The 115343-nt window shown below is 65.7% G+C and carries 97 protein-coding genes (1 of these 97 only partly in view); 43 read left to right on the plus strand and 54 right to left on the minus strand.

Annotated elements, in window-relative coordinates; all coding sequences use genetic code 11:
* The first annotated feature begins 200 nt into the window (after positions 1 to 200).
* The gene (gene kch / locus CQ050_RS11675) at positions 201 to 1412 is read left to right on the plus strand and encodes a voltage-gated potassium channel protein (protein WP_105556989.1); all 1212 of its coding nucleotides are present in this window, start codon (positions 201 to 203) and stop codon (positions 1410 to 1412) included.
* A gap of 15 nt (positions 1413 to 1427) precedes the next feature.
* Here kch and CQ050_RS11680 read toward each other — a convergent pair whose 3' ends face one another.
* Positions 1428 to 2996 (minus strand): EAL domain-containing protein, encoded by a 1569-nt coding sequence (locus tag CQ050_RS11680; RefSeq protein ID WP_105556990.1) that lies wholly within the window; start codon positions 2994 to 2996, stop codon positions 1428 to 1430.
* Between the two features lie 316 nt (positions 2997 to 3312).
* On the opposite strand from CQ050_RS11680, the gene CQ050_RS11685 reads away from it, so the two are divergent.
* The 8 genes from CQ050_RS11685 (at position 3313) to CQ050_RS11720 (ending at position 10251) form a co-directional block, all read left to right on the plus strand.
* Positions 3313 to 3780, plus strand: coding sequence for a hypothetical protein (locus tag CQ050_RS11685; RefSeq protein WP_369868272.1), 468 nt, complete (start codon positions 3313 to 3315; stop codon positions 3778 to 3780).
* Positions 3770 to 4513, plus strand: a complete 744-nt coding sequence (gene phbB, locus CQ050_RS11690) for an acetoacetyl-CoA reductase (RefSeq protein WP_105556992.1) — start codon at positions 3770 to 3772, stop codon at positions 4511 to 4513. The genes CQ050_RS11685 and phbB overlap by 11 nt, the downstream gene beginning before the upstream one ends.
* Positions 4514 to 4810: 297 nt before the next feature.
* Positions 4811 to 6247, plus strand: a complete 1437-nt coding sequence (locus tag CQ050_RS11695; protein WP_105556993.1) for a cytochrome ubiquinol oxidase subunit I — start codon at positions 4811 to 4813, stop codon at positions 6245 to 6247.
* 4 nt (positions 6248 to 6251) lie between these two features.
* Positions 6252 to 7259: a cytochrome d ubiquinol oxidase subunit II gene (gene cydB / locus CQ050_RS11700; RefSeq protein WP_105556994.1), complete on the plus strand. Its 1008-nt coding sequence runs from the start codon at positions 6252 to 6254 to the stop codon at positions 7257 to 7259.
* Complete coding sequence (locus tag CQ050_RS11705; protein ID WP_105556995.1) at positions 7259 to 7408, plus strand: DUF2474 family protein; 150 nt, start codon at positions 7259 to 7261, stop codon at positions 7406 to 7408. The genes cydB and CQ050_RS11705 overlap by 1 nt, the downstream gene beginning before the upstream one ends.
* Positions 7409 to 7444: 36 nt before the next feature.
* Positions 7445 to 8857: a PLP-dependent aminotransferase family protein gene (locus CQ050_RS11710; RefSeq protein WP_105556996.1), complete on the plus strand. Its 1413-nt coding sequence runs from the start codon at positions 7445 to 7447 to the stop codon at positions 8855 to 8857.
* Between the two features lie 132 nt (positions 8858 to 8989).
* Positions 8990 to 9712 carry a hypothetical protein gene (locus tag CQ050_RS11715; RefSeq protein WP_105556997.1) on the plus strand — a complete coding sequence of 241 codons (723 nt, stop codon included), beginning with the start codon at positions 8990 to 8992 and terminating at the stop codon, positions 9710 to 9712.
* 62 nt (positions 9713 to 9774) lie between these two features.
* On the plus strand, positions 9775 to 10251 hold the full coding sequence (locus tag CQ050_RS11720) for a hypothetical protein (RefSeq protein WP_105556998.1): 477 nt from the start codon (positions 9775 to 9777) through the stop codon (positions 10249 to 10251).
* Positions 10252 to 10340: 89 nt separating this feature from the next.
* On the opposite strand, the gene CQ050_RS11725 is transcribed toward CQ050_RS11720, so the two are convergent.
* The 20 genes from CQ050_RS11725 to CQ050_RS11820 all read right to left on the minus strand — a co-directional run bounded on the left by CQ050_RS11725 (position 10341) and on the right by CQ050_RS11820 (position 34784).
* Entirely contained in the window at positions 10341 to 10931 is a 591-nt protein-coding gene (locus CQ050_RS11725; protein ID WP_105556999.1) for a hypothetical protein, read from the minus strand.
* A gap of 60 nt (positions 10932 to 10991) precedes the next feature.
* Complete coding sequence (locus CQ050_RS11730; protein WP_105557000.1) at positions 10992 to 11969, minus strand: tripartite tricarboxylate transporter substrate binding protein; 978 nt, start codon at positions 11967 to 11969, stop codon at positions 10992 to 10994.
* Between the two features lie 73 nt (positions 11970 to 12042).
* The gene (gene tcuB / locus CQ050_RS11735; RefSeq protein ID WP_105557001.1) at positions 12043 to 13272 is read right to left on the minus strand and encodes a tricarballylate utilization 4Fe-4S protein TcuB; all 1230 of its coding nucleotides are present in this window, start codon (positions 13270 to 13272) and stop codon (positions 12043 to 12045) included.
* On the minus strand, positions 13269 to 14675 hold the full coding sequence (tcuA, locus tag CQ050_RS11740) for an FAD-dependent tricarballylate dehydrogenase TcuA (RefSeq protein WP_105557002.1): 1407 nt from the start codon (positions 14673 to 14675) through the stop codon (positions 13269 to 13271). The genes tcuB and tcuA overlap by 4 nt, the downstream gene beginning before the upstream one ends.
* Positions 14676 to 14752: 77 nt before the next feature.
* Positions 14753 to 15679, minus strand: coding sequence for a LysR family transcriptional regulator (locus CQ050_RS11745; protein ID WP_105557003.1), 927 nt, complete (start codon positions 15677 to 15679; stop codon positions 14753 to 14755).
* A 21-nt stretch (positions 15680 to 15700) separates the two neighbouring features.
* Positions 15701 to 16402: a glutathione S-transferase N-terminal domain-containing protein gene (locus tag CQ050_RS11750; RefSeq protein ID WP_105557004.1), complete on the minus strand. Its 702-nt coding sequence runs from the start codon at positions 16400 to 16402 to the stop codon at positions 15701 to 15703.
* 120 nt (positions 16403 to 16522) lie between these two features.
* A complete protein-coding gene (locus CQ050_RS11755) occupies positions 16523 to 16966 on the minus strand; it encodes a hypothetical protein (RefSeq protein WP_105557005.1) in 444 nt (147 codons plus the stop codon).
* 110 nt (positions 16967 to 17076) lie between these two features.
* Positions 17077 to 18006 carry a DUF6708 domain-containing protein gene (locus CQ050_RS11760; RefSeq protein ID WP_105557006.1) on the minus strand — a complete coding sequence of 310 codons (930 nt, stop codon included), beginning with the start codon at positions 18004 to 18006 and terminating at the stop codon, positions 17077 to 17079.
* A 15-nt stretch (positions 18007 to 18021) separates the two neighbouring features.
* Entirely contained in the window at positions 18022 to 18756 is a 735-nt protein-coding gene (locus CQ050_RS11765) for a putative type VI secretion system effector (protein ID WP_105557007.1), read from the minus strand.
* 8 nt (positions 18757 to 18764) lie between these two features.
* Positions 18765 to 21620 carry a T6SS effector BTH_I2691 family protein gene (locus CQ050_RS11770; protein WP_146121020.1) on the minus strand — a complete coding sequence of 952 codons (2856 nt, stop codon included), beginning with the start codon at positions 21618 to 21620 and terminating at the stop codon, positions 18765 to 18767.
* Positions 21621 to 21629: 9 nt separating this feature from the next.
* Positions 21630 to 22574 carry a DUF4123 domain-containing protein gene (locus CQ050_RS11775; RefSeq protein ID WP_105557009.1) on the minus strand — a complete coding sequence of 315 codons (945 nt, stop codon included), beginning with the start codon at positions 22572 to 22574 and terminating at the stop codon, positions 21630 to 21632.
* A 15-nt stretch (positions 22575 to 22589) separates the two neighbouring features.
* Positions 22590 to 25277 carry a type VI secretion system Vgr family protein gene (locus CQ050_RS11780; RefSeq protein ID WP_105557010.1) on the minus strand — a complete coding sequence of 896 codons (2688 nt, stop codon included), beginning with the start codon at positions 25275 to 25277 and terminating at the stop codon, positions 22590 to 22592.
* A 16-nt stretch (positions 25278 to 25293) separates the two neighbouring features.
* Positions 25294 to 27981 (minus strand): type VI secretion system ATPase TssH, encoded by a 2688-nt coding sequence (gene tssH, locus CQ050_RS11785; RefSeq protein ID WP_105557011.1) that lies wholly within the window; start codon positions 27979 to 27981, stop codon positions 25294 to 25296.
* Between the two features lie 19 nt (positions 27982 to 28000).
* Entirely contained in the window at positions 28001 to 29095 is a 1095-nt protein-coding gene (gene tssG, locus CQ050_RS11790; protein ID WP_199196790.1) for a type VI secretion system baseplate subunit TssG, read from the minus strand.
* Entirely contained in the window at positions 29059 to 30897 is a 1839-nt protein-coding gene (tssF, locus tag CQ050_RS11795; protein WP_105557012.1) for a type VI secretion system baseplate subunit TssF, read from the minus strand. Before tssF ends, tssG begins: the two co-directional genes overlap by 37 nt.
* A gap of 51 nt (positions 30898 to 30948) precedes the next feature.
* Positions 30949 to 31437, minus strand: a complete 489-nt coding sequence (tssE, locus tag CQ050_RS11800) for a type VI secretion system baseplate subunit TssE (RefSeq protein ID WP_105557013.1) — start codon at positions 31435 to 31437, stop codon at positions 30949 to 30951.
* Positions 31438 to 31508: 71 nt separating this feature from the next.
* Positions 31509 to 32012 carry a type VI secretion system tube protein Hcp gene (locus tag CQ050_RS11805; protein ID WP_006395404.1) on the minus strand — a complete coding sequence of 168 codons (504 nt, stop codon included), beginning with the start codon at positions 32010 to 32012 and terminating at the stop codon, positions 31509 to 31511.
* Between the two features lie 42 nt (positions 32013 to 32054).
* The gene (gene tssC / locus CQ050_RS11810) at positions 32055 to 33548 is read right to left on the minus strand and encodes a type VI secretion system contractile sheath large subunit (RefSeq protein WP_105557014.1); all 1494 of its coding nucleotides are present in this window, start codon (positions 33546 to 33548) and stop codon (positions 32055 to 32057) included.
* The gene (tssB, locus tag CQ050_RS11815; protein ID WP_105557015.1) at positions 33541 to 34065 is read right to left on the minus strand and encodes a type VI secretion system contractile sheath small subunit; all 525 of its coding nucleotides are present in this window, start codon (positions 34063 to 34065) and stop codon (positions 33541 to 33543) included. The genes tssC and tssB overlap by 8 nt, the downstream gene beginning before the upstream one ends.
* A gap of 68 nt (positions 34066 to 34133) precedes the next feature.
* Positions 34134 to 34784, minus strand: a complete 651-nt coding sequence (locus CQ050_RS11820; protein ID WP_233213977.1) for a M48 family metallopeptidase — start codon at positions 34782 to 34784, stop codon at positions 34134 to 34136.
* Positions 34785 to 34983: 199 nt separating this feature from the next.
* Between CQ050_RS11820 and tssJ the strand changes: the two genes are divergently transcribed.
* The 5 genes from tssJ to CQ050_RS11845 all read left to right on the plus strand — a co-directional run bounded on the left by tssJ (position 34984) and on the right by CQ050_RS11845 (position 43590).
* A complete protein-coding gene (tssJ, locus tag CQ050_RS11825) occupies positions 34984 to 35601 on the plus strand; it encodes a type VI secretion system lipoprotein TssJ (RefSeq protein ID WP_105557017.1) in 618 nt (205 codons plus the stop codon).
* 65 nt (positions 35602 to 35666) lie between these two features.
* On the plus strand, positions 35667 to 37013 hold the full coding sequence (tssK, locus tag CQ050_RS11830) for a type VI secretion system baseplate subunit TssK (RefSeq protein ID WP_105557018.1): 1347 nt from the start codon (positions 35667 to 35669) through the stop codon (positions 37011 to 37013).
* 25 nt (positions 37014 to 37038) lie between these two features.
* A complete protein-coding gene (gene icmH, locus CQ050_RS11835) occupies positions 37039 to 37818 on the plus strand; it encodes a type IVB secretion system protein IcmH/DotU (protein ID WP_105557019.1) in 780 nt (259 codons plus the stop codon).
* Positions 37819 to 37844: 26 nt separating this feature from the next.
* Complete coding sequence (tssI, locus tag CQ050_RS11840) at positions 37845 to 42986, plus strand: type VI secretion system tip protein TssI/VgrG (RefSeq protein ID WP_105557020.1); 5142 nt, start codon at positions 37845 to 37847, stop codon at positions 42984 to 42986.
* On the plus strand, positions 42967 to 43590 hold the full coding sequence (locus CQ050_RS11845) for a hypothetical protein (RefSeq protein ID WP_199196791.1): 624 nt from the start codon (positions 42967 to 42969) through the stop codon (positions 43588 to 43590). The genes tssI and CQ050_RS11845 overlap by 20 nt, the downstream gene beginning before the upstream one ends.
* A gap of 11 nt (positions 43591 to 43601) precedes the next feature.
* Here CQ050_RS11845 and CQ050_RS11850 read toward each other — a convergent pair whose 3' ends face one another.
* The 8 genes from CQ050_RS11850 to CQ050_RS11885 all read right to left on the minus strand — a co-directional run bounded on the left by CQ050_RS11850 (position 43602) and on the right by CQ050_RS11885 (position 53750).
* Complete coding sequence (locus CQ050_RS11850) at positions 43602 to 44381, minus strand: DUF3304 domain-containing protein (RefSeq protein ID WP_105557021.1); 780 nt, start codon at positions 44379 to 44381, stop codon at positions 43602 to 43604.
* Positions 44382 to 44424: 43 nt separating this feature from the next.
* Positions 44425 to 44985 (minus strand): DUF3304 domain-containing protein, encoded by a 561-nt coding sequence (locus CQ050_RS11855; protein ID WP_158266045.1) that lies wholly within the window; start codon positions 44983 to 44985, stop codon positions 44425 to 44427.
* A gap of 42 nt (positions 44986 to 45027) precedes the next feature.
* The gene (locus tag CQ050_RS11860; protein WP_233213978.1) at positions 45028 to 45780 is read right to left on the minus strand and encodes a hypothetical protein; all 753 of its coding nucleotides are present in this window, start codon (positions 45778 to 45780) and stop codon (positions 45028 to 45030) included.
* Between the two features lie 70 nt (positions 45781 to 45850).
* Positions 45851 to 48163: a DUF2235 domain-containing protein gene (locus tag CQ050_RS11865; protein WP_105557024.1), complete on the minus strand. Its 2313-nt coding sequence runs from the start codon at positions 48161 to 48163 to the stop codon at positions 45851 to 45853.
* Entirely contained in the window at positions 48156 to 48935 is a 780-nt protein-coding gene (locus CQ050_RS11870; protein ID WP_105557025.1) for a DUF3304 domain-containing protein, read from the minus strand. The genes CQ050_RS11865 and CQ050_RS11870 overlap by 8 nt, the downstream gene beginning before the upstream one ends.
* A 53-nt stretch (positions 48936 to 48988) precedes the next feature.
* Positions 48989 to 49966 (minus strand): DUF4123 domain-containing protein, encoded by a 978-nt coding sequence (locus CQ050_RS11875; RefSeq protein ID WP_105557026.1) that lies wholly within the window; start codon positions 49964 to 49966, stop codon positions 48989 to 48991.
* A gap of 13 nt (positions 49967 to 49979) precedes the next feature.
* Entirely contained in the window at positions 49980 to 52853 is a 2874-nt protein-coding gene (locus tag CQ050_RS11880) for a type VI secretion system Vgr family protein (RefSeq protein ID WP_105557027.1), read from the minus strand.
* A gap of 27 nt (positions 52854 to 52880) precedes the next feature.
* Entirely contained in the window at positions 52881 to 53750 is an 870-nt protein-coding gene (locus tag CQ050_RS11885) for a hypothetical protein (RefSeq protein ID WP_146121021.1), read from the minus strand.
* A 191-nt stretch (positions 53751 to 53941) separates the two neighbouring features.
* Between CQ050_RS11885 and CQ050_RS11890 the strand changes: the two genes are divergently transcribed.
* From CQ050_RS11890 to CQ050_RS11910, 5 genes are all read left to right on the plus strand, one after another.
* A complete protein-coding gene (locus CQ050_RS11890) occupies positions 53942 to 54793 on the plus strand; it encodes a M15 family metallopeptidase (RefSeq protein WP_105557029.1) in 852 nt (283 codons plus the stop codon).
* Between the two features lie 78 nt (positions 54794 to 54871).
* The gene (locus CQ050_RS11895; protein WP_105557030.1) at positions 54872 to 56266 is read left to right on the plus strand and encodes a hypothetical protein; all 1395 of its coding nucleotides are present in this window, start codon (positions 54872 to 54874) and stop codon (positions 56264 to 56266) included.
* A 120-nt stretch (positions 56267 to 56386) separates the two neighbouring features.
* Positions 56387 to 60088: a type VI secretion system membrane subunit TssM gene (gene tssM, locus CQ050_RS11900; protein ID WP_105557121.1), complete on the plus strand. Its 3702-nt coding sequence runs from the start codon at positions 56387 to 56389 to the stop codon at positions 60086 to 60088.
* The gene (gene tagF / locus CQ050_RS11905; protein ID WP_105557031.1) at positions 60085 to 61068 is read left to right on the plus strand and encodes a type VI secretion system-associated protein TagF; all 984 of its coding nucleotides are present in this window, start codon (positions 60085 to 60087) and stop codon (positions 61066 to 61068) included. The genes tssM and tagF overlap by 4 nt, the downstream gene beginning before the upstream one ends.
* Positions 61069 to 61070: 2 nt before the next feature.
* The gene (locus tag CQ050_RS11910) at positions 61071 to 61865 is read left to right on the plus strand and encodes an OmpA family protein (RefSeq protein ID WP_105557032.1); all 795 of its coding nucleotides are present in this window, start codon (positions 61071 to 61073) and stop codon (positions 61863 to 61865) included.
* A 40-nt stretch (positions 61866 to 61905) separates the two neighbouring features.
* On the opposite strand, the gene tssA is transcribed toward CQ050_RS11910, so the two are convergent.
* Positions 61906 to 63027 (minus strand): type VI secretion system protein TssA, encoded by a 1122-nt coding sequence (tssA, locus tag CQ050_RS11915; protein WP_105557122.1) that lies wholly within the window; start codon positions 63025 to 63027, stop codon positions 61906 to 61908.
* A 175-nt stretch (positions 63028 to 63202) separates the two neighbouring features.
* Here tssA and CQ050_RS11920 point away from each other — a divergent pair, with 175 nt between their 5' ends.
* The 4 genes from CQ050_RS11920 to CQ050_RS30955 all read left to right on the plus strand — a co-directional run bounded on the left by CQ050_RS11920 (position 63203) and on the right by CQ050_RS30955 (position 65522).
* On the plus strand, positions 63203 to 63454 hold the full coding sequence (locus tag CQ050_RS11920; RefSeq protein ID WP_105557033.1) for a hypothetical protein: 252 nt from the start codon (positions 63203 to 63205) through the stop codon (positions 63452 to 63454).
* Positions 63455 to 63489: 35 nt separating this feature from the next.
* Positions 63490 to 63765 (plus strand): PAAR domain-containing protein, encoded by a 276-nt coding sequence (locus tag CQ050_RS11925; protein ID WP_105557034.1) that lies wholly within the window; start codon positions 63490 to 63492, stop codon positions 63763 to 63765.
* Positions 63766 to 63897: 132 nt separating this feature from the next.
* Positions 63898 to 65301 (plus strand): tetratricopeptide repeat protein, encoded by a 1404-nt coding sequence (locus CQ050_RS11930; RefSeq protein WP_105557035.1) that lies wholly within the window; start codon positions 63898 to 63900, stop codon positions 65299 to 65301.
* Positions 65302 to 65357: 56 nt separating this feature from the next.
* Positions 65358 to 65522: a hypothetical protein gene (locus CQ050_RS30955; RefSeq protein ID WP_199196793.1), complete on the plus strand. Its 165-nt coding sequence runs from the start codon at positions 65358 to 65360 to the stop codon at positions 65520 to 65522.
* Positions 65523 to 65591: 69 nt separating this feature from the next.
* On the opposite strand, the gene CQ050_RS11935 is transcribed toward CQ050_RS30955, so the two are convergent.
* Both CQ050_RS11935 and CQ050_RS11940 read right to left on the minus strand, forming a co-directional pair.
* Complete coding sequence (locus CQ050_RS11935) at positions 65592 to 66122, minus strand: thioredoxin family protein (protein ID WP_105557036.1); 531 nt, start codon at positions 66120 to 66122, stop codon at positions 65592 to 65594.
* Between the two features lie 31 nt (positions 66123 to 66153).
* Entirely contained in the window at positions 66154 to 66843 is a 690-nt protein-coding gene (locus CQ050_RS11940) for a cytochrome c biogenesis CcdA family protein (protein WP_105557037.1), read from the minus strand.
* Between the two features lie 173 nt (positions 66844 to 67016).
* Here CQ050_RS11940 and CQ050_RS31250 point away from each other — a divergent pair, with 173 nt between their 5' ends.
* The 3 genes from CQ050_RS31250 to CQ050_RS11950 are packed head-to-tail and all read left to right on the plus strand — an operon-like array spanning position 67017 to position 69235.
* On the plus strand, positions 67017 to 67145 hold the full coding sequence (locus tag CQ050_RS31250; protein ID WP_255410185.1) for a hypothetical protein: 129 nt from the start codon (positions 67017 to 67019) through the stop codon (positions 67143 to 67145).
* Positions 67146 to 67181: 36 nt separating this feature from the next.
* A complete protein-coding gene (locus CQ050_RS11945; RefSeq protein ID WP_105557038.1) occupies positions 67182 to 67922 on the plus strand; it encodes a response regulator in 741 nt (246 codons plus the stop codon).
* Positions 67919 to 69235: an ATP-binding protein gene (locus CQ050_RS11950; protein ID WP_105557039.1), complete on the plus strand. Its 1317-nt coding sequence runs from the start codon at positions 67919 to 67921 to the stop codon at positions 69233 to 69235. Before CQ050_RS11945 ends, CQ050_RS11950 begins: the two co-directional genes overlap by 4 nt.
* Positions 69236 to 69256: 21 nt before the next feature.
* Here the strand turns inward: CQ050_RS11950 and CQ050_RS11955 are convergent, their stop codons facing one another.
* Positions 69257 to 70018, minus strand: a complete 762-nt coding sequence (locus CQ050_RS11955) for a 5'-methylthioadenosine/adenosylhomocysteine nucleosidase (RefSeq protein WP_105557123.1) — start codon at positions 70016 to 70018, stop codon at positions 69257 to 69259.
* A 272-nt stretch (positions 70019 to 70290) separates the two neighbouring features.
* Here CQ050_RS11955 and CQ050_RS11960 point away from each other — a divergent pair, with 272 nt between their 5' ends.
* Entirely contained in the window at positions 70291 to 70716 is a 426-nt protein-coding gene (locus CQ050_RS11960) for an organic hydroperoxide resistance protein (RefSeq protein WP_105557040.1), read from the plus strand.
* Between the two features lie 96 nt (positions 70717 to 70812).
* Here CQ050_RS11960 and CQ050_RS11965 read toward each other — a convergent pair whose 3' ends face one another.
* From CQ050_RS11965 to CQ050_RS12050, 18 genes are all read right to left on the minus strand, one after another.
* Positions 70813 to 71208 carry a hypothetical protein gene (locus CQ050_RS11965; RefSeq protein WP_105557041.1) on the minus strand — a complete coding sequence of 132 codons (396 nt, stop codon included), beginning with the start codon at positions 71206 to 71208 and terminating at the stop codon, positions 70813 to 70815.
* Between the two features lie 381 nt (positions 71209 to 71589).
* Positions 71590 to 72894 carry an ABC transporter substrate-binding protein gene (locus tag CQ050_RS11970; protein WP_105557042.1) on the minus strand — a complete coding sequence of 435 codons (1305 nt, stop codon included), beginning with the start codon at positions 72892 to 72894 and terminating at the stop codon, positions 71590 to 71592.
* A gap of 36 nt (positions 72895 to 72930) precedes the next feature.
* The gene (locus CQ050_RS11975; RefSeq protein ID WP_105557043.1) at positions 72931 to 74055 is read right to left on the minus strand and encodes a zinc-dependent alcohol dehydrogenase family protein; all 1125 of its coding nucleotides are present in this window, start codon (positions 74053 to 74055) and stop codon (positions 72931 to 72933) included.
* Between the two features lie 61 nt (positions 74056 to 74116).
* The gene (locus CQ050_RS11980) at positions 74117 to 74869 is read right to left on the minus strand and encodes a glucose 1-dehydrogenase (RefSeq protein ID WP_105557044.1); all 753 of its coding nucleotides are present in this window, start codon (positions 74867 to 74869) and stop codon (positions 74117 to 74119) included.
* Between the two features lie 25 nt (positions 74870 to 74894).
* Positions 74895 to 76331 carry an aldehyde dehydrogenase family protein gene (locus CQ050_RS11985; RefSeq protein WP_105557045.1) on the minus strand — a complete coding sequence of 479 codons (1437 nt, stop codon included), beginning with the start codon at positions 76329 to 76331 and terminating at the stop codon, positions 74895 to 74897.
* A gap of 17 nt (positions 76332 to 76348) precedes the next feature.
* Positions 76349 to 77005, minus strand: coding sequence for an ABC transporter ATP-binding protein (locus CQ050_RS11990; RefSeq protein WP_105557046.1), 657 nt, complete (start codon positions 77003 to 77005; stop codon positions 76349 to 76351).
* A gap of 3 nt (positions 77006 to 77008) precedes the next feature.
* A complete protein-coding gene (locus tag CQ050_RS11995) occupies positions 77009 to 77749 on the minus strand; it encodes an ABC transporter ATP-binding protein (RefSeq protein WP_105557047.1) in 741 nt (246 codons plus the stop codon).
* 2 nt (positions 77750 to 77751) lie between these two features.
* Complete coding sequence (locus CQ050_RS12000; RefSeq protein WP_105557048.1) at positions 77752 to 78756, minus strand: branched-chain amino acid ABC transporter permease; 1005 nt, start codon at positions 78754 to 78756, stop codon at positions 77752 to 77754.
* Positions 78756 to 79661, minus strand: coding sequence for a branched-chain amino acid ABC transporter permease (locus CQ050_RS12005; RefSeq protein WP_105557049.1), 906 nt, complete (start codon positions 79659 to 79661; stop codon positions 78756 to 78758). Before CQ050_RS12005 ends, CQ050_RS12000 begins: the two co-directional genes overlap by 1 nt.
* Before the next feature lie 314 nt (positions 79662 to 79975).
* The gene (locus tag CQ050_RS12010; RefSeq protein ID WP_105557124.1) at positions 79976 to 80530 is read right to left on the minus strand and encodes an electron transporter SenC; all 555 of its coding nucleotides are present in this window, start codon (positions 80528 to 80530) and stop codon (positions 79976 to 79978) included.
* Positions 80527 to 81912 (minus strand): GldG family protein, encoded by a 1386-nt coding sequence (locus CQ050_RS12015; RefSeq protein ID WP_105557050.1) that lies wholly within the window; start codon positions 81910 to 81912, stop codon positions 80527 to 80529. The genes CQ050_RS12010 and CQ050_RS12015 overlap by 4 nt, the downstream gene beginning before the upstream one ends.
* The gene (locus CQ050_RS12020; protein WP_105557051.1) at positions 81909 to 82622 is read right to left on the minus strand and encodes an ABC transporter permease; all 714 of its coding nucleotides are present in this window, start codon (positions 82620 to 82622) and stop codon (positions 81909 to 81911) included. Before CQ050_RS12020 ends, CQ050_RS12015 begins: the two co-directional genes overlap by 4 nt.
* Positions 82619 to 83599 carry an ABC transporter ATP-binding protein gene (locus CQ050_RS12025; RefSeq protein WP_105557052.1) on the minus strand — a complete coding sequence of 327 codons (981 nt, stop codon included), beginning with the start codon at positions 83597 to 83599 and terminating at the stop codon, positions 82619 to 82621. Before CQ050_RS12025 ends, CQ050_RS12020 begins: the two co-directional genes overlap by 4 nt.
* Positions 83600 to 83610: 11 nt before the next feature.
* Positions 83611 to 84477, minus strand: a complete 867-nt coding sequence (locus tag CQ050_RS12030; protein ID WP_105557053.1) for an N-acyl homoserine lactonase family protein — start codon at positions 84475 to 84477, stop codon at positions 83611 to 83613.
* A 285-nt stretch (positions 84478 to 84762) separates the two neighbouring features.
* A complete protein-coding gene (locus CQ050_RS12035) occupies positions 84763 to 86781 on the minus strand; it encodes an aconitase family protein (RefSeq protein ID WP_369868273.1) in 2019 nt (672 codons plus the stop codon).
* Positions 86782 to 86789: 8 nt separating this feature from the next.
* On the minus strand, positions 86790 to 87764 hold the full coding sequence (locus CQ050_RS12040) for a tripartite tricarboxylate transporter substrate binding protein (RefSeq protein ID WP_105557054.1): 975 nt from the start codon (positions 87762 to 87764) through the stop codon (positions 86790 to 86792).
* 152 nt (positions 87765 to 87916) lie between these two features.
* A complete protein-coding gene (locus CQ050_RS12045; protein ID WP_105557055.1) occupies positions 87917 to 88819 on the minus strand; it encodes a LysR family transcriptional regulator in 903 nt (300 codons plus the stop codon).
* A gap of 85 nt (positions 88820 to 88904) precedes the next feature.
* Positions 88905 to 92462, minus strand: coding sequence for an indolepyruvate ferredoxin oxidoreductase family protein (locus CQ050_RS12050; protein ID WP_105557056.1), 3558 nt, complete (start codon positions 92460 to 92462; stop codon positions 88905 to 88907).
* Between the two features lie 102 nt (positions 92463 to 92564).
* Between CQ050_RS12050 and CQ050_RS12055 the strand changes: the two genes are divergently transcribed.
* Positions 92565 to 93470, plus strand: coding sequence for a LysR substrate-binding domain-containing protein (locus CQ050_RS12055; RefSeq protein ID WP_105557057.1), 906 nt, complete (start codon positions 92565 to 92567; stop codon positions 93468 to 93470).
* A 4-nt stretch (positions 93471 to 93474) separates the two neighbouring features.
* On the opposite strand, the gene CQ050_RS12060 is transcribed toward CQ050_RS12055, so the two are convergent.
* A complete protein-coding gene (locus tag CQ050_RS12060) occupies positions 93475 to 94383 on the minus strand; it encodes a LysR family transcriptional regulator (protein WP_105557058.1) in 909 nt (302 codons plus the stop codon).
* 123 nt (positions 94384 to 94506) lie between these two features.
* Here CQ050_RS12060 and CQ050_RS12065 point away from each other — a divergent pair, with 123 nt between their 5' ends.
* From CQ050_RS12065 to CQ050_RS31085, 11 genes are all read left to right on the plus strand, one after another.
* Positions 94507 to 95100: an amino acid synthesis family protein gene (locus CQ050_RS12065; RefSeq protein ID WP_105557059.1), complete on the plus strand. Its 594-nt coding sequence runs from the start codon at positions 94507 to 94509 to the stop codon at positions 95098 to 95100.
* Entirely contained in the window at positions 95097 to 95882 is a 786-nt protein-coding gene (locus CQ050_RS12070; protein ID WP_105557060.1) for an alpha/beta fold hydrolase, read from the plus strand. The genes CQ050_RS12065 and CQ050_RS12070 overlap by 4 nt, the downstream gene beginning before the upstream one ends.
* A gap of 49 nt (positions 95883 to 95931) precedes the next feature.
* Positions 95932 to 96903, plus strand: coding sequence for a tripartite tricarboxylate transporter substrate binding protein (locus CQ050_RS12075; RefSeq protein ID WP_105557061.1), 972 nt, complete (start codon positions 95932 to 95934; stop codon positions 96901 to 96903).
* A gap of 127 nt (positions 96904 to 97030) precedes the next feature.
* A complete protein-coding gene (locus tag CQ050_RS12080) occupies positions 97031 to 97846 on the plus strand; it encodes a hypothetical protein (RefSeq protein ID WP_233213980.1) in 816 nt (271 codons plus the stop codon).
* Positions 97847 to 97925: 79 nt separating this feature from the next.
* A complete protein-coding gene (locus tag CQ050_RS12085) occupies positions 97926 to 99818 on the plus strand; it encodes a sigma-54-dependent Fis family transcriptional regulator (protein ID WP_105557062.1) in 1893 nt (630 codons plus the stop codon).
* Between the two features lie 208 nt (positions 99819 to 100026).
* Positions 100027 to 101829, plus strand: coding sequence for an NAD(P)/FAD-dependent oxidoreductase (locus CQ050_RS12090; protein WP_105557063.1), 1803 nt, complete (start codon positions 100027 to 100029; stop codon positions 101827 to 101829).
* Between the two features lie 142 nt (positions 101830 to 101971).
* Positions 101972 to 102682: a GntR family transcriptional regulator gene (locus CQ050_RS12095; protein ID WP_105557064.1), complete on the plus strand. Its 711-nt coding sequence runs from the start codon at positions 101972 to 101974 to the stop codon at positions 102680 to 102682.
* Entirely contained in the window at positions 102682 to 105297 is a 2616-nt protein-coding gene (gene acnD, locus CQ050_RS12100; RefSeq protein WP_105557065.1) for a Fe/S-dependent 2-methylisocitrate dehydratase AcnD, read from the plus strand. Before CQ050_RS12095 ends, acnD begins: the two co-directional genes overlap by 1 nt.
* Positions 105298 to 105388: 91 nt before the next feature.
* Positions 105389 to 106573, plus strand: a complete 1185-nt coding sequence (gene prpF, locus CQ050_RS12105) for a 2-methylaconitate cis-trans isomerase PrpF (RefSeq protein ID WP_105557066.1) — start codon at positions 105389 to 105391, stop codon at positions 106571 to 106573.
* A 580-nt stretch (positions 106574 to 107153) separates the two neighbouring features.
* A complete protein-coding gene (locus CQ050_RS12110; RefSeq protein ID WP_105557067.1) occupies positions 107154 to 108848 on the plus strand; it encodes a sodium:solute symporter family protein in 1695 nt (564 codons plus the stop codon).
* A gap of 29 nt (positions 108849 to 108877) precedes the next feature.
* Positions 108878 to 109000, plus strand: coding sequence for a putative transporter small subunit (locus CQ050_RS31085; protein ID WP_233213982.1), 123 nt, complete (start codon positions 108878 to 108880; stop codon positions 108998 to 109000).
* 43 nt (positions 109001 to 109043) lie between these two features.
* On the opposite strand, the gene CQ050_RS12115 is transcribed toward CQ050_RS31085, so the two are convergent.
* Positions 109044 to 109844 carry an IclR family transcriptional regulator gene (locus tag CQ050_RS12115; protein WP_105557068.1) on the minus strand — a complete coding sequence of 267 codons (801 nt, stop codon included), beginning with the start codon at positions 109842 to 109844 and terminating at the stop codon, positions 109044 to 109046.
* A 180-nt stretch (positions 109845 to 110024) separates the two neighbouring features.
* On the opposite strand from CQ050_RS12115, the gene CQ050_RS12120 reads away from it, so the two are divergent.
* From CQ050_RS12120 to CQ050_RS12135, 4 genes are read left to right on the plus strand one after another with little or no spacing between them, the layout of a single operon-like run.
* Positions 110025 to 111611, plus strand: coding sequence for an acyl-CoA synthetase (locus tag CQ050_RS12120; protein ID WP_105557069.1), 1587 nt, complete (start codon positions 110025 to 110027; stop codon positions 111609 to 111611).
* A gap of 22 nt (positions 111612 to 111633) precedes the next feature.
* Positions 111634 to 112779: a MaoC family dehydratase N-terminal domain-containing protein gene (locus CQ050_RS12125; protein WP_105557070.1), complete on the plus strand. Its 1146-nt coding sequence runs from the start codon at positions 111634 to 111636 to the stop codon at positions 112777 to 112779.
* 28 nt (positions 112780 to 112807) lie between these two features.
* A complete protein-coding gene (locus CQ050_RS12130) occupies positions 112808 to 114064 on the plus strand; it encodes a CaiB/BaiF CoA-transferase family protein (RefSeq protein WP_233213984.1) in 1257 nt (418 codons plus the stop codon).
* 42 nt (positions 114065 to 114106) lie between these two features.
* Positions 114107 to 115072 (plus strand): tripartite tricarboxylate transporter substrate binding protein, encoded by a 966-nt coding sequence (locus tag CQ050_RS12135; RefSeq protein ID WP_105557071.1) that lies wholly within the window; start codon positions 114107 to 114109, stop codon positions 115070 to 115072.
* 30 nt (positions 115073 to 115102) lie between these two features.
* Here the strand turns inward: CQ050_RS12135 and CQ050_RS12140 are convergent, their stop codons facing one another.
* Positions 115103 to 115343 carry the 3' end of an MFS transporter gene (locus CQ050_RS12140; protein ID WP_233213986.1) on the minus strand. It continues 1178 nt past the right edge of the window, so only the last 241 of its 1419 coding nucleotides appear in the window; its start codon lies beyond the right edge, outside the window — the gene reads right to left on this strand; it ends in the stop codon at positions 115103 to 115105.

Raw genomic sequence — 115343 nt, forward strand, 5'->3', positions numbered from 1 at the left:
CGGGGTCCGGGCCCGCCCTGACTACTGGCGGGCTTATCGCCCGTATCAGCGGTTTTCCTCTTGGATAGCCGCGTGATGGAAGAAGTTTAGGACTTCGGGCCTGAATGCAGTAATTCTTTGTTGATAGCCTTCTATACCTATTAGATATAGCAGAGCGGTGTGCCTGCCGCCCTAAAATGGCGAAAAAGGACACGCCCCCAATGCCCCTTCCGTACCTCTCCTTGCGGCATCGTTTCAGAAAAGTGCTGGCGTTCTTTCCGCCCAACTGGTGCCTGGCCATCCTTGTGGCGCTGGACGGATATGCCTTCATGCACCCCGTGCTGCGCGAAGTGCGCGCCCGCGAATACTCGTTCTGGCTGGCGCTGGACAATTGGCACGAGGTCATGCGCGTGGTGGGGCTGCTGGAGATTCCCCGCCTGGTGCTGGGCGTGGGCCTGCAGGTCATTGCGCTGGGGCTGATATTGAAGGCCCGCATCGCATGGGCGTTCTCGCTGGTGCTGCTGATCGGCATCGGCACCTTCGGCATCCTGGGCCAGGGCGGACGCGCGGGACTGGGCGTCTATACGTTGGTGCTGGTGATCGCGCTGATCGTCTACTGGCGGCGCTTCGACCGCGCCAGCGTCACGGCGGGTTCGCTGTTCGCGCTGGTCAGCGTGCTATCGCTGTTGATCTACGCGGTGTTCGGCACGCTGTACCTGGGCAACGAATTCAATCCGCCCATCCTGGACGCGGGCACCGCGTTCTATTTCTCGATTGTGTCCATGTCCACGGTGGGCTATGGCGACATCACGCCGCACACCATCACCGCCAGGCTGTTCACGGCGTCGATTATCATTCTTGGCATCACCGTCTTCGCCACTTCCATCAGCGCGATCGCCGGCCCGGTGATCGGCGGAAATCTGAAGCGGCTGGTCAAAGGCAGGTTCTCCACCGCCATGCGCAAAAATCACATCATCATTGCAGGCGAGACCCCGCTGGCGCTTAGCGTCTACGACGGCTTGCGCCGCCGCGGCGAAGAGGTCACGGTCATCGTGCCCGCCGGCGCTCCGCAGGAATATCCGGCCGCGGCGGACCTGATCGAAGGCGATCCCTCAAGCGTGGAAGTCTTGCGCGCCGCGGGCGTCACGCGGGCACGCTACGTGCTGGCGCTACGCGCCGACGATGCCGAGAACGCATTCATCGTGCTTGCGGCCAAGGAAGCCACCGGCGACAGCGGCGCCAAGACGGTTGCGCTGGTCAACACCAGCAAGCATCTGGAAAAGATCCGGCGCGTGCAGCCGGACATGGTGTTCTCGGTGCAGTTGCTGGGCGCCGAACTGCTGACCCGCGCCATCAATGGCGAGCCCATGGACAGCCAGGCCATCACGGACCTGTTCTTCGCCAAAGCCGCGACGCCGACCAAGCCATCCTGACCGGATCAGGCCAGTTCAGGCGGGCTGGGAACCGGGCGGCGAGTGGCTCGCGTACCAGCGCAGGAATTCCGCCGAGGGCATCGGCCGGGCAAACAGATAGCCCTGGATGAAGGCCACGCCACGCGAGGTCAGGTAATCGAACTGCACTTGCGTTTCAACGCCTTCCGCCACGACCGCCATGTTCAGACGGTGCGACAGCGTGATGATGACGTCAAGCACCGGCGCCTCTTCGCCCGTGGGCTGGATGGCGTGTACGAAGCCCTTGTCGATCTTCAGGTAATCCACCGGAAACTTCTGCAGATACGACAGCGAACAGTGGCCCGTGCCGAAATCGTCGATAGCCACTCGCACGCCCTCGGCGCGCAATGCATCGATGTTGCGGCGCGCCTGACCGTTGTCCGAGATCAGGCTGCGCTCGGTGATTTCCAGCACGATCAGCGGCCGCCGCGCCGCGACGTTGGCGCGAAAGGCCTCGATTTCAGCGACCAGCCCGCTGCTGGATAGATGCTCGGGCGCCAGGTTCACGCCCACATGGAAGTCTGGCGGCGTGTTCCAGGTTTGCAGGTCGCGTTCGATCAGCCGCAGTAGATGCCGCGTCAACGGAATGATCATGTCTTCGGCCTCGGCGGCCGCGATGAAGATGTCTGGCCGCACGAATCCCACGCCGGGGCGGTTCCAGCGCATCAGCGCCTCGACGCCCTCGCATTGGCCTGTCTGTTGGCCATATACCGGCTGGTAGTACACCTGGAATTCGTCGGCCTGCATGGCGCGCCGCAACTGCTCTTTGAACGACAGGCGGTTCACTTGCAGGCGGTAGGCGGCGACTGCCAGCCCTGCCCCGATCAGCATGGCTGCGGGCAAGTAGCTCAACATCAGTTGCTGCCACGCGGTGACCACGCTTTCCGACGGCGCCTTGACATTGATGGACAGCGCCACGCGGCCGCTGTTGCGCGTGACTTCCTCGTACACGAGTCCGGCGGGGCCGGTTGCGCCATTGCCGGATTCGCTGCGAATCGGGGCGCCGTCCCCCACCGTGAGCTCCAGTCGGTAATCGCCCAGCGTCGCGACGGCGTTCAGCAAATCCAGTATGTAGCGGCCATCCACGGCGACCGCGCCGCTATATCCCGGCGCGCCCGGCTTGCCCAGCAGGATCGCCGGCCGGTCCGGCGCCAACGGGGTGCCCGCCACCGAGAAAAGCCAGCGGTCGGGTGTGCCCTTGATGGGCCATTTGCGGAAATCTCCAATGGAGAAATCGACGGTGCCGATCACGGACGAACAGTAGATGTGATCGCTGTTGGCCAGAACCAGCGCGCGGAAGTACGGGTTCAGCGCGCTCCAGCGTTGCAGCGACGGCAACACGGCGGCGCAAGGCTGGGGCGTCAGTTCCGCCACCCGGTCCAGCAGGGACCAGGCCTGGGAAAGGATGTTCTCGACCTGGACGCGGACGATCTTTGCCGCGGCTTCGGCCGCATGGCGCTGTTCGTTCTTGGCATGCAGCCATGTCCAGGCCACGCACAGCAAAACGGGAACGACCAGGGCGAACGCCACCGGCAGATAGCGCCATGATGGCACCCGAACCGTCATTCCTGATGTCGACAATAGTGCCTCGCTGGAAATTCCGTCATTGTGGAATGACTCCCTGGATGGATAGGACACCATGCGCGATCCAGCGTCAAGACGCCGGGCCGGCTTGACCCGCGTCAAGGAACGCATGGGCAGCGGCGTCCACAATGAAAGGGGCCGGGGCTGGCCGTACCGCCCTTGGCTGGGCTATTGTTGACGCTCGTAGTTCGCTACGCCCCCCGGGCGACTTCACGGCGGCGCATATTCGCAAGACCTTGGGCCAGACGGCTTGAGGGCTGATTCGTTTCCCCTTACCACTCTTTTAAAAGGACGGATGATGAAGAAGACTACTGCCCCCACGACCCCAGGAATCGCCGGCGCCAACGCCGCCTACTGCCAACGGCTGGCCCAGCTTGCGCAAGAAAGCCAGGAACGCTGGATGACGCTTGGCCGCCGCCTGGCCGATGACAACGCCGCCCGCTATCTGGCCACCCTCGGCCCGCTGAACTCCGGTGGAGACTGGCACGAAATCGCTCCGGCCCTGGGCGAAATCACCCGCAAGCAATGGCAATGCCAACTGGAAGCCAGCCAGGCCATCACCCACGCCGCGCTGGAAGAACAGGCGGCCATGGCCGCCGGCTTGGGCGAAGCCATGAGCGGCTGGTTCAGAAGCGCCACCGGCGCCGGCATGGCGGTCGACGCATCGCCCCTGACGCAGATGTGGTCCACGATGTCGAACCAGATGGCGGCGGCATGTTCCGCGATGCGCGATGCCAGCCAACCGGGCGACCGCCATGACGGCTAAGCGCACGGCGCTGGTCACCGGCGGTGGCGGCTTGGGCCGGGCCATCGCGCGGGCGCTGTGCGACGCGGGCCATGACGTCATCGTCACCTACCATGCCAGCGAAGACGCAACGCGGGCATGGGCCGACGAAGAAGCGGCCAACGGGCGCCACTTTGCCCTCTACCAGGTGGACGTGGGCGACTACGCCTCATGCCAGTCACTGATGAGCCGCCTGGAACACGACGGCCGCCAGATCGACATCCTGGTCAATAACGCCGGCATCACCCGAGACGCCCGCCTGCGAAAAATGAGTTTCGAGAACTGGTCGGAAGTCCTGCGCAGCAACCTGGATTCGATGTTCAACATGACGCAGCCGTTGTGCGGCGGCATGGCGGACCGCGGATGGGGCCGTATCGTGAACATTTCGTCCGTGAACGGCAGCAAGGGCGCGTTCGGGCAGACCAACTACGCGGCGTCGAAGGCCGGCATGCACGGGTTTACCAAATCGCTGGCGCTGGAACTTGCCAGCAAGGGGGTCACGGTCAATACCGTGTCGCCCGGCTATCTGGACACGCGGATGGTGCGGGTGGTGCCCGAAGCGGTCTTGAAGGAAAAAATCCTGCCGCAGATCCCGGTAGGCCGATTGGGCCAGCCGGAGGAAGTGGCAGCCCTGGTCGCCTTCATCTGCAGCGATGCGGCGGGCTTCATGACCGGCAGCAATGTGGCCATGAACGGCGGCCAGCACATGGACTGACGCCCGGACGGCGCGCGGCGGTCAAGCACCTGCGGATCAGGGGACGCACCCGCAGCGCCTGTACTGCTTTTTTTTGTAACTCGCAAGGCAGCATCGCATCTGAACTGATGGCTTTTCCCCTATGACGGGTCGTGAAACCGCCTGCATTTCATACAACTGATCCGCTTTTTTAAGCGTTTTCTGAATCTGTACTAAGCAGTCTCCATATCCTAACTTCGTGCGGTAGGTTCAACACCCGCCTGCGCATGCCGTCTTGTGACGGTTGCCCGCGCCGGCGACGAAGTCAGGAAGACCGCTATGGATAGCGACGCGCTATTGCTTGCCCGAATACAGTTCGGCTTCACCATTTCTTTCCACATCGTTTTCCCCGCGATCACCATCGGGCTGGCCAGTTATCTGGCCGTGCTGGAAGGTCTGTGGCTGAAAACGCAAAAAACCGTCTATCGCGACCTTTACCATTTCTGGACCAAGATCTTCGCCGTCAACTTCGGCATGGGCGTCGTGTCCGGTCTGGTGATGGCTTATCAGTTCGGCACCAACTGGAGCTTCTTTTCCGATTTTGCGGGCAGCGTCACGGGGCCGCTCCTGGCCTACGAAGTGCTGACCGCCTTCTTTCTGGAAGCCGGGTTCCTGGGCGTGATGCTGTTCGGCTGGTCGCGCGTGGGCCCCGGCCTGCACTTTTTCTCGACCATCATGGTGGCGCTGGGCACGCTGGTGTCGGCCACCTGGATCCTGGCGTCCAACAGCTGGATGCAGACGCCCGCGGGGTACGAAATCCTGGACGGCCGCGTGGTGCCCACCGATTGGCTGGCCGTGATCTTCAACCCGTCCTTCCCCTACCGCCTGGCGCACATGGGCATCGCCGCCTTCCTGGCCACCGCGCTGATGGTAGGCGCGTCCGGCGCGTGGCACCTGCTGCGCGGCGACCGCAGCCCGGCCGTGAAGAAGATGTTCGCAATGGCGATGGGCATGCTGCTGCTGGTCGCGCCGCTGCAAGCCGTGGTGGGCGACATCCACGGCTTGAACACGCTGAAGCACCAGCCCGCCAAGATCGCGGCCATCGAAGGCCATTGGGAAAACGAGCCCGGCGCGGGCGTGCCGCTGACGCTCTTCGGCATTCCCGACATGGAGCGCGAGGAAACGCGATACGCGGTGAACGTGCCGCGCCTGGGCAGCCTGATCCTCACGCACAGCTGGGACGGCCAGTTCCCCGGTTTGAAGTCGTATCCACCCGAAGACCGGCCCAACGCGACCGTGGTGTTCTGGTCGTTCCGCGTCATGGCCGGGCTTGGCACGCTGATGATCCTGCTGGCGGGCTGGGCGCTGTGGACGCGCTGGCGCGGCCGGCTGTACGAATCGCGCGCGCTGCAACGCTTTGCGCTGTGGATGGGACCGTCTGGCATCGTGGCGATGCTGGCCGGCTGGTATGTCACCGAGATCGGCCGCCAGCCCTGGATCGTCTATGGCGTGATGCGCACGGCGGACGCGGCCACCCCCCACGGGCTGGGCGAACTGACACTGACGCTGACGTTGTTCGTGGTCGTGTACCTGTTGGTGTTCGGCGCCGGCGTGTCCTACATGCTGCGGCTTATCCGAATGGGTCCCAGCCCCGCGCCCGGCCACGCGCCGCTGTCCGGTGGGCCGGGCGAACCGCGCCAACCGTCTCGGCCGTTGTCCGCCGCATCCACCCTGGCGGGCGCCCAGCCCGCGCAACGCACGCAATCAGGAGTCTGAGGCCATGGGCATCGATCTTGCACTGATATGGGCCGTCATCATCCTGTTCGGCGTGATGATGTACGTGGTGATGGACGGCTTCGACCTGGGCATCGGCATTCTTTTCCCACTGATCCGCGACCGCGATGAACGCGATGTCATGGTCAACACGGTGGCGCCGGTGTGGGACGGCAACGAGACCTGGCTGGTGCTGGGTGGCGCCAGCCTGATGGCGGCATTTCCATTGGCCTATTCCGTCATCCTCAGCGCACTGCACCTGCCGCTGGTCTTCATGTTGCTGGGCCTGATCTTCCGCGGCGTGGCCTTTGAATTCCGCTTCAAGGCAGACGAACATCACCGCGCCTGGTGGGACCGCGCGTTCGTGTTCGGTTCCGTCTGCGCCACGTTCTTCCAAGGCGTGACGCTGGGCGCCTACATCGAGGGCATCCCGGTGGTCGATCGCGCGTATCACGGCGGCGCGTGGGACTGGATCAGCCCGTTTTCGATATTCACGGGCGTGGGTTTGCTGGCGGGGTACGCGCTGCTGGGCTGCACCTGGCTGATCATGAAGACCGAAGGCCGGTTGCACCGCCACATGTGCGATATCGCCCGGCCGCTGACGCTGGCGCTGCTGGCCGTCATCGCCGTGCTTAGCGTCTGGACGCCGCTGGCGCAGCCACAGATCGCGCAGCGGTGGTTCAGCCTGCCGAACATGTTCTGGTTCTTCCCGGTTCCGCTTCTGGTGGCGGCGGCCGGCTTCGACCTGATCCGCCGCGTGCGCAAGCTGCCAGCCGCTGGCCCGTTCCTGCTGTCGCTGTGCCTGGTGTTCCTGGCCTACAGCGGGTTGGGCATCAGCATCTGGCCCGCGATCATCCCGCCCGATGTATCGATCTGGGCGGCGTCTGCGCCACCGCAAAGTCTGGGCTTCGCATTGGTGGGAGCCTTGCTGATCATTCCCATTATCCTGATGTACACCGCCTGGTCGTACTACGTTTTTCGCGGCAAGGTCCGTACCGGCGAGGAGTTCCACTGATGAACGCGATGAACCGCCCCGCCCCCGCGCCGTCGTGGCGCAGCCGCCTGCTGTGGCTGGCGGCGATCTGGGCAGCCAGCGTGGCCGCGCTTGGCGTGACCGCCTACGCGCTGCGCCTTGTCATGCGCGCTATCGGGATGTCGCTCTGATTCCCATGAACACGGCCACAAAGAAACGGAGCTTTCATGAAGCGCTATGAACGCCTGACAGAAGACATCACCGCCTCGATCCGATCGGGGCTGCTGCAAGTGGGTGACCGCTTGCCCTCCGTGCGGCAGACCAGCACCAGCCGTGGGGTCAGCCCGTCGACGGTGTTCAAGGCCTATTACCTGCTGGAGGCGCGCGGGCTGATCCGCGCGCGGGACCGCTCCGGCTATTACGTCCTGCGCGACCCGCATGGCGCCCTGCCCGAACCCGACGCCCTGTCAACCGCCAGCGCGGGCCGCCACCCGGTGGATGTCAGCGACAACGTGCTGCAGGTGCTGAACGCCACCTTGCGCCGCGACATGGTCCCCTTCGGCTCGGCCTTCCCCAGCCCGTCGCTGCTGCCCTACGGACGTTTGGCCAAATTCATGGCGTCCACCGTGCAGCGGCTGGATCCGTGGGGGTCCATCGACGACCTCAGTCCCGGCGACGCCGCGCTGCGACGCGCCATCGCGCTGCGCTATCTGGCGGACGGCGTGTCCGTGCCGGTCGACGACATCATCATCACCAATGGCGCGCTGGACGCGTTGAACCTGAGCCTGGCCGCGGTCACGAACCCGGGCGACGCGGTGATCGTCGAATCCCCCACGTTCTACGCCGCGCTGCAATCGCTGGAACGCAATCAGCTGCACGCCATTGAAGTGGCGACGCATCCGCGCGAAGGCATCGACCTGCAGGCGCTGGAACAGGCCATCCTGCGACACCGGCCGCGCGCCTGCTGGCTGATGACGACCTTCCAGAATCCGCTGGGCAGCCTGATGCCCGACGGCAAGAAAGAGGCGCTGGTCAAGCTGCTGACCCGGCACGGCGTGGCCCTGATCGAAGACGACGTCTACGGCGAACTCTACTTCGGCGAAACGCGGCCACGCCCGGCCAAGGCCTTCGACACAGAAGGCATCGTGATGCATTGCTCGTCGTTTTCGAAGACGCTGGCGCCGGGGTATCGCGTGGGCTGGGTGGCGGCCGGGCGCTATACGCGCAAGATCATGCGCAACAAACTGACCACCAGTCTGGCGACCGCCGCGCCCACGCAAGCCGCCATCGCGGCCTATCTGGAAAAGGGCGGCTTCGACCGCCATCTGCGCCAGTTCCGCCAAGCGCTTGCCTTGCAGCAAGGCGAACTGCTGCAAGCCGTGGCCCGCTACTTTCCGAAGGGCACGCGCGCCACGCGGCCGTCCGGCGGCTATTTCGTGTGGGTGGAACTGCCGGCGCACATCGACACGCTGAAGGTGCACCGTGCCGCGCTGGACCATGGCATCAGCATCGCGCCCGGCCCGTTGTTCTCGTCGTCGGGTGCGTTCGGCAATTTCCTGCGGCTGAACCACGGCCACCCGTGGAGCGTGGACCTGGAGCAAGGGATGGCGACGCTGGGCAAGCTGCTGGGCAGTGCGTGAGTCAGCTGATTAACAGGTTCAGGACATGAAATTCCGATTCTTGATACAGATAGAAACCGGGCCCGCCACAGCCATCCATTAGAGTTCGAGGCCTTTCATTTTCCAGCGGTGCCGCGTTGCGGCCCCTTGCCTATGACCGCCTCTTATCCTCGTGTTTTGCCGCGCTATGCGTTGGGCTGCTACGCCGGCGCGTTCGCCCTGCTTTACCTGTTCAGCGCCCAGTTGCTGGCCGCGCTGGACATCTGGCTGCTGCCTCGCAGCCTCTTGATCGAGATGCTGCGCTACCGCGCCATGTGGCTGGTCTTCTTCCTGACGCTGCCAGCCGTCGGCTATCTGCTGTGGCGCGGATCGGACCTGGTGGCCTGGTGGCGCGCGCCTGATGCACTGACGCTGGACAGCCACGCGCTGCACATCGGCCCCCGCCAGCTGGCCTATGCCGATGTGGCGTCCATCCGCCATCAGCACAACCGCGACCATCTGGTGTTGACCACGCGCGCCGGCGAACGCGTGCGCATCCGCCTGGCGATCTGGGAAGACGGCTATGGGCTGGCCGACCAGCTGGAAGAATCGATCGGCGGCAATCTGGAGGCCGTCACGCTGCGCCGGCTGCAGGCCCAGGACACCGTCGGCTTCGGCCCGCTGTCCATGAACGCGTCGGGACTGACCTACAAGGGCCAGCTGATTCCGTGGGCCGCCATCGATTCCATCCGCACGCAGTCTGACAGTGAAGGCATGGAAACCGACGAGACACTGATCATCGTCGCGCGCGGCAAGACGCACAAGATCGACCGTTCCAAGATCGTCAACGAACCGGTCATGCTGGCCTGTCTGCGCCAGTACCTGCCCGGCGCATAAGCCAACGCGCTGCCGGCGTTGCGCCGGCCACGCATCCCATCATCTTTTTTCGTAGCCTCGACATGGAAATCTACAGCTCTACCGCCCGGCAATCCGAAACGCTTGCGGATCGACCGGTGTACTTTTCGCGCAATCGCCTGATCGCTGGCGCCGTCGTGTGGTTGCTGGCCACACTGGCCTTCGGCGCATTGACGTTGAATGCGCGCGGCAACACCGGCGGGATGGCGTTCTTCGGCGCCATCACCGCCATCGCCATCTGGCTGGTCGTCAAATGCCTGAAGCGCGCGTTCGGCCCCGCCACGCCGGTCATCACGTTCACCCGCGACGGCCTGAAACTGACGGACGGCACCGTCATTCCGTGGGGCGCCATCACCGAGAACACCTACGTCAACCAGAACTACGTGGGCATTCCGACCGCCAAGCAGATCCAGTTGAAGACGTCCCTGCCGGACAGGAAGCGCGTGCTGATTTCGGCGATGGCGCTGGAGATCGACGGCGACGAGTATCTGGCGCTGTGCGACGCGTATCAGGCGCGGTAACACCGACCGGCGGATAGAACGCCGACCCGGTGTTCCACGGCGCGCCGCGCAACGAATGTGCGCCGTTGCGGTACACGTTCCTGGCGCGCCTATCGCGCGGTGGGCGCAGAGGCGGCGCGTGCCGCCTCGACCTCGCGCAGCAACGAGGCCGCATCCGGCCGCAGGGGCAGCACCAACCTGCCCTGGCGGTCGATCGCGCCCCACTCGCCGCCCGTCATGAAGCTGTGTTCGCCATCCGGCGTGAACGCCTTGCGGCAGCCTTCGCACACTACGGCCAGCCCGCCGCTGAACCGGTCGACCCATTCGTAGGGCGTGGCCAGCACGCGATTCAGCGCGGTGTCGTAATAGGCCATGCCGCCAGACCACGGGCCGCGCGTCAGGCCGGCTTCGAAATCATCCGCGGAATTATCGTAGGTCAGCACCGGCACCGACTTGCCATCGGGCCGCACCCAATGCCAGGACTGGTGCGCAAGCAGCGGCGACAGTCCGTCGAGGTTGAAGTCCATCGACCGCAGGATCTCGGGCCGAAGCACCAGCGCATCGCCGTCCAGGCGCGCGCAATGTTCGGCGGATTCGAGCATTCCACCGGTGTCCTTGCGGGCGTAGTAGCAAGTTAGATCAAAGGTGGCGGCATTGCCCGGGACAGCCGCCAGCAGCGAGAACAGCAGGGTCGTCAACATGCCGGGAATCCTAGCATGCGGTGGCAGGCAGCCCGCCGACGGGCCGCCTGCCGCGGAGCCTCAATTCGCCGTCGCGCCCGAATCCTTGACGGCTTGCGCCCACGTGGCGATTTCGGACTGGATGAACGTACCGAACGCCGCGGTGTTCACGCTGGACGCTTGCGCGCCCTCTTCCATCAAGCGCTGTTTGACCGCAGGTGCGGCCAGCGCCTTGCTTAGCGCCGTATTCAGCGAGGCCACCACCGCATCCGGCGTGCCGGCCGGCGCGACGATGCCATGCCACGATACCGCCTGGAAACCGGGCAGGCCGGATTCCGCCATCGTCGGCACGTCCGGCATCGCCGGCGAACGCTCGGGCGAGGTCACCGCAAGCGCGCGCAAGGTACCCGCCTTCACGTGCGGCAACACGCCGGGGATGGTGGTGAACATGAAATCGATCTGGCCGCCAATCAGGTCGGTAATGGCCGGGCTGCCGCCCTTGTAGGGAACGTGCGTGAATTGCAGCTTGGCGGCGCTCTTGAACATCTCGCCGGCCAGATGGCCCGGTGTGCCGGCACCCGCCGACCCCATGTTGATCTTGTCGCCCTGCGACTGGATGTAGGCGATCAGTTCCTTGACGCTGGACGCCTTCACGTTGGGGCCGATGACCAGCACGTTCGGCACGGTCGCCAGCAGCGTCACGGGCGTGAAGTCCTTCACCGCGTCGTAAGAGATGCGCGAATACAGGGATGGATTGATGCCGTGCGTGCTGGCGGTGGCCAGCAGCAGCGTGTAGCCGTCCGGTGCGGACGAGGCCACCTGCTTGGCGGCGATGGTGCCATTGGCACCGCCCTTGTTGTCGATGACGATGGTCTGGCCCAAGGTCTTGGCGGCTTCGGCCGCGATTGTGCGCGCCAGGATATCGGAGGTGCCTCCGGCCGAATGCGGCACCACCACGGTGATCGGCTTGACGGGGAAGGTTTGCGCCTGCGCGGCCGGCAAGGCCGGCGCCAGACAGGCAGCCAGCGCAACGCGCGCCAGCAGTCGGGTACGGAACATGAATGTCTCCTGGTTTGTATTCGAATGCGGCGCTTTCAAGAGGCGCCGTCATGCCCGCAATGGACGGCTCCGCTTAGTCGGATCCGAGTTGCAGTTTGTTGGGCTGGCGCTTTTCGATGGACCACTTCAGCAACGCCGCGCTCCGGTAGATACCGTGCGCGAACTTGCCGTAAGGCAGCGTCAGGAACAGCGCCATCACCACGCCCAGGTGGATCGCCAACAACAGCGCCATCGCACCGCCATCGCGTCCGGCAAGCAGCGCCAGGCCCGTGGCGCTGGTCAGGAACAGCAGCATGATGAAGCCGCGGTCCATCGGCTTTTGCGCCGCGTCGCCTTGCTGCGGGTGGCGCTTGAGGTTCAGCCACAGCAACCCCGCCGGACCGATCAAGAGGCCGATGCCGCCCGCCGTGCCCAGCAGCACCGGGGCGCTCAGCACCGGATAGGGCGCCTGCTGGCCCAGCAGATAGTGATAGAGCGTGGCCACGCAGGTAGCCGCAAAGCACAGCATGAAGCCGTAGAACGTGAAGTGGTGGAAGCGGCGGCGCCACAGCGTGAAAGCGTCGTCCGCGTTGTTGCAGCCCTTGCCGTGCCCGCCGTCCAGATAGCGCAGGCGCAGCGCGTCGTGCGCCGCTTCCGCCACCGCCGCGCCCGAGGCCGCCCCCGGGCTGACGTTGCGCCAGAAGCGCGTAACGCCCACCCCAAGCGCCAGCATCGAAAATCCAAACACCACGCCGAACATCAGCGCCAGCGTGTTGTGGGGGAACACCGCGTAGAAGTTGCCGGCCATTGGTTCGTGGAACAAGCCGCCCGCCATCAGCACCGCCAGCACCAGGAACAGCGCCAGCCCGCCGGCCGTGGCCAGGGACAAGGCCAGGCCGTTGCGCTTGTACAGCGTGCCCAGCGCGGCGGGCCAGGCGTAGTCGGTATAGGTCTGCATGCGAACGCGGGCCATCGACTGCGGCACATTCACCGCGAATTCATGCGGCGGCGCATACTGACAAGCATGCAGACAGGCGCCACAGTTGTGGCAAAGATTGGCCAGGTAGTTCAAGTCGGCCTTGCCGAATTCCAGCCGGCGCGTCATCGCCGGGAACACCGCGCAGAACCCCTCGCAATAGCGACAGGCATTGCAGATCTGCATGACGCGGGCAACTTCCGTCTCGTCGGCGGTCAGAAGATCGGCCTGGGGCGTTGCCTGCTTGCCGAGCCAGCGCACCGGCTGCTCGGCCATGGCGGGCGTGGCCTCGGCATGCGGGGTGGAAAACGACTGCGCTTCGCGAGCCAGGGCTTCAAGCTGCTTCATATCGTGCTCTTCGCAAGGTTCTGGGCGCGCGCGGCGGCGGCGGCCCGGGTGCCGGCAATACGGCCGAACGCGGTGCCGATGGACATGCCCACCCCCGCCGTGTAGCCCTTACCCAGCACATTGCCGGCCATCATTTCGCCGGCAACGAACAGGTTGTCGCTGGGCACATCGTTGAACCGGACCGCGGCGGTGTCGTCCACCTTCAGGCCCAGGTAGGTGAAGGTGATGCCCGGGCGCAACGCATAGCCATAGAACGGCGCGGTATCGATCGGCCTGGCCCAGTGGGTCTTGCCGGGCGTTACGCCTTCGGTATGGCAATCGTCCAGCGCGGTATGGTCGAACGTGCCGACGCGGCAGGACGCGTTGTAGTCGCGCAGGGTTTTCTCGAACGTTGCCGGGTCCAGGCCCAGCTTGGCGGCCAGCTCCGGCAGGGTATTGGCCTGCACGCCCGGAAACACGGGCGGCATGAAGCGCCCGATGGCCTTTGCGTCGATGATGGAATAGGCGATCTGCCCGGGCTGCATGGCCGTCAGGCGGCCCCAGATGGCGTAGCGCTTGGGCCAGAAATCTTCGCCTTCGTCATAGAAGCGCACGGCGTCGCGGTTGACCACCACGCCCAGCGACACGCAGTCGATGCGCGTACAGATTCCCCCGTCGTACAGCGGCGCGCGCGCGTCGATCGCCACGCAATGCGATTGCGACGGATCGCCAATGCTGTCGGCGCCCGCATCCAGCATGAACTTCAGCAGCACGCCCATGTTGAAGCGCGTGCCGCGGATCAGGAAATTGTCGGCCGGCCATTCGCCGCGCTCGTTCTGGCCCCACGCTTCGCGCAGCCATTCCCGGTTGGATTCGAAGCCGCCCGCCGCCAGCACGCAGGCGCGCGCCTCGATGCGTTCCGCGCCGATGCGGGCGGCCTTGAAACGCCCTGCTTCCAGCTCCAGCGCATCGACCGGCGCGTTATAGCGGATCTGCACGCCCAAGGCCTCGGCGCTGCGGTAATAGGCGTTCACCAGCGCCTTGCCGCCCCCCATGAAAAACGCATTGGTGCGCGCCACGTGCAGCGCGCCCGACAGCGGCGGCTGGAAGTTCACGCCGTGACGGCGCATCCAGTCGCGACACGTCGACGATTCGCGGATGACCAGCCGCGCCAGATGTTCGTTGGTCAACCCGCCGGTGACCTTCAGCAGGTCTTGCCAGTATTCCTCTTCGGGATAGGCGTCGGTCAGCACATCCTGCGGCGCATCGTGCATGCAACGCAGATTCCGCGTGTGCTGCGAATTTCCGCCGCGCCATTCCCGTGGCGCGGCTTCAAGCAGCATCACGCTTGCGCCGGCCTCGCGCGCCATCAGAGCCGCGCACAGCGCCGCATTGCCCCCTCCCACCACCAAGACGTCCACCATGCCATCGTCCCCAAATCAATGGGGCGACTGTACTCAGCGGCCGGCAGTTGCGATATCAGGCGGGCGTCAACGGGTGTTCACGATTCGTGAAGGGCCACGACCGCCCATTTTCCGTCGCGCGCCAGCGTGCGCGACACGTCCGCCAGCACCAGCCGGGCCGCCAGCCCGGCGGGCGAGAGTTCCTCGTCGGACAGGCTCGCCAGCAGATTGGGGCGAAACAGATGCGCGTCGTCAATGCGCGCCATGTGCAACTGGCCGGGCGCGATCCGCGCGGTGGCGGAGCTGGGCTGGATGGTGGCGGCGTTGCCCAGCTGCACCACGTCCATCAGTAACGACAGGCCGTCGACTTCCGCCACCACGCGCGGCGTCTGCCCCAACTGCTGGAACGCATTGTTGACCAGCGCGCGCAGGCCGTGGCGGCCGCTGGGCAACACCAGCGGCAGATGGGCAATGGCGTCCAGCCGCGTCGTGTCGCCATCGGGCACACCCGGCATGTCGCGCCGGGCACAGAGGTACAGCGGTTCGTCCAGGAGCGGCATGATGCTCCAGCGCCTCGCGGACTCGGCATGGAACACGATGGCCAGATCCAGCAGGCGGCCGTTAAGCATGTCGGCCAAATGACCCGACAGGGCCTCGACCAGATGCAGGCGAATATCCGGATAGCGCTCGTTCATGGCTTGCAGGAAGGGCGCGCCAAGAATGGCCGCCGTGGTCGACGGCAGCCCTACGCTGACATGGCCGGCCAGCCGCGCCTGCTGGGCCGCCGTCACGGCATCGTCGGCATGCCGCAAGGCAAGCTGGGCCTGCCGAAAGAACGCCAGCCCGGCGTCCGTCGGCACGACGCCACTGGCGCTGCGTTGCAGCAGGCGGGTCGAGAGCTCGCCTTCCAGCCGGCTGATCTGCTGGCTGAGCGCGGACGTGACCATGCCCAGGGACATGGCCGCGCGGCCGATGCTGCCCGCTTCAACGACGCGGACGAAGTAACGCAGCTGGCGGAGTTCCATGGCGGCTGTTTGTCCGCGCCGTTATGCGGCGGGGATCGTCAGGCCCTTCGCCACAGCCGGGCGGGCGACGAAGGCCTCGAGCACCCGAGCCACATTCTTGAACTGCGAGAACTCGACCAGATCGCCGGCGCCGTAGAAGCCGACCAGGTTGCGCACCCACGGCAGGATCGCGATGTCGGCAATGGTGTATTCATCGCCCATCACCCAATCGCGGCCTTGCAGGCGCTGGTCCAGCACGCCCAACAGGCGCTTGGACTCGGCCACGTAGCGGTCGCGCGGACGCTTGTCTTCGTATTCCTTGCCGGCGAACGTATGGAAGAAACCCAACTGGCCGAACATGGGCCCGATACCGCCCATCTGGAACATGATCCATTGCAGCGTCTCGTAGCGCCCCGCGGTGTCAGCCGGAATGAACCGTCCCGTCTTGCTGGCCAGGTAAATGAGGATGGCGCCGGATTCGAACAACGCCAGCGGTTTACCGTCCGGGCCATTGGGGTCCAGGATGGCCGGAATCTTGTTGTTCGGGCTGATCGACAGGAATTCGGGCGTGAACTGGTCCTTCGTGTCGAAACTGACGCGGTGCGGCTCGTAGGGCAAGCCCAGTTCTTCCAGCAGGATCGAGACCTTCACGCCGTTGGGCGTGGGCAGCGAATACAGCTGGATGCGGTCGGGGTGGGCGGCGGGCCACTTCTTGGTAATGGCAAACGAATCAAGCGAGGTCATGCGGGGTTCTCCAGGCGGGCGGATGCTCTGCGGCGGGATGTGCGCGGTAATCCTAGCGCAAATCCCGGCGATTTCGCGAGATTTCCGGGTTGCCGGCCGGCTCAGCGCCGGCCCCTGCCCCTAGCGCGTCCGACGCCCGGGCAGGCGCCACAGGGCGGCCCGAAGCGCCGCCACGCCCAGCGCGATCGGCAGCACCAGCCGCCACTGCGCCAGGAAGAGTTCCCGCGTCGCTTCGCCAGGCGCCCAGGTATTGCCGAAAACCTGCGGCGAGGGCGGCGCCAGGTACACGGCGACCAGCGCGGCGGCCAATCCCACCCCGGCCCGCCACGCGGCCGACTGGGGCGCCTTCACCCCCCGTTCGGCCGCGATCAAGGCCAGCAGGCCCGCCAGCCCCGCCAACACGGCATCGGCATAGAAGTCGCGCGGTTCATAGACGTACGGCGCGTCCGGAATCACCCAGCCATAGGCGTCGGTGGTCAGCACCGAGGTCAGGCAGGCGCCAAAGATCGCCGCGGCAGCGGCCAGCAGCAGGAAGTCGCAAACACGGAGCAGGAACGTGGACATGGCAGGACGGTGTCGCCGCGCGGGAAAATGGATCGGCCGCAGCATGCCACAGGTCGAGGTCCGGCGCAGGCCGAGGACGTGGGCCGCTAGCGCAGCAGGCGCGCCTGGGCCTAACGCAGGTCTTCTGGGTTAATGGATGCGTCGCGCACGTACGGGTCGCCGGGGTCCGGCGAAAGCGACGCTGCGATGTCGGCGGGAAACGCCGGAATCCGGCTGGTCCGCATCACCGCCCATCGCATGAGGGTGTGCAGGTAGTTGAAAGGGATCATCGTGACGTACATCAGGGCGGGGCTTTGCGCGTCGTTGGCGAAGACCCGCTCCTTGCTGAACGCGAAGCTCTCGCGCCGGCCGTCCACCGGCATGCAGAATGTGACCTCCTGGATCACGGCCTGCGGCCCTTCCTCCATGTAGCGGCGCAGGAACTCCCAATGGGAATAGGCGTTCTCCTGCCGGCTGGTGGCAATGGCGAAGGCGAAGGTCTCGCGCACGGTCTGGCCGTCATCGTCCAGCACCAGCCCGCGAATGTCCCAGTTGAACGCACCGAACGGTCCCTTGCCTTTTCCCAGCGTGAAGTGGATTTTGTCCCACGGCGCCGACAATACGGTGCCGTCCAGGCGAAACACGTGCACCTGGCGATGCTTGCGATCCAGCATGATGGGGTAATGCGTCCAGCGGAACATTTCCTTGCCGGCCAACCAGGCCCCGGCTGCCGCCAATGCGGCCAGCATCGCCATGCTGATGAAGACCGCCTCCCAGAGGCCGTTCTCGTTGGGCAGCTCATCTACGACCAGGATCCAGGCAAGCATCAGAATGCCCCCCAGCCCAAAGCCCACCCCTATCGCGCCGAGCAACGCCACGAAGCCGCGCCATCCATACCAGCGGTCCACCGACACCAGGCTATTGGCGTTCATCGTCACGACGCAATGCTGGGCCAGCAGCGGAACATCCAGGCGCACTTTCTGGGTCAGGCGATGCTGCCGATCGAAATCCCCCAGTGGCCGGTCGTTCTGGAACGTTGAAATGAAACCGGTGAAGTCCATTGCGCGCGGCCCGGCTCAGTACCGGAAATAGCGCATGCCGTAATCCTTCCCATCGCCTGCGCGGCGCTTTTTCCTGGATATTTCACGCAAATTGATGCCGCCGGGATCGGCCCAGCCGAAGCCTTTGAAGATGGTCTCGGCCACCTGCGCGAAACCTTCCGTCTTGCGGCCCCCGCGCCACGCCAGGAAGCCGAACACCAGCACCAGGCCCGGCAGCAGATACATGGCATAGATTCCATAGGCATCCAACTGGTTCTGGATGCTGAACGTGCCCTTGAACAACGCCAGCACGGCATCCAGGCACATCATGAAGATGAAAATCGCCGCGACGACAATGCCCCAGAACCGGAACGTAGACCGGTAGTGCGACCGGCGTCCCTCGAAACAATGGGGATACACCGCCACCAGGGCATCGGCATCGCGCCGGACGCCATACGCCGTCCAGGCTTGACCGTCGGATTCCGCCACCACATCGACCGCATCGCCGTCCTGAAATGGAAACCGCCAGAACCAGCCACGCACGGATTCGCCGTTGACCTCGAACTCTACGAAATCCGCTGTTTCCGAAGTGTCCAGCGTGGCGATGGCGATCCCCGCGCCCCCCATGTCTGCCAGGCCCGCCGACACGGCGGACGCGCCAACATCCTTGCCCATCTGGCTAAGGACGAAATCCCGATTGCGGCGAGACTTGCTCAGGCCGCTGATGGTTCCCGTGATCTTGCGGAGGGGATCGTTCGATTCCTTGGTCATCGTATTCCTTACACCACGTCAGCCAGGGCGGCGACGAAACCTTCTTCCTGCTTCTTGGGGTCGTCCACGGGCTTGCCGAAAGTCCGGCGGCCGAAAGCGCTGGTTTCGCACCACTCTTCCAGGGTGTCGGGCGTGAAGTACCACGCCAGCAACTGTATACCGACCAGCACCACCGCGATTTCCCAGCCCACCAGCAGACCGAGCACGCGGGCGACGGATGCGACGGCAACCCGCGCGGCGATGCCGTCCACCGCGATCACGACGACGTTCAGCCCCAAGCGCCGGCCCACGATCTTCAATAGGGGCGCGGAAGTGGCGATCGCCGTGATCACCGCGGCGCCCGCGGCGGTAAATCCAAGCGCTGATTTTATGCCGACCAGCACCATCAGCTTGTATTGCTTCTTTTCCCTGCGTTCGGTCGCTTCGTTGAAATCGATCGACGCAGTGATGAACGAGGCCCCGGCCCCGAGCATGCCGCCCATCAGCTTCCACTTCTGGAACCCGAAGGCTTTCTTTCCGGCCAATTGATACGGCACGATCGCAATGTCGATCACGGCGGCGCTCAACGTGGCGGCCGATGCGATCAGCTTCGCATACGTCGTGGTCGTCTTGTCGGTCGACGAGATGAGTTTCGTGAAATTCACGAGTTCAATCAAGCCGACCACGACCGTGATCCGCATGGTGGTCGCGCCATTGCGCCCGTTCGCGGGGCGAACCTTGCTCCACATGTCGCGCATGACCTGGTGGCCGGGCTCTTTCGCAATGGCCTCGTTGGCCTCAAGGAATGTGCGTGCCGTGCGCAAGCGTTGCAGCGCGACCTGGCGCGCCACGCCGTCGTAGCGGGCCTGTTGGCGCACCAGCGCCAGGGCGTCCGCGTCGCTGATGCCCGTGGACATCAGGAATATATTCTGGATGATCTTCTCGCCAACGTAATCGCCCAGGCCGTTCAGGCGCAGCCAACGGAATACCGTGTCCCCGGCCGTCATCATCAGCTTGTCGACACCCGCGTTCTTCATCGCGCGCGGCAAGGGCCCCAACTTCTGCGCATTGCTTTCGCCAACCAGCGAAACCGCTCGCTTGTAGTACCCGGCAAAGGTCTTCAGGTTACTGGTTGCTCGTTCGACAATCGCCAAGCCCACGGACAGCAGCGTCTGCTTGCCCTTGACGGCCTCATCCACGGCGGCCGTGACCTGCGGTTTAAGCGCTTTCTGGTTCGCGGCCACCGCCCGCCAGAAGAGCGACCTTCGATCGCTGGCGTCCCGCCGCACTTCCACCAGCGTCTTCAGGTAGCGCGCCCCCGCTTCGCTGGCGCCGATGCCTTCCGTCATGTCGGCGACCACTTCAATGAACTCGTGGCCATCGTCTTCGACGTCTTCGCTGTAGTCCTCCAGCGTATCGAACAGAAGATCCCACTCCAGCCACTTGATCAGTTCCACCGTCCTGGCGTTAGCCAGCGTCGTCGCCGCCTCCTGGAACCTGTCGTAGTTTCCCTTGAAACGCCGCAGCTTGTCCCAATCGATATTGTCGTTGTAGCGATCCCAGGCTTGCCGGACGCGGTCCTGGCGATAGTTCTCCAGATTCTGGTCGCGCGTGCGGTCCGCCAGCGCGATCTCGGCGTCGTAGGCGTTGAAGTCCGCCTCCGCCTGCGCCCTGCGCGCCGCCGGCACGTACTGGTCCAGCAACACGCCGCGGCGGCGCTGGTACTCGGCGTTGGATATCACACCGTTCGAGCGCTCGTTTTCCAAGCCCGCAAGCGCCTGCTTGCCTGGCATATCCTGCACATTCTGGTTGATGATCTGATTGCGGCGCATCACCTCGTAGTGCCGGCTTCCGCTGCGCTGGCCAAGCTGCACGGCCTCGGCCGTGCGCCTTGCCGCGTCATCGGCCTTGCTTTCCAGCGCCGCCTTCGCACCCTCGATATTGCTGATTGCCGTGATCTCCAACGCGCGCTCTTCGCCGTACCGGGCTATCGCGCCCAGCGCATCGTTGCAGTAACCGTTGAGTTCATCGGCGATGCCGATGGCGTCCCAGAGCGCCAGGGCCATCGGCCAGTAGCTGACGCCCATGGTGGGGTCGCCGCACTTGTCCAGCATCTGCGCCAGCAGCTGCTGAAGCACCAGGTCTTTTCGGTCGCCCACCGGCCGATTTCGGGGATACCAAGGCGTCTTCGTGAATTGCTCCGTCAACAACGCCTCATCGTAAGACCCGTCCGCCCGGCTCAGGACCCGCACGCGATCAAAGCCCGTGCATGGCAGTGCGGGCGGCTCTCCGGTCAAGCTGCTGAATTGATGGTCCCCGTACTCCAGGATTTTCTTGAAATTCGATTCGACGGCAAGGATGGACTGATGGTTCTTGGCCTCGCAGGTGCCCTGGGCCCAAACGGAAGGCTCGATCGCTTGCATCCGCGATGCGCGATGCGCGGGCGTGGCATAGCGCGCGCGCGTTTGAGGGCTCCATTTGTGTTCACTGTAGGCGAGCCATACCGTGCCGCACTGCTCCGGCTTTTCGATGACGATGTAATGCATGCGAAGCGGGTTGTGCCCCTGGCTTGCACATTTCATCGAGGGTTCGAGCCGGGCGCTGTCCGCATCGTCGCAGCGCCACAGCGTGCCGTCGGCGGTTACCGAATAGACTTCCCAGTAATTCGCCCCCTGCGGGCCTTTTTCATAGAAAAGGTACAGGAACCCCTGCCGCAGCGTGCGCGTCACGTATTTGTAGCGCGACGCGTCCAACTCCACGCCGGTCACGCGTTCACCACTGAAGTCGCTCAGGTCGGCTTGTGGAAAACTCGCCGGCACCACCGCATACCGCGTGGGAAGAATCGGCAAGCCGCCCGCCTGGCATACGCTACAAGCATTACTCATTCGTGTGTCCTAACCTGGAATGTGCGCGCGACTTGGCTGCCGGCAGTCATGCGCGATCGCCGCCCAGTCCGCATCCGTCAACGCCATGACAAGCCGCGAAAAGCCGATATCGCCGGGCCGGGCAGCCAGCATGTCCGCCACCGTCGGATGCTGGTCGAATTCGGGATGCACCGTCAGCGCGCGCAAGGCGATGGCCTCCCAATCGCGCAGGTCATGCAGCCCGGCTTCGGCGCCTCGGCGCACGCAAGCGACGACCTGCTCCAACGTCTCTGGCAATATCTCGCCGGCCCTGGGCGCCACCGCGCGCCAGGCGCGGTTGACCGCGGCGCAAGTCCGGACCGTCCGCCATTGATCACCGTCCAAACGCATGGCCGAGCCCGTACGCGGCTCGTCGATGTCGTACCGGGCCAGCCGCTTCCAACGGTCGACATTCACCCAAAGGCCTGCCGGACCCAGCAAATCGGCTTTCTGCCGCCGGGAAGCCTGGCGCCAGACCAGATCCAGCACCGCCGGATCGTGCAGCCGCAACAGGGTTCTTCCTCCGTCCGCACGGACCGCCAACAGGGTGCGCCCCAGGTGGCTGGCCAATGCCGCTGCGTCGCCCGCCCCGAATATCCATCCCCCTATCCGTCGGCCATCGCCCCTGCCCAAAGCGGCGGGCTCCCAATCGCTGATCGCCATGCCTGCGGCGGCGCGGCTGATGTCGGCATCGCGCGGACGCGTCAAATCCAATCCAATCAGGCGCGGCCATACGCGCGGGTCGATATCCGGGTGCGCCAGCCGCACCGGCGTCTCGCGCGCAGCCAGTTCGCCCGCCAGCCCTTCCCACTCCGGGTCGTCGGCGGGATCTCGCAGCAACGGGTCTATCAGCAGCAGGCAGCGGGAATCCCCACGGGAGGCTGCAAGCCGCTGCAAGGTCTCCGCCAATTCGATGCCCGACGTATAGGAATCCATGTTTGCGCATCCGTCCTAGAGATCGACCACGGCCGCGCCGGACGCCGCTGCGCTTTGCATCTTCAGTTGGCAGCCTTGGAAGTCCCCCGAAGGCAGCATGTCGGGGATCGGCGCGGATTGCGGCCCGACCCAGTTATGCACGCCCGCCTTCAGTTCCACCTTGCCCGGGGCATGCAACTGGATGCCGCCCCCCTCGATGCGCAGATAGGCGCCGCCCGCCGTGGCCAGCACGCGCTTGGCCGCCTGGACCGTTACGCTGGCGTCCGCCGACGCGACGGTCACGGCCTTTTCGGCCGTCAACGTCATCTTGGCGTCCTGGCTATGCACCCGCAGCTTGCCGCCCGCCGCGTGCAGTCGCAGCCCGCTTTCCTTGACGGGCCGGCCGCCGGACGCCGCAAGCCCCATGGTGTACAGAACCGCGCCCGCGGCCACGCCCATCGCCAGATTGGCGCTGCTGGCCCAGTTCACGTCCGGCGCCACCTGGGCGAAGGTCTTGCCCGCCACCAGGAAGGCGTCGGCGGGCGTGTACTGGCCGATGCCGCTGGGCGCGCTGACCTGGATGTGCGGTTCTCCATAGGCCGCCACCGCCACGCCGGCCGTGTTCGGGTCGTCCTGCGTGGTCTCCACCACGTCCAGGATGTGGGCCAGCGCCTCTTGCGCGGGCAGTGTCTGGGGGTCGTCCTTCAAGATCGCCTTTTGCCTGACCGCGGTCTCAGCAAGCTCTTTGGCGGCCGTCATCGCGGTCTTGACCTGTTTGGCCGCTTCGGCGCTGTCCAACAGCGCGCCATCGGCGTTTTCGCGCAGGTCGGCGCTGATCAGCAGGCCCGAGCCGCCGCGCACCGCCACCGCTTCCTTGGTGGACAGTTCGGCGCCGAAGCCCAGATCCTCGAGCCGCTCGTTGTCGCGTTGCTGTTTGATATGGCCCAGGTTCAAACGGCTGTCCGCTTGCGTGGTGGACGCGGTCAACCGCGACTGGCCCGGCGTATCGTCCTGCACCAGCTGGTTGTATCCCCCCGTGCCCGTCCCGCTGTCGGACAATGCCTGGGTCTTGAACCCCGACATCACCACGTTGTGCGCATGGCCGTCCTGGCCCCCGGCGAACCACGCGGGCGCGTTGCCCGTTGCGTTGGCGCCGCCCGCTTGCACCTGATTGTGCGGCGCGTCTTCGGCGCCCTCGCCGTTGTACAGCGCCCCCACCACGACGGGCCGGTCGATATCGCCGTGCAGGAATTCCACCAGCACCTCTTGCCCCACTCTGGGCACGAAATGGCCGCCCCAGTCGCCGCCGGCCACCGGCTCCGCCACGCGGACCCAGGTGCCCAGCTCGTCCTTGGCGGGCGCGTTTTCGTCACCTGATGGATGCGCCAGGCGGCTGCTGGAGGCCTTGCCCCGTTGCCAGTGGAATTGCACTTTGATCCGATGGTCGCGATCCGTCAGCACCGGGGCTTCAGCGCCCACGACCAGCGCCGTCTGCGCGCCGAACACGGTGGGACGCGGATGCACCCGCGCGCCATGACCATCCACCGTCACGGGACGGAACTCGGTGTCGATGCCGATGCAGGTGAAGCGGTTGCGGTAGAACTCTTCGTCCGCCTCCGCGGCGCCCGATTCGCGGACGGCGCGGCCCAGGTCGGCATCAAAGTTGTTGCGCGCCCGGTGCGTCATGGCGATCACCACGTAGGCAGGTTGCGCGTCTTGCTGATAATGGCCGGTAAGTTCGAACCGTTGCCCGGGCGCCAGCGTGCGCACCGTGCCGGCGCCCTCCACGCAGTCCTGGCGCGCCCGCAGCGCGGCCAGGGCATTGTGCGCCAGCCGTTCGCCCTGGGCGCTGTCCTCGTAGGCGTATTGCCCCGGGTAGTCGTGGTGCACCAGTTCCCTGTCGTTGGTCAGCTTGCCGGCGGCGGCCTGCGCGGACACGGGGCGCGCCTGGGCGCCGCGGTAGTCCCAACTGGCCAGCCGCACGCCGTTGGTCTGCCAGCGCTGGCGCCGGCTCCATTGCTGGATGCTGTCTTCGGTTTCGGTGACATCCGCGCGGGCAAAACGCACACTGGCTTGCGGCCCGGGCTTGAAGGCGCCGTTGTGGTCGGCGATGACCAGGGTGTGGCCGTCGGCCTCATGCTCTACCCAATAGAAGAGCCCCTCTTCGGCCAGCAACCGTTCCACGAACGCATAGTCGGTCTCGCGGTATTGGATCGTCAGGCTGCGCTTGGCGTAGCTGGCGCGGTCCCGCAGGTCCCAGCGCCATTGGGGCGCCAGCACACCGCTGCCCTTGTAGTCGGCGAAGATGCTCTCGACGATCTCGAACACCGTCCGGTCCTGGTACGCAAAGCTATCGTGCCGCTGGCGCAGGAAAGCCAGCCACGGCTCCACGGTCAGGCCGTACCGCGCCATGCCGCCATTGGCGCCTTGATACGCCGCGCCGGTCACGTGGCCGTGCCACAGACGGGGCTGGCTGCGGTCAAGCGCGGTTTGCAGCCGCAGCGTCACCGGCTGGCCCAGCAGGGCCTTCAGCGGAATATGCGCGTCTTCGGACAACGCCGTCAGGTCCAGGCGGAAACCGCCGTCCGACAGGCTTTCGACGCCCGCCAGCGTTTCGGCCACCAGCTTGTTGGGCCCCAGTGGCGTGCTCAGGTCGAGCAGCCGATTGGCCTGATCGGCGGCGGCGGCAGGCAGGCGGGAGAGAGACGCGGAATCGGGAGGCATGGCTTGGGTTCCGGAGTCAGGTCAGGCGATAGCGGAAATCGCCGTTCTTGCCCGCCGTCACGCGGATACGCGCGATTGCCTCGCCCTGCGCCATGCGGCCCAGGACCTGTTCGGCAATCTGCGGCAGCAGCGTGCCGTTAAGAATGTGATCGACGTTGCGCGCGCCGGTATCGACTTCGGTGCAGCGCGCCAGCACTGCCTCGACCATCGCATCGTCCCACTCGAATGCCGCGCGGTGGTTGGCCTGCACGCGCGCGGCGATGCGGCCAAGCTTCAGGCCGATGATGCGCACCAGCGCGTCGTCGTCGATTGGATAGTAGGCAACGGTTTTCATGCGGCCCAGGAAGGCGGGCTTGAAGGCCTTGTACAACTGCGGCGCAAGCAGGGCCTGCAGCGCCTCGGCATCAGGCCGTTCGGCCGCGCTTTTGTTCAGGCAGGCCTGCATGATGGCCGATGAGCCCACGTTGGACGTCAGGATGATGAGCGTATTGCGGAAGTCGATCTCGCGGCCTTCTGCGTCGTCCATCACCCCTTTGTCGAACACCTGGAAGAACAGCTCAAGCACATCCGGATGGGCCTTCTCGATCTCGTCCAGCAAGACCACGCTGTAGGGCTGGCGACGCACGGCTTCGGTCAGCACGCCGCCTTCGCCATACCCGACGTAGCCCGGTGGCGACCCCTTCAGCCCCGACACGCTGTGCGCCTCCTGGTATTCGCTCATGTTGATGGTGACCAGCTTGCGCTCGCCGCCATACAGCACGTCGGCCACGGCCAGCGCGGTTTCGGTCTTGCCGACGCCCGATGGCCCGACGAACAGGAACACACCCTTGGGTTTGTTGGGGTCCTCCAATCCGGCGCGCGCCGTTCGCACACGCTGCGCAATCGCATGCAACGCGTGGTCCTGCCCAATCACGCGTTCCGCCAGCAACGGCTGCAGTTCCAGCACCGTTCGGATTTCGTCGTTCACCATGCGGCCCAGCGGAATGCCGGTCCAGGCCGACACGATCTCGGCGATGACCTGGGCGTCGACGAACGCGGGCACGAGCGGGGCGTCGCCTTGCAGCGCGCGCAACTGTTGTTGCAGTTCGGCTAGCTGCGCCTGGCCCGGCGAAAGTTCCGCCTTGGCTGGCCGCCGCTTGCCTGCGGGCTCGGGCGTTGTCGGAACGCCCGCGGCTTCCAGTTCCTCGCGCAGCGCATGGATCTGACGGACCAGGTCGCTTTCTTGCGCCAATCGCGCTTCGGCCTCTGCCAGCGTCTGCCGCACGGCAGCCATTTCATCGTCCAGATCGCGCAGGCGGGCGGCGGGGCCGCCTGCCGCGGCCTCCCGATGCAGCGCCGCGCGCTCGGTGTCCAACCGCGCCAGGCGATGGCGCGCATCGTCGATCAAGGCCGGCGTGGCGCTGCGGCCTAACGCCACCCTGGCGCATGCCGTGTCCAGCACGCTAACCGCCTTGTCGGGCAATTGCCGGCCGCTGATGTAGCGGTGCGACAGGCGGGCCGCGGCCACGATGGCCTCGTCCAGCACACGCACGCCGAAGTGGCTTTCCATCAGCGGCGCCATGCCGCGCAGCATGCTGGCAGCCAGCGCCTCACTGGGCTCTTCCACCTTGACGACCTGGAAGCGGCGGGCCAGCGCCGCGTCCTTTTCAAAGTACTTTTTGTATTCGCTCCAGGTGGTGGCCGCGATGGTACGCAATTCGCCGCGCGCCAACGCCGGCTTGAGCAGGTTGGCGGCGTCGTTCTGGCCCGCCTGGCCGCCCGCGCCGATCATCGTGTGCGCTTCGTCAATGAACAGGATGACAGGCGTCGGGCTTTGCTTGACCTCGTCGATCACGTGCTTCAGGCGGTTTTCGAATTCGCCCTTGACGCTGGCGCCGGCCTGCAACAGGCCCAGGTCCAGCGTGCGCAGCGCCACGCCCGCCAGAGAAGGCGGAACGTCGCCCGCCACGATGCGCAGCGCCAGCCCCTCGACCACCGCCGTCTTGCCCACGCCGGCCTCGCCAGTCAGGATGGGGTTGTTCTGGCGACGCCGCGTCAGAATGTCGATCATCTGGCGGATTTCGGCGTCACGCCCGATCACGGGATCTATCCTGCCCTCGCGCGCACGCTCCGTCAGATTGGTGGTGTATTGATCCAGCGCCGGCGTCTTGGACAAGGCGGCGGCCGGCGCGGCGGCATCCTGGCCTGCGGCGCCATCGGCGCCGTCGCCCAGCGCAACGGCCTGGCCGGCCTCTTCCGAACCCGCCGTCAACGCCGCGAAGTCATGCTTCAGCGCATCCAGCCGAAACGACTCGAACAAGCGCGACCCGCGCCGCGCCAGCGCCGCCAGATCGGGCTCCGTCAACAGCGCCAGCAGCAGATGACCGGAGCGGATGCGCGTGGTCTGCGTATCCAGCGACGCAATCAGCCAGGCGTGTTCGAACAACTTGGGCAAGTGCGGAGAAAAAACCGGTGTGCGCGTATTGCCGTTCTTAAAGCCCCGGATCTCGGTGTTGAGGTCGGCTTCCAGCACCGACGCTTCGATGCCGCTGCGCCGCGCCACCATGCTGAAGTCGCTGGCGGGCCGCTCAAGCAGGGCCAGGAACAGATGCTCAAGATCCACTTCATAGTGCCCTTGCGCCATGCACAGGCTTGCGGCGCGTTCGGCGGCCTGGCGGCAGGTCTGGTTCAGCTTCGCGATCAGGGTTTTCAGCGGAATGGCCATGTTCTCGTTCGTCGTGTTCTCAATGGATGGTGTGCAGTTCGTAGCTGGCATCGTCGCGGTCGGCGTCGACAGGGGCGGTGCAAAGGAAGGAATTCCAGCCCAGGCGGGCCCCCTCGCCTTCACCGCCCAGCACGCTGCCGGCCACATCCGCCTGGGCCATGATCAGCCGCACCTCGTATTCGAAGCTCATGCCGCCAAACATCGTCAGCAACTTTTCCAGCGCCTGCGCGCGCGCGCCGCCGGGCAGGAAGTCCGCGAACGCGGTTCGCGACAAAGGGCCGATCCACAAGCGGATGCGCAGGTCGCGCTGCCAGATGCGGTCGCCTGCCATCGCGGATACGCCCAGCACCGCGCCCGGCATGCCCAACTGCGTGCGGTGCTCGGGCGGCACGTGGTACCAACGCCCGACGAACTGTTCCACCCGCATGTCCACCTGGAAGTAGTCGCACAGCACCCGCTGCAGGAATGCCGCAGATACCGGCCGCTGCCGCGCGGCGGCGGCGTAGTGCGCCAGCGATTCGTCGAACACCTGCCCGTCGCCCTGGTGCAGGCGGTCGCGCAGCGCGGGATGGCCGATACCGCCCAGCGCCAGCAGCAGCGGCAGATAGTGGTGGTCCTGCTCGGTTTCGTGGCGCATCGGCATGCGGTACTTCTTCCATGCCGCGTAGAAGAGCGCCGCCGCCCGGTTCGAGAAGATGTCGAAGAAGGCGCGCGCGCCGCGATCGCGCTTGGCGCTCTCGCGGTGGCTCAGAATCTCGGAGTAATGCAGCGGCAACGCACCTTGCCCGCCCAGCAGGCCGAAGAAGGCGGGCTCGATTTCCACCCGCCCCAGCTTGCCCTCGGCCAGCGCAGCCAGACGCGATGCGGTGTCCTCCAGTGGCACGCCGTCCTTGTCGTACGCCATCAACGCCGCGATCTCGCTTGCCGGAAAGCCCAGTGACGACGAGTTCAGGAAGCGCAGGTGGGCAGGCACCGCATTTTTCGCGCGCGTGCCTTCCTGGCGGGCGAACCACAGTTCCAGGACCCGGACGGCCTGGAAGAATTTGAAGCGCTGCGGCTCGGCCAGCAGCGATTCGATTACGCTAGGATCGCGTCGCCGTTGCACGGGGGGCACCGTAAGATTTCTTCCGCGCCACGGCGCGACAACACGACCAGCTGCACGAAGCTGTTGGCGTGCACGTACAGGCCAAAGAAGCGGTTGATCACCGCCACGAAGGCATGCAGGCTGGTTCCGACGAAGTTATCTTCATTGATCGTCAGGCGGATCTCGATGCCGCGCACGAAGGTGGCGAACGGCTCGCCCGGCATCCAGTGCGTTGCAGGTTTGTAGTCCAACCCCACCAGGCCTTCGATCTGCCGCGCGGCCACCGCCGCATGCGACAAGTCATACAGCCGCAGTGTCTCTTTCAGGGCGGGCAAGCCGCTTTGCACCAGCGACAGGTGATTCAGCGCCAGATGCGAGATCAAGCGCCAATGCGCGGCGCGGCCCTGCTGAAATCGATGGGTATGCGTTGGCCGGCGGAGCATGCGGATTTCGCGAGCGACGGACCCGCCTTCCAGGAACAGGTCGCCGCCCGACTGGCCCACCGCCAGATGCGCGGGCAGGTCGCGATTGGTGCAGGTCAGGTCCAGGCTAAGGGTCTCGGTCTGCGGCAGCGAAGGATCAAAATCGATATCGACGATGGACATCTCCATCTCGTAGCCGGGGCTGCGTTCCGCCACCATCGCATCACGCCGCGCCGTCCAGTAGTGGCTTGCGCGCTCTGGCGTTTCACCATGGTGCAGCGAGTAGAACGGACGGAACTCCACCACCGAATCGCCCTGCGCGTTCTGCCGGACCTGCCGGACACGATCGATCGAATACACCTCATAGCCATAGGCGCGCCGGGCGTCCGCCACCACGGGATAGGACGCCGCCGCATGGGTCACGCGGATGGGGTCGGCGCGCTGCGCGAACAGATTGACGACCGGCGTGCATCCCAGCCGGAAATGGTCGGGCGACGCCGATTCCAGCAAGCGCGCCGTGTTGGAATCGGCGCGCAGGCCCTTGACGGGCAGATGCAGCGTGAATTCGCGCGCCGTGCCTGCCGCGCGCCGCAACGCGGCCAGGTCGATATCGACGAAATTGAACTTCTCGGCGAAGACGAAATACTCGGCCAGCAACCGGTAGGCCGGGTGCGAACTGGCCGGAAAATCGATCAGCGCGTCATTTTCCGCCAGCCCCACTTGCGCCAGCGGCACCTCATCCAGGCGGTGCCAGCGGCCGGGTAGCGTTTCGATATAGGCGGCGGCCGTGCGCAGGAACAGGCAATCACGCAACGCGGCCACAAACGACGGCTCGCCATGCAGGTACACGCGCAGCGTGTCCAGGGCCAGATTGGAGAAATTCTGCGTTTCGGCCAGGCACGCCAGCGTCAGCGACAGCCGGCCCGTCACGCCGGCCGGCAGCGACGTCGACGAAGGCGCGTTGGCCGTGGACGCGAAACTGGCGCGGCGGATGGCCACCGGCGCCAACGTGACGTCGTATGCGGTGCGAAAGCGGCAGGCCACGCCTCGCACGGGATGGGATTTCAGTTCCGTGCCGCGCGGCATCCGCACCGGCGCCGTCAGTTGGGCCGCCACGCCGCCCATATCGAACTGCGCCACCGAACACGACGGGAATGGACGCAGGTAATGCGGATACATCACCTCGAACAGCGCTTCCGTGAATTCCGGATAGTCGTCGTCCAGCTTCTTGTTGATGCGCGCGCCGAGCAAGGCGAACGACTCGATCATCCGCTCCACGTGCGGGTCTTCGCACGTTTCGCCCGACAAGCCGAGCCGCGCCGCGATCTTGGGATAGCGCTGCGCGAAATCGCGTGACGACCCGCGCAAGAAACCCAGTTCGCGTTCGTAATAGGGCAGCAGTTCTTCCATCTTTCCCTTCCTCTCCGGCGGCGTGCTGCCCGCGCCCGTGTACGTTGTTGTCTATCCGGCGACGGCCGCAGCCTTGGCCCATCCCTTGCTGACGGAATACTGCAAGGTGGACGGCTGCAACGTCGCGTCGAACGTCACCGGCTCGTGTGCCGGACCCACATCCAGCATCGCGGTGATCGCGAAATACAGCACCGATGTCGCGCGGCTGTCCACCTGCAGCACGACCCTTACGTGCGTCAGCCGCGGCTCATGCCGCGCGATGGCCTGCTCCAGAGACCGGCAAATGAACTCACGGTCGTAATGGCTGGCCAGGCTGAGCCCCGAGAAATCCGACAGCCCATAGGTCAGGATCGACCGCTGGCAATTGGGATAGCGCTTCAGTGATTCTTCCGTGAAGACCATGCGCGTGTTCAACAGGGCTTCGATGTCGCGCGCGACCGTTTCCTTGATTTCTTCCACCGACAGGCGTCGCAAGGCATGCGGCGTCTGCCCGTCGCCGTCGAACAATTTGTCGAACAGGCTGGGCTCGAATCCTTTCATCACGGACCTCCGTTCAGCGCAAGCCGCGCGCCCGGCAAGGGGCGCGGCATGCGCTGCCTACGCGGTCGCGTTCAGACCGAATACGTCTTGTCGTTCTTGGTCAGGCTCCACGCGCCCTGGGCATTGCCGCCCTGGTTGCCGCCCACCTTCTGCTGCGTGTATTTCCACTGGACGGCGGCATACTTCAGCGAAAACGATTCATGCGGCAGACCTTCGCTGACGACTTCCGGCGCCACGCGCGAAATAATCACGTACTTGAGCTTGATCTCCAGGTACTTGACGCGGTTGCCTTCCCCGTCGGCACGCAGGAAATCAATCGTCACTTCGTCGAAAGTCGTACCGCCGGAGGCGTGCTGATACAGCAGCGGGCTGACGACATCCAGATCTTTGGTGAAGACCATTTCGCCATGCTCGGTGCGCTCGGCGGTGTGGCCGCCCGAGGTGGAGGCCGTGGCCGAACGCGGCTGGATGATCTCGTGGCGCCACGAGCCGACTTCGATCCAGTCCGGGTGGTCCTTGTCCTGGGACTCGCCTTTAAGCGCAGGATTGCCAAATTTGACGTAAATGTCCTTCATTCATAGCCTCTCAAGTTGAAAAACCGCTTATCGGACGGGCGATCAGGACTTCTGGGCCTGGGCGGGAAGCTCCGCGACCAGGCGCAACGAAATCGAAAGCTCGTCGAGCTGAAAGTGGGGCCGCAAAAACGCCACGGCCCGGAACACGCCGGGGCGACCCGGCACTTCGGCGACTTGCACCGAGGCTTCCCGCAACGGGAATTGCGCTTTCTGTTCCTGGCTGGCGTTGTCGTCCAGCAGGACATACTGCGAGACCCAGCGGTTCAGGAAACTTTCGACCGACTGCGCGGACGCGAAGCTGCCGATCTTGTCGCGCATCATGGCCTTCAGGTAGTGGGCCACGCGCGACACCGAAAAGATGTATTGCAACTGGGCCGACAGCACTGCATTGGCGTTGGCGCTATCGGTGTTGTATTTCTTCGCCTTCTGCACCGACTGCGCGCCGAAAAAGGCCGCGTAGTCGGAGTTCTTGCAGTGGACCAGCGGGATCAGGCCCAAGTCGCTCAGTTCCTTTTCGCGCCGATCGGTAATCGCGATTTCGGTCGGGCACTTGAGCGCGATTTCACCATCGTCCGTCTTGAAGGTATGGGTGGGCAGGTTCTCCACCAGGCCGCCCCCTTCCACGCCACGGATGGCCGCGCACCAGCCGAAGTCGGCGAATGCGGCGGTCAGGCGGGCGCCGAACGCCCAGGCAGCGTTGCACCACAGGTACTTGGCGTGGTCCGTGCCGTCCACGTCTTCGACGAAGTTAAAGCCTTCCACCGACGTGCCCTCCTTCGGGTCGTACGGCAGGCGGCCCAGGAAGCGCGGCATGGTCAGGCCGACATAGCGGGAGTCTTCCGAATCCCGGAAGCTGCGCCACTTGGTGTATTCGACGGTATCGAACACCTTGGCCAAGTCGCGCGGGCGCCCCAGGTCAGCAAAGCTGTCCAGGCCCAGCAGTTCGGGCGACGCCGACGCGATGAACGGCGCGTGTGACGCGGCGGCCACGTGCGACATCTGCTCGATGAAATACATGTCTTCGGGCTGGCGCGTAATCTCGAAATTGCCCAGCAGCGCGCCGAAGGGCGAGCCGCCAAATGTGCCGAACTCTTCTTCGTAGACCTTCTTGAACATCAAGCTCTGGTCGAAGTCGATGGCGGTCTGGAAGTCGCGCACCAGATCGCGCTTGGTCACGTTCAGCACCTTGATCTTCAGCATCGGGCCGGTGTTGCTCTCCTGGCACAGGTAGTGCAGGCCGCGCCAGGTGCTTTCCAGTTTCTGGAATTCAGCGCCGTGCATGACTTCGCTGAGCTGCGCGGAAATCAGGCGGTCCAATTCGGCGACACGCGCGTCCAGCATGGCCGACAGGTTGTCCGACACCACCACGGTGCCCTTCATGACTTCACGGGCGAGTTCGCCGATCAGATCTTTGGCGCGGTCGTGTTCGGCGGTGGATTTGGCCACCCGGCTCTGTTCCACAATCTGGTCGAGCAGGCCCGAATCGGCCTCGGCGGCTTGAGCGGCCGAGTTCTGCGCGGCGGCGGAATTACTCATGGCTGCCTCCCTTGCCGTTCTTGCCGGCTTCACTGGTCAGTTGCTGCAATTTTTCAGTGCTGCTGAGCACCTCGCCCAACAGATCTTCCAGCCGGTCGTTGCCGGCAAGCTTGTTGCGCAGGTCGGCCAGCTTGGTGCGAATGTCCAGCAGCTCTTTAAGCGGTTCAATCTGCTGCACCACGGCTTCCGGCCGGAAGTCTTCCACGGAACGGAATTTCAGGTCCACGCCGAAGGTGCCGCCCTCGTCCGTCAGGCGGTTCTTGACGCGGTAGGCCGCGCGCGGCTCCAACCCGCTCATCACGTCATCGAAGTTGTCCACGTCGATGTTGACGAACTTGCGGTCTTTCAGGCGCGGCAACTCTGCTTCGGATTGCGCGCTGAAGTCGCCCACCACCCCCACGACGAACGGAAGCTCTTTCTGTTCAATCGCATCGCCCTTCTCAACGTCATAAGTCAGTTGGACGCGCGGCGGGCGCACTTTCTGGAGTCGTTTCTGAACGCTTTCTTTCTTAGCCATGAGGGCTCCCAGCGAGGTGCGTGTTGGTTAGGCTGACAAGGCCGGTGGCGCCGGCGCCCGCGAGCCGGTCAGGGTTTGAGAAGGTTGCCGAACGGATCCGGCGCGCGTCCGCCGGTAGCGGCGGGCGTGGCCGGCGTCGTCGCGGATGGCGCGGCGGGTGCCTGGTTCGGAGGAGATGCAACGGGTGACGCGGTTCTGGCGGGCGTCGCCGTGGCGGGCGCAGCCGTAGACGGCGAGCCGGCATCCGCGGCGGGCGGCTCAACACGCTTGACGGGTTGGCGCGACCGCGCGGGCGGCTTGCGTCCTTCGGGGAACAGGACGTCCTGCCCCAGGGTTTCGCGCATCGCGGCGGCCAGCGCCACCGCGTCGGTGCGGGCATTGCCCGCCAGCAGCGCATCCGCGCGCAGATCCGCCAGCGACTGCATGGCCACGCGCAGCCCGCCCACGGCGCGCACCGTCTTGGCGGTGAAATCTTCAGGGTCCCGGTTCAGGGCTTCGTCTGCCGCCACGATCGCTTCGCCGTACTTCTGCTCATCGAAACGGATCTTCGCGATGTACGACCAGGGCTCGCCTCGCGAGGGATTGCGCTGCGCGATCTCCTCGAACTCCGCCACGGCCTGGTCGCCTCCCTTCGAGGCAAGGCTCTGCGTGGCCTGCGTGATGGATTGCTTGAATTCGGCGTCGGTCTGCGGTTTGACGGAGGCGGCACAGCCTGTCATCAAAGCCACCATTCCGCCGATCAGAAAGAGACGAGAAAGTTGCATTTTCTGGGCACGTGGGGTTGTAACCAAGGCCGCGTATTTCAACAACTTTTTGTTAGTACACCACTACAGTGATTAACTCGATGTAACTCTGCGCGAAACGTCGCCTAACGTGCCGCGATCTTCATACTGCCGCAATGTTCCGGTATAAAGAGCCATGTCAAAACATCTCAATTTATCGCGATGCTTGGCGGCCTTTTCGCTGATTGCGGCCAGCTCGGCAATCAGCGGTTGCGCGGCCGTTTCGGCGATCGGCGCCGTGGCCGGAATGACCGGCAGCGCGCTCGACATCACGGGCCTGAAAAAGGACCCGAATGCGCCGATCGACGTGAAATTGGCGATCCATGCCGGAGAAAATTTGAATGCGAGCAGCGGCCAGCCCATGGCCATCGTTACGAAAACATACTATTTGAAGAATGCCGAGGCATTCCTGCGCGCGCCGCTCACACAATTGGTTGATACTGCGCAGGAAAAGGCGGCACTGGGCGATAGCCTCGTCGCGTCACGCGAGGTCATCCTGACACCCGGACAGCGCTACGAGAATGTGGAAAAAGTGCCCAAGGGCGCCACGTATATCGCAGTGGCCGCCTTGTTCTACGCGCCTGCGCCGCAGCGCTGGAAATATGTGTTTGAAGTGAAGTCCGCCGAGGACTCCGGCATTGTCTTGGGCGCCCATGCCTGCGCGATGACCGTCGCGACCGGCAAGATCGTGTTGCCCCCCGGGGTGCCTGAATTCGATCCGTCCCGCCTCGCTTCGGTGCAGTGTCCGAACTGAAGGCAGTTGCAACCCACGTCACTACGAAACGCCCGCTACCTATATATCTATAAGAGCCAGCCAACGTGAGTTATTCAGCGAAAGTCCTATGGGGTGAGGGCCTGTTTCTGCGGCCCCAGCATTTTCAGCGGCAAGACGCCTATCACGAGGCCCGCCTGGCCGAAATGAGCCGCGCGCTGCATCCCTACTCATGGGGCCTGCGCACCGTGCGGTTCGACGCCGCGGCCTTGGCCAACGGCATGCTGCGCGCCACCGAACTGTCGGCCATTTTTCCTGACGGCGAAATCTACAACGCGCCCCACAACGACGACCTGCCGCCAGCCGTGGCGCTGGACGGCCTGGATGGCGCGAGCGACGCGGTGTTCTATCTGGCGCTGCATCCCATGAAGGATATTGGCGGCAACTACCGGGACGGCGCGCAAGGCCCGGGCTTCGACGCCCGCTACGCGCATCAAGACAGCCCGGCGCCCGACCTCTACACCAACGCCAGCACCGCCAGCCTGGCCTTCCTGCGCAAGAACGTGCGGCTGTTGTCCGAACACGAGCCCCGCGACGCGCTGCTGACCATCCCCGTCGCGCGCGTGCGCCGCACCGCCAGCGCGGGCTATGAACTGGACACCGGCTATATCGCGCCGAGCCTGACCGTGCAGGCCTGCGGCGCTTTGTTCGAACAGTTGCGCCGGCTGCTGGATGCGCTGCAAGCCAAGGTCAATGCGCTGTACGGTTTTCACCGCGAGCCCAGCAAGAACATCATCGAATTCCGCTCCGGCGATGTGGCGTCGTTCTGGCTGCTGCACACGGCCAATGAAGCCTATTCGGCGCTGTCTCACCTGTTCCATAACCCGCAACTTCACCCCGAGCGCCTGTTCCAGGAAATGCTGCGCCTGGCCGGCGCGCTGATGACGTTCTCGAAGGTGCATACGCTGGCCGACCTGCCCGCGTACCGCCACGACCAGCCCGGCGCCGCCTTCGCGAAACTGGACGACATCCTGCGAGACCTGCTGGACACGGTCATTTCGACCCGCTATTTCTCGGTGGTCCTCGACGAGGTGCGGCCGTCGTTCCACGTCGGCCGGCTGGATTCCGGCAAGCTCGATGAAACCACCGCGCTGTACCTGTCCGTGTCGGCCGCCACGCCGGCCAGCGAACTGGCCGAGACCGTGCCGCTGCGCTTCAAGGTCGGCGCGCCCGACGATGTGGAAAAGCTGGTGCTTTCCGCCATGCCCGGCGTGCAGTTGGTCTACACGCCGCAAGTGCCGCCCGCCGTGCCCGTCAAACCAGGCGCCTGCTATTTCACCTTGCAAACGCGCGGGTCGCTCTACGACCGCATGCTGCAGGCGCGAAGCATCGCGATCTATGCCCCGTCCGGCATCCCCGAACTGAAGCTGGACCTGATCGCCGTCACCCGTTAACCGCTGTCCACCGAAAGAGCCCGCCATGACCGCCGACGCGCCCTCTCTGATGCCCGGAACCACGCTTCCTCCCCGTGCCGCCGACTTCTACGGCTCACGGCCCGCGAAGTCTCTGCTGGACCTGCTGTACGACGGATTCCTGATGCTGTTCCTGCTCAAGAGCGGACAGCAGCCCGCCAGCGCGGCGTCTTTCTCGGCGCGCGTGCAGCAGTTCCTGGCGGACTTCGAGCGCACCGCCAAGAAGCTGGAAATTCCTGCCGAAGACGTCTACGCCACCAAGTACGCGTTCTGCGCCGCCGTGGACGAAACCGTGCTGAATTCCGGATTCTCGATCCGCGATGCATGGATGCTGCAACCCCTGCAATTGACGCTGTTCGGCGAACAACTGGCAGGCGAGAATTTCTTCGCCCGTCTTGAAGACCTGCGCGCGCAAGGCGCACCCCGGCTGCAGTCCCTGGAAGTGTTCTACATGTGCCTGCTGCTGGGCTTCCAGGGCAAGTACATGATCGAGGGTCAGGAGAAGCTTGGCTACCTGACGGCGCGCCTGGGCGACGAAATCGCGTTGTTGCGCGGCAAGCGCGCGGGCTTCGCGCCGCACTGGGCGCTGCCCGACAAGATCGCGCACACCTTGAAGCGCGATGTTCCTCTGTGGAGCATCGGCGCCATCTTCGCGCTGCTGGGTTTGCTGGCGTATCTGGGCATGAGCCATTTCCTGAACGGCGACATGCAGACGGCGATGGCCCCGTATCACGACATCGTCAAACTCGGCCCGCGCGCCGCTCACCTGACCATCTCGCTTCCCTGACGGTCCACCCCGGACGGCCACGCACCATGATCGATCGCTCTTTCTCGCCTGCGGGCTACAGCAGCCTGGACGCCGCCGCCTTGTCCCAGAACGCGCGCCTGCTTCAAGTGCGCACGCCGCTGGGCGACACGCTGACGGCCGAGCGCATGCGGCTGCAAGAAGGTGTCTCGGAACTCTTCGCGTTGACCCTGGACTGCCTGGCCCCCTCGGCCGAGCTGGACGTGGAACCGCTGCTGGGCAAGGAAATCAGCGTGGACCTGCTGCTGGCCGACGGCAGCCGCCGCCGCTGGCATGCCGTCGTGGAAGGGGTAGACGCATTGGGCGCCGACGGCGGCCTGGCGCGTTACCGGCTGCACGCCGCGCCCTGGCTGGCGACCCTGCGCCTGCGCCGCGACAGCTTTCTTTATCAGGACAAATCGGCCACCGACATCCTGAGCGAGATCTTCGCGGACTATCCCTTGGCGTCGTTTTCCTTCGACATCACCGAGCCGCTGGCGCCCCGCCCGATCCGCACGCAGTATCGCGAAACCGATCTGGCTTTCGTGCTGCGCCTGATGGCGGAGTCGGGGCTGAGTTTCCGCTTCGACCACCAGCAAGGCGATGGCCAGGATGGCGGCGGCACAGGCGGCGCGCAGCATCGCCTTGTCGTGTTCGACGCCGGCGCCGCGCGCCCGGAGAATCCTGCCTCGCCCCTGCGTTTCCATCGCGCCGACGCCACCGAATCCGAGGACAGCATTTTGCGTTTCGGCGCGGCGCGCAGCGTCCAGCCAAATCGCGTCACTCGTGTCGCCTGGAACGAGCGAGCCCTGCTTGCGCATGGGGCCGAAGCCCGGTCGGATCTGGACGTGGGCGCAGTGCCGCCGTTGGAAGACTACGATTTCGACGGCCACGGCCGCTACACGGACGATGCCGGCGCCGAAGCCCTTGCGGCACGCAGCCTGCAAGCGCATGAATCGCGCACGGTGCGGTTCGACGGCGGCGGCACCGCGCGGCAGATGATGCCGGGCCACACGTTTGCCCTGACGCAGCACGACCGCTATGCGGAAGGGTCGGGCCAGGCGTTGGACGAAATGGGAGGCAACCGCTACACGCTGCTGCGCGTAACGCACGAAGCCGTCAACAACCTGGGCGCCCAGGCCGCGCAGGTACTGGACGCGCCGGACCTGGAACGCGGCGCGTACCGCAACACGTTCAGCGCCGTGCCCGCGGCGGCCACGCTGTTGCCGGGCTGGCGCGCCAAGCCCACCGCGCCGGAAGGCGTGACGGCCGTGGTCGTGACGGCGCAGGACGCCCCCATCACCTCGGGCCGCGACCTGCGGGTCAAAGTCCAATTCCCCTGGCAGCGCGGCAAGCGCCCGTTGTCCGGCGGCCTGCCCCACCGCAGCCATGGGGACGATGCCGGCAATGCGCCTGGCGACGACAGCTCGGGCACATGGCTGCGCGTCACCGGCGCGCAGGCGGGTCCCAATTGGGGCGCGCATCACTTGCCACGCCAAGGCACCGAAGTGGTGGTCGAATTCCTGGACGGCGACATCGATCAGCCGGTCGTGGTCGCGCAGTTGTATAACGACGCCGATTTACCCCCGTGGTCGGCCGGCGTGAACGCCGAGGCCAACCACCCTGGCACGCTGAGCGGCTGGCACAGCCAGGGCCTGGATGGCCAAGGCCACAGCCAATGGCTGTTCGACGACACGGCGGGCCAGGTCCGCACGCGGCTGTCCAGTTCGATCGCGGCTTCACAACTGGGCTTGGGCTATCTGGTCAAGCAGGCGCCAGACGACTCCAATCGCGGCGAATGGCGCGGCACCGGTTTCGAACTGCGCTCGGACGCGTGGACCGTGGTTCGGTCAGGGCAAGGCATGCTGCTGTCGGCCAATGCGCAAACGAATGCCCGATCCACGCTGGCGGAAGCCCCGCAAGCGTTGGCGCTCATGCGGGGCGCGCAGCATGCCGCCCAGCGCATCAACGCGGCCGCCACACAGCGCCAGGCGCGGCCACTGGCCGCGACCGACACGTTCGATGCGCTGATCGACGCCGTGGACCCCAAGGCGAAAGGGCGCTATCCGGCCAATGTGGGTGGCCAGCAAGCAGTCAAAGCCGCCAACGGCGAACGCAGCGGCACGGACCCCGTCGAACGTATCGATGGCGCGCGCATGCTGATCGACGCCCCTGCATCGCTGAACCTTGCCACCCCGGCGTCGGCCATCGTGCACGCCAGCGAAAACCTGCACGTCACCGCGCAGGCCGACGGCCATGTCGCCGCACGCCAGACCTTCGCCAGCGCATCGGGACGCGCGACCAGCCTGTTCGTGCAGGACGGCGGCATCCGCGCCATCGCGGCCAATGCGCCGGTCTCGATACACGCGCATACCGACATGCTGGAACTGTTGGCCGGACAAGACGTCACCATCACGTCGACCACGGACAGCATCGAGATCCTGGCGAACCAGCGCATCACCCTGCAGGCGGGTGGCGGCAGCATCGTCATGGACGGCGCCGATATTGTGTTCAAGGGGCCGGGCATGTTCTCGGTCAAAGGCGCGTCGCACAATCTGATCGGTCCGGCCAGCGACGCAGCGGCCTTGCCGGCCCTGCCCTCCACGCAGGTGGGCGACGTGATGCTGGTGAAGGCTGAACTGGTGCATCGGCCCGAGCAAATGCTGCAAGCCCTGGCGGGATCGGGCCAGGCCGTCAACGCTGCCGGGGCATCCGACGCGCTGGCTGGCACCGCCGCGGCCACCACAGCCTCCACAGGCGCTTCGAGCACTGCGGCGGCAGGTGGGATAGGAGCGACGCTGGCCAAGGGCGCCAGCGCCGTATCCAGCGGTCTGGCATCCCTGCAGGACAGCGCGTCGGGCATGCTCGACCGCGCCAAGTCGATGGCCAGCGATGCGCTCAAGCCCATCCAGGACATTGCCGCCCGGGCGAATGACGCGGTGACCTCGGTGCAGCAGACCGGTGCGGGCATGATGTCCGCCGCGGCCGGCAAAGCGGGCGACATGGCTGGCGCCGCCATCGGCAGCACCGGAGCCGGCCAGATGGCCAGCAGCGCCATCGCCAACGCGACGCCTTCCCTGATGGCCGGTGCGGCGCCGTCGCTGATGGGCGGAGCTACCCCATCACTAATGGGCGGTGCGACGCCGTCGCTGATGGCTGGCGCCGCGCCGTCTTTGACGGAAGGCGCGGCGGGCGCGTTGGCGTCGGCGATGCCGGCGTCGGTCACGCAGGCCGCCGGTGCCGCCGCCCGGGCCAGCGGCATGGCGGCGCAAGCCGGCGATATGGCCGCGCAGGCGGGCAACATGGCCTCGACGTTGTCGGCCGCCTCCGGCTTGGCCGCGGCGGGCGGCTCGCAGGGCGGCGTCGGCGCGGCGATCCAGCCCCTGATGACGCAGGCGATGAACGCCATGGGCGACAAGGGCGCAACGCTGGGGTCCGCCGTCAACACGCTGTTGGCCATGCCGGACGTCAACGCAGACAACATCCCGGCGGTGGCCGGCGCGATCCTGAGCACGCCCGGCCTTAGCGATTCCGCCATTCCCACCGTGGTGGGCGCGATTCTCCAGTCGCCCAGCGTGACCAGCATCACGCTCCCCAAGGTGGCCGAAACCATCATGAATATCCCGGCCGTGGCGAATTCGCCCTATCCGGGCCTGGTCCGCCGCGCCATGGACGCGGCAGGCATCGGGCTGCCGGGCACCGCGACGCGGCCCGCCGGCCAGGACGGCACGGGCGGCGCGAGCGGTCCGGCGGACGGTGGCGGCGCCCCGGGCGGCACGCTCGCCGTGTCGACCTACCGCAGCCAGAGCGGCGCGCAATTGCAGTACGTGAACCTGAAGACCTCGGAAGCGCGCTGGAACGACGGCCAGGCGCTGAACAGCCTGGACCGCCAGACCAACCGGCCAAAGATCCGCGTGTCGTTCAATCGCCGCGGAGAACACCGGTTCACGGTCAAAGTCATGGCCCGCCGGACCAACGCCGTCTATACGGCCCGCGAACGCGATCGGCAGCCCCTGTACCGCGACCCCGACCAGTCCACCTACCAGTACGTGACCGACCCAGACGGCACGAAGGTCGTCGACAACATCACGTTGCCCGCCGCGGGCTTGAACAGCTATCTGTTCGAGGTCCTGAACGACCAGAACCAGACGGTCATGACCGAGATGATCGAAACCGTTCGCCGCATGTACATCCAGGAGATCCGCATGCCCGGCCCGGAAAACATGGAACGCCGCTACGGCTTCCAGCCGACCGCCGACGAATATGCGCGCCATGGCATCGACGTGCTGCAACTGCCCTACGTACAGACGCGCGGCGACGCCAATTCAGATGTCTGGACGGACGAAGGCGACGCGCGGATGCGCCAGCTGGTCCAGTCCGTCTATCCGCGCTCGGAGGGCGCCCGGCACGAGCCCTACACCATCGCGGTCTGCCATATCGACCGGTTGGCGGCGCAATGGCCCATCGCACCGCTGATCATCCGTGCCAACGCCGGCCCCGGCATGGGCGACGTTGAAATGGACCTGCTTGGCCCCGACGGCAACCCCGCCTACCTCTGGCTGAACATCGACCCGAACGACGATTGGTTCCTGGAGTGCCTGTTTGAATATACGGATGCCGCAGGGACGGTCAAACGGGCCGTGGTGCCGAAGGATCGCGTCACGCCGATCGCAGGCGACGCCAGCGAACCCAGTGCGTGCCCGAGCGTCAGGGTACGCATGGCGGGCCTGTTACCCGTGCCCACGTCGGGCCGGATCATTCTGCGCGTCAAGCTCTTGGAGAGCGCCGCCGGCGGCGTGGCCTTCCTGGGCACCAACATCCTGGGCGTCGCCGTGCGCACACCCTGGCAGCTGGCGACGATGGCGTACCAGCAGGAAACGCTGGTCCACGAGATGGGCCACCTGCTGGGCATGACGCCCAGCGGGCCGGAATGGGCCAACGCCAACGAAGGCGGCGAACTGTATGACGCGTCGAAGCTGGACGGAGGACGCTACTTTTATTCAGACGCCGGCAACCACTGCCACTTCGGCCTGCCTGCCAACCAGGCCAATTCCAGCAACGTCGGCGCATGCGTGATGTTCGGCGGCGACTGCCAGAGCATCCGCTTCTGCCCGTCGTGCTCGGAAGCCGTACGCAAGGTGGACATGTCCAATGGCTGGACCACGTCCTGACGCGTGGCGCCGCTTAGCGGCGCGCGCCTTTGTCCTGCTGTTCACCGCCGCCGCCTGGGCATTCACCCCGGCAGCGTCCGCCCAACCCCCATCCGTCACGCCGCAGAAGACCATGAATTCCGACTGGACCGAACCCGCTTCCTTCGCATCCGTGCCGATCAACAGCATGCGCGACCATGCCTGCATGCCCGCCAACGACGGCTACGACGAACAGCTCCACATCGCGGCGCCTGCCCGCGTCTGGCCGCGGGGGCCCGGCGTGCTGGTCATTCCCGTGTGTGTGCGCGGCATCGTGCCTGCCGTGCAGCACCCGACCTTGCCGCGCATCGTGGCGACCGATCTTGAAACACGCAAGGCCTACGATGAGGTGGCGTTCGAATACAAGCTGCCGACACGTCCCGGCGTCGAGGTCGACACCATCGCAAGCTCGCGCCCGCCACGGGGGAAACCCGTCGCACCAGGCATGAGCGTCGGCACGCAGTTCAGCACGGACCTGGCGGCCCGCGCCGGGCTACCGGCCAGCCCGGCCAAGTATGAGGTGTATGTCGAGTCCAACGGCTTGCGGTCGAACACCGTCACGATCGAAGTGCTGCCGCCGCGGTAGGCGCGGCCTGATCAGCCGTTCTTGTCACCCGGCGGCGTCCCGGCCGCCCTGATGCGCGCTATCTGGGCTTGCGACATGGCAGCGGCGGCGGCGCCAAAGTCGCCCGGCTTCCGATCAGGCTTGGCCAACATCGCCGCCACGTCGGGATCGGCATCAAAGTTCGACGCCACCGTGAAATACAGGAACATGTACTGCTGCAGGTCCCGCCTGTCTTCAAGTCGGTATTTGATCCAGGCCGTCTTGGCCACCTTGCCCAGCACGCGCAGCACCTCATTGCCATCCTTGTATTGGCTGAAAGCGCTGCGGTGCGTGGCGTAAATCCAGTCCGTGATCGCGACAAGCGGAAGCCGCGTCTGTCCGAGCAGTTTCCTGCTAAGCGCGATCTCCATGTGCTCGTCGGGATAGATATGCAACTCCAGGTACAGCGGGCCCTCGCCCTGCGGCAGATCGGTCGGCGGAAAATGAACGTGAGCCTCTTTGTTGAAGATCACCTCGTCCAGTTTGCCGTCGAACATGTGCTTTTGTGCCAGAGCCCCATCGGCACCACGCCATTTCACCGTGAACTCCGTGCCATTCAAGGTATAGCAACACGTTCCCGATCCTTCTCCGCCACCCACGCCCATCGCACCGGAAGTCGCCGTATGTCCGTCGCTATCGATAATCTGTATGGTGTCGATGTCCCAGGGCGTGTAGTTGAAGGCGACGAACGTCAAACCCCGGTAACCAGGCTCATCGGTACAACCCGACAGCAGTCCAAGCCCCGCCAGCAAGACGATCAGCCCTTTGTTCATCCTTCCCCCCTGAATAGCGCTTCCTTGTGATGACCCCGATGGCCTAGCGATTCGGCCTGGTGCTTTCGATGAACTGCCGCAGCTCCGCTTCGGTCGCCTCTCCGGGCTCGGGTAGTCCTTGCAAGAAATCCGGTGCCCCCGGGCTCGTCGGGCCGGGCTGCACACGTACTTCACCCCCAGGCAGGAAAATCGCCCAGGCATAACCACTGTGAAACGGTTGGTAGGGCAAGACTGGAGCATCCCGCGCGGCCAGATCGTTTTCCCCGCGCTCGAACATCGAGTCGGAGTTCCATTCGATCCGCATCGTCATGCCTGGCTTCCACTGGGAAGGGATCGAAACGCAGCACGTTCCCGAGGTAGAGGCAAGGGCTTGCGCATTTCCCGCCCAGCCTTGATTGATGTAGACGGGAGCCAGCGCTTCATTCAGGTAATTGATGATCCCCAACCGCACCCCGATAGTCTCGGGAATCGGCATCGGCTGCGCCTGCGCGATCGCTCCCGCAAGACCGGAAGCGCTCATGCACAGCCACAGCATCCGTTTGATCCCAAACCGGAGCAAGCGAAGTCCGAGCGGCCAGAACGTTGGCGATTGCGATGTCTGCATGATCGGCATCCTGTGGGAAATTGAGTCGCCTTTTTTCCCGGTCTATCCGGCGACCTTATCGCCTGGCGGCGTTCCCGTCGCCTTTAGTCGGGCGACCGTCTCCGAGGAGAGGGATTCGACAGCCGCAGCGAAATCTCCGGGTTTCCTACCGGGACTTGCCAGTAAAGCGGCAATATCCGGATCCGAATCAAAGTTCGATGCGACGGTGAAATACAGGAACATGTACTGCTGCAGGTCCCGCCTGTCTTCAAGTCGGTATTTGATCCAGGCCGTCTTGGCGACTTTTGCCAGCACGCGCTGCACTTCATAGATATCACGATACGCGTTCAGGGCGTCGCGATGCTGCCTGTACAGCCATCGAGTCGTTTCAATAATCGGAATCCGCGTTTGCCCAAGCAACTTTCGGCTAAGCGCGATTTCGACGTGCTCGTCGGGATAGATATGCAGCTCCAGGTACAGCGGCGCGTCCCCCGGCGGCAAATCGGATGCGGGAAAATGCACGCGGGCTTCCTTGTGAAAAAACAGCTCGTCCATTTTTCCGTCATAGAGGTGCCGGATCGCCTCTTCGCCGTCCAGACCCGACCACTTCACTGCAAAATCGGTACCTCGCAACGTGAAGCAGCAGGTGACGGTGCCCTCTCCACCACCAGGACCGATCGACCCTGTGCCCGCAGAACGGCTTTCGCTGTCGGTGATCTGAACGGCATCCAGGTCCCAGGGCGTGTAGTTATACGCCACGAACGAAAATCCTTGGTAGCTTGGTTCGCCATTGCAGCCGGTCAGCAAGCCACCCAAGACCAGTGCCGCTATCACGTGCCTACGCATACTCACCAGCGCGCCTCCGGGGTTGGCCACGTCACCTACGCTAAAGGCGCGCAGGCGTCAGCCCTTCCAGGTTCGCGCGCATCTTCTCCGTGCGCGCCACGTTTTCAAGATCCGCCTTCATCTTCGCGTCCTCGGACTTATAGTTGGTCTTGCCGAAGATATCCTTGTCGCGTACTCGGAAATACATCGACGTGCTGGCCAGCAAATGATCAGGCCAGCTGCTCAGCATCGCGTCGTGCACCAGGAAGTCGAACAGCGCCATGACCTTTTCGGGCAGGGGGTTAGTGCCCGCGCTGGCTTCCCGCCATACCGTCAGCAAGCGTTGCTGCATGGCGCGCTTCGCCTTCATGTCGGCCAGCGGATCCTTCGGCTTGGTATCCTCGTCGACGGTGCCGCCATTACGCCGCGTTATCTCGTCGCGCACTCTTGCCGGCTCGTTCATGATGGCGGTGACCTGTTCGATGCGTCGCACGCGCTCGGGGTCGGTGCGAGCCACCTCCGCCCGGTACCTTTCCAGCTCGGCCTCTTCATTTTCCGCCTTCTCCAGCGCCCGATATTCTTCTTCCAGTCGCTGCCACAACGGCTTGAAGCGCTTGGGCGGAAGCTCGCCGCGGCTGGCGTCGGCAGTTGCCCGACGCTCATCCTTCAGGGCTTCCAGTTCTTTCAGGCGAGCCGTATTCTCCGGCTTGGCCCGTTCCTCTCTTGACATCGCGCTGACGCGGCGGAATTCTTCGTCGTAGGCCTGTTGCGGCGTGAAGAAGTCCCGATCCTGGATCCACTTTTCCGCAGGGTCCGACAGTTCGCTTTTGAAGACGGGGTCTTGGTATCTGACCGCGAGCCAGCGCAGGAAAACCTCCATGTGCGGCAGAAAATCCACGCCTGGTTCGTACTTCACCACGCCACGATAGGCGTCCACCAGTTCTGTGATTTGGTAGCTTTTCCCGCCATCCGCGAGGGCGGCCGACATCGAGAATTTCGCGAAAGTCAGGGGCCGCTTATCAAACAGCTGTTCGATGCTGTAAAGGGCGGCACCGTTCGACATCGCCAAGTTCAGCATGTCCCGTAGCGGAACCCGCGACAATTCGCCGCGCGCGCCGAGCGATCCCTCTGGACTGACGCCCGTCACATCCCCGCTCGAGCCGGGATATAGAAACTGTTCGCCTCGGGTCTTCTCCAAGCTGTCCAGACGCTGGTTCGCGCGCAGTTCATGGCCGGCGGCAAAATGGACGCATTTTTGCACCGCCGCAGGGACGGTCAGCGTGCGGTCTTTGTGGGTTTGCTTCAGCAGATCGGTAAACGGCAGGAACCCAAGAAAGGTGCTTTCATCCATGATCGAAGACACGGAATCCAACAGTCCCAGGAACCGGATATGGATCTCGGCCTCGGGTGCGCCGTTTTCCCCGGGAATCACCAGGTCCTTGTCGTTCCGGCGCCGGTACTTCTTGACCACGTCGTTGACGAACTGGCGGGCCATGACTCCGCCCCGATCACCTCCGAAAACCGAAATTTCGATGCGGCGCACGTTGTTCATTTCCGCGCTGACCGCCTCATGCGCCGACTTGAGCTGCCGCAGCGCAGCGTCCACGCGGACGTCCACGCCCGTTCCCATCAGGTAGGCCACGGTCTCATTGTCGCGGATGATCGGCACCCCTTCCATCGCCGTAGACTTGACGACTTCCTTGCCAGCGGTCCAGGCCACCTTAAGCGGATTCTTCTTGAATCCAGACCAGAACCCCCGGATGGTTCCCTTAGCCCGGTTGACCAGACGTTCGGGGTCCCAGGCATTCCAGATCCGCACAACTTTGTCGGGAAGCGTCTTGACGTCTTTCACCACGTCGGTATACGCCTTCACCATCGGCTGGAAGGAGCCCTCCTTGATCATTTTTTGCGTCGCGCTGCGCAGCCGCTTCAAGGCGTCGTGCTCGGGGATCTCGTCCAGTCGCGTCATGTTCTTGGCGGCGCTCTTGGCGTTCTTGCCCGCTTCGCTCAGCAGTTTCCCGCCCGCCACGGTGGCGCCATAGATGAAGTCGTCGTTCTTCGCGTCCTCATTCAGTTCGGTCCCCAGACCCGAATAGTAGAAACGGAACCAATATTGCTTGACCGGGCGATCCTCGTCATCATGCGCATAGTGCGCTTCCCAGAGCCGGCTGATATTGGAATAAAACGTTGGGTGCTTGCCATCGGCGTCCCGGCTACGGCCAAACCCGTCAAAGAAAAAGCCGATGCGCACGATCGCACCACATTCCTGGCAGTCGTCCTTGGGATATGCGGCCTCGCTCTCGGCGATCTTCTTCAGCACCGAAGCCGGCGTGCGGTCGATAGGCGACAATTCACCAGCGTCGGGGTTAGCCATTCTTGTCTCCTGGCGGCGTTCCCGCCGCCTTTAGCTGCGCGATTTTCTCTTGCGGCATTCCTTGCACGGCAACAGCGAACTCCCCGGGCTTGCGGCCGGGCTTTGCCAGCATCGCGGCAATCTCGGGGTTCGTGTCGAAATTCGATGCAACCGTGAAATACAGGAACATGTACTGCCGCATATCCTGGGCGTCCTCGATGCGATACTTAACCCATGCCCTCTTGGCGACTTTGGCGACCACGCGCCGGAGTTCCGAGCTGCTTCGATAATCTCCCAATGCGTCGCGGTGCTGCGCATACAACCAGCGCGTGGCGTCGACAATGGGAATTCGCACCTGGCCCAGCAGCTTTCGGCTGAGCGCTATTTCCATGTGCTCGTCGGGATAGATGTGCAGTTCGAGATAAAGCGGTCCATCCCCCGCTGGCATCTCCGCAGGCGGGAAATGGACCGGCGTTTCTTTATTGAAAATGACTTCTTCCAACTTGCCGTCGAACATGTGCTTTCTGGCCAATTCGCCGTCCGCGCCGCGCCATTCCACCTTGAAGTCGCTGCCCGTCAAGGTATAGCAGCATGTCACCGAGCCCTCGCCCCCGCCGGCTCCGATCGAACCCGAGACCGCCGAATTGCCTTTACCGTCCTTCACTTCGACCCTGTCCAGGTCCCAGGGCGTGTAGTTGTACGTCACGAAGGAGAATCCCTGGTAGTTCGGTTCGCTGTTGCAGCCGGCCAATAATCCCAGCCACATCAACAAGACAAGCAACCCCTTACGCATTCCAACCCCCTAAAGCACCTGCATTGATCTTTGCCACCAGGTTGCGCCGGCGCCTATACCGCGCCACGGCCATGCGCCTGCTCGGCACGCAGCAGCGCATCCCATACCTCGTCCGGCACATCCGCCAGCGCCTGCGACAGCCCCGGTCCGCTTTCCTTGAACCTCCGCAACATTGGAGCGATGGCCTCGTGCTCGTCAAAACGCGGTGAAATGGTAATGCCCCACGCCACGTAGTCCAGCATGTCGCGTTCGGTGGCGATCCCGTAGGATCGCGCCCTTTCCATCTGCGCCACTACCTGCGTGTAGAGCGCGTCCTGGCGCAGGCCGCCGCCCAAAACACCCAAATAGAGCCGGCGGATCTGTACCGCCAACTTGTCCGGGTAGTCCATGTCCAGCAGCGCCTGGTGTTGTGCCAGCGTAAAGGCCTGCTGGCGGGAGTCTCGAGCGCTCTGCCGCATGTCGCCGCCTGCCCCTACCCATTGCGCGACGGATCCGTTGCGCCGCACGTAACGCAACTGATGCACGGGCCCCAGGAAATGCTCGCGCTCCTCATCCGTCCACACCTGAAATGCCCTGTCCAGAATGCGGCTGTCATAGAAATGCAAGTAGTACTCGCGCCCATCCGGCAGGCCGTATTCGCCGTAATAGGCGTAGTGGGCCATCAAATCGGCCAGTGGCCACGCGGATACGATGTGCGTCACCGCGAACTCGCCGCCATCGGCCTCATGCAGCTTCCCAAGCAGGCGCAGCAGCTCCGAGGTGCGGGGCGCCTGCTTGCCGCGCGATAGCTCGAAACGGCTCAGGTCATCAACCTGGATCAACAACGGCGCGATCTCGTCGTACACCGCCAGGTCCGTGCCCACCCAGACGGAACCATAGCTAAGATCCGCGCAAGCCTTGACCGGCCGGGCAAGCTCCGTGCGGCCGCGAAAATCCACCAGCAGATACGTATTCGGCGCCGTGCCGGCTGCGGACGCCAGCGTTTCCGCCTGCGCCAGCGTGTCATTCAGCCGTTCCTCCCAACCACCCATGCCGGTCTCCACCTTAGACCTTGTCGGTGATGGACTGCACGCCATCATGGGCATCCAGCACGCACTGCTTGCAGACGGTGAACTGCGGGAACGCATAGGGCATGCGGTCCGGTCCCGCGAACTGCTTGTTGCCCGTCTTCACATCGATGCGGCCCGGCGCGGTCACGATGATGTTGCCGCCTTCCAGCACGATGCTGGCGCCCGCCGCGTTCGCGATGCGGATGCGTTTGGGCGCGGCATAATCAACGGCCGTCTGCGCGCTGCCAATCGTGATGTCTTTCTGGGCCTGGACCCGCAGGATGTCGTGCTGCGCCTGCACGTCCACGTCGCCCGTCGCCGAAATCAGGTCCAGCCCCGAATCGGCGCCGCCTTGCTGCAAGCCCGCGACGATCCCCAGGCCCTGCCCCGTATGCAGGCGCAATGCGCCCATCACGGCCAGGTTCTGGTCTTTTCCCGATGACCAATGCACCGAGTCGCCCGCCACGTACTGCATGTGCTGCCCCGCTATCTGCGCCAGTCCCGCCCGGGCGGCCATCAGCACCACCGGGTCGGTGGAATGCGGAACCTTGCCCTGGGCGGCCTGCGTATGCTTGGCCGAGGCGTCGGCCTGCGCCGGCGCCAGGCCGTCCGCGGCGACGGTGCCGGACGTGATGCGGTGCATCGCCGCCAGCGGCGCCCGCTCGGCGTCCGGCACGCTGGCGGCGGGCCCTTTGGTGCCCAGCACCGTGGCCAGCCGCATGCCCTGATGAGCGCCCACGACCGAGTCCAGCGATCGGGCCATCTGATCCGTCTGGCTGGCCAGGGCCAGCAAGCCAGCCGCATCGCCTGCCGCGCTGGCGTTGCCGTCGGTGGCGTAGGTGCTGAGCAGCACGCCCGCCCCGCCGCGCACGGCGCCGTAGCCATCGGTGCGCAACTCTGCGCCCAGGCCACGCAGCCCCCCGCGGTAGTTGCCTGCCTGATGGATCAGATGGCCCAGATTCAGTTCGCTGGATCCCTGGGTGCTCTTGATCTGCGTGCGCAGTTGGTCGTCGGTATCGTCGAAGACGATCTGGTTGTAGCCCGCTCCGCCGAACTCCTTGCTCTTGAAACCGGTCAGCGCGGCGGCATTGCGGTGGTTCTCGTCGCCGCCGGCCGCGCCGTGCCACGCGGGCGCGTTGCCCGCCGCCAGGTTCGCCTGCGCGCTGGGCACGCCGTCCCGCGCCGCGGCGTAGACCTGCGTATCGGCCTGGCCGCCCGGACGTCCGCCCGGTGTAGCCGGCGTGCCGCCTTCGCCGCGCCCGTTGTATAGCGCGCCGATGACCACGGGCTGATCGACATCGTCGTCCAGGAAGCGCACCAGCACTTCTTGCCCGATGCGCGGCACAAAGCTCATGCCCATGCCAGCGCCTGACTGGCGCTGCGCCACGCGCACCCAACGGCTCTTGGCTTCTCCGTCCTTGCCCTCGGCTTGCCAATGGAACCGGATACGCACGTCACCGCGGTGGTTCCTGAGTATCTCGTCCTGTCCCTTGACCTGCGTGGCGCCTTCCGCATCCGTCACGATCGCCGTGTGCACGCCGTGAACCGACGGCGCGCCAGCCAGGCGAGCGCCGCGCGTTTGCGGCAGCTGGGGCCGCCACGGGCGATCGCAACGCACGGCGTCGAAACGGTTCGCGTAGCCGACCTCGTGCGCCTTGGCCAGCACGGCCGCATCGGGGGCCGGCTCAACGGTGTCGTCCCGCTCCGCGCCCGGCGCCGCGATGGCATCGTCGTCCAGCATCAAATGCGCGTCCAGTCCGCCCAGCCGCTGCGCCAGCGACGCGCGGGTCTCGGGTGGAAGGTTATTGATGCCGACGTGCTCGACACGGTCCAGCGCGAAGACGGGCTCGAAGCCCGCTTCGTTGACGGGGCCTAGCGACGACATGGCTTGCAACGTGAAACGCGTGCCGGAACGGAAGGTGCGCACGCCGCCCTGGCCGACGAAGATCTCGGCCTGCGCGCGCACCGCTTCCATGGCCAATGCCGCCTGGCGCTTGGCCTGGGCTTCGTCGGCAACACCGCCGTGGCCCAGCGGCTCGTACCATTCCAGTCCAGCGGCATCGTCATTGCCGTTGGCCGGATTGACCAGCGCCTCGGCCGCGATGGCGCGCTTGCTGCTGGGGTGCCAGCCCAGCACCGTGATGCGGTCCGGAATACGACGGCGGCGGCGCGCAATGGCCTGCACCGTGTCGCGCGCTTCGGTGGCGCCTGCGCGATGGAAACGAACGCCGCCGCTAGCCGATTCCGCGTCCTCGTCCAGGTTTCGGCTATCCGCGAAGATCAGCACGGCATGCTTCGCGGGCACGTCGGCGGCCTCGATCACCGTCCAACCCAGCCCGGCTTCAGCCAACAGCCGGCTGATGAATTCATAGTCGGTCTCGCGGTATTGCGTCACATACGGACGCGGCGCCAGATCGGCCAGCACCTGGTCCACGCCGGGCGCAATACGGGTAACGTAACCTTCGTAGCCGTCCAGCACATGACGCACGATGTCCAGCACCGGCTTGTCTTCGAACAGGCGGCTTGCGCGCTGCTGCGTGGCCAGCCACAACCATGGCACGACCGTCAGCCGATAGCGCGCCAGGCCCGCGTCGCCGGACAGCAGCTCGGCCTCGCGGATCAGGCCGCTGCGGCTGATCTCGCTGCCATCGGCGCGCGTCGTCCACAACGTCACCGGGCGCGAAATCATGTCGTGAAGCGCCAGGCCGGCGTTGTCGGACAGCGCCACAATGCGCAGTTGCGCCACGCCGGACAGGGCCTCACGCGCTACCCAGCCTTCCACTTGTAACGCGGCGAGCGCGCCTTCACCCTCAAGGCGGTACAGGCGGGCGGCGGAACTGAACAGACCGTTCGTCGCTGTGGAATCCATCGCGGAAGAACCTTCATCAAGGACGCATCAGGGCTCGGTGTGAGCTTGGGCATTGGGGCATTCCGCAGCGGTGCCCCAGTGACCTGCGCATACGCGCAGGCGGCATTGCTCGCTTTCCAGGAAGCCCAGCTTGCGGCATTCCGCCAGCCGCGCCGACAACGGCGAGCCCGGCAATTCACGTATGAAAATGCCATCGCTCTTATAGACCTTGGTGCCTGGCGGCGAGGCCGGCGGCAAGCCGTAAGACATCAATGTGGCCAGCAGCGCGGCATCGCTATCGCTGCGCGGAGCCGGCTTGCCACGCGCGGCGGAAGCCTTGGCGGTGGCCGCCGGATCACGCGCGTGCTCGGCGCGCTGCACCGTGGGGCCCGGCGCCTTGGCGCTAGCGGAATGGGGCGCCGCGGATACGGCGGCGGGCTTGGGCGCAGCCGCGGTCACAGCCAGCGCGGACAGCGGATTGGTGGGCTCGCCCGCATCGCGGTCGCGGTCCCGCGTCAGCTGCGCCAAGGGATGGTCTTCCACGATCGTGGCCGCGTTGGAGGCCGGTGGCTCGGGCGCGCTGGGCGCGGGCGCCATCGCGGCAGTTGGCAATACGGATTGAGCGCGCGCTGAAGCGTCCGGCGCGTCTGCCCTGGCCACGACATCGGGCAAGGCCGGCGTGTCGAACACTGCCCACATTCCCGCGCCCACGACGCAGAGCAACAGCAGCAGCAACACCCACATCGGCCCCTTGGATCGACGTTTGGGCGCCAGGTGTTTGACCTCGGCATCGGGCACGCGCCCTTCCAGCGCGGCGAGGATGCGCGACGATTCGCGCGCCTCGTCTGGAGAGGCGCGCCCGGCTAGCAAACTTGGAATAGAGGTCGGTGCGCGCGATCTTTTTTCGTCTTCTGCCATGCAAGGTCCCGTGTCGGCGAAGGGCCCACGGACCCCTCGTAACCAAGGTGATCGAGAATACCCGAGCCACGCATTTTGATCACCGATTCTTGTTACGATTCCTAAGGCACAGACGCTGTTTGCAACGCCCAAGCGCTTGCCTCAATCCCAAATAGAACAAAAGATTACGCCTTCGTGATTGAGGGATACCGTTGCTACTTCTGCTGCCCCTTTATTTTCTGCTTGCGATAGGCGTATCGGCGCTGCTCGTCTTCCCATCTTTTCGTATGGGAACGGCGCGAAGCGTCCGCGCGTTGGCGCTGGGCGTACGCCGAGCGCTGGCCCGTCGCGCGGGTGAAGCGGCGGGTGTCGTGGGGGGCTCCGCACAGGGCGTGCGAACGGGTTTGGGAAAGGCGGGGGCTACGTTCTCCGCCTATCGCTGGCATATCGCCGGGGGGCTGGCAGTCGTGTTGCTTCCGTCACTTTTCGCTTTCGTCATGCGACACAATCACACATTTTTTTACGAGGACCGAACGGCGGGTCCGGACCCCAGAATCCAGGCGTTATTGACCGGTGAACGGCTGGTTCCACCGCCCCCGCTGCCCCCCGAAATATTCACCACGCGCGAAGTCGAATTGGTACGCCCGAACCTGGGTGGCGCCAGCCGCGACTGGAACCTGCTTGATGCCGATTACCGCCAACGGCTCTTGGCCGCATACCGGGTGATGCGCGAAGAACACGGCTATGAAATGGTGCTGATCGAAGGCTATCGGAGCCCGGAGCGGCAGACCGAGCTGGCGGCCAAGGGGTCGCACGTGACCAACGCCGGCGCCTACCAGAGCTATCACCAATATGGCCTTGCCGCGGACAGCGCATTCCTGCGCGACGGCAAGGTCGTCGTGTCGGAGAAAGACCCGTGGGCCATGCGGGGCTACGAACTGTTCGGCCAGACCGCCGAACGCGTCGGATTGACGTGGGGCGGACGCTGGAAGCTGATGGACTTCGGTCACACCGAACTGCGTCGCGCGGGCGTCATGCGGCGCGGCGCCGGAGCCTCGCCATGATGCCGTCATGCCGCCACGTCAGCATGCAACGAACGCCGCCTTCGCGCAGCCCCGCAACCCCTATTTTCATGGAGCCTCATGACCCGCGTGCTTAAAACCGGCCTCGTGCTGGCCATGGTCTTCGGCGTGGTCTGGCTAGCCGTCATCATCTGGTGGCAGGAGTCGCACACGCTGCCCACCGGCGTGGATATCGGCTTGTACCTGTTCGCCTTGCCGCTGGCGCTGATCGCGGCGGGATGGGCGGGCAAGCGCATCGTGCGGGCGCGGCGCGAAGCCCGCGCCAACCCGGCGCCGGCCGCCACCGATGGCGACGGGCAAACCGCCCCCGCCACGCCGGCGACGGCTCGCCTGGTCGTGCTGGCCAGCACCGCGCGCGCCGCGCAGGGCAACGACCCCGCGTCCATCCATGCCGCGGTGGCCGAACAGCAGCGCCCTGCGCTGGATGTGTCCTTGATAAACGCCAAGGGCTTTCCCATCTTCGCCGCGCGCGCGGCACATCTGGACACGGAATTACTGCGCGACGCGGCAGCGGGGCAGCAGGCTCCCAAAGTGGCCCTGGCCGAGGACATCGTCCGGGCCACCGCGTTGCTGGCCGATGTCGTCCAGACCCTGTCGCAAGAAGCCCGCGCACGGGTGCTGGACAGCGGCACGCCGGAACGCGACGACGCGTGGCCGCTGCTGCAATTGGAACTGGCGCTGCCCGTGCAGTGGCCTGAAGCAGCACGCGACCATGCCTGCAAGCAGGCGCGCGCGGCGGCCGTCTGGCCAGACTCCCGTCTTGGCATGCGCCCCCACGCCGCGAAAAACGCGCTGGACAGCGATAGCCTGCTGCGCCAGCTGGCCCAGGAACCGTTGACGCCCGCCATCGCCACGCTGCGCCTTGTGGCCGCGGCCGATTCCTACATCGACGCGAATCGCGTGCAGGACTGGGAGCAACAAGGCGCGCTGGCCGGCAACGCCACGCCGCAGGGCCGCATCCCCGGCGAAGCCGCGGCCGGACTGCTCGTGGACCTGGCCTTGGGCAGGCAGGACGCCGGAACGCCGGTTGCGCCGCCAGAAGGCGCAATGACGTTGACGTTGTCAGCCACGGCGCAGCGCGCCACCGCGGCCGATGCGCGGGGCGCCATCAACGAACCCATGCTGGCGGCGTTGGCGACGCAGTTTCTGGAACGGCACGCGCAACCCGCCGACGCGATTGCCGCCCTGGTCAGCGACGCCGATCATCGCGGCAGCCGCCCGCTGGAAGCGGCCGGATTGGCCAGTACGCTGTTTCCCAAGCTGGACCCAAACCAGGACTGCCTGGCCGTCGGGGCTGCTTGCGGCTACACCGGCGCGGCCTCACACCTGTTGACCCTTGTCGTGGCCAACGAGGCCTGCGCCCAAATGGAAGGCCCCGTGCTTGTCGTGTTGACCCAGGACCCCGCGCTACGCGCATGCGCGCTTGTTGCTCCCGCGCTTTCCCCCTCCGCCTGACCCACAAAAAAACAGTCAAAAATCATGCGTAGCCCCTCAGGTTTCTTTTCCGGAATATCCAGCGCGCTCAGCGAAGGCCGGCATTGGTCGTCGCGCCTTCTGGCCAATCCGCGCACCTTCATGGCGATCGGCCTGCTGGCCTTGGTGGTGTTCCTGTTCCTGTTTGCCGACACCGTCGAGATCGGCCTGACCTGGGCCGCCATCGCCCTGGGCATTTGCCTGTTCCTGTGGCTGTGCGTGTTCGTGTGGCGCCGCCGGCGCACGCGGCATGCCAACAAGAAACTGGGCGACATGCTGGAGCAGCAGGCGCAGACCGGCGCCGCCGCCAACCGTGGCGAGGTGGATGCGCTGCGCGCCCGGCTGACGCAGGCCGTGCGCACCATCAAGACGTCGAAGATCGGCCAGGTGTCGGGCAATGAAGCCCTGTATGAACTGCCCTGGTACATCGTGATCGGCAACCCGGCCGCCGGCAAAAGCAGCGCGGTGATCAATTCGGGCCTGCAATTCCCCTTCGCTGACAAGAACGGCGCGGCCGTGCGCGGCGTGGGCGGCACACGCAACTGCGACTGGTTTTTCACCACCGAAGGTATCTTGCTGGACACGGCCGGCCGCTACTCGGTACATGAAGAAGACCGCAACGAGTGGATGGGGTTCCTGGACCTGCTTAAGCGCCATCGTCCCAAGGCGCCCATCAACGGCATCATCGTCGCCGCCAGCATCGAAGAACTGACGGGCTCGGGTCCCGAATTCGCGATCAATCTGGCCAAGAACCTGCGCCAGCGCGTGCAGGAGCTGACGGACCGGCTTGAGGTGTTCGCGCCGGTCTACATCATCTTCACCAAGGCCGACCTGATCTCCGGCTTCAGCGAGTTCTTCTCGGACTACGACCAGCACGAACGCGACCGCGTCTGGGGCGCCACCCTGCCCTATGGCGCGGAAGAGAACCGCGACGTGCTGGCGCTGTTCGACGAGCGCTTCGACGAGTTGTACGAAGGCTTGAAGGAAATGGGTACCGCCCAGATCTCGTTGCGCAGCAACCGCGAGCTGCCCCCCGGCCTGTTGACCTTCCCGCTGGAATTCGCCGGCATCAAGCCCGCATTGCGGACCTTCCTGTCCACCCTGTTCGAAACCAATCCGTTCCAGTACAAGCCCGTGTTCCGCGGCTTCTACTTCACCAGCGCCTTGCAGGAAGGCGTGTCGCAAAGCACTTCCACCGAGCGGCTGGCCGAACGTTTCGACCTGCATCCCGCCCAGCGGGCGCAAGTGCGCAACGTGTCGTCGCACAATGGATTCTTCCTGCGCGACCTGTTTTCCAGCGTCATCTTCGCCGACAAGAAACTCGTGCGCCAGCACGCCAGCCCGGCCAAGGCCCGCATGCGCTACCTGACCTTTTTTGGTCTGGTGTTGGCGCTAGGCCTGGTGTTGGGCGGTTGGAGCTGGTCGTACCTGGGCAACCGGCAACTGGCGCAGAACGTGCAGGCCGACATGGACAAGGTTGTGCGCCTGCAAAGCGAACGCACCGACCTGCAAAGCCGGCTGGAAGCCATGGAGATCCTGCAGGACCGCATCGAACAGCTGGACCGCTATTCGTCCAGCCGGCCGTGGTCGCTGGGGCTGGGCCTGTACCAGGGCGACGTGCTGAAGGAACGCCTGCTGGCCGAGTACTACAACGGCGCTCGCCAATTCATGCTGACGCCCGTGAAGGCCAGCCTGGAGGACTTCCTGGTCAAGGTGGACATCTCGGCCGCCGCGGCCGCCACCGGCGGCACGCCACAGCCCGCGCCGCAGGCCGCCCGCGCGTCGCACAACGCGGGCGGCGACACCCTGTTCCAGGATGCCTCGCCCACCAACGCGGATGACGCCTACAACGCGCTGAAGACGTACCTGATGATGGCCAACCATCAGCACGTGGATCCCACGCACCTGTCGGATCAGATCACGCGCTTCTGGCGCGGCTGGCTGGAGACCAACCGCGGCGCGATGCCGCGCGACCAGTTGATCCGCAGCGCCGAACGCCTGATCTCGTTCTACGTCAGCCGCGCGCCGGACGCCGGCTGGCCGCAGATCGACACCAATCTGGCCTTGGTCGAGAAGACGCGCGGCAGCCTGCGCTCGGTCATGCAGGGCATGCCGGCCCGCGAACGCGCCTACGCCACATTGAAAGCGCGCGCCGCAACGCGTTTCCAGACCATGACCGTGGCGCGCATCGTCGGCGAAAACGATGCCGGCGTGGTGGCGGGCAGCTACGCCATTCCGGGCACGTTCACCCGCGAAGCCTGGGAGCAATACATCCAGCCCGCCATCGGCGAAGCGGCCAAGAAGGAGGTGCAGACCAGCGACTGGGTCCTGGGTGTGAACGCCCGCGACGACCTGACCCTGGAAGGCAGCCCCGAACAGATCCAGAAGAGCCTGGCGACGATGTACAAGACGGAGTACGCGGAGGAATGGCAGAAGTTCCTGCGCGGCGTGACGATCAAGCCGTTCACCAGTTTCGACCAATCGGTCGCGGCGATGAACCGCCTGGGCGACCCGCAGACGTCTCCCATCGCCAAACTCATCAACACGACCTACGAGCAGACGTCCTGGGACAACCCCTCGCTGATCAACGCCGGGCTGCAACAGGCGCAAAGTGGCGTGGTGGGCTGGTTCAAGCGCGTGATCCTGCGCCAGACGCCCCCCGCGCCGGCAGCGGCCGCCGCCAACGGCGAGGCGATGCCCATGGGCCCGGTCGGCCGCGAGTTTTCGGACGTGGCACGCCTGGTCGTCACGCGTGAAAACCAATCGCTGCTGGGCAACTACATGGGCGCGTTGTCGAAGATCCGCACGCGCTTCAACCTGCTGAACAACCAGGGCGACCCCGGCCCCGGCGCGCTGACGCTGATGCGCCAGACGCTGGAAGGCAAGGACTCGGAACTGGCGGATGCCCTGAAGCTGGTGGATGAGCAGATGCTGGCCGGCATGAGCCCCACGCAGCGCGAAACGTTGCGCCCGCTCTTGGTGCGCCCGCTGATCCAGGCCTATTCGGTCACCATGCAACCCGCCGAATCCGAACTGAACAAGGTCTGGAACGCGCAGGTCTATCAACCCTTCAACCAGACGCTGGCGGAAAAATACCCCTTCGCCGGCCGCGCCAGCGTCGAAGCGAGCAGCGACGAGATCGGCCAGGTCTTCGGACCGCAGGGCAGCATCGCGAAGTACGTCAACGACACGCTGGGGCCGCTGACCGTGCGTCGCGGCGACATCCTGACCGCACGCACCTGGGGCGACATGGGCGTCAGCCTGCAGCCGACCTTCACGGCCAATTTCGCGCAATGGGTCGCGCCCCTGTCGGGTGGCGCGGCAGGCGCCGGCGCGGCCAGCCAGCCGCAGACGCTATTCCAGATCCAGCCCAAGCCGGCGGGCGGCGTCACGGAATACACCATCGAGATCGACGGCCAGCAACTGCGCTATCGCAACACCCCGCCGCAGTGGGTGAACTTCGTCTGGCCCAACGCGCAAGGCGCGCCCGGCGCCCGCATCACCGCCACGACGTTCGACGGCAGCGTCGTCGAGATCGTCAACGAGCCGGGGCGGTTTGGCCTGGAGCGCCTGATCTCTACCGCCCAGCGCACGTCCAACCCGGACGGCAGTTTCAACATGAGCTGGGGCAAGTCCAATGTGACCGTGCCCGTCAAGCTGCGCATCATCAGCAACGCCCAGGCGCCTGGCGCCGGCGGCAGCGAGCCCGGCAGCCAGGGCTTGCGCAACCTGCGACTGCCCTCCTCCGTGGTGGGCGCCTCCCCCGAACCCTCCGCCCAGCCGCGACCCGGAGCGCCGCAATGAGCAACGTGCAGTCCCCCCTGTTCCGAACGGCCTACTTCGGCAAGATCCCCACGCGCGGCGATTTCGTGAAGAACACGTCGCACCCGCAGTTGATGGCCACGCTGGACGCGTGGGTCGCCAACACCATGGAGATCCTGGCGCAAGAGCCGCATTGGAAGGCGCTATACGACGACACCGAGCCCACCCCCTTCGCCATCCTGGGATCGCGCGGGAAACTGGCCATTGCCGGCCATCTGCAACCCAGCCGGGACCAGTCGGGACGGCGGTTTCCGTTTCTGTCGGCAACCTCGGTTGAAGTGCAGCGGCCGCTGGAGTTCATCGCGCGCAGCCCCATCGCGTTCAGCAGGATGTGGAACCGCATGAGCGGCGCGGCCGGCATGCTGATGACCGATGCCGATCCCAGCGCAGCCCTGCAGCAGTTGAACGAACTGGAAGGCGAAATCCGCACGGCCGCCGATGACGGCTTTGACGCCTTCGTGGACTTGCAGACGATTGAGCGGCTGGAGGCCATGCTTCGCGGAAACGGCCACGCCGCCAGCCTGCACGACATCATCCTGGCGCTGGGCATCTTGCTGGAACCCGTGATGTCCAGCGGCTCTTCGCAACTGGACAAGGGGCTGGCCCTGCCCCTGCCGGACGATCCGCTCTACATGAACCTGGTGGCGGCGTACTGGATGACGCTGATCGCACCGTTCCTGTCGCGCGCGGATTTCGAGATCACCCTCTTTATCGGCCGCATCGCCGGCAAACACCGGCTGGTGACCGGTTTCCGTGGCGCGTCGCCGCAGACGCTGGCCAGCCTGCTGTCCACCCCGCAGGCGTTTGCCGAACAGCACATCGTGCTGGAAGACGCGCCCTGGGTGCGCAACCACGTTTCGGCCAGCCACGGCTTGGCCAAGCTTTCCAGCTATCTGGATCAACCGCGGCTGTCCTTGCGCATGGCGCTGGACACTTTCCGCGAAGTCTTCACCGGAGCCTGACCATGCGTGTCTCTCTCCTGATCATGGCGGCGCTGTTTTCATGCGCCGCGGCGGCGCAGGACGGCGCAACGGTCGTTCCCGCCAACGTCGTGCCGCAGCCCGGCCAGGTGGTCGCCAGCGGTTCCGTGCCCGACGAGGCCACCAAGGCCGACGTGCTGGCGCGGCTGCAACAGGTCTACGGCGTGGGCAATGTCATCGACCAGATCGACGTGGGCGGCGTCGTGGCGCCGCCCAACTGGTCCGAACACGTGGGCAAGCTGATCGGGCCGCCCCTGAAACAGATCAATCGCGGCCAACTGGAAATCGACGGCACACAGATCCGCCTGCGCGGCGAAGTCCAGAACGAGGCATCCCGCCAGCAGATCGCCAGCACCTTCGCCACCTCGCTGAACCCGACGTACAAGATCGTCAACGGCCTGCGCGTGTCCGCCAGCAAAGACGAGCAAGGCTTGCTGGACAAGGTGCTGACCAACCGCGTCGTGGAATTTGAAACCGGCAGCACCACGCTGACCGCGCGCGGGCGCGAATTGCTGGACCTGGTGGCCGACGTGGTGCCCAAGCTGCATAGCGAGAAGGTGCAGATCATCGGGCACACCGACAGTTCCGGCAGCCGCAGCACCAACCTGGCGCTAAGCCAGGCGCGCGCGGATGCGGTCAGGGCCTATCTGGTGGACAAGGGCTTGCCGCCCGCGCGTTTCGAAACGCTGGGCGCGGGCCCTGACCAGCCGGTGGCGACGAACGCCACGGCCGAAGGCCGCGCGAAGAACCGCCGCATCGAATTCCGGGCCAGCCGCTAGCGCCCGGCGGCCCCGCCGCCTGGGCGGGACGACGGCGCCTTCAGCCGTTGTTGTCGGAGGGTTTCGGCACGCCCAGAAGCTCTTCCAAGCCCGACAGCGCCTCGCCGTTCTTGACGACGGTGCGCAGCCACAGGTGCAGCGACATCTCGCCCCAGCTGGCGGCCTTGTCGGCCAGGTAGGCCACCGGGCTGTGGGGCTCGGTACGGCGGAAGAACTCGGCCACTTCCCGTAGTTGCGCCAGCGCCTGATCGCGCGTTTGCAGCGGACCGCGAGCTGGCGCGGCAAAGGCGGTGGATTCAGTCGGTGTGTCGGCGGCGGACAAGGAAGGCTCCAATCGCGGGGCGACGGGTGGAATTCCCGGCGCGGTCGCTGCGGGCGCGGACGGCGCCAGGTCGGCGCGCACCAGCAGCCCGGCTTCGCGGGCAAAGCGGTGCACCAGCGCGGTCACGTCCTTCAACGCGTCGCGCACCGGCGAGAAGGCCGGCCCCTCGTCGCCCAGGTATTCGGCCAACGTGCGTTCCAGCACGTCGACCGCGGCAAAGCAGCTTTGCAAATTGGCTTCCAGTTCGGAATAGAACGCGGGCGGCGTATCGCGGCGCGCGGCGTCGAACTGGTCCATGGTGACTTTGCCGCGCGTCAGGTCCGCGGCGTGCTGCGGCGTGCGCTTGACCGCGTTGGCCAGGTGCGCCGCGCTTTCCCATATCGCCGCGCCAAAACGGCCGCCCTCGGATTGGGTCAGCGGCAATTCGCGGATCAGCTGCTGCGAACGCGACAGCAGCCAGGCCAGATTCCCCACCCGCTGTTGCACGTCGCCATCCTCGGGCACGGGGTGCAGCCCATCCCAGTAGCGGCGGCACAGGCCATCCAGCAGCAGGTATCCATCACGCAAACCCGCAAAGCCGCGCGTCTTGGCCCAGGCTTCGGCCAGCCACGCCGCCACGCGCACGTCCTTGCTGCGGTCGCGCAGCACCTCGGTGCAGACGCGGATCACGTGCGGCCAGTCGGCCTCTTTGATGTCGATGATCCAATCGCCCTGGTCCAGATGCGGATCGTCCTGGCGGCGGGCTTCGCGGATGGCGTCGAACTCGGCCGAGAACACCATGTCGGCGCCACAAGGCGCATCGCCCGAGATGGGCTCCAGCAATGTGTCGATATCGGTCATATTGGTCTTGTTGAATGGCAAGATCGCGGCCACCCCGCTTGCGGGTGCGACCGCCCGAAAGAGGCCCGATCATCCCATATCTGCCCACCGCTTACGTTCGAAGATGACACGTCCTATTACAAAGCGCATCACGCACCCTGGCTATGATTCATGCTCCCGCACGCAAGGAAACGCGATGAACAAATCCTTCCATCAAATGCCTGACGGTCACTTCATCAACGGCACGCCCCGCCGCTGCCCGGACGGCACCTACGTCGGCGACGGCGGCCCCATCACGCGCGCCCCCGACGGCACCTATGTTGCGGGCAAACCGCAGCGCGCGCCCAACGGCCGATACCTGGGCGGCGACGGCCCGGTCCGCATGGCGCCCGACGGCACCTTCGTGATCGGCACCCCCAGGATGGCGCCGGACGGTACCTACCTGTAAGCACTTTTTACCAACCTCCGGAGCCCCGTACAGCCATGGCAGAGCGATCCGTGATACGCAAGGGCGACCGCACCTCGCACGGCGGGGTGGTCGTCACCGGCGACGAGAGCGTGATGATCTTCGGGCAGCCGATGGCGCGGCTGGGCGACCGCGTCGCCTGCCCGACCTGCGCGGGCCAGCACGTCATCGTCGAAGGCGCGCCGGGCGTCAGTTCCGACCGGCGCACCGCGCTGGAAGGCATGAAGACATCCTGCGGCGCCACACTGATTGCCAGCCAGCAGTTCTATCGCCTGGAGCATGGCGGCGGCTGAACATCCGTCCGCCCGCTTCCACTGACCTGAGGGTTTGGGGGCAACAGCCCCCACCTGCGCTGGATTCGCCGCGGCGCGCGTTGTCGTGCACAATCCCGCCACGCCCACTCCGCGGTATCCCAAGCAGTCCTTATGACGCCTTTGCAGCCCCTTTCGATCACCGCGCTGGTGCTCGCCGCCGCCCTATGGCTGACGCCCCCCGCCGTGCATGCCGCCGACACGCCGGCCCCCAGCAAATCCACCGCCCGCACCGCATCGCCTCCGGACGGCATGCCCGAGTACGGCGAAGGCAGCCACGGCCGCAGCCTGACACTGGGCCTGTACGACGGCGACACCTTCCAACCCGCCGCCAACACGCCGTACCGCCTGTTCCTGACCGCCAAGAACGATGCGATCCAGGGCACGCCCAGCGGCGACGGCATCCTGCATGGCGTCACCGACGCACAGGGCCGAACCGCCTGGATCTGGACCACGCAACCGCACGCCGCCGCGGATTTCACCCTGATCCGGCGCATCGGCGACGGCCCATGGGGCCATTTCTTCCAGCTGCATTCCAGCGGCGACAACGAACCGCTGCCCGCGTGGCCCTACATTCTGACGCTGCGCCAGCGTTGGGGCGAGCAATGGGTTGACCTGGGCTACACCACCCGCCAGGGCGCGACGGCCTACTTCAGCCACAACATGCCGGCAGGCAGCATCTCGCTGTCCATCGAATCCCGCACGACCGACAACCGTGCCTGCTTTGGCGAGCTGGATGCCGTCAACCGGAAGCTCTCCCGGAACGACCTGGAAGGCGCGGAACAATCGATCGGCGCCATGCGTTGCGCCGACACGCCGCGCCAACAGCTGGACCTGGCTCACCTGCTGCTGATGGCCGGCCAGCAAGATCAAGCCCGGCAATGGGTACTGCGCGCGCGTCAGTGGCGTTTCCCGGAATCGCTGCAACGCCCGGACACGGCGCTGTTGCAAGACCGCCTGAACCTGGAACGGCTGCTGGCCATGCCCGACTTCGCCCTGGCCGATGCGCAGATCCTGCAGCAACGCCAAGCCAAGCGCGGACGGGCGCCACGCCAAGGCGACGCGGACTACGACAACGAAATCGCCTACTACCTGGCGGACTTCCCCAACTTTCTGCCGCAGGCCGAAGCGCACGTGCGCGCGTCCATCCACCGCGCTGGCCCCAACCCCTACAACCAGGGCATGCTGGGCTGGATTCTGGCGTTGCGGGGCAACACCGAAGAAGGCCTGCGCCTGATGCGCGATTCCTACCGAGGCATCCCGCGCAACGAAGAGATCGTGGCGGACTACGGCCTGACGCTGTGGCGACACGGGCAACCGGAATACGCCGAGCGACTGTGGGACGAAGCCCAGGCGCAGTGCGTATGGGGCCGGCGCCTGCATGACGCGATGCGCGAAGCGCAGTATCCGCACCCGTATTTCCAGCCGGCCGATTCTCCGGCGGTGCAAGCGTACCGGCAGCGCTGCGATCGCCCGCGGACCAAACAGAAGCTCTGGCACGCGGACGCCGCCCTATAATCGCCCCACACGCCGCACGCTACGCGCCTGCCTTGGGGCAGCCGCAGGAGACCGCCATGAAATCCTCGTTGATGCCTCTGATTGCCCTGCTGGCCACCGCCCTGCTGCTTGCGGGCTGCGCCCCCGGCAAGGGCGGCCCGCCCCATCCCGGCGCCCCCAACCCGTACAGCAACGGCGGCTTCCATGATGCCGGACCCAACTATCCCGAGACCGGCCGCTAGGCCACCCGCGCTGGGAAAAATCCGCGACTGGTGCGTGGATCAGATGGGGGCTAATTCCCCCATCCCCGCCTAGCCTGGCTGCGCCAGCAAGCGCTGGATCTCCGCTTCGGTTTCGGCATAGTTGCCTTCCCCGAAGTGGCGATAGACCACTTGGCCTTGCTTGTCGATCAGATAGACCGCCGGCCAGTACTGGTTGCGGTAGGCCTCCCAGGTGGCGTAGCGGTTGTCCTGCACCACCGGATACGTGATCTTGAAGCGTTCCAGCGCCTTCTGGACATTGGCGGTCGAGCGCTCGAAAGGGAACTCCGGCGTGTGCACGCCCACCACGACCAGGCCCTGGTCCTTGTACTTCTGATGCCAGCTGGTGACGTACGGCAGCGTGCGAATGCAGTTGATGCAGGTGTACGTCCAGAAATCCACCAGCACGACCTTGCCGCGCTGCGAGGCCACGGTCAGCGGCGGGCTGTTGAGCCAGTTTTCGATGCCGGTGAATTCCGGCGCGGGAGCCGGCGCGGCGGCCTGCGCGGCGCCGGGCAGCACCGCCGCCAGTGACGTGGCAATCAACGCGCCCAGCGCGATCTTCTTAAGGTAAGCAAACATAGTCGGACTCCTTGTGGTCGGTAGCGAAAGGTCAGTTGAAAAGATTGCTGATCCAGGCGTAGGCCAGGACGTCGTACTGGAAATAGATGACCGCCGCCGTCATGATCAGCAGCACGCCAAAGCCCTGCTGCAAACGGTGCGTGTAGCGCGACAGCCCGCGCACCCGGGCCGCGATGGCCTGTCCGCCATAGGCGATCGCCAGCATGGGAATGCCGGCGCCCACGGCGAATACCAGCAGCAGCGTGCTGGACTGGGTCAGGTCTTGTGCTTTGGCGGCCAGCACCAGGATGGACGCCAGCACCGGGCCCGCGCAGGGTGTCCACACCGCGCCCAGCGACAAGCCCAACAGAAAGCCGCCGGCATTCCCGCCGCCGGACCCGCCCGCGCTGAACGCCAGCTGTTGCAGCGGCCCGCCGAACCGGGCGATCAGCCGGTCATAGGGCTGCGGCCAGATGCGCACCAGGCCGAACAGCGCCAGCAACGCGATTGAGGTGGAGCGCACGGCCTCGTGCACCGTGGCATTCAGATTGGATAGCAGGCTGAGCGCAATGCCCAGTCCGGCGAACGCCAGCACGAAGCCGGACACGACGAACAAGGGGCGCATCCGCCCGGGACGTTCAAGTGACGTGCCAAGCAGCACTGGCAACAAGGGCAGCACGCACGGCGACGCGATGGTCAGCATGCCGGCCAGCAAGGCGATGGGGGTGTTGATCAGGTCCATGGAGTGTCCTTTGGAAAGAGGCCCCATTGCACCTGCGGCACGTATCCGGTTTGTGCCGGTCTGGCGCGCTTTTTTCCCGCTTATGTATCCGCGCCCCGCCCGTATACAGTACGACACACATCCCGGATCGGCCGGCGCTATAACCCGTTCATCCCGTCTGCGGAGCCCTTCCGATGAAACGATTCCTTGCCGTGCTATTGCTGCTGTTCGGCGGCTTCACCGCCGAAGCCGCCAAGCCCTTCCAGTGCCAGCTGATCACCAACACCCGGCCACGCCGGGATCCCCTGCCCCCGGTATCATGAACGCCACGTCCTCCCACCCTGAAAAGGCATCCTCAGATGGATCACGTTGATCACGTCATGATCGTCGACGACGATCGGGAAATCCGCGAATTGGCCGGCAACTTCCTGAAGAAGAACGGACTGGCCGTCACGCTGGCGGCCGACGGCCGGCAGATGCGGTCGCTGCTGGAAAGCCTGTCGGTCGATCTGATCGTGCTGGACATCATGATGCCCGGCGACGACGGGCTGGTGCTATGCCGCGAATTGCGCAGCGGCAAGCACCGCCGCATCCCCATCCTGCTGCTGACGGCGCGCAGCGACGACATGGATCGCGTCCTGGGCCTGGAAATGGGCGCCGACGACTATCTGGTCAAACCCTTCGTGGCGCGCGAACTGCTGGCTCGCATCAAGGCGATCTTGCGGCGCACACGCATGCTGCCGCCCAACTTCCAGGTGACGGAACCGGGCCGCGAGATCGCGTTTGGCGGCTGGCGCCTGGATACCACCGCGCGCCATCTGCTGGACGCAGACGGTACGGTCGTGTCACTTAGCGGCGCGGAATACCGGCTATTGCGCGTCTTCCTGGATCACCCGCAACGCGTGCTGAACCGCGACCAGTTGCTGAACTTGACGCAAGGCCGCGACGCCGACTTCTTCGGCCGGTCGATCGATCTGCTGGTCAGCCGCCTGCGCCAGCGCCTGCGCGAAGACGCGCGCGAACCCCGCTACATCAAGACGGTGCGCAGCGAAGGCTACGTGTTCTCGGCCGCCGTCGACGTCTCGGAATCCGATCAGTGAACACCGCCGCTCCACGCCGCTTCGCCTGGCCCGGCACGCTGGTCGCGCGCCTGTTCCTGATCTTCCTGGTTGGTCTGCTGCTGGCGTATGGCCTGTCGTTCGCCGCGTTATTCTATGAACGCTACAACGCCACCAAAACCATGATGCTGGGCGACCTGGAGCGCGACGTCGCCATCGCCATGGACATCCTGGACCGGCTGCCTGCCGCCGAACGCCCTGCCTGGCTCCCACGCCTGTCCAGCGGCAACCGGGAATACCTGCTGGGCAACGGCGATGCCGACCAGCCGCTGGAACTGGAGGCCGCCCGCACGGCAGCGCGCACCATCGAAGCCGCACTGGGCGCCGCCCGGCCCGTCACCGTGCGTGCCATGGCCAACGATCCCCGGCACATCCAGGCGCGCGTCGTGCTGTCCGATGGCCAGCCCGTGATCCTGGACATCCACCTTTCCCTGATGGGCCCGGCCCCGTGGCTGCTGATCGTGCTGGCGGTGCAACTGGTCCTGCTGATCGGCTGCGCCTGGCTGGCCGTGCGGCTGGCGGTTCGCCCATTGACACGCCTGGCCCAGGCCGCCGAAGCGCTGGACCCGAACAGCAAGAGCCCCGCGCTGGACGAACGCGGCCCCAGCGAAGTCACCCACGCCGTCGCCGCGTTCAACGCCATGCAGGAACGCATCGCCACGCACGTCGCCGAGCGCATGCAGATGCTGGGCGCCATCTCGCACGACCTGCAAACGCCGATCACCCGCATGAAGCTGCGCACGGAATTCATGGAAGATTCCGTCGACCGCGACAAGCTCACGAACGACCTGAACGAAGTCGAACGGCTGGTACGCGAAGGCATCGACTACGCCCGTAGCGCCCACGGCAAGGTCGAACCACCGGTCCGCGTGGAGCTAACCGCCTTTCTGGAAAGCCTGGTGTACGACTACCAGGACACCGGCAAGCAGGTCAGCCTGTCGGGGGATCGAGCCGGCCCCTTGCTGACCCGGCCGCATGCGCTGCGCCGGATCCTGGGCAACCTGATCGACAACGCGCTGAAGTTCGCGGACGCCGCCGAGGTGCAGGTCCTGGCACGCGGCGAGTCGGCGCTATCGATCTTTGTACTGGATCGCGGGCCAGGTATTCCCGAGCATGAACTGGCGAATGTGCTGCAACCCTTCTATCGCCTGGAAGGCTCGCGCAACCGCGACACGGGTGGCACGGGGCTGGGCTTGGCCATCGCCCTTCAACTGGCCGAGGTCCTGGGCGCCAAGCTCGTCTTGAGCAACCGCGACGGTGGAGGCTTATCTGCGGAACTCCGCATGTCGCGGTAAGGCGCCGGTGCGCGGCGGATCCTAGTTTGCGGCCAAAGCGCCCGACTTCAGCAACGGCTCCAAAATCCCGGCGGTGTAAACGCGCGCCACGTTCTGCAGGAACGCCGTGAAGTCGGTCTTTGCGGCATGGTCGGCACGGTCCGAAATCACCCGCATCACCGCGAACGGAATCCCGAATTCGTAGCAGACCTGCGCCATCGCCGCGCCCTCCATTTCTACGCACAGCGCGTCGGGCAAGCGCTTGCGCAGCGCCAACGCGTCGTCGTTGTGGCTGACGAAAACATCGCCCGTGGCGATCAGGCCCTGGTGGACGCTGGGCACGGCAAGCGTGGCCCGGCCAGTCGCCACCGACGCGCCCCTCGTTCGGATGAACTGACCGGCATGTTCGTGCAGCAACGCGCTCAAACCCGCATCCGCCTCAAAGCGCACACGTCCCAACAAGGGGATCTCATGCTGATCGAACAAGGGCCGCGCGTCCATATCGTGCTGCATCAGGCTGCTGGCAACCACCACATCGCCCACGTCCACAGCCGCATGCAAGCCGCCGGCCAGCCCCGTGAACAGCACGCGCGACACCTGAAATTCCCGAATCACGATCGACGCCGTCGCGGCCGCCGCCACCTTGCCGATGCGGCTAAGCGCAATCACGCACGGCGTACCCCATAGCGTGCCCACATGGAAATCGCGCATGGCGATGCGATGGATGGTCGCGCCCGGGTCCATCGCGGCAAGCAGGTCGGCGATCTCTTCGTGCAAAGCGCCCAGAATGGCAAGACGGCTCATGATGTCCTTGTATTTAGCTGGCGACACGACGAAATGCCGCGCAGGGCGGAACATACTTTAAATGATGCGGGGGTTCCAATGGGCGGAGTACTGGCCATGCGATGTGTGCTGCAATCGGTGCAGCGCCCTGTATCCCAGCGTATCCGGTTTTCCCTGGCGATACACAGCAATGCGACACCGCCAGCTCGGCGACACAAACGGGATACAGACGCTTGGTGCAATGCAGGCTCCATCCACCCCGCGGCCACGCCGCATCATGATCGGGAGCCATCATGGCCAATCAACTTGAAGAAGTCCTCTACACCGCCAACACCCACACCACCAGCGGCCGCGACGGCACGGGCCGCAGCAGCGACGGCGCGCTAGACGTGCAACTGAGCCCGCCCGGGTCCGGCAAGCCGGGCACGAATCCCGAACAACTGTTCGCCGTGGGGTATTCCGCCTGCTTCATGGGCGCCATGAAACGCGCGGGCGCCGCGAATGGCATCGTTGTGCCGAAGGACGTGGCGATTGATGCCAGCGTGTCGCTCGGCAAGGTCGACGGCGGGGCGAATTTTGCGTTGGGAGTGGTGCTGGCGGTGTCGCTGCCGGGGTTGAGCCAGGAGGAGAAGCGGACGCTGGTGGAAGGCGCGCATCAGATGTGCCCGTATTCGCGGGCGATCAGGGACAACGTGGATGTGCGGTTTGAGGTGGTTTGAAGGGTTGGAGTTATCCATAGCCCCCCCTTCAAGTACTGCCTACTTCTTCGGGTGTCCGGAAAACCCGGGCTAGCTCAGACTGACACCTTAAATTTTTCAGGACTGATCCCAAGCGTCGATGGTCAGGAAGTGTTTGGCGGGACAGGCCGCCACGCGGTCGGCATGTACTTCAATCTTGCCCATCCAGCCAGGCGGCTGGGCATATTCCTCGCCCTCGTCGATGCCGAAAATCCAGACGCCCCCCTGGGATGACTGGATGCCGCCGCCTTCGATCAGCGGCAGCACATCACCAGCGCGGGAGATGTAGCGGTTCGGGTAGCCGCTTCCTGAGACCTTGGCGGCCTTGCCTTGCTTGACCAGTTTTTCGATCCAGCGGAGACCCTCCGCGCCTGCCTCCCACTGCGCCAGGATGGCCGCACGACAGGCTTTCGCGTCGGCGCGATCGCATTCCTCGGGGCTGTGCGTCGATATAACGATCCACCAGCCGATCATTGCGCTGCCAAGTCCTTGCCGGACAGAGTATTGTTGTTTTCCATCGTACTGTTCATATGAAGTCCTTTTGTCGCGCCTTCCGATCGGCCGGCAGGAGCACCTGGAAGAATCACCAGGCCGTCGTTTAAAACCGCCTTATTGAATTCCAATATGCCTAATATCAGTGTTCCTTTCAACCCTGCTCCCCGCCGACGGCGCTTGCCTGCCGTCGTAAGGGTCGGGGGAGCACTACCGTAGTACCGATCCGCCCCGCAGCGCATCGATCGCTAAACGCAATCGCGAAGACACGCAAACGAATGCGCGCCACGCAGGGGCACGCCCAAAAAAAACCCCGGCGATTGCTCGCCGGGGACGTCCCTGCACACACACAACACCGATTGATCAGTTGGCGAAGACCTTGATCTGGTCGCTTTTCAGCACGTCCGGGGTCAGGCTCTTTTCGATCCACTCCATCGACGTGTCGGACACGCCCGGGGTGACCAGTTCAGCCGGGACGATGGTGATGTCGGCCAGCACCTTGAACGGGTACTTGTCGCTCTTTTTCGTCACGCCGAACAACTGCGCTTCCAGGCCCTGGCCGTCGGCGCGATGCATTTTGACTTCGCGGCCGTAGCCCTTGAAGGTCACGTCGTGCATGGCGGCGGCCACTTGCTCCGGGCTGGGCCACGCGCCGCCGTTGTCCTTGATGGCTTTTTCGTAGCCGGCTTTCAGGCCCTGAATGGCTTGCACCATGTGGTAGACCGAGTAGATCGGGTAGGCGCCGGTCTTGTCGTGGAATTTCTTCACGAAGGCCTGGTGCTTCGGATCGTCCTTGGTTTCCGGATGCAGGAAGTAGTGGTCGCCGCGAGCGCCGACGTAGACGCCTTCAGGCAGCGCGTTGCCCAGGCGCTCCAGCGAGCTTTCGGCCAGCGACAGCACAAACGTCGAGTTCTTGAACAGGTTGCGCTGGGATGCCTGGCGCACGAAGTTGTCCAGGTCGCCGCCCCACGACGTCGAGACAATGACGTCCGGACGCAGCGCTTGCAAACGGCTGATTTCGGTGGAGAAGTCGGCGGCGCCGAACTTGGGGAACATCTCGGCCACGACCTTCACGTCCGGCTTGAATTTCTTCAGCGCGGCCAGGAAGATGTCGCGCGAATCGCGGCCCCAGGCGTAGTCCTGGTTGACGATGGCGATGGTCTTGAAGTCGGGCTTGACCTTCATCAGGTACAGCACCTGCGCGACCATTTCAGTGGTGGCGTTGGCCTGGGTGCGGACGACGTACTTGTACTTCTTGCCTTCCAGGGCCTTTTCCGTGCCGCAGTCCCACAACACGTTCAGCACTTTCAGGTCTTCGGCCACGGGCGCCACGATGTTGCAATGGCCGCTGGAGATGGCCGACAGCATGACGCGCGTGCCGCCTTCGGCCAGGCGGCGGTATTCGGACAACAGCTTTTCGCCGCCGCCGCCTTCGTCGATGTAGCTGGGAACGAGCTTGACGCCGTCGATGCCGCCGGCGGCGTTGATATCCTGGATCAGGATCTCGGCCGCGTCGCGGGCCGGCACGCCGAACACCGATGCGGACCCCGACAGGAAGGTCGAAATACCGATGTTCAATTCCTTCGGCTTGTCCGCGGCGCTGGCCAGCGCCGTGAAGCCCGACAGCAGGGTGGCGCCCAAAAGGGCAGCCAGTCTTGAGGTTTTCATGGTCTTGTCTCCAGTGTTGTAGTCGGGTCTATGCCCTTAGAAAACGATGGCGTCGCGCAGGCTGCCGCCGGTAGCGAGGTGATCGAACCCCTCGTTGATCTGGTCCAGCGAAAACGATTTGCCCATCATCCGGTCCACCGGCAACTGGCCGGCCTTGTACAGGTCGATGTAGCGGCTGATATCGATGGCAGGCACGCCTGACCCCAGATAGCTGCCGCGGATGTCCCGCTCTTCGCCCACCATCTGCGACAGCGACAACGGAAAGCTGAACTTCGGGTTGGGCAAGCCGGACGTGACGGTCGCGCCGCCGCGCCGGGTCAGTTTGTAGGCGGTTTCGAAGGCGGGTACGGCGCCTGCCATGTCGAAGCCGTAGTCCACGCGGCCACCGGCCAGATCGAACAGGTCGTCGTCTGTCTTGACCTGTTTGGGGTTGACGGTGTGGGTGGCGCCCAGCTCCTTGGCCAGCGCCAGTTTTTCGTCGCTGAGGTCAACGGCGACCACGCGGCGCGCGCCGGCGGCCACGGCGGCCAGCAATGCGCTGAGTCCCACGCCGCCCAGCCCCACGATGGCCGCGGTGTCGCCTGCCTTGATGCGCGCGCGGTTCAGCACCGCGCCGGCGCCGGTCAGCACGGCGCAGCCGAAGAGCGCGGCCTCACGGTGGCTGAGTTCGACATTGACCTTGACGCAAGACCGGCGCGACACGACCGCATATTCCGCGAAGCACGACACGCCGGTGTGGTGGTTGATGTATTCGCTGCCGATGTGCAGGCGGCGGTCGCCGCCCAGCAAGGTTCCCTGCGTATTCGCCGTAGCGCCCGGTTCGCACAGCGCGGGCCGGCCTTCCATGCACGGGTTGCAGCAGCCGCAGCTGGGCACGAACACCATGGCGACGTGATCGCCCGGTTTCAGGTCCGTGACGCCGGGGCCGGTTTCAACGACCTCGCCGGACGATTCGTGGCCCAGCACGATGGGAACGCCTCGCGGGCGGTCGCCGTTGATCACCGACAAGTCGGAATGACAGAGGCCCGCCGCCTTGATCTTCACCAGCACTTCGCCCGTACCGGGCGGGTCCAATTCGATCTCGGCGATGGTCAATGGCCGGGTCTGGGCGTAGGGGCCTTGAACCCCTACGTTGCGCAACAACGCCGCTTTGATTTTCATGCGTCTGACACCCACGGTAGAGAGAAGACGGCCCGGACTTGGCCGGGCCCATTCAAGACGATCAGACGGTACGGCCGCCGTCCACGGGGAATTCCACGCCGGTGATGAACTCCGCCGCGTCGCTGGCCAGGAACAAGGCCGCGGCCGCCACGTCCGACGGCTGGCAGAATCGGCCCAACGGAATGGTGGAGACAAACTTGGCGCGGTTCTCGGGGGTGTCGGGCAGGCCCATGAACAACTCGAACATGCCCGTAATGCCCATCACGGGGCAGATGGCGTTGACGCGGATGCCGTCGGGGCCCAGTTCCACCGCCATGGATTTCGACAACACGTTGACGGCGCCTTTGGACGCGTTGTACCAGCTGAGCCCGGGGCGCGGACGGATGCCCGCCGTGGACCCCACGTTCAGGATCACGCCGCGCTTCTGCTTGCGCATCACGGGCACCACGGCTTGCGCCATGTGGTAGATCGACTTCACGTTGATGTCGAACATGCGGTCGAACATGGCCTCGTCCACGTCCAGCATCGGCTGGTTCTTGTGGGTGATGGCCGCGTTATTGACGACGATATCCACCGAGCCGAACGTTTCCTGGCACGTGCGGACCACGTTGTCGATATCGGCGCGGCTGGACACATCGGCCTTCACCGCAAGGGCGGCGGCGCCCACCTCGGCGGCCACGCGGTCGGCGGCTTCCTTGTTGATATCGGCGATGACGACCTTCGCGCCTTCTTTGGCGTACAGCTTGACGATGCCTTCACCGAAGCCGCTTCCCCCGCCGGTGACGATGGCGACTTTCCCTTGCAACTGACTCATGACTTGTCTCCGGATAGTTTGGCGATCATTCGCCGTAGAACTGGATCAGCGTTTTGGTCGTGCTCATTTCTTCCAGGGCGATGAAGCCCTTCTCACGTCCATGGCCGCTTTTCTTGACGCCGCCAAAGGGCAGTTCCACACCGCCGCCGGCGCCAAATCCGTTGATGTAGACCTGCCCGCATTTGATGCCGCGCGCCACGCGCTGCTGGCGCCCGCCGTTTTCCGTCCAGACCGCGCCCAGCAGGCCGTAGTCGGTGGCGTTCGCCAGCCGGATGGCATCGGCCTCGGTGTCGAACGGCAGCGCGACCAACACGGGGCCAAAGATCTCTTCGGTCAGCAGCGTGCTGTCGTGCGACGGGGCGCTGAACAAGGTGGGTTTGACGAAGTAACCGCCCGCCGGCACACCGTCGGCGATGGCGCCTTCGGCCGCCACTTTCAAGCCGTCGGCCAAGCCCTTGGCGATGTAGCGGTTGACGCGGTCGAACTGCGCCTTGTTGACCACCGGGCCGCACGTCAGGTCCATGTCCGGCGTGCCGGCGCGGACCTTCGAAAATTCTTCCGCCAGCGCCTTCATGAAGTCGGCGTAGATGCCCTTTTGCACCAGCAGGCGGCTGCCAGCGGTGCAGGTCTGGCCCGCGTTGTGGACGATGCCTTTGACGATGGCGGGGATGGCCAGTTTGTAGCGGGCGTCGTCGAACACGATATGGGCGGACTTTCCACCCAGTTCCAGCACGCACTTCACCGCGTTGACGGCGGCGGCTTGCTGGATCAGCACGCCGACCTCGTTCGATCCCGTGAAGGTGATGAAGTTGATGCCGGCATGGCGCGACAGGCTGGCGCCCGCTTCTTCGCCCAGGCCCGTCACGACATTCAGCGCGCCAGGCGGGAAGCCCACTTCCAACGCCAGCTCGGCCACGCGAACGATGGACAGGCAGGCGTCTTCGGCCGGCTTGACCACGGCGGCGTTGCCCATGGCCAATGCCGGGGCGACGCTGCGGCCGAACATCTGCGCGGGGTAGTTCCACGGAATGATGTGGGCAGTGACGCCCAGCGGCTCGCGGATCAACTGGACGGAATAGTCCTTCTGGAACGGGATGGTCTGGCCATGCACCTTGTCGGCCGCGCCGCCGTAGAACTCGAAATAGCGCGCCAGCACGGTGATGTCGGCGCGGGCGGTGGACATGGGCTTGCCCGTGTCGCGCGATTCCAGCTGAGACAGTTCTTCGTGGTGCGCCAGCACGGACTCGCCCAGGCGCAGCAGCAGCCGGCCGCGCTCCAGCGCGGTCATGCTGCCCCAGCCGCCATCCAGCGCGGCGCGCGCCGCCGTCACGGCGGCGTCCACGTCGGCTTGCTGGCCGCGCGGGATGGTGGTGAACACCTTGCCGTCCACTGGCGACACCACGTCGATGGTGCGTCCGTCTGCGGCATCGGCCTTGCGGCCGTCGATAATCATCTGCGTCATGGATAGTCTCCGGGTATTCAATTCAAGGTGATCGAGCCGCGCTCGATCGTCCAGATCTGGTCAGGGATGTCGCCAAGCAACTTCACGTTGGACTCGGTGATCACCACGCATAGGTCGGGTTGCAGTTCCTTCAGCCGCGCCAGCGCTTCCGTGTAGTCGCGCGCCAGCTTCGGGGCCAGGCCCTGGAAAGGTTCGTCCAGCATCAAGAGCCGGGTGCCGACCATGATTGCGCGCGCCAGCGCCACCATCTTTCCCTGGCCGCCCGACAGCGCCGATCCAGACCGGCCCAGCATGGGTTCCAGCTGCGGCACCACCTTCAGCACCGTGGCAATGCGCGCGGCGATCTCGGCCTTGGACTGGCCTTGCACTTCGCAGGGCAGGTTCAGGTTTTCTTCCACGGTCATGGTCGGGAAGATCACGCGGTCTTCGGGCGCGTACCCCACCTTCAGGGCGGCACGCTTGTGCCCGGGCAACGCCGTCAGGTCCGTGCCGTCGAACGCGATCTTGCCGGACTTGATCTTGGTCAGGCCCATGATGGTGCGCAGCAGCGTGGTCTTGCCCGCGCCGTTGCGGCCCACGATGCCGATGGTCTTGGATGGTTCAAAGCCGGCGCTGACGTCGCGCAGGATGCGGTTGCCCGCCAGGTCGACATTGATGGCCGATAGATTCAACATGGTTCAGGCCCCCAGCACTTCGCTTTTGATCTGCGGGTTATTCAAGACCTCGGCGGGCGTGCCGTCGGCGGCCACTTTGCCGGCGATCCAGGCGGCCACCCGCGTGGCGTAGCGCGACACAATGTCCACGTCGTGCTCGACGAACCAGCTTGTCACGCGGCGTTCGTCCAGCGCGTGCATCACGGTTTCCATCAAGGCGAACTTGTCTTCAGACGCGACGCCGCTGGTCGGTTCGTCCATGATCAGCAGCTTGGGTTGCAGCGCCAGCGCCATCGCCACGTCAAGCAGCTTGCGCTTGCCTTCCGGCAGTTCGATGGACGCTTCGTCAGCCTCGGGCAGCAGCCCCACCAAATCCAGCGTGGCGTCCACTTCCTTGTCGTCGATGGTGCTTTCCAGCGACCGGAACCAGCTGAGTTCCTTGTTGCGCCGCGCAGCCGCGATCTGCACGCACTGGCGCACCGTATGCTCGGTGAACAGCTGCGGCAGCTGGAATGACCGGCCGAGCCCCAGGCGCACGATCTTGCGCGGCGCCATGGCCGTGACGTCGCGGCCGTCGAAGTACACCTTGCCCTTGGACGGCGCCAGATAGCCCGTGCAGATGTTGATGAAGGTGGTCTTGCCGGCGCCGTTCTGTCCGATCACGGCCAGGCGTTCGCCCTCGTGCAGTTCGAAATCAATGTTGTCGGCCGCGACGACGCCGCCGAAGGCCAGGTACAGGCCGGTGGTTTGAATCAGGGGTTTCATCGTCAGTTCCTTGCCGCTGCCTGCGCATTGGGCGATACCCGCGCCTGCCCGGTGGCGCCGGCACGCGCCAGGTCGCGCTTGCGGGTCGCGGCGCGCTTCATGATCTGGCCGACGAACCCGGTGGGGAACATGAAGATCACCAGGATCAGCGTCAGGCCCAGCAGGAACTGCCACAGGCCCGGGAAGTACGCCGCCGAAACCAATTTCACGGTCTCGAAGCCCACCGCGCCCAGGAATGCACCCGCCGCGTGACCGGCCCCGCCCAGGATCGTGATGAACACGAATTCGCCCGAGCGCAGCCACGATCCGATTTCCGGCGTGACCAGGCCCTGCATCAAGGCCAGGATGGCGCCCGAGAAACCCACCACGACGGCCGACAGTAGATAGCCCTTCCACATGATGAAGTACGCGGAAAATCCCAGGTATTCGATGCGCGTCTCGTTCGTCTTGATGGCCGATAGGGCCTGGCCGCTGCCCGACCGGAAGTAGCGCTGCACCCACCAGGCCAAAACCATCGACAGCACCAGCGTCAACACCAGCAGCGCGCGCTCGAAAGATTCGCGCTCCATCAGGATGCCGGCCATGGTCGGGCGCACGATACGCAGGCCGTCCGACCCACCGGTCAGGGTGTAGAGCTTGCCCAGCAGCGCGAATAGCACCATGCTCAGCGCCAGGTTCAACATGCCGAAGAAGATGCCGCGGTAGCGCACCACGAACAGGCCGATCACGATGGCGGACACGAAGCTGGCGACCACGCCCGCCAGGATCAGCACCAAGGCGTCGGTGCCGGGCATGGCGCGCGCCAGGAAGGCCACGGTATAGGCCGAGATGCACGAGTACATCGCGTGGCCGAACGATATCTGGCCGGCGCGGGCCATCACCGACACGCCCAACGCGGCGATGGCGTAGGTCAGGCCGATGACGATCGGCGTGATGGTCCAGGAATAGGCATAGCCCAGGAATAGCGTGGCCAGCGCGGCCACGAGGCTGAGTACGGCGACTTTCATCAGATCCTCCGCGCTTGGGCGACCGTGAACAGGCCATGCGGCCGGATGATCAGCACCAGCACCATGATGATGTAGGGCACCGCCACTTCCAGTTCAGGCGCGGCGTAGACCGCGATGGCGCGAATGATGCCGATCAGCAGCGCGGCGATCAGCGCGCCGGTGATCTGTCCCAGGCCCGCGGTGGCGACCACCGCGAACGACAGTACCGTCATGTCCGTGCCGGCGCCCGGCACCAGCGATGTGGTGGGCGCCGCCAGCGCACCGCCCAGGGCGCCCAGGATGGTCGCGATCACAAAGGTGACGTAGCCGATCTTCTTGGCGTTGATGCCCAGCGACGTCGCGACTTCCCGGTTGTGGGTGGTGGCCACGGTCTGCTTGCCCAGCTTGGTGTGACGCAGGAAGAACTCCAGGCACACGTAGGCCAGCACCGCCGTCACCGGCACCACGACCAGTTGGTAGGTGGTGTAGGTGATGTCGCCGATTTCGATGTTGCCCAGCCGGTTGACGACCTCGCTGGCGCTGTAGGGCTGCGCGCCCCACAGCAAACGCTGGATGTCTTCCAGCATCAGGAATCCGCCAAAGGTGATCAGCAGTTTCAGGATGGGGTCGTAGTTTTGCGCCCGGCGGATCAGCACGAATTCCATGATGCTGCCCAGCGCCAGGCCAACGGCAATGGCGGCCACGAACAACGCCGCGAACAACAGCACGGGCGAGTCGGTCTTGGGCGCAAGGAACATGACCAGGCTGGCCGCGGCGTAGCCGCCGAATGCGTAGAAAGCGCCATGGGCGACATTCAAAATGCCCATTACGCCGAACACCAGGGTTAACCCCATCGACACCAGGAACAGCAGACTGGCGTACGCCACGCCGTCCACCAAGGCGAGAGGCAGTAGATCCAAGGTCAAGCGTCTTCTCCCAATACGCTAAACACCCGCCGCGCGGATGACGCGTTGCCGCGGCAACGTGACTCTGCACGGTAGTGCGGGCTTGTCGCCCCGGACGCGCTTCGCGCGCCCTTGTCTCGTTATGGACCTTGCATGCCCCACTTCGATGCAAGGCGAAGCGGGCCGCAAGGCGCTTATGTGGACGGCTCGCCAGGCTGGTGAAGGCGCCGGCTATTACCCGTCCGATAATGGAAACGAAGTATAGGTAGCGCCCTTTTCAGCGCCTATTTATCTTTGTGCAAGCCGGGCTTCACAAGCGATAGAGAGACGGCCAGCTACGGGATTTCCACATCCGGGTTTACCTGCAGCATCGCCGCCATCGGCGCACGTGTCTGGTAGTCGGGGATGATGCGGATCTGCGCTTCGCCAGGCAATTGCACATAACGGCCTAGTCCGTCCGGCGCCAGCGCTCCCACCGCCATTTGGGCGAGGCGCAGGCCGGCGGCGTCGCGGATGTCGATCCGCAATCGGGGGGGATTCAATCCATAAGATTGGTCGGCATGCGGCGTCAGCACGCGGTCGCTGCGGGCTTGCGAGAACAGGGCCAGAAACTGCGCCGCGTCGAAGCCGCTGGCCAGGCCCACGGGCGTGGCCGCCCAGCCTTGCCCACCGCGCGCCAACGTCACCGACGCCGCTGGCGTGGCAAGCGTGACTTGCGCGGCTTGGGCCGCATCCCAGGCATACAGGCGCGCCGGTTTGCCGGCGTCGTCGTGCAGATGCGTATGGCCGCCATGGCTGGCCGGGCCCTCGGCGGCCTCGTGCCATTGCCACGCCGACAAGCCCACGCCCGTCGCCAGCAACAGCGGCCACATGGCGCGCGCGGGCTTCACCGCCGCCTCCACCACAGCAGCAATCCCAGCATCAGCGCCAGCAGGGGCAAGGCGACGGTGCTGGTCCAGAACACCGTCCGCATCTGCCGGTTGGTGAGCTCGACGCGACGGCCTTCGTAGTGACGCGGCCGGATCGTCAGCAAGGCGTCCTGGCCCGCCAGCAGCGTTACCGCGCTGGTGAACAACGCGCCGTTGCCCAGCGTGGCGAAATGGCGATTGGTGGCGAAGTCGCTGTCGCCCACCACCAATAGCGCCGGGTGCGCCGCGCCGTCCACGCTGGCCGCCTGCGCGTTGCGGGTGGCCAGTGCCATCAAGGTATAGCGCCCCGCCGGCTGGCCGGGCAGATGCGCCTGGACGGACGTTTGCGCCAGGGGCGTCACGACGACGCCCTGGGGCAAGCTGTCGCCCGCGGGCTCCAGGCCCGCCGCGCCGGGAAAGAAGCTAAGGGGCAAGCCGCGCGTCATCTTGTGGCGCGTGTAGTCGCTGACGGCGGGGCTGCCCGGATCATTGCGGTAATGGCTGCCCGGGTCCGCCAATGCCCCGGGCGGACGGGCGATGCCGAAGTCACCCAGCAACGCCTCCAGGCCATGCCGCGTATCGGGTTCCAGCAGCAGCAAGGTCTTGCCGCCCGACGCGGTCCAATGGCGCAACGCCTGGGCGTCATCGTCGCCGAACGGCGTGCGCGGGCCCGCGGCCACCAGCACCGCGCAAGCCGGCAGCGCCTGCGCAAGGCTGCCGGCATTCACGCCGCGCGTCGCGTATCCCAGGGTCTGCAAGGCATTGCGCGCCATCGCCATGCCATGTTGTTCATGGACCTCCACACGCGCCACCAGGTTCTCGTCGTCGCCATGGTCTTCCAGGTCGTCCAGCGAGGTCAGGCTGTCCAGCACGGCTTCGCGATGCCCCTGCGTGAAGCAGACCGTTTGCGCGCCGCGCTGGCTGATGCGGATCAACGCGTTGGTGAAGTCGGTTTCGGTGCCGCCATTGATCGTCAGTTTGCGGCTATCGGCCGTCAGCACGGCGCTGCCCGCGAACTGGATGCCGGCCTCGCGCGCCTCGGCCGGGCGCAGCGCCGGGTCCACGCCGCGCACGCGGATCAGCGGATTGGCGTGTTCATACTGGCGCAGCAGTTCCAGAGCGTCGACCATGCTTTTGTTGCGCAGGTCGTAGAACCACGTCACCGTCACGGGCTGCTTGATCTGGCGAGCCACCTCGACGCTTTCCGGCGCCAGGCTGTAGAGCCGTTGCGCCGTCAGGTCCATGCGGCCCAGATGGCGCGCGGCCCACAGGTTCAGCGCCAGCAGCAACGCGGCCACCGCCACCACGGGCAACCATAGCGACAGACGCTTGCCGGCGCGTCGCCATGGCGCGCGCGGCATCATCGCAGCCTCCAACGCTTCAAGTTGACCGCGGCGATCATCAGCGCCAGCACGGCGACGCTGGCTAGCGTCACGGTGGCGGGCCCGGGCAGGACGCCCCGGATGAAGTCCACATGCTGCGCCGACAGGGACAGGGCCTGGAAGAACGGCGACAGCGCCGGAAACGCATCAAGCGCGGCGGGGTAGTCGATGAACCACAGCAGCACCAGGATGCCCCACGTCGCGCTGGCGGCGACGATCTGGTTGCTGCACGCGCTGGATACGGCAATGCCTATCGCCAGGAACAGCGCGCCGTACAGAAACACGCCGATGTAGCCGCCCAGGATCGGCCCGTAATCGGGCTGCCCGTACCAGGCCAGCGGCAACACGGCGGCGGTCGTGCCGGCCAGCATCAACGCCAGCACCGTCAATCCGGCCGCGTACTTGGCCGCCACCAGCGCCGCATCCGATAGCGGCAAGGTCAACAGCAGCTCTAGCGTGCCCTGTCGGGCCTCTTCGGCAAACGCCCGCATGCTGACCAGCGGCATCACCAGGATCAGCAAGATCGTCATGTTGTGGAACGCCGTCACCATCTGGCCGGTACTGACGAAGAACAGATTGAAACTGAACAGGTAGCCCGACAACGCCCAAAAGACCGCCACCACCACCAGCGCCACCGGGGATCCGAAATCGGTACGCAGTTCCTTCCGGTACAAAGCACCGAAGCCTTTCATGCACGCCTCCGCAGCAAGGGATCGTTGGGCGCCAGCGCGGCGAGCAGCCGGGTTTCGACCGCATCGTGCAGCGACAGCACGGCCCGCACTTCGGCGTGTGCCAGCACAATGCGCAAGACGGCGTCACACGTCGCTTCGCCGGGGTTTTGACGCAGGCCCATGCCTTCGTCCGCTTCCCAGCTGATACGCCACTTGCTCAGCCCCTCGCCCAACGGCGCGGCATCCACGCCGCGCACGCCCGGGCAGGCCGACAGGGCTGCATGCAGCGCCGGATGGCCTGCCGCCGGCAACGCCAGCTGCAATTGCAGGGCCGACTGCGCCTGCCCCAATGCGGCGTCCTCCACCAGGCGGCCCTGGCGCAGGATGGCGATACGGGTGCACAGGGCCTCTACTTCCTGCATCAAGTGGCTGCTGAACACGACGGCGCGGCCCTCGGCGCAACGGCGGATCATCGCGCGGGCCTCGACGATCTGCACCGGATCCAGGCCATTGGTGGCCTCGTCCAGCAGCAAGACGGGCGGGTCGTTCAGCACAGCCTGGGCCAAGCCCACGCGCTGGCGTTGGCCTTTGGACAGCCGGCCAATCACCGTGCGCGCCACGCCCTGCAAATCGAAGCCGTCGATCGCGCGGTCGATGGCCCGCCGGCGCGCAGGCGCCCCGCCCTCCACCTTCACGCCCGCCCCGAACTGCAGGTACTGCGTCACCGTCAGCGTGTCGTAGAGCGGCGCGCGTTCCGGCAGATAGCCGATGTCCGCGCTGCCGCGCCCCGGCGCCGGCTCGCGCCCGCAGATCGTGATGCGGCCGCTGTCCGGGGCGTGGAATCCCGCCATCAGGCGCAGGGTCGTGGTCTTGCCGCTGCCGTTCGGACCCAGCAGGCCCACGATTTCACCGGGCCTGACGGACAGGCTCAGCGAATGCAGGACCTGACGCGGCCCAAACGACTTGCAGACCTCGTGCAAGGCAACCGCCGGCTGCATGGCGCGCTCCGTCAGTCGAAGACTTTGGTCTTGGCGTTCTGCGCATGTTGCTCCGCATCATGGCTGTACCAGAGCTGGCCCTGGCGCGCGTCGCGGATCTGCTTCAGACGGTCGATGGCCTGCATGGATGCCGCCGTGTTCCAGGTAATGCCGGGAATCACGCCCGCCTCGTTCTCGCCCGTGTAGATGGCGTCCGCCGCCAGCAGCACCGTGCCGGTGTTCTTCAGCTTCACCTGCAACGATTGATGGCCTTGCGTGTGCCCCTTGGTATCCAGCAGCACGATGGAGCCATCGCCGAACAGGTCGAAGTCGCCTTCCACCTGGATGAAGTCGTAGTCGCGCGTGGTGTCGAAGTCCTTCATCACGTAGGCGGCGCGCTGGAACTTCTCGGGCCACCAGGCGGCGCGCAATTCGGCCTTCTGCACCACGTGCTTGGCCTTGGGGAACATCTTGATATTGCCGGCGTGGTCCAGATGGAAGTGCGAATAGACGACGTACTTCACATCGCTGACGTCAAAACCGGCGGCTTTCAGTTGCCGGTCCACGACCTCGTCGCGCCCCTGGATGGAATTGAACGCCCCGCACAGGCCCTGCCCCCAGTAGTTGGCGCAGTTGCCATCGGCGGTGGCCTGGTTCATGCCGGTATCGAACAGCACCAGCCCGCGTGGATGCTGGATCACGTATGCCGGCACCGGAATCTTGATCTTGGTGCCGACGTCCACCATCGCCGTCATGAAGCCTTTGTCCAGCTCGATCTTGCCGACCGAAAGCTGCATCAATTTGATGTCCGGCGACGCGTCGGCGGCGTGCGCACCGCCTGCCGCCATGACTGCCACCGTACCCAATGCACCCGCAAACGTCTTCCAGCTCTTGCTCATTGTTGTCTCCTCGGACCAACAGGGAAAGCCGCCGCCTGGCGGCGACGGCCGATAGCAAGCCACCCGGTGTGTCCCGGGTTTCTTTTGATAGGTGTGTGCTGTGCGGGGCTGACTGCGAGACGGATGGCATCGCCGCCCGAGACGGCGTCTGGTGGCCGTTTGCTCTGTTGCGCACTCTGACGCAGTGCCGGGGGGCTGCCAATTAAGGTTTCATTAAGCTGGGCTTCACGGCGTCCGAATTGGGAGGAACCCCTAGACGAAAGGCACGGGCCGCCGATCAAGCCGTCAGGCCGCGTCGCCAGCCTGCAATTCCGCGAACGACACCAGCTTGCCCGCCAATGCGCTCGCCATGACGGTGGGCGGACTGGCCAGCCACACGCTTCCCGGTCCCGAGCGGCCGGGAAAGTTTCGATTGATGGCGCTGATGGTGACTTGCCCCGGTTCAGTGGACGACCCCGGACCGCAATTGGCGCAGGCCCCGCAGGACGGTTGCAAGATGCGCGCGCCAATCGCGGCAAAGGTGCGGTCATACCCTTGCGCCACGCAGTAGTCGCGCACGGCCGTGGTGCCGTACTGCAGATAGAGCGTCACGCCATCGGGCAAGCGCAGGCCGCGGTCCACGGCCCAGGCCAGCACCTGGTGATAGGCATCGAAATCTTCGCGCTTGCCGGCCGTGCAGGACCCGCCGTAAGCGATATCAATGCGCGGTCGCGCTTGCAGGCTGGAAAGCGGGATGCCGTTGCCAGGATCGCCTGGCGCGGCCACAAGGGGCGACAAGGCCGAACAATCGACGCGCAAAGTCGCCGCATAGACGGCATCGGGGTCGCTGTGCATCCAGGGTTCGACGGCCACGTCCACCCCGCGGCGTTCACGCAGGAAGCGGACGGTTTCGGCGTCCGGCGCCACGATGCCGGTCAAGCCTCCCAATTCGGCCGTCATGTTGGTCAGGGTGGCGCGCTCGTCGACAGACATCCCCGTAATGACGTCACCCGTGAACTCAAATACCTTGCCCACGCCCGCGCCTGAACGGATCTCTGGCAAGGCCAGCAGATGCAGCACGATGTCCTTGGCCGTCACGCCCGGCGGCAAGGCGCCCGCCAGGTCGACGCGCAGCGACGCTGGCAGCGTCAGGCGCACGGCGCCCGTGACAAAAGCGTTGGCCATGTCGGTTGTGCCAACGCCAAACGCCACACACCCCAGCGCGCCACTATGCGGGGTGTGGGAATCGGTGCCCACCACCACCTGCCCGGGCAGCGCGTAGTGCTCTGCCATCATCGCGTGCGAAATTCCCGCCACATTGGCGCCCCCCTCCTGCGCCGCTTCGGCTTCGGTCAAGGTGCGGTGATGCCGAAGCTGGTAGGCATCGACGAAATCGCGCTGGGCCTGGCACATGACGCGGATATTGGGGACGATGCCCGCCCTGACGTGGTTGGGGCTTTCCTCGACATACGACGTGTGGTCTTCGAACACCACGATGCGCGCGGGATCCACCAGCCGCAGCGGCCGGCCGAAGCGCGCATGCAGCATGTGCGCGGCCATGCCGGTGTAGTACTCGTGGATGAAGCGCCAGTCGGCACGGACGAAAACGCCCGCGCCTTGCGGCGCATCGGCAGGCGTGACAGGCGTTTCCAGCACGTGGCGCTGGATGATTTTTTCGAACAGCGTGCGCGGCGCATTCCGCTGCGCTGCCTGGACGTCACCCCGGCCGACGGCAGGCGCCTGCGCCACGCCTTGCAAGTGCCGCTGCCCGAACGCCAGCAACCCGCCCGCTCGCACGATGGCGGCTGCCAAGCCGTCACGGCCCGCAACGATCTCGTCCACCGTGATGGATTCGCCTCGCCGCAGGCGTTCCACCAGACCCAGGTCTGTACTGGTGTACAAGCCGATGTTGTCCGCATTTTGCCGGTAGATGCGTTCAAAGCTCTCGGCGATGACCAGCCGCACGCCGGCCCACTTTTCGGCCATGGGGCTGTGTTCCCGCGATGAGCCCTTGCCGTAGCGCTTTCCCGCCACCACCACATTGATGCCGGCCCGCTTGATCGCATCGACGCCGATGGGCTGCGCCGCCCCCGCTCTCAGGCCCGTATACGGATACCGCCCCAGCTTCTCGTCGAAATGCGTCAGGATCGGCAACGGCGTGATCTCGTCAGTGGAGACATCGTCGCGCAAGGGCACGGTGGACGACGGCTCGCGGGTGCCGTCCAGTTGCGCCAGGATGCAGGCGGGATCCTGCGAAAGAAGAAGAATCCGGGGCGCCGCGTCAAGCACGCAGGCCGGTAATGCCACGGCAGCAGTCATCGTCATTCCCATCGTCATTCAGGCGTCACCGCCGCCGCCTTGACCAGCGCCTGGCTCTTGCGGATTTCCGCATTCAATGTCTGCGCCGCCTGCTCGGCGCTGCTTCCCTGCGCCACAAAGCCCTGCGGCGACAGCGTGTTCAGCACGGCGGAAGACGCCATGGTTCGCTGCGTGGCGGCTTGCAGCGTCCGCACAATATCGTCGGGCAGCTTGGCGGGCCCGATCAGCGAAATCCAGGCGTCGTAGGAATAGTCCTTCACCCCCGACTCGTCCAGCGTCGGCACGTCGGACAGCGCCGCCACGCGCGTGGGCGTGCTGACGGCCAGGGCGCGCAGCTTGCCGGCCTGCACCTGGGCCAGCACCGACGGCACCGCCAGGAACGCCACCTGGATCTGGCCAGACATGACATCCGTGATCAACGCATTGCCGCCGCGGTACGGAATATGCATCATGCTCACGCCCGCCTTTGATTTCAGCAATTCACCTGCCAGATGCAGCACGCTGCCATTGCCGGACGATCCATAGTTGATCTTGCCGGGTTGCGCGCGGGCGGCAGCCAACAGGTCGCCGATCGTGCGGTACGGCGAGTTCTCGGCCACGACCACCACGAGGGGCGTCGTGCCGATGACCGAAATCGGCGTGATGTCCTTCACCGAGTCGTACGGCATGCTCTTGTACAGGCTGGGGTTGATGGCGTGGTTGGACGACACGATGGCCAGCGTGTAGCCATCCGGCTTGGCGGCCACCAATTGGCGCGTGCCAGGGATGCCCGCCGCGCCGGCCAGATTCTCGACGATCAGGGGCTGCGCCAGGGCCTTGCCCAGATTTTCCGCAACCACGCGGGCCACGACGTCCGCCGTGGAGCCCGGCGACGTCGGCACGATCAGGCGGATGGGATGGTCGGGATAACCGGCGGCCTGCGCGGACACCGCGGGCAGCAAGGCGCTGAATGCAAGCGTACAGGACGCCAGGAATCTGGTGGGGGTCATGTTGTCTCCGTGTCGTGGCAGCGGGGTCTGTCTGCCCCGGCTTGGGCCGCGCCCCCCAGTCACTTCAAGGGCGCGCCCTGACTATAAGGAGCGCACGCCGATTGCCGAAGTGTCGTCTCGGCAGGCCAGCCATCGCAAACGGAGATGCCGGGTCAGCCTTGCTGCGCCAGGAACTTGACCAGCGTGGCGGCGGTGGCCGACAACTGGCTTTCGGCGGGAAATACGATGCATAGCTGCCGCCGCGCCCACTCGTCGGACAGGGGACGCACCACGACATCCAGCGATTGCAGATAGAGTTCGGCAACTTGCTGCGGCATGACCGCGATGCCCAGCCCCGCATGCGTCATGCGGCACAGCGCATCCAGACTGGCCACGCGGATCTTCACCGATAACGTGGCGCCCAAGGCCTGGGCTTGCGCCGCCAGCAGTTGGGTCAGCGCACTGTTTTCGCGCAGCCCCACAAAGGTCTCGCCTGCAATGTCCTGCAGACTCAGTTGCCTGGCGGAGGCCTTGGGGTGATGGGCCGGCAGCATCACCGCCAGCCGGTCGCGCCGGTACGGCAATTGCTCCAGCCCTTCCGTGCCGGCGATGCGGTTGCAGATGCCAAAATCCGCGGCGCGCTCGCGCACCAGGCGCAGCACATCCGGGCTGTGCTGTTCTTCCAGGTCGATATCCACATCGGGAAACAGGCGCTGAAACGCCGCCACGTCTTCAGGCAGAAACTGCACGATGGCCGACAGATTGGCGACGACCCGCACATTCCCTTTTACGCCCGCATAGAAGCGCGACAGCTCCGCCCCCATGGATTCCACGGCGCCGATGATCTGCTGCGCGTGGCGCAGTACCGTCTGGCCGGCCGGGGTGGCGATCACGCCGCGCGTATGGCGTTTGATCAGCGGCAGCCCGACCAACGATTCCAGATCCGCGATACGCCGGCTGACGGCTGATGGCGCAATAAACTCGCGTTCGGCCGCCCGCGCGATGCTGTTTTCCTGGCAGACGGCGACAAACAGGCGAAGCGAGGTCAGATCAACTTTGCGCAGAAGGTTTTCCATGGCCGGGCAAACAAATACGCGGCGTGATCCGCATTGACGGGGAATCGTACACCAGGCGATCCCCCGCCCGTCTGCCGCCTTTTCCCTATGCGGCCCGCGTTTCGCGTTCCGGGTGGCGATAACGCTCCAGCAGCTCTGCCTGGCGCGACTGCGCCTGATGCGCGTTGTTCTCCTTGACGTGGCCATACCCGCGGATGGCGTCCGGCAGGTTGGCCAGCGCTAGCGCGGCGTCGCGGTTGCCGGCATCCAGCGTGCGCGAAAACTCGTCGGCCAGCGCCAGGAAGTCGGCAGCCAGCTGGCGCTCCATGCGGCGCTCGGCGGTCTTGCCGAATACATCCAGCCAGGTCCCACGCACCCGTTTCATGGGGGCCAGCATGCGAAATGCCACGCCGACCCATGCGCCGAAAGCGCGCTTCTGCAGGCGGCCCTGCGCATCGCGCCGCGCGAACGCGGGCGGCGCCAGGTAGTAGCGAAGCCGGTAGTCGCGCCCGGGCTCGCCTTCAAACTGGGCCTGCAGCTTGGCCTTGAACGCCGGGTCCGTGTACAGGCGCGCCACCTCGTATTCATCCTTATAGGCCATCAATTTGGCCAGGCTGCGCGCCACCGCGCGCGTCACCTCATGGCGACGCCCCTCGGGCATCGCCGATTCGCGCGCCCGCACGGCCTCGACGGCCGCGCGAAAACGCGCCGCGTAGGCCGCGTCCTGGTAGGCCCCGACATGCGCGGCCAGCCGCTCGATCAACCCGTCCAGCGATTCGGGCAATGCAACGACTTGCCCGGCCGCCTGCGTGGCCTTGGACGGGCGCAACGCCGCCACACCGCGATGCGCGGCTTGCCGGCCCAGTTCAAAGGCGGCCAGATTCTTATCCACCGACACGCCATTGATCTCGATCGCGCGACGCAAGCTGTCGTAGCTTAAGGGCAGGCCGCCCTTTTGCCATGCGTAGCCAAGCAGCAGCGGATTGGCGTAGATCGTATCGCCCAGCAAGGCTTCGGCCAGCGGCCCTGCCTCGATGAAATCACAGTTGCCGCCCGTGCTTGCGGCAACGGCCGCCTCTGCCTGCGCGCCAGGAAAACGCCAGGCCGGCTGCGACAGGAATGCCGCGGTGGGCGCCGCCGCGCTGTTCACCACGGCGCGTCCATGGTCGGGGCGCAGCCGCGACAGCACCTCGGGCGACGCCGACACCAGCGCATCGCAACCAATGACCAGGTCGGCCTCGCCCAGCGCGACACGGGTGGCGTGCAGGTCTTCGGGCTTGTTGGCCAGTTGCACGTGGCTAAGCACCGCGCCGCCCTTTTGCGCCAGGCCCGCCATGTCCAGCACGGTGACGCCCTTGCCTTCAATGTGCGCGGCCGCTCCCAGCAGCGCGCCGATCGTCACCACGCCGGTTCCGCCTACGCCTGCGATCACCATGCGGTAGGCCGCGCCCGCGGCGATGGCCGCGGGATCCGGCAATGGCGCCTCGGGCATCGGCGGCTGGGTCGCGCCTGCCAGGGCCGGCTTGCGCAGCACCGCCCCTTCGGCCGTGACGAAGCTGGGGCAGAACCCTTCCACGCACGAGAAGTCCTTGTTGCATGACGACTGGTTGATGCGGCGCTTGGTGCCCAGCGGCGTGTCCAGGGGTTCCACCGACAGGCAGTTGGACTTGACCGAGCAGTCACCGCAGCCTTCGCATACCGCGTCGTTGATGAAGGCCCGGCGCAGCGGATCCGGGTAATCGCCGCGCTTGCGGCGTCGCCGCTTCTCGGTGGCGCAAGTCTGGTCGTAGATCAGCACCGTCGTGCCTTCGATCTCGCGCAGCGCGCGCTGCACGTCGTCCAGCGACTTGCGATGATGCACGTCGATGCCGCCCGGCAACGCCGCCGCGCCGGCATATTTTTCTGGCTCGTCCGTGACCACCACGGTTTTCACAACCCCCTCCGCCTGCATCTGCGCCGCAATCTGCGGCACCGTCAGCACGCCGTCCACCGGCTGGCCGCCCGTCATGGCGACGGCGTCGTTGTACAGGATCTTGTAGGTGATCGACGCGCGCGCCGCGACCGCGGCGCGAATTGCCAGCAGCCCCGAATGGAAATAGGTGCCGTCGCCCAGATTGGCGAAGATATGGCGTTCGCGGGTGAAATCCTTCTGCCCCAGCCACGCCACGCCTTCGCCGCCCATCTGGCTGAAGGTGTCGGTGTCGCGGTTCATCCACATTGCCATGTAATGGCAGCCGATGCCAGCCACCGCGCGCGACCCTTCTGGCACGCGGGTGGAGGTGTTGTGCGGGCAACCCGAGCAAAACCAGGGCTTGCGCTCTTCCACCAGCGTCGGGCGCGCGGCCTCGCGTTCCTTGGCATCGATCACAGCCAGCCGCGCCGCGATGCGGGCGCGCAAGCCGGAAGACAGGTCGGCCTTGTCCAACCGCGCGGCAATGGCGCGGGCGATCAGCGCGGGCGACAGCTCGTAGCGCGCCGGCAGCAGCCAGCCGCCCCGCGGCGTGGACCATTCGCCGCCGCCATGCTCGCGCTCGTCGAACTTGCCATACACGCGCGGCCGCACGTCGTCGCGCCAGTTGTAGAGTTCTTCCTTCAGCGCGTATTCGAGGATCTGGCGCTTTTCCTCGACCACAAGAATTTCTTTCAGGCCCGTGGCGAATTCGCGCGCGCCTTGCGCGTCCAGCGGCCAGATACAGCCCACCTTCATGACGCGGATACCGGCTTCGGCACAGGCCGCCTCGTCCAGCCCCAGGTCGTTCAGGGCCTGACGCACATCCAGATACGCCTTGCCCGCCGTCATGATGCCGAACGTCGCCCGGGGCGAATCCAGCACCACGCGGTTGAGCTTGTTCGCCCGCACATACGCCAGCGCGGCATACCACTTGTGGTCCAACAAGCGGGCCTCTTGCGCCAGCGGCGAATCCGGCCAGCGAATGTTCAGACCGCCCTCCGGCAACGCCTCGTCCGGCAGCACGATGCGCACGCGCGCCGGATCCACATCCACCGATGCACTGGACTCGACGACGTCCGTCACGCACTTCATCGCCACCCACAACCCGGTGTAGCGGCTCATGGCCCAACCGTGCAGCCCGTAATCCAGGTATTCCTGGACATTGGACGGGTACAGCACCGGGATGCCACTGGCGATCAGCACATGTTCCGACTGATGCGCTACCGACGAGGACTTGGCGGCATGGTCATCGCCCGCCAACATCAGCACGCCGCCGTGCGCGGACGAGCCCGCCGAGTTGGCGTGCTTGAGCACATCCACCGAACGGTCCACGCCCGGCCCCTTGCCGTACCACATGCCAAACACGCCGTCGCGGGTCGCGCCCGGGAACAGGTTCAACTGCTGCGAGCCCCAGACGGCGGTCGCGGCCAGGTCTTCGTTCACACCGGGCTGGAACACGACGTCGTGCGACTTCAGGTGCTTCTTGGCCTTCCACAGCGCCTGGTCCAGGCCGCCCAACGGCGAGCCCCGATAGCCGGAGATGTAGCCGGCGGTGTTCAGGCCGGCCTGCTGGTCGCGCAGCTTCTGCAACAACGGCAAGCGCACAAGCGCCTGGGTGCCGCTGAGATAGATGCGGCCGGTGGTCCGGGTGTATTTGTCGTCGAGCGTCAGGCCATGGGTATCGGCCACGCCTGGGGGTAGTGGGGCGTTCACGCGCTTGTCTCCTGCATGCGGATTTGAGTGTTTTCCGCAGTGTAGGAACGCTGTTGGTTATCGTATATTCATAGTTTCAGCTAGCAGGTATTCGAAAAACAGATGGCTAACGACGTCACCCTGCGCCAGCTGCGCTATTTCGCGGCGGCCGCCCGCACTGGCCGCTTTTCCATGGCGGCGGCCGACGAACATGTTTCGCAATCGGCCGTCACCAACGCCGTGCTGGCCCTGGAATCCCAATTGGGGGTGCGCCTGTTCGACCGCCATCCGCACGGCGTCACGCTGACCCCGGAAGGCCATAATTTTCATCGGCGGACGCAGGACATTCTGGATTCGCTGGACGACGCCATCCGCGAGCCCGGCTTTCAGCGCTATGCGCTGCGCGGCACGGTGCGCATCGCCGCGTCGTACACGGTGCTGGGGTATTTCCTGCCCGACCTGCTGGCGCGCTTCCGCCGGCGCTACCCGGAGGTGGTGCTGGACCTGGTGGACCTGGACCGCCCGGACATCGAAGCGGCGGTGGCCAGCGGCGACGTCGAGCTGGGCGTGGCGCTGCTGTCCAATGTAGAAAAGCGCGAGCGATTCGGCCATCAGGTCCTGGTGCGATCGCGGCGGCAACTGTGGACGGCGTCCGGCCATCCGCTGCTGTCCGCCTCGGCGCCGTCGTTGGCCGACATCGCGCGCTATCCCTACATTCTGCTAGAGGTGGACGAAGGTGAACGGTCCACGCTGAACTACTGGCGCACGCATGGCCTGCGGCCCGATATCGCCCTGCGCACGCGGTCCATGGAAGCGCTGCGCGGGCTGGTCGCGCATGGCTTCGGCGTCACCATGCTGTCGGACATGGTCTATCGCCCCTGGTCGCTGGAAGGCCGCAAGATCGAGGCCTTGCCCATCACCGACGCCGTGCCGCCCATGGAGGCCGGGCTGCTGTGGCATCCCCGCGCGGGGCTGGCCAAGCCGGCCGATGCCTTTCGACAGTTCATGATGGTGGCTTGCGGGGTGTAGGGGGCTACACCAGCACGGCCCCCTTGCGGCGCGTGAACCGCGTCAGCGAATCAAGCGCCATCGCATGCATGGCCGCCACCGACGGCAGCAACGTTTCTTCCTTGCGCGTCAGCACGCCGACAATGCGCTCCACCGTCGGTTCAGACAGCGGCACGAAGGCCAGGCCCGAGCCGACCGCCGGCCGCGCCAGCACCGGCAGCACCGTAACGCCCAAGCCGCCGACCACGCTGGCCAGCAACGACGCGCGGTTGGACACCACCATGGCCGGATCGTCGATGACGTGCCCCAGTTGCCGGCTCTTCAAGCTGTCGAACGTGGCGTTTCCGATCAGGCGTTCGGCTTCCAGCGCCGACCACGGCACCGGGCCACGCCGGCGCGCCAGCGGATGCCCCTTTCGGCACACCAGCCCGAACGCATCCCGCGCAACGGGCGTGAACGCCACCTCGGCCGTGCGCGGCACCTGGCCCGCCACGCCCACCTGCACTTCACCGGTCAGCACCAGCCGGTGCACATCCTGCGACGATTCATCCAGGGCGCGGATGCGGATGTCCGGGTGGCTGCGGGCGTAGCGCTCCAGCAGCTTTGGCAGCCATTCGTCGGCCAGCGACGGCATCACCGCCAGCGACACGGGTCCGGTATGGCCCATGCCCAGCTGGCGCGCGGCATCCAGCACGCGGTCATGCGTGGCCAGCAGTTCACGCAGCAGCGGCGCCACTGCATGGCCCAACGGCGTCAGTTGCGCCCGCTTGCCCGCTTCGAACAGGGGCGCGCCCAGTTGCTGCTCCAGGTCCTGCATGGCGGCCGACACCGCGGCCTGCGAACGGTGCGTGCCCTCGGCCGCCAAGCGGAAGCTGCCGTGGTCGGCGGCCAGCAGGAACTGGCGCAGGTGCTGGATCTTCAAGGGGGATGGCATGGCGTCGCAACAGACAAAATTCAGGTTTTCCGAAATTAACTTACGTTAATTTGGATTGTCAAAATTCCAGGCCGCCCTCAACAATGCAGGCATCGTTCATCAAGCATGCATGGGAGCAGCGGAATGGCTTTGCAAGTGCGAAAAATCGTCAGTTACGTCGAAAAGACCTGCATTGAAGGCGGCAAGGCGGCCGAGCGGCCGTTGATCATGATCGTGGCGGCCGCCGTGATCCGTAACCCGTGGGCGGGCCTGCCTTTCCAGGAAGACCTGCGCCCGCAGATCCTGGAAGCCGCGCCGCCGCTGGGCGAGTTGCTGGTGGAAGAGATCCTGCGCCAGGCGGGTTCCGCCGACCAGATCGAAGCCTACGGCAAGGCCGCCGTGGTGGGCACCGCCGGTGAAGTCGAACATGCGTCGGCGCTGATCCATACCCTGCGCTTCGGCAACGCCTACCGCAACGCCGTGGGCGGCACCAGCTACCTCAGTTTCACCAATACGCGCGGCGGTCCGGGCTGCGTGATCTCGGTGCCGCTGATGCACAAGCTGGACGAAGGCCTGCGGTCACACTACCTGACCGTGCAGACCAATATCAATGATGCCCCCGCGCCGGACGAGATCGTGATCGCGCTGGGCGCCGCCACCTCTGGCCGCCCCCATCACCGGATCGGCAACCGCTATTCCGATCTGCAGGAATTGGCGCAAGAGGCGCAATCGAAATGAGCGCGCCCCGCCGTCGCTCCGGCCAGGGCGCGCCGCTGGTGCTGCTGCACGGCGTCGGGCTGGATCACACGCTATGGGACGATCTGGTTCCGCTGCTGGAACCAGATTTCGAGGTGCTGCGCTACGACCTGCTGGGCCATGGCGCGGCCCCGGGCCTCACGGGCGAAGCGCGCGTGCAGGACTTCATCGCGCAGCTTGACGCCGAGCTGGACCGGGCCGGCTGGCAGCGCGCCAGCGTGCTGGGCTATTCCATGGGCGGCTTGATCGCGGGGGCTTATGCCGCCGCCCGACCGCAGCGTGTCGAACGCCTGGTGTTGCTTAGCACGGTGTTCCAGCGCACGCCAGAAGAGGCCCGCGCCGTGACGGCCCGCCTGACCGCGGCCGCCACCCAGGATGTGGAGGCCGCTGCCGCGATATCGCTGCAACGCTGGTTCACGCCCGAATTCCTGGCCACACGCCCGCAGCGGGTGGCCGCCATCGGCCAGCGCCTGGTCCGCAACGACCGCGCCAGCTTCCTAGTGGCATACCGGCTGTTCGCGCAGGGCGATCCGATACTGGGGCAGGCAGCGCCGGATATCGCCTGCCCGACCCTTGCGATGACAGGCGAACAGGATGTTGGGTCCACTGCCCGCATGACCCGGGGCCTGGCGCGCGCGCTGCCCGACGGCCGAGCCCGGGTCGTGGAAGGCCAACGGCATATGCTGCCGGTGGAAGCTCCCGCCGTGGTGGCATCGGCCCTGCAAGCATTTCTACTGCCGAAAACCGCCGAATCGCCCGCCTGACAGAGGCGATCGGCCATCGCCCCGAAGGGGCGGAGATGGAGACAACCCCATGAATCGCAGAACCGTACTGAAGCACCTGGCCCTGGCCGCCGCGGCGCCCGCCGCTCTGTCGCTAAGCCGCCATGCCGCAGCCCGAGAAGCGCCTTTGCGCGTGATCGTGCCCTTCCCCCCGGGCGGAGGCACCGATGTGCTGGGCCGGGTCATCGCGGCCACGCTGGAGGGCGCGTTGGACCGCCCTGTCGTCGTCGAGAACAAGCCCGGGGCCAGCGGCATGCTGGGCGCGGACTACACCGCCAACGCCGCCAAGGATGGCAGCGTGCTGTTGTTCGCGGGGCTGGTGCCGTCGGTGCGCTATTACACCCGCCCGCCGGAAGACGTGCTCAAGCAGCTGGCGCCGGTATGCGCGATCGCAAGTTCGCCCTACATGGTGGCCGTCAACAGCGACCTGCCGGCCAAGACACTGGCCGAACTCGTGGCCCAAGCCAGGCGCGAACCCAAAGGGCTGACCTTCGGATCGCCCGGCAACGCCACGCCGCAGCATCTGGCTACCGAGCTGCTGCAAGCCGCCTGCGGCATCGACATGCTGCACGTTCCGTATCGCGGCACGGGGCCGATGATGACGGATCTGCTGGGCGGCCAGATCCAGCTGGTCGTGGCGACGGTGGCGGCGGTCGAGCCTTACCTGAAGGGCGGACGCCTGCGGGTGCTGGCAGTGACCAGCCGCGAACGCCTCCCCAAGTATCCGGACATTCCCACCGTCGCCGAAAGCGGCTACCCGGCTTTTGAGGCGCAGATTCGTTTTGGCACGTATTGCGCCGCGGGCACGCCGCAAGCGACGATCGCCGCGCTGAACCAGGGCATCAACCGCGCGCTGCAAACCGAGGGCGTGCGGGCCAAGCTGGCCGAACAGGGCTTCCAGCCCACGGGCGGCACGCCGGCGCAGTTGCAACAGGCTTTGCTAACGGAAATCCGCGACGTGGCCGCGCTGGTAAAGGCAGGCAAGGTGCGGGTGGACTTGTAGCGATCTGTAGCGGCCGGTAGCGAAAGCGGCGCAACGCCGACAGGTGGCGTGATTAGAATTCGGTCTTCTTCGTCCCTGTCCGCCTGCGATGCCCCGCCCCCTATCCTTCTTGACCGGCGCCCTGACCTTGTCCGCCCTGTTGGCGGGCGGCGTGGCGCGCGCCGCAAGCGGCCCTTGCCCAGAGGCGGCCGACATCGTGCGCAGCGTGTATCAAAACCAGGACAAGCCCGACCGCGAAGGCCGCATCCGCTTAAAGCAAGGCCACGCCTTCGTGACGCTGTCGGACGCGGATGTCGGCGCGCCCTTCGCGGTGGCGTGCAAGGCCTGGCCGGCCAATCCAGACTTGCTGCTGGTGGCGGTGCCGTTGATGCAAGCCACGCCCGACCCCGAGAACGGCCACGAAGGCGATCTGGAAGTGCTGGTGCTGGACCGCCAGACGTTGCAAGTGCGGCAGCGCCGCACGGTGGTTGATCTGATGTCGGACGATGCCCTGCGCATCGCCAGCCTGTCGTTCGATACGGCGCGCTATGACGTCACGGCCGACCGCCGTGCGTTTGGTATCCGCATCGAACGCGAAGGCGCCTCGCGCGCCAACCCCATGGACGAAACCAGCTTGCGGCTCTTCACCGTGGAAGACAACGAATTGCGCCTGGTGCTCGACGGCCTGATCGTCAACCACTCGTCCGGCCAATGGGACACGAGCTGCGCGGGCAAATTCACGGAACGCGCGGTCAGCCTGGCGATAGGCACCAGGCAAACCAAGGGCTACCGCGACCTGGTCGCCACCGATTCGCACTCGTCCAGCCGTGCCGCAGTGCAGCAAGGCGGCTGCGAAGAAAAAACCGTCAGCCAGGGCAAGACGCGCCACACGCTGCGCTTTGACGGCAAGCGTTATCGGATTCCCAAAGCGCTGCGCTCGATAGACAGCGAGACCGCTGGATAACCACCATTTACAAGCGGGGCCGTCTCTGTGCATGCTGCCTAGCTGATCCGGCGTAGATCGGGCGCACCATGGAGACGACATGCCTAGTCAGGAATCCCTGCATTCCGCCCATATCCGCGAGATCGAACAGGTCGGCCAAGGCCGCCCCACGCAGCGCGACGCGCATGTGGTGCGCAGTTGGCTGCGCTGCCTGGACCAATACCGGCTGGATCCGGCCCAGGCGTGCGAGGCGTATATCGTCCCTGACGGCCGCCTGCGCGAACACCGCCAGCAATCCGAAGCCCTGATCAGCATCGCCCGCAGCGGGCTGGACCATCTTTTCCGCCAGGTCGCGGGCCAGAACTACGTGCTATTGCTGGCCGACCGCCAGGGCGTCACGGTGGAGTTCCTGGGCGACCCGTCGCAGACCGACAAGCTGCGCAAAGCCGGGTTGTACCTGGGGTCGGAATGGTCGGAACCGCGCGCTGGCACCTGCGCCGTGGGCGCCTGCCTGGAAACCGGCGAAGCACTGACCATCCACCAGACCGATCACTTCGACAACACCCATACGCCGCTTTCCTGCACCGCCGCGCCCATCTACAACGCCGACGGCGAACTGGCGGCCGTGCTGGATATTTCGCTGCTCAGTTCCCCCAGCCTGAAGGCCAGCCAGAACCTGGCGCTGCATCTGGTCAACAGCACCACCCGCCGCATCGAACTGGCCAACCTGATGGCGCGCACGCGCAACGAATGGGTGTTGCGCTTTGCGCGGTCGCCCGAATTCCTGGACGTGGATCCCGAAGCCGCGATCTCGCTGGACGGCGCCGGCCGCATCCTGGGCATGACACATTCCGGGGCCAAGCTGCTGGCCCGCGCAGCCGGGCTGGACTGGCGCCAACCCGCCGACCTGATCGGCCAACCCGTCACGCGTTTCTTCGAGGTACAGCTGGATGACCTGCCGCAATTCACGCGCGGCCATGCGCCGCAGGACCGCCTGATCGTCGCGCGCGACGGCAATGCGCTATTCGCCCACGCCATTGAACCCAACCGCCATGCGCGTGGCGCGTCCGTCGCCGTGCGCGCCACGACCTCGGCCCTGCGCGGGCTGGACGGCGGTGACGCCAGGATGGCGGCGTTGCAGACGCGCGCCGCCAAACTGGCGCGCCAGGGGCTGCCCATTCTGTTGCAAGGCGAAACCGGCGTGGGCAAGGAATACCTGGCGCGAGCCATCCACGAAGACAGCCGGCGGCCGGGCAGCTTTGTCGCGGTGAACTGCGCGGCCATCCCGGAATCCCTGATCGAAAGCGAACTGTTCGGCTATCTGCCGGGCGCCTACACGGGCGCTGCGCCCAAGGGGCGCAAGGGCCTCATCGAAGCGTCCGACGGCGGCACGCTGTTCCTGGACGAGATCGGCGACATGCCGTTGACGTTGCAAAGCCGTTTGCTACGCGTGCTGGCGGAATCCGAGGTCACGCCCATCGGCGCCAATGCGCCACGCGCGGTGCGCCTGACCTTGATATCGGCCTCGCACCGCGATCTGGGCGCGCGGGTGCGCGAGGGCGGGTTCCGCGAAGACCTGTATTACCGCATCAACGCGGCCACGCTCACGGTGCCGCCGCTGCGCGAACGCCAGGACCTGGATTGGCTCATCGCGCGCATGCTGGCGCGGCATCAGGACGAGTCCGGCGCGCCCGTGCTGTCCGCGCGGGCGCTGCGGGCGTTGAAGGCACACGCCTGGCCCGGCAATATCCGCGAACTGGCCAACGTGATCGCGGTAGCCGCGGCGCTGTGCGAACACGGCGTGATCGAACCGCAGGATCTGCCCGAAGCGCTCGCGCCCGCGGGCCACGCCGCCACGGCTGAAGAGGCCGCGCTGCGGTCCGCGTTGGCCAGTTGCGCCGGCAATGTCTCGGAGGCCGCCAGGCGGATGGGCGTGGACCGCTCCACCGTGCATCGCCAGATGCGTCGCTACGGGCTGACGCCACGGCGCTGACGCCACACTGCGCCGCCACAGGTGTGGCGCGCGCCACACCCGCTGCGTGGCGCCGCGTCCCCGCCGCCCTGCGGCCACGGGCCTGGCGCGGCGAGCCGGAAGCTGGCACGGCAATTGCATGGTGATCCTTGACGCCCACCGGCCGGCACAGGCCGGGGCCGTCATCGGAACGCCACGACAACGCCCGCCACGGGCAAGGAGACAAGACATGCCGAACGATCACGCCGACGCCGCGTTGGACGCGGTGCTAGCGCGCCTGAACACCGCGCTGGGCAACAAAGACATCGAAGGTGTCGCCCGGTTGTTCCAGGACGACTGCTATTGGCGCGACCTGGTGCTGTTCAGCTGGAACCTGCGCACCCTGGAGGGGCACGCCCAGATCCGCGACATGCTCGCTTCGCAACTGCCGCAGGTCGAACCGGTGCGCTTCACCCGCGACGACCGTGAGGCCGTGGCCGACGAGGGCGGACTGTTGCAAGGCTGGCTGCACATCGACACCAACCTGGCGCGCGGCTACGGGCACATCCGCGTCAAGGACGGCAAGATCTGGACGCTGCTGACCACCATGTCCGAACTCAAGGGCCACGAAGAACCCAGCGGCACGCGCCGCCCCAAGGGCGCCGAACACGGCAACCGCCGCGAACGCCAGACCTGGCTGGAAAAGCGCGAACAGGAAGCGGCCGAACTGGGCTATCAGACGCAGCCCTATGTGCTGATCATCGGCGGCGGACAAGGCGGCATCGCACTGGGCGCGCGGCTGCGCCAGTTGGACGTGCCCACGATCATCATCGAAAAGAACGAGCGCGCCGGCGACAGTTGGAGGAAGCGCTACAAGTCCTTGTGCCTGCACGACCCGGTCTGGTATGACCACCTGCCCTACATCCCCTTTCCCGAAAACTGGCCCGTCTTCGCACCCAAGGACAAGGTTGGCGACTGGCTCGAGATGTACACGAAGGTGATGGAACTGAACTACTGGACCTCCAGCGTCTGCCAGTCGGCGCGCTACGACGCGCAGAAGCAGGAATGGGAAGTCACCGTGTTGCGCGAGGGCAAGCCCGTGGTGCTGCGGCCCAAGCAGCTGGTGCTTGCCACCGGCATGTCGGGCAAGCCCAACATTCCGCGCTTTCCGGGGCAGGACGTTTTCCAGGGCGAGCAGCAGCATTCATCGCAGCACCCCGGCCCCGACGCATACCGCGGCAAGAACGTGGTGGTGATCGGCGCCAACAATTCCGCTCACGATATCTGCGCGGCGTTGTGGGAAGGCGGCGCCAACGTCACGATGGTGCAGCGCTCGTCCACGCACATCGTCCGGTCGGACACGTTGATGGACATCGGCCTGGGCGGGCTGTATTCCGAACAGGCGCTGGCCAACGGCATGACGACGCGCAAGGCGGATCTGACGTTCGCTTCGCTGCCCTACAAGATCATGGCGCAGTTCCAGATTCCGCTTTACGACCAGATGCGTGAACGCGACGCCGAGTTCTACGCCAAGCTTGAGAAAGCGGGTTTCATGCTGGACTGGGGCGACGACGGCTCGGGCCTTTTCATGAAATACCTGCGGCGCGGCTCGGGCTATTACATTGACGTGGGCGCCTGCGACCTCATCATCGATGGCAGCATCAAGCTGCAATCCGGCACCGACGTCAGCCATCTGACGCGCGACGCCGTCGTGCTGAAGAACGGCGTGACGCTGCCCGCGGACCTGGTCGTCTATGCCACTGGCTACGGCTCGATGAACGGCTGGGCCGCCGACCTGATCAGCCAGGACGTCGCTGACAAGGTGGGCAAGTGCTGGGGCCTGGGGTCGGACACCACCAAGGATCCTGGCCCCTGGGAGGGCGAACAGCGCAACATGTGGAAGCCCACGCAGCAGGAGGGCCTGTGGTTCCACGGCGGCAACCTGCACCAGTCCCGCCACTATTCCCAGTACCTGTCCCTGCAATTGAAGGCGCGCCAGGTCGGGCTGCCGGTGCAGGTCTACGGCCTGCAAGCCGTGCACCACCAGCGGTAGCGCCACCGGCCTCCCCCCGCGCAAGCGGCGCCTTCGGCCCGCTTGCGCTCCGGGGCGACCCACGGTAAATTGTTGACAATCTGGCGGCCAATCCCGCCTTATTCCGAATATTTACGCTAAATCCGGACAGATTGTTGACACCATGAGCAAAGTGCTGACGTTGCCGGGCCACCCGCCGGGCGATGGCGAAACGTTGTCGGATCACATCTTCAAGAAGATCCAGGCCGCCATTGTCAAAGGCGAAATCGCCCCGGGCAGCAAGATTTCCGAACCCGAACTGGCGCGCCAGCACGGCGTCAGCCGGGGACCGCTGCGCGAGGCCCTGCACCGCCTGGAAGGCCAAAAGCTGCTGGTGCGCGTGCCGCACGCCGGCGCCCGCGTCGTATCGCTGTCGCAGCAAGAGCTGTCCGAACTCTACGAAATCCGGGAATCGCTGGAAGGCATGGCCTGCCGCCTGGCCGCCGAACGCATGCCGCCCGCCGAAATCGCCGAACTGCGCGGCGTGCTGGAAGCCCACGAACGCGACGCCGCCTTCCAGGCCGGCCTGGGCTACTACCAGCAGGAAGGCGATTACGACTTCCACTACCGCATCGTCAAGGGCAGCGGCAACCAGATGCTGTTCCGCATGCTTTGCGACGAGCTCTACCAACTGGCGCGCATGTACCGCATCCAGTATTCGACAACGCCGAACCGCCCGCGGCAGGCCTACGCCGAACACCACCGCATTCTTGACGCCATCGCGGACCACGACGGCGAGCTGGCCGAAATCCTGATGCGCCGGCATATCCGCGCATCCCGAATCAACATCGAACAACAGATCGCCCAGAGCAACCTGCGGCGCACGGAGGCATGATGAATCACTCGTACCGTAAAACCCTGCCCGGCACCCGCCTGGACTATTTCGACGCGCGCGCCGCCGTCGAGGCGATCGCGCCCGGCGCCTACGCCGGCCTGCCGTACACGTCCCGCGTGCTGGCGGAAAACCTGGTTCGCCGATGCGATCCCGCCATGCTGACCGACGCGCTCAAGCAGCTGATCGAACGCCGCCGCGACCTGGATTTTCCGTGGTTTCCGGCGCGCGTGGTCTGTCATGACATCCTGGGCCAGACAGCCTTGGTCGACCTGGCGGGCCTGCGCGATGCGATTGCCGACATGGGCGGCGACCCGGCCAAGGTGAACCCGGTGGTGCCGGTGCAGTTGATCGTCGACCACTCGCTGGCCGTGGAATTCGACGGCAACGATCCCGACGCCTTCGCCAAGAACCGCGCAGTTGAAGACCGCCGCAACGAAGACCGCTTCCACTTCATCGACTGGACCAAACAAGCCTTCCGCAATATCGAAGTCGTGCCCCCTGGCAACGGCATCATGCACCAGATCAACCTGGAGCGGATGTCGCCCGTGATCTACACGCAAGACGGCGTGGCTTTCCCCGACACCCTGGTCGGCACCGACAGCCACACGCCGCACGTGGATGCGCTGGGCGTCATCGCCATCGGCGTGGGCGGCCTGGAAGCCGAAAACGTGATGCTGGGCCGCGCGTCCTGGATGCGCCTGCCGGACATCATCGGCGTGGAGCTCACGGGCCGCGCGCAACCTGGCATCACCGCCACCGACGTCGTGCTGACGCTGACCGAATTCCTGCGAAAGGAAAAGGTGGTGGGCGCCTATCTGGAGTTCTACGGCGAAGGCGCCGCCAGCCTGACGCTGGGCGACCGCGCCACGATTTCGAACATGGCGCCCGAGTACGGCGCCACCGCCGCGATGTTCTCGATCGACCAGCAGACCATCGACTACCTGCGCCTGACCGGCCGCGAGGACGAGCAGATCGCATTGGTGGAAACCTACGCCAAGACCGCGGGCCTGTGGTCCGACAGCTTGAAGACGGCCGAATACGAACGCGTGCTGCGCTTCGACCTGTCTACGGTCGTGCGCACGTTGGCCGGTCCGTCGAATCCGCATCGTCGCCTGCCGGTGTCCGACCTGGCGGCGCGCGGCATCTCGGGCGTCGTGGAAAACGAGCCGGGCCGGATGCCCGACGGCGCCGTCATCATCGCGGCCATCACCAGCTGCACCAACACCAGCAATCCGCGCAACGTGATCGCCGCGGGCCTGCTGGCGCGCAACGCCAACCGCGCCGGCCTGTCGCGCAAGCCGTGGGTGAAGAGTTCGCTAGCGCCGGGATCCAAGGCCGTGCAGCTGTACCTGGACGAAGCCGGCCTGACGGAAGACCTGGAAAAACTGGGATTCGGCGTCGTCGCATTCGCCTGTACCACGTGCAACGGCATGTCGGGCGCGCTGGACCCCGTGATCCAGCAGGAAATCATCGACCGCGACCTCTATGCCACCGCCGTACTGTCCGGCAACCGCAACTTCGACGGCCGCATCCATCCCTACGCCAAGCAGGCCTTTTTGGCTTCGCCCCCGCTGGTCGTGGCCTACGCCATCGCCGGCACCATCCGCTTCGACATCGAACGCGATGTACTGGGCACCGGCGCCGACGGCCGCGAGATCCGCTTGAAAGACATCTGGCCCACCGACGAAGAGATCGACGCGGTGGTCAAGGCATCGGTCAAGCCCGAGCAGTTCCGCAAGGTCTACGCGCCGATGTTCGGCATCCAGGACGACCGCAAGGCCGGCGTCAGCCCGCTTTACGCCTGGCGCGCGCAAAGCACCTACATCCGCCGTCCGCCGTACTGGGAAGGCGCGCTGGCAGGCGCCCGCACGCTGCGCGGCATGCTGCCGCTGGCCGTCCTGGGCGACAACATCACCACCGACCACCTGTCGCCGTCCAACGCCATCATGCTGGACAGCGCAGCCGGCGAATACCTGGACAAGATGGGTCTGCCGGAAGAAGACTTCAACTCGTACGCGACCCACCGCGGCGACCACCTGACCGCGCAGCGCGCCACCTTTGCCAACCCCAAGCTCTATAACGAGATGGTGCTGAACGACGACGGCACCGTGAAGCAAGGTTCGCTGGCGCGCGTGGAACCGGAAGGCCAGGTCATGCGCATGTGGGAAGCCATCGAAACCTACATGGACCGCAAGCAACCGCTGATCATCGTGGCCGGCGCCGACTACGGCCAGGGGTCATCGCGCGACTGGGCCGCCAAAGGCGTGCGCCTGGCCGGCGTGGAAGCCATCGTGGCCGAAGGGTTCGAACGTATCCACCGCACCAACCTGATCGGCATGGGCGTGTTGCCGCTGGAATTCAAACCCGGCGTGAACCGCAAGACGCTGGGCCTGGATGGCACCGAAAGCTACGACGTCATCGGCGAACGCAAGCCCCGCGCCGACCTGACGCTGGTGATCCACCGCCGCAATGGCGAGACCGTGCAGGTGGCCGTCACCTGCCGTCTGGACACCGCGGAAGAAGTGTCCATCTACGAAGCCGGCGGCGTGCTGCAGCGCTTTGCCCAGGACTTCCTGGAAGCCGAATCCGTGGCCGGCGCCAAACAGGCCAGCTGATACCGCGGCCAGCTGACACCCCCGGCCGGCGGACGCCAACGCGCCCGCCGGCCCACCCGAACACATCGCACCAAGACATCAGGACGACCCCATGGCCCATGCACCCCAAACCAAGATCGCCGCCACCTACATGCGCGGCGGCACCAGCAAAGGCGTGTTCTTCAAGCTGGACGACCTGCCCGAATCCGCGCGCGCGCCCGGCGCCGCGCGCGACGCACTGCTGATGCGCGTGATCGGCAGCCCGGACCCCTATGGCAAGCAGATCGACGGCATGGGGGCCGCCACGTCCAGCACCAGCAAGACCGTCATCGTCGGCAAGAGCACCCAGCCTGACCATGACGTGGACTATCTGTTCGGCCAGGTCTCCATCGACCAGCCGTTTGTGGACTGGAGCGGCAACTGCGGCAACCTGTCCGCCGCCGTCGGCCCCTTCGCCATCACCAACGGCCTGGTCGACCCGGCCCGCGTGCCCGCCGACGGCATCGCCGTCGTGCGCATCTGGCAAGCCAACATCAAGAAGACCATCATCGCGCACGTGCCGATGACCGGCGGCGCGGTGCAGGAGACCGGCGACTTCGAGCTGGACGGCGTGACCTTCCCCGCTGCCGAACTGCGGCTGGAATTCATGGACCCCGCCGAAGAAGGCGACGGCGGCTCGATGTTCCCCACCGGCAACCTGGTCGACGACCTGGACGTGCCCGGCGTGGGCACCTTCAAGGCCACGATGATCAATTCGGGCATTCCGACCATCTTCCTGGATGCCGAAGCCCTGGGCTACACCGGAACCGAATTGCAGGACGACATCAATGGCGACGCCGCCGCGCTGGCGCGCTTCGAGACCATTCGCGCGCACGGCGCCCTGCGCATGGGCCTGATCACCAAGGTCGAAGAGGCCGCCAGCCGCCAGCACACGCCCAAGGTCGCCTTCGTGGCGCGCCCCAAGGCCTACGTGTCGTCCAGCGGCAAGCAGATCGGTGCGGGCGACATCGACGTGCTGGTGCGCGCGCTATCCATGGGCAAGCTGCACCACGCGATGATGGGGACCGCTTCCGTCGCCATCGGCACGGCGGCGGCCATCCCCGGCACGCTCGTGAACCTGGCCGCTGGCGGCACCGAACGCGACAGCGTCAACTTCGGCCACCCCTCCGGCACGCTGCGCGTCGGCGCCCAGGCACAACGGGTGGATGGCGAATGGAAAGTCACCAAAGCCATCATGAGCCGCAGCGCGCGCGTGCTGATGGAAGGCCGCATCCACGTGCCAAAAGAAGGGTTTTAAGCCGACTCCCGGCCGGGGTGAACCGCGAGCAAAGGCTCGCAACTTACATTTTCACCCCGCTTTTCTCGGCACGAAGGGTAGACGCTGTCCCCGTCTACCCCTATACTTAACAGATGTTGTAATTCATCACCGGACCCCGCCGATGCTCCGTCATCGAGGGCACCCGTCACATGGCCGCGCACAGCGGCCCGGCGCCAGCGCCGAAACACCACCACCCAGCCGCCTGGCCGAAAGCCAGCGGTTGCGGAACAAAAACCTGCTTACCCAGCAGGACCATTGCTCACCGCATTGAGCCGCACGCGCGTCACCGAACAGCCATGTTCGCGACGCTCCGGTCCTATGCCGCAGCAAGGCACCAATACGGTGTGTCTTGTGTTTGTCCGACCCGGGCCACCATCCCTTGCCCGGCTGGGCAGGCACGCGACCGCGCGCTCGAGACCACAACGAAAGCCCGCGGTCCATTGGTGTTTCGCCTGCGCCATGGGAACGCTTGCCGCCCATCGCAACCCGCGGAAATGGCACTCATGCAGCCCCGGCCGTCAGGCCCGGACAAGGCTGTCGAGGAGTAAGGACCCCCAAGATGCAAGAGACTGTGTTCTTCCAGTTATCGGCGACCACCGCCATCCTGTTGCTGGCCGGCTTCTACGGCGCGACGTTCCTGATGTCGCTATTCATCGGCGAAAAAAACGAGAACGTCGACGGCTACATGGTGTCGAACAACGCGGTCGGCTTCGGCTTGTCGACCGCCAGCATGATCGCCACCTGGATCTGGGCCGCCTCCTTCTACGCCAGCGCCACCTCCGGCTACAAGTACGGACTGTCCGGCCCGCTGCACTACGGATTCTGGGGCGCCCTGATGATTCTCTTCATCTACCCCTTCGGCAAGCGCTTCAGGCAACTGGCACCCAAGGCCCACACGCTGGCCGAAGTCATCCACGCCCGCCACGGCACCTCCAGCCAGATGATCATGGCGGTATCGAACATCGTGGGCAGCTGCATCAGCCTGATGGTGAATTTCACGGCCGCGGGCGCGCTGGTCTCGATCCTGAGCCCGCTTACGTTCATCCAGGGCGTGCTGATCGCCGGGCTGGGCGTGCTGTCCTACACCTTGTGGTCGGGCTTTCGCACATCGGTCATGACCGACTTCGCGCAACTGGCGGCGATGATCATCGCCGCGGTCATCATCATCCCGCTGATCTTCTTCAACGCGGGCGGCCCGGACATGCTGCAAGCCAACATGTGGCGCTTGAACAGCGATCAGGCCGACTTCTATTCCACCAAGGCCATCCTGGAGCAAGGCGCGCCGTACTTCGTGGCGGTGCTGGCGTATGCCATTGGCAACCAGACCATCGCGCAACGCCTGTTCGCGGTACGCGAAGACCTGATCAAACCCACCTTCCTGACAGCCACGGTGGGCTACGGTGCCGTCGTGATCGGGCTGGGCATGCTGGGCCTGCTGGCCTTGTTTGTCGGGTTGGAGCCGGCCAACGGCGACTTGAACAACATCATCCCGCAAATGGCGTCCACCTACTTGCCGCCGTTCGGCATCGCCCTGTTCTTCCTGCTGGTCGTGGGCTCGCTGTCTTCCACCGCCGACTCCGATCTGGCGGCACTGTCCGCCATCGTCATGACCGACGTCTACGCCAAGAACGTGGCGCGCGGACGCCCGAATCCGCAACGCATGTTGTGGTGGGGCCGGGCCACCATGATCATCGCCACGATGATCGGCGTGGTCTTCGCCAGCCTGCGGCTGGACATCCTGGTCATGCTGGTGTTCGTGGGCGCGCTATGGGGCGCCATCGTCTTTCCGGTCATCGCCAGCTTCTATTGGGACCGCGTGAACAACCGCGCCTTTGTCTGCTCGGTGCTGTCCGCCGTGGCGCTGTTCTCGATCGTGCGCTTCGAGTGGCTGCCCATCACGGGCGTGGTCGCCGTCTTCTTTGAAATCTGCGCGGCCATCGGCGGCGGCGTGGTGCTGGGGTTGATGGCGTTCGGCTTCCTGGGCCGCACCGCTGCCATCACGGTGGGCACGATTGGCGTGGCGGTGATGCTACCCGCCTTCATCGGCAGCCTGCGCGACTACATCGTGCTGCTGGCTTCGCTGACCGCCTACGGCGTCAGCGCCACGGTATGCGTGGCGCTGAGCCTGCGCAACCAGGAACGGTTCGATTTCGGCCTGCTGGCTCACCGTGTCACCGCGTTCCACCATGAACCGGATGGGGCAGCGCGCACAGCGCCGTCCGGCCCGCTCACCGCGAACAGCGCCGCGCGCTGATCCATGCCCATCACAACAAGGAGATTGATATGTGGTTGACCGCTTATTTTCTGATCTGGCCGTTGATTTCCGCAGCCATCCTCGCGCTCTTGTGCACGACGCTGTGGCGAGACGTCCGCACGGCCAGGCGTAGCGGCACGTCGATGGTGTAGCGGCCGGACGGGCTGGACGGCACCGCAGCGCCGCGCGCGTCGGTCAGCTTCGGGCCGACAGCAGTTGCGACAGCGTATGCGCTTCGGCCTGCAAGTCCTTGGCTAACGCGTGGGCACGGGCGTCGTCCAGCTGTTCGGCGAGCCCTGCCGCAACCAGCGAATGCGTCATGCGGTTCTGGCTGTTCAGCACCGGCACCGCGATCACGACGACGCCGTTGATGTAGTTGTTCCGATCCATGCTGTAGCCGTCCCGGCGCACCGCCTCCACATCGGCTTTCCAGGCGGCGAATTCAGGCGCCTGATCCCATCGCAGCGCCTTGAATCGGCGTTCCAGCTCCTTGTCGGTCAGATCCGAGAAGGCGGCCACCAGGCGGCCCGTCGCGCTGATCAGCGCCGGGAAGCGGCTGCCCACATCCACGTGCAATCGGAACGGCGCCGTGGAACGCGACAAGGCAAGAACCACCATGTGGTCGGCACCCGCCACTTCCACGCCGATCGCCGTGACGTTGGCCGCGCTGGACAGCTTGTCCAGCACGGGCTGCACCAGCGTCGGGAAGGGGCTGCTTTCGATCACGCTGCGCGCCAGCGTCAGCATGCCCACGCCCAGGCTGTAGCGCTTGGTGCCGGCATCCACCTTCACCAGCCCCTCTTCCACCAAAACCCGAAGAATGTGCAGGCAGGTGCTGGTCACCATCTCCAATTCCTGAGAAATCGCCTTCAAGGTCATCGGCGCGCCGCCACGGCCCAGCAATCGCAGAATGGCGATCGACCGCGTGACGGCCGGCACCGGGCGAACGCGCGGCCCCACGGCCGCGGAAGGTTCCTGGGAACTGGACTGACTCATCTGACTCTCCGTTTTTATTGCGGCAAGCATACCTTGCGCGCCGGCCCTCGCGCCGCCGATGTGGCCTCTATCTGTTGTCCTTTAATTGTCCATATACAATCAATGAGCGTTATTGACAATTTCTAGGGTGGCGCGCAATATCGCTTCAACAGATTGCGGACCCCTCACAGGCACGACGACATGACGACGCTGACACAGGCCACTTCTTACGCGGACGCCCAGGCGCTCTGCACGCCGGACATGCTCTGGGCGCTGTTCGACGGCGACCGCCGGCAGATGAACATCGCCCACGAGTGCATCGACCGCCATGCCGACCGGGACCAGCCGGCCGTCATCCTGCTGCGCGCGGCCGGCGGCAGCGAGTCCTACGGTTTCAAGCAGATTTCCGACGCCTCGTCGCGTTTCGCGCATTACCTGGCCGCCCAGGGCGTCCAGCCCGGCGACCGCGTCGCCGTGATGCTGGAACCGTCGCTGGCCTTCTACGTGGCGATGTTCGGCGCGATGAAGCGCGGTGCGATCGCGGTGCCGCTCTTTACGCTGTTCGGTCCCGATGGCATCCGGCTGCGCGTGCAGGATTGCAAGCCCAGCATGCTGGTGACGAATGCCGAGAAAGCGCCGCTGGCGGGCGGACGCGACGACATGCGCGTCGTCATCGCGGACGGCGATTTCCTTGACACCCTGGCGGCCTTCCCGCCCCGGTACGAATGCACGACGCAGGCCGACGACCTGGCCATCTTCCAGTACACCTCCGGCACCACCCGCGAACTGCCGGACGCGGTCAAGCACACCCACCGCGCGCTGGTCACGCTGATGATGGCCGCGCTGTACGGCACCGGCGTGCGACCGGGCGACCGCTTCATGTGCCCATCGTCCCCGGCCTGGGGCCACGGCCTGTGGCACGGCACGCTTGCGCCGCTGGCCCTGGGCGTCACCATCGGCGCCTACGCAGGAAAATTCAATGCCGAACGCCTGCTGCAGGCCTTGCAGGAACACGGCTTCAACAACATCTCGGCGGCGGCCACCCACTACCGCATGATGCGCAACGCCGGCGTGGCGGACCAATACCGCTATCAGCTGCAAAAGGTGTCTTTTACCGGCGAACCCATCGACAGTGAAACCTCCGCCTTTGTGCAGGCCACTTTCGGGCAACCCGTCTGCAGCATGTACGGCACCACCGAAATCGGGGTTTGCCTGGTGAACTATCCGGGCGCGCCGGATTTCACGGTCAAGCCCGGTTCGCTGGGCAAGCCCGTGCCCGGCCTGCGGGTCGAAGTGCAGGACGCCAACGGCGCGCCTTGTCCGCCCGGCGTGACGGGCGAATTGAAGCTGTGGCGCCGCGACGCCTGGGTTGCCACCAAGGACTTGGGGCGCATCGACGAGGACGGCTATTTCTGGCACGGCGGCCGTGCCGATGACGTCATTATTTCGGCGGGCTGGACGATGAGCGCCGTCGAAATCGAAGACGCCATCCTGAAGCATCGCGACGTGACCGAGGCGGCCGCCATCGGTGTGCCCGACGCCTTGCGCGGCCAGGTCGTCAAGGCCTTCGTGGTGTCGGCCCGCCCCGGCGACGACGCCTTCATCGAAGAGATCCAGAACACCGTGCGCAGCCAATTGGCGCGGCACGAGTATCCGCGTCAGGTGGTGTTCGTGCCCGAACTGCCGAAGACGCCCGCAGGCAAGATCCATCGCCGGAAACTGCGCGAGCAAGAGCTTGCCGGCGCCCCCGCTTCAACCGAAAACGCCGCGCCCGCCGCGCACGTCTGACCCATCCCCCCCAGGAGACATCATGCTGACCAAGACCAAGACCGAAAGAAGCTTCCCGACCATCACCGAGCGCGGCCTGGACGAACTCCGCGCGCGGATCGGCGTCAAGATCGGCGTCACCGCCGAGCCGTGGTGCTACGAGGCCACGCGCGACAACATCCGCCACTACGCCCATGGCATCGGCGACGACAACCCCTTGTGGTGCGACCCGGAATACGCGGCCAAGACGCAGCACGGCGGCATCATCGCGCTGCCCAGCTTCCTGTTTTCAACCAGCCGCATCGTGTCGGGCTACGTGGGCGGGCTGCCCGGCGTGCACGCCATGTGGTCGGGCGCCGACTGGACGTGGCACCAGGCCGTCAAGCGCAACGACGTCATCTCGACCGAAGCGCATTTGAAGAACCTGATCGAACACCAGACCCGATTCGCCGGTCGCGCGGTGCAGCAGATTTATCACGTGGACTTCTTCAACCAGGAAGGCGACAAAGTCGCCGAGGCCGACAGCTGGTGCTTCCGCACGGAACGCGACCACGCCCGCGAACAGGGCAGCAAGTACAAGGAAGTGCGTGCCCGCGAGCCCCGCCGCTACAGCCCCGAGGAAATCAAAGAAGCCTACAAGCTGTACGCGCAGGAAGAAGTGCGCGGCGCCACGCCGCGCTACTGGGAAGACGTGAAGGAAGGCCAAGAACTACCCGTGATGTTCAAGGGCCCCATGACGGTGACGGGCTTCATTGCCTACGCACAAGGTTGGGGCGGCCTGTACATCCGCGCCAACAAGCTGGCGTGGCAACTGATCGACGCGCATCCCGGCGTGGGCATCACCAACCGCTTCGGCATCCCCGATGTGCCGGAACGCGTGCACTGGGAAGAGGAATTCGCGCTGGAAGTGGGCGCGCCGGGCGCGTACGACTATGGCCCGGAGCGAAATTCGTGGCTGACGCATCACCTGACCAATTGGATGGGCGACGCCGGCTTCCTGCGCAAGTCCACGTGCAAGATCCGCCGCCACAACCCCGAGGGCGACATGCTGTTCTTCAAGGGCCGCGTCAAGCGCAAGTACGTCGAAGACGGCCGCCATCTGGTCGAGATCGAACAAGAAGCCCGCAACCAGGACGACGAACTGTCCGTGCTGGGTTCAGGCGTGGTTGAATTGCCCACCCGCGGATAACGCGTCGGACACGACCAAATCGAGGTCAATGATGTCTGGTTCATCGGAGCATGCTGCAAACGCCCCGGATGCTCCCCACGCCCGCGCCGGCGGCGCGCTGGCGGGCGTCCGGGTGATCGATCTGTCCAGGGTGCTGGCGGGGCCGCTATGTACCCAGATGCTGGCCGACCAGGGCGCGGACGTGATCAAGGTCGAACCGCCCGGCGGCGACGAGACCCGCACGCTGGGCCCGCCCGTGAACGCGGATGGCGACGCCGCCTACTTCACCGCCGTCAACCGGGGCAAGCGCGCGATCGGACTCGACCTGTCCCTGGCCGGGGGCCGCGACGTGCTGTTGCGGCTGCTGGAAGATGCCGACATTCTGGTCGAGAACTTCATTCCGGGCACGATGGCCAGGTGGGGGCTGGACTACGAGACGGACCTCAAGCCGCGCTTTCCTCAATTGATCTACTGCGCGATCTCGGGATTCGGCGCCGACGGCCCGCTGGGCGGCCTGCCCGGCTACGACGCCATCCTGCAAGCCATGTGCGGGCTGATGAGCGTGAACGGCGCCCCGGCCAGCGGCCCGACCCGCATCGGCGTCCCCATCGTCGACCACCTGACGGGCTACACCGCGCAAGCGGGCATCCTGTTGGCGCTGTATCACCGAGCGCGCACCGGCCGGGGCCAGCGCGTGGACGCCACGCTATTCGACACCGCGCTCAGCCTGTTGGTGCCACACGCGGCCAACTGGATGCACACGCAGCGCGCGCCGGGGCTGTTGGGCAGCGCGCACCCCAACATCGCGCCATACGACCGCTTCGCCTGCCGCGATGGCGAGATCTTCCTGGGCATCGTGAACGACCGCCAATTCCGCAAGTTCTGCGAATACATCGAGCTTGCGCCGTTGCTGGAGGACGCACGCTTCGCGACCAACCGCCAACGGCTTGAACACCGCGACGCCTTGCGCGCCGCGCTTGACACGGCGCTTGCCCGCCACACGCGCGATGCCGTCTGCCGAGACCTGATGCGGCTGGGCGTGCCCGCGGGACCGGTCCACAGCGTGCCCGAGGCCTTCGAGCAGGCGCATTCGACGCATCGCGGCATGCGCATCGACCGCGACGGCTATCACGGCATCGGCGCCGCCACGCGGCTGTCCGACGCGCCCGTGCGCGTGCGCCGGCTGCCCCCTGCCTATTCGCAGCACACCGACGAGGTCCTCCGGGAGGCCGGCCTCGACGACACCCAGATCGCGGCGCTGCGGGACCAAGGCGTCTTGCCGCGAGGGCCTTCTTCGACGCCGTAGCACCCCCCACCGCTACCCAATAAGAAAATCCAGGAGACCACCATGAAGACCATACGCCTGATGGCCGCGCTAGCGGCATCCCTGCTATTCACGCAACCCACCGCGGCCGCCGACGCCTATCCCTCCAAACCCATCAAATTGATCGTCCCCTATCAGGCCGGCCAAGGCACCGATGTCGCCGGCCGCTATCTGGCCGAGTATCTGGCCCGGGCCCTGGGGCAACCTCTCATCGTGGAAAACCGCCCCGGCGCGGGCGGCAACATCGGCGCCTCGGAAGCGGCGCGCGCGGCGCCCGACGGCTACACGTTGTTGATGGGAACCAACGGCACGCACGTGCTGAACGAATACATGTATTCGTCCACGGCCTTCGACCCTGACCGCGACTTCGAACCCGTGATGCTGGTCAGTTCCTTTCCAATGGTGCTGCTGACGCCGCCGGGATCCCCGTACGCCAATCTGGCCGACCTGCGGGACGCCAAGAAAGCCAAGGCCGACAGCATCAACGTCGGCATGCCCAGCACCACCGCGCGGCTTGTCTTCGAACTGCTCAAGCAGCAAGGCGTCAACAGCATGCGCGGCATTCCGTACAAGGGGTCGGCCACCGCCACCACCGACCTCATGGGCGGACAGGTGCAGATCGGCATCGACACCGTCAGCGCCGCGCGGTCGTTCATCACCAGCGGCAAGCTGCGGGCGCTGGCCGTGACATCGTTGAAGGAATCCGCGTTGTTGCCCGGCGTGAAATCGATCGCCGAGCAGGGCCTGCCCGGCTTTCAGGTCATCGCGTGGAATGGCCTGTACGCCCCCAAGGGCACCCCGCCCGCCATCGTGCAGCGCTTGAACGCCGAACTGGCGGGCATCCTGGCGCGCCCCGAGGTGCGGCAGCGGCTGTTGGAACTGGGCCATGAGCCCGGCGGCGGCACGCCTGCGGAGCTGACCGCGTTTTCGCGCAGCGAACGGCTGAAGTGGCAGCCGCTGATCGTCCAGGCGGGCTTGAAGGCAGAGTAACGGGCCGCGCCGCGGGCGGATTTGCGCCGGTCAGGCCGTCGCAGGCCCGCTTCGATTCCGCCCCACCGCTGCAATGGCCAACGCCAGCAACAGCAACGCCGCCGCCAGGCCATACGTCCAGCTCATGCCCGTCGCCAGCGCGGCGGGCGGCGCAACCCGCAAGTCGCCCGCCCCCGACGCCCAGGCGAACACCGCGCCCATCAGCGACGCCCCGGTGATGAATCCCAGATTGCGCGACAAGTTCAGCAGGCCCGAGAGCGCGCCGCGTTGC

Source organism: Achromobacter sp. MYb9, assembly GCF_002975275.1.
Lineage (GTDB): Bacteria > Pseudomonadota > Gammaproteobacteria > Burkholderiales > Burkholderiaceae_B > Achromobacter.

What these genes read in the sequence shown, in the direction of transcription:
- kch (WP_105556989.1), top strand. Translation starts at nt 201, where the DNA reads ATGCCCCTTCCGTACCTCTCCTTGCGGCATCGTTTCAGAAAAGTGCTG.
- CQ050_RS11680 (WP_105556990.1), bottom strand. Translation starts at nt 2,996, where the DNA reads ATGACGGTTCGGGTGCCATCATGGCGCTATCTGCCGGTGGCGTTCGCC.
- CQ050_RS11685 (WP_369868272.1), top strand. Translation starts at nt 3,313, where the DNA reads ATGAAGAAGACTACTGCCCCCACGACCCCAGGAATCGCCGGCGCCAAC.
- phbB (WP_105556992.1), top strand. Translation starts at nt 3,770, where the DNA reads ATGACGGCTAAGCGCACGGCGCTGGTCACCGGCGGTGGCGGCTTGGGC.
- CQ050_RS11695 (WP_105556993.1), top strand. Translation starts at nt 4,811, where the DNA reads ATGGATAGCGACGCGCTATTGCTTGCCCGAATACAGTTCGGCTTCACC.
- cydB (WP_105556994.1), top strand. Translation starts at nt 6,252, where the DNA reads ATGGGCATCGATCTTGCACTGATATGGGCCGTCATCATCCTGTTCGGC.
- CQ050_RS11705 (WP_105556995.1), top strand. Translation starts at nt 7,259, where the DNA reads ATGAACGCGATGAACCGCCCCGCCCCCGCGCCGTCGTGGCGCAGCCGC.
- CQ050_RS11710 (WP_105556996.1), top strand. Translation starts at nt 7,445, where the DNA reads ATGAAGCGCTATGAACGCCTGACAGAAGACATCACCGCCTCGATCCGA.
- CQ050_RS11715 (WP_105556997.1), top strand. Translation starts at nt 8,990, where the DNA reads ATGACCGCCTCTTATCCTCGTGTTTTGCCGCGCTATGCGTTGGGCTGC.
- CQ050_RS11720 (WP_105556998.1), top strand. Translation starts at nt 9,775, where the DNA reads ATGGAAATCTACAGCTCTACCGCCCGGCAATCCGAAACGCTTGCGGAT.
- CQ050_RS11725 (WP_105556999.1), bottom strand. Translation starts at nt 10,931, where the DNA reads ATGTTGACGACCCTGCTGTTCTCGCTGCTGGCGGCTGTCCCGGGCAAT.
- CQ050_RS11730 (WP_105557000.1), bottom strand. Translation starts at nt 11,969, where the DNA reads ATGTTCCGTACCCGACTGCTGGCGCGCGTTGCGCTGGCTGCCTGTCTG.
- tcuB (WP_105557001.1), bottom strand. Translation starts at nt 13,272, where the DNA reads ATGAAGCAGCTTGAAGCCCTGGCTCGCGAAGCGCAGTCGTTTTCCACC.
- tcuA (WP_105557002.1), bottom strand. Translation starts at nt 14,675, where the DNA reads ATGGTGGACGTCTTGGTGGTGGGAGGGGGCAATGCGGCGCTGTGCGCG.
- CQ050_RS11745 (WP_105557003.1), bottom strand. Translation starts at nt 15,679, where the DNA reads ATGGAACTCCGCCAGCTGCGTTACTTCGTCCGCGTCGTTGAAGCGGGC.
- CQ050_RS11750 (WP_105557004.1), bottom strand. Translation starts at nt 16,402, where the DNA reads ATGACCTCGCTTGATTCGTTTGCCATTACCAAGAAGTGGCCCGCCGCC.
- CQ050_RS11755 (WP_105557005.1), bottom strand. Translation starts at nt 16,966, where the DNA reads ATGTCCACGTTCCTGCTCCGTGTTTGCGACTTCCTGCTGCTGGCCGCT.
- CQ050_RS11760 (WP_105557006.1), bottom strand. Translation starts at nt 18,006, where the DNA reads ATGGACTTCACCGGTTTCATTTCAACGTTCCAGAACGACCGGCCACTG.
- CQ050_RS11765 (WP_105557007.1), bottom strand. Translation starts at nt 18,756, where the DNA reads ATGACCAAGGAATCGAACGATCCCCTCCGCAAGATCACGGGAACCATC.
- CQ050_RS11770 (WP_146121020.1), bottom strand. Translation starts at nt 21,620, where the DNA reads ATGAGTAATGCTTGTAGCGTATGCCAGGCGGGCGGCTTGCCGATTCTT.
- CQ050_RS11775 (WP_105557009.1), bottom strand. Translation starts at nt 22,574, where the DNA reads ATGGATTCCTATACGTCGGGCATCGAATTGGCGGAGACCTTGCAGCGG.
- CQ050_RS11780 (WP_105557010.1), bottom strand. Translation starts at nt 25,277, where the DNA reads ATGCCTCCCGATTCCGCGTCTCTCTCCCGCCTGCCTGCCGCCGCCGCC.
- tssH (WP_105557011.1), bottom strand. Translation starts at nt 27,981, where the DNA reads ATGGCCATTCCGCTGAAAACCCTGATCGCGAAGCTGAACCAGACCTGC.
- tssF (WP_105557012.1), bottom strand. Translation starts at nt 30,897, where the DNA reads ATGGAAGAACTGCTGCCCTATTACGAACGCGAACTGGGTTTCTTGCGC.
- tssE (WP_105557013.1), bottom strand. Translation starts at nt 31,437, where the DNA reads ATGAAAGGATTCGAGCCCAGCCTGTTCGACAAATTGTTCGACGGCGAC.
- CQ050_RS11805 (WP_006395404.1), bottom strand. Translation starts at nt 32,012, where the DNA reads ATGAAGGACATTTACGTCAAATTTGGCAATCCTGCGCTTAAAGGCGAG.
- tssC (WP_105557014.1), bottom strand. Translation starts at nt 33,548, where the DNA reads ATGAGTAATTCCGCCGCCGCGCAGAACTCGGCCGCTCAAGCCGCCGAG.
- tssB (WP_105557015.1), bottom strand. Translation starts at nt 34,065, where the DNA reads ATGGCTAAGAAAGAAAGCGTTCAGAAACGACTCCAGAAAGTGCGCCCG.
- CQ050_RS11820 (WP_233213977.1), bottom strand. Translation starts at nt 34,784, where the DNA reads ATGACAGGCTGTGCCGCCTCCGTCAAACCGCAGACCGACGCCGAATTC.
- tssJ (WP_105557017.1), top strand. Translation starts at nt 34,984, where the DNA reads ATGTCAAAACATCTCAATTTATCGCGATGCTTGGCGGCCTTTTCGCTG.
- icmH (WP_105557019.1), top strand. Translation starts at nt 37,039, where the DNA reads ATGACCGCCGACGCGCCCTCTCTGATGCCCGGAACCACGCTTCCTCCC.
- tssI (WP_105557020.1), top strand. Translation starts at nt 37,845, where the DNA reads ATGATCGATCGCTCTTTCTCGCCTGCGGGCTACAGCAGCCTGGACGCC.
- CQ050_RS11845 (WP_199196791.1), top strand. Translation starts at nt 42,967, where the DNA reads ATGGCTGGACCACGTCCTGACGCGTGGCGCCGCTTAGCGGCGCGCGCC.
- CQ050_RS11850 (WP_105557021.1), bottom strand. Translation starts at nt 44,381, where the DNA reads ATGAACAAAGGGCTGATCGTCTTGCTGGCGGGGCTTGGACTGCTGTCG.
- CQ050_RS11855 (WP_158266045.1), bottom strand. Translation starts at nt 44,985, where the DNA reads ATGCAGACATCGCAATCGCCAACGTTCTGGCCGCTCGGACTTCGCTTG.
- CQ050_RS11865 (WP_105557024.1), bottom strand. Translation starts at nt 48,163, where the DNA reads ATGGCTAACCCCGACGCTGGTGAATTGTCGCCTATCGACCGCACGCCG.
- CQ050_RS11870 (WP_105557025.1), bottom strand. Translation starts at nt 48,935, where the DNA reads ATGCGTAAGGGGTTGCTTGTCTTGTTGATGTGGCTGGGATTATTGGCC.
- CQ050_RS11875 (WP_105557026.1), bottom strand. Translation starts at nt 49,966, where the DNA reads ATGGGTGGTTGGGAGGAACGGCTGAATGACACGCTGGCGCAGGCGGAA.
- CQ050_RS11880 (WP_105557027.1), bottom strand. Translation starts at nt 52,853, where the DNA reads ATGGATTCCACAGCGACGAACGGTCTGTTCAGTTCCGCCGCCCGCCTG.
- CQ050_RS11885 (WP_146121021.1), bottom strand. Translation starts at nt 53,750, where the DNA reads ATGGCAGAAGACGAAAAAAGATCGCGCGCACCGACCTCTATTCCAAGT.
- CQ050_RS11895 (WP_105557030.1), top strand. Translation starts at nt 54,872, where the DNA reads ATGACCCGCGTGCTTAAAACCGGCCTCGTGCTGGCCATGGTCTTCGGC.
- tssM (WP_105557121.1), top strand. Translation starts at nt 56,387, where the DNA reads ATGGCGATCGGCCTGCTGGCCTTGGTGGTGTTCCTGTTCCTGTTTGCC.
- tagF (WP_105557031.1), top strand. Translation starts at nt 60,085, where the DNA reads ATGAGCAACGTGCAGTCCCCCCTGTTCCGAACGGCCTACTTCGGCAAG.
- CQ050_RS11910 (WP_105557032.1), top strand. Translation starts at nt 61,071, where the DNA reads ATGCGTGTCTCTCTCCTGATCATGGCGGCGCTGTTTTCATGCGCCGCG.
- tssA (WP_105557122.1), bottom strand. Translation starts at nt 63,027, where the DNA reads ATGACCGATATCGACACATTGCTGGAGCCCATCTCGGGCGATGCGCCT.
- CQ050_RS11920 (WP_105557033.1), top strand. Translation starts at nt 63,203, where the DNA reads ATGAACAAATCCTTCCATCAAATGCCTGACGGTCACTTCATCAACGGC.
- CQ050_RS11925 (WP_105557034.1), top strand. Translation starts at nt 63,490, where the DNA reads ATGGCAGAGCGATCCGTGATACGCAAGGGCGACCGCACCTCGCACGGC.
- CQ050_RS11930 (WP_105557035.1), top strand. Translation starts at nt 63,898, where the DNA reads ATGACGCCTTTGCAGCCCCTTTCGATCACCGCGCTGGTGCTCGCCGCC.
- CQ050_RS30955 (WP_199196793.1), top strand. Translation starts at nt 65,358, where the DNA reads ATGAAATCCTCGTTGATGCCTCTGATTGCCCTGCTGGCCACCGCCCTG.
- CQ050_RS11935 (WP_105557036.1), bottom strand. Translation starts at nt 66,122, where the DNA reads ATGTTTGCTTACCTTAAGAAGATCGCGCTGGGCGCGTTGATTGCCACG.
- CQ050_RS11940 (WP_105557037.1), bottom strand. Translation starts at nt 66,843, where the DNA reads ATGGACCTGATCAACACCCCCATCGCCTTGCTGGCCGGCATGCTGACC.
- CQ050_RS31250 (WP_255410185.1), top strand. Translation starts at nt 67,017, where the DNA reads ATGAAACGATTCCTTGCCGTGCTATTGCTGCTGTTCGGCGGCTTCACC.
- CQ050_RS11945 (WP_105557038.1), top strand. Translation starts at nt 67,182, where the DNA reads ATGGATCACGTTGATCACGTCATGATCGTCGACGACGATCGGGAAATC.
- CQ050_RS11955 (WP_105557123.1), bottom strand. Translation starts at nt 70,018, where the DNA reads ATGAGCCGTCTTGCCATTCTGGGCGCTTTGCACGAAGAGATCGCCGAC.
- CQ050_RS11960 (WP_105557040.1), top strand. Translation starts at nt 70,291, where the DNA reads ATGGCCAATCAACTTGAAGAAGTCCTCTACACCGCCAACACCCACACC.
- CQ050_RS11965 (WP_105557041.1), bottom strand. Translation starts at nt 71,208, where the DNA reads ATGATCGGCTGGTGGATCGTTATATCGACGCACAGCCCCGAGGAATGC.
- CQ050_RS11970 (WP_105557042.1), bottom strand. Translation starts at nt 72,894, where the DNA reads ATGAAAACCTCAAGACTGGCTGCCCTTTTGGGCGCCACCCTGCTGTCG.
- CQ050_RS11975 (WP_105557043.1), bottom strand. Translation starts at nt 74,055, where the DNA reads ATGAAAATCAAAGCGGCGTTGTTGCGCAACGTAGGGGTTCAAGGCCCC.
- CQ050_RS11980 (WP_105557044.1), bottom strand. Translation starts at nt 74,869, where the DNA reads ATGAGTCAGTTGCAAGGGAAAGTCGCCATCGTCACCGGCGGGGGAAGC.
- CQ050_RS11985 (WP_105557045.1), bottom strand. Translation starts at nt 76,331, where the DNA reads ATGACGCAGATGATTATCGACGGCCGCAAGGCCGATGCCGCAGACGGA.
- CQ050_RS11990 (WP_105557046.1), bottom strand. Translation starts at nt 77,005, where the DNA reads ATGTTGAATCTATCGGCCATCAATGTCGACCTGGCGGGCAACCGCATC.
- CQ050_RS11995 (WP_105557047.1), bottom strand. Translation starts at nt 77,749, where the DNA reads ATGAAACCCCTGATTCAAACCACCGGCCTGTACCTGGCCTTCGGCGGC.
- CQ050_RS12000 (WP_105557048.1), bottom strand. Translation starts at nt 78,756, where the DNA reads ATGAAAGTCGCCGTACTCAGCCTCGTGGCCGCGCTGGCCACGCTATTC.
- CQ050_RS12015 (WP_105557050.1), bottom strand. Translation starts at nt 81,912, where the DNA reads ATGATGCCGCGCGCGCCATGGCGACGCGCCGGCAAGCGTCTGTCGCTA.
- CQ050_RS12020 (WP_105557051.1), bottom strand. Translation starts at nt 82,622, where the DNA reads ATGAAAGGCTTCGGTGCTTTGTACCGGAAGGAACTGCGTACCGATTTC.
- CQ050_RS12025 (WP_105557052.1), bottom strand. Translation starts at nt 83,599, where the DNA reads ATGCAGCCGGCGGTTGCCTTGCACGAGGTCTGCAAGTCGTTTGGGCCG.
- CQ050_RS12030 (WP_105557053.1), bottom strand. Translation starts at nt 84,477, where the DNA reads ATGAGCAAGAGCTGGAAGACGTTTGCGGGTGCATTGGGTACGGTGGCA.
- CQ050_RS12035 (WP_369868273.1), bottom strand. Translation starts at nt 86,781, where the DNA reads ATGACGATGACTGCTGCCGTGGCATTACCGGCCTGCGTGCTTGACGCG.
- CQ050_RS12040 (WP_105557054.1), bottom strand. Translation starts at nt 87,764, where the DNA reads ATGACCCCCACCAGATTCCTGGCGTCCTGTACGCTTGCATTCAGCGCC.
- CQ050_RS12045 (WP_105557055.1), bottom strand. Translation starts at nt 88,819, where the DNA reads ATGGAAAACCTTCTGCGCAAAGTTGATCTGACCTCGCTTCGCCTGTTT.
- CQ050_RS12055 (WP_105557057.1), top strand. Translation starts at nt 92,565, where the DNA reads ATGGCTAACGACGTCACCCTGCGCCAGCTGCGCTATTTCGCGGCGGCC.
- CQ050_RS12060 (WP_105557058.1), bottom strand. Translation starts at nt 94,383, where the DNA reads ATGCCATCCCCCTTGAAGATCCAGCACCTGCGCCAGTTCCTGCTGGCC.
- CQ050_RS12065 (WP_105557059.1), top strand. Translation starts at nt 94,507, where the DNA reads ATGGCTTTGCAAGTGCGAAAAATCGTCAGTTACGTCGAAAAGACCTGC.
- CQ050_RS12070 (WP_105557060.1), top strand. Translation starts at nt 95,097, where the DNA reads ATGAGCGCGCCCCGCCGTCGCTCCGGCCAGGGCGCGCCGCTGGTGCTG.
- CQ050_RS12075 (WP_105557061.1), top strand. Translation starts at nt 95,932, where the DNA reads ATGAATCGCAGAACCGTACTGAAGCACCTGGCCCTGGCCGCCGCGGCG.
- CQ050_RS12085 (WP_105557062.1), top strand. Translation starts at nt 97,926, where the DNA reads ATGCCTAGTCAGGAATCCCTGCATTCCGCCCATATCCGCGAGATCGAA.
- CQ050_RS12090 (WP_105557063.1), top strand. Translation starts at nt 100,027, where the DNA reads ATGCCGAACGATCACGCCGACGCCGCGTTGGACGCGGTGCTAGCGCGC.
- CQ050_RS12095 (WP_105557064.1), top strand. Translation starts at nt 101,972, where the DNA reads ATGAGCAAAGTGCTGACGTTGCCGGGCCACCCGCCGGGCGATGGCGAA.
- acnD (WP_105557065.1), top strand. Translation starts at nt 102,682, where the DNA reads ATGAATCACTCGTACCGTAAAACCCTGCCCGGCACCCGCCTGGACTAT.
- prpF (WP_105557066.1), top strand. Translation starts at nt 105,389, where the DNA reads ATGGCCCATGCACCCCAAACCAAGATCGCCGCCACCTACATGCGCGGC.
- CQ050_RS12110 (WP_105557067.1), top strand. Translation starts at nt 107,154, where the DNA reads ATGCAAGAGACTGTGTTCTTCCAGTTATCGGCGACCACCGCCATCCTG.
- CQ050_RS31085 (WP_233213982.1), top strand. Translation starts at nt 108,878, where the DNA reads ATGTGGTTGACCGCTTATTTTCTGATCTGGCCGTTGATTTCCGCAGCC.
- CQ050_RS12115 (WP_105557068.1), bottom strand. Translation starts at nt 109,844, where the DNA reads ATGAGTCAGTCCAGTTCCCAGGAACCTTCCGCGGCCGTGGGGCCGCGC.
- CQ050_RS12120 (WP_105557069.1), top strand. Translation starts at nt 110,025, where the DNA reads ATGACGACGCTGACACAGGCCACTTCTTACGCGGACGCCCAGGCGCTC.
- CQ050_RS12125 (WP_105557070.1), top strand. Translation starts at nt 111,634, where the DNA reads ATGCTGACCAAGACCAAGACCGAAAGAAGCTTCCCGACCATCACCGAG.
- CQ050_RS12130 (WP_233213984.1), top strand. Translation starts at nt 112,808, where the DNA reads ATGATGTCTGGTTCATCGGAGCATGCTGCAAACGCCCCGGATGCTCCC.
- CQ050_RS12135 (WP_105557071.1), top strand. Translation starts at nt 114,107, where the DNA reads ATGAAGACCATACGCCTGATGGCCGCGCTAGCGGCATCCCTGCTATTC.